We start from the raw sequence: 113465 nt of genomic DNA on the forward strand, positions 1-113465 counted from the left end.
AGCCGGTGCAGCGTCCGCAGCATCGGGTCGTTGGTGGCCTGCACGTGCAGCACCAGCGCCGCGTACCCGGACCGGTCGGCGTGCTGGACCACCCGGCGCAGCAACGCCGAGCCGAGCCCACGCCGCTGCCAGTCGTCCCGCACCAGCAGCGCCACCTCGGCCTCGTCGCCCTCGCCGAGCAGGTTCGCCATGGCGACCACCGACTCGGCGGTGCCGTCGGAACCGGTGGTGCTGGCGATCAGCGTCAGCCCTCGGCTCGGCTCCAGCAGTCGACGCACGCGGGCCGGCTGCGGCAGCGACGCCCCGCCCAGGTAACGCCGCTGCCGGCTGCGCGGTGAGCACGCCTCGTGCAGCTCCACCACGCCGGACAGATCGTGGGCGCTGGCCGGCCGGACGGCCACCTCGGCGCCGTCGGGCAGCACCAGTGTGACCTGTTCGGCGGCCCGGCGCGCCACTGTGGCGGCCAGTTCGACAAGGGCCTGCGCCCGCGCGTACTCCGCCGGGGTGAAGTCGGGCGCGACCCGGCGCAGCGCGAACGAACCGCCCGCCGGGTCGGCCAACAGCATGGTGGCGCCGGTGATCCCCCGTTCGCCGCCGACCGTCGCCGGCCGCCAACTGACGACGTCGGCGGCGAGCAGGGTGCGCAACGCCTCGCCCGTCGCGTCCGGGTCACGCACCAACCGGTTGGCCAGCCCGAGCACCCGGGTGGGCTGGTCGGCCAGACCACGCGCCTCGCTGCGCGCCACCCAGCAGTCCCGGCCCCGACCACGCTCGACCGCGGCGATCAGCTCGGCCTCGTCGAGCGCGTCCGGCGCGTCGACCAGGAAATCGTCCACCGCGCCCTGCTCGGTGGGCTGCACCTGCACGGTGAGGATGTTGACCCCACGCAGCGCCAGGCTCGCCGTGAGCACCGACAGGTAACCCGGTCGGTCGTCCACAGTCGCTCGGATCCGCCACAACGTCATGGTTGGCTCCCTTCCCCGGTAAGAGCCTCACCCCCGCCTGTTGCCGCCCGGTTGCCCGGCGGTGTCGGCCCGGGAACTCCTCGGGCCGCTCAGGGGCCGGCGACCACCGGCGGCGCACCGACGAGATCGAGTCGATCACCGAGGATCACCGCGCAGGCGCGGACGAGCTGGGTGAGCCGATCCACCTCGGTGCTGTGAAACGCCGCGGCGGAGAGGGTCTCGCTGCGTTCGCGCGCCACCACCAGCACCAGGCCCGCCCGGCCGAACGGCGCGATCGCGTGGTGCGTGCCGTCGGGCGTGGTCATCGACCGTCCCCGCAGCGGGGTCACCTCCGGCAACCGCGGGGGTACGGGGGCACGCCAGCTCGCGTGCCCCACAGTCGCCCCGCCGCCCCCGCTCCGCGAGGCCCAGTCGACCGGCACCATGGCGGCCACGGCCCAGTCGGCCGCCAACAACCCGGGCACCGCGTCGACCAGGGTGGCCAACCCATCGGCCGGGTTGGCCGCGACCTGGGCCAGCAGCTCCGCGTCCTGGCCGGTGGTGGTGGGCGCGCCGATCGCCCGCCACACGCCGTCCACCCGCACACCCGGTATCGCCGCCAGGCCAGCCAGCAGCCGCTCCACCCGCGCCGCACCCGGCCAGACGACAGTGAAGTCGTCCACCGCGCGCCCGCCGAGCCGTTCGAGGACCACCACCTGGACGATGTCCGCCCCGGAGACGCCCAAGGTACGGGCGACCTGACCGAGGGTGCCCGGACGGTCCGGCAGGGTGACCCGAACTCGCAGCAACATGTCTGTCCCTCCGCTCGGCGGGCCGGCAAAGATCGGCCGGCAGGCTGAACCCAGCCTGGTAGTTGACCATTTCGTCCCTGTTGCAGGGGCATGTCCCGAGCGGAAATTCCGACCTTGACAACGTGAGCGGGCTGCCATCAACTAGTCGGATGAGCGATCCGGCCGTCGACGCGTCACGGCCGGGGGCCGTTCCCGTCTCCCCGGCCGGGCTGGCCCTGGACCGTCTCGCCGATCATCTGGCAACGCACCGACCCGAGCTGGCCGTCGGGCCGCTGCGTGCCACGCTGATCGCGGGCGGCAAGTCCAACCTCACCTACCTGCTGCGCCTCGGCGACCGCGAGGTGGTGCTGCGCCGCCCACCGCTGGGCCACGTACTGGCGACAGCGCACGACATGGCGCGCGAGTTCCGGGTCATCTCGGCGCTGGCACCGACCGAGGTGCCGGTCCCGGGGGCGCTGCTGCTCTGCACCGACCCCGAGGTGATCGGCGCGCCGTTCTACCTCATGGAGCGGATGCCCGGCGAGGTGTTCCGCACCCGCGCGCAGACCGACCCGCTGGGCGACGAGCGCCGCCGGGCCCTCGCGATGGCGATGATGGACACGCTCGCCGCGCTGCACAGCGTCGACCCGTCCAGCGTCGGGTTGGCTGACTTCGGCCGCCCCGAGGGCTACCTCGCCCGGCAGGTCCGCCGCTGGGCCGGGCAGCTCGACCGCTCCCGCAGCCGCCCACTGCCCGGCATCGACGAGCTGCGTGATCTCCTCGCGACGACCGCCCCGGAGGGCGCGAACGCCGGCCGGATCGTGCACGGCGACTACCGACTGGACAACCTCCTCGCCTCGGCCGACCCGGTCACCGTGCACGCGGTGCTCGACTGGGAGATGGCCACCCTCGGCGACCCCCTCGCCGACCTGGGGCTGCTGCTGACGTACTGGGACGTGCTCGGTGGCAGCGAGACCGCCGCGGGCAACCCCGTCGCCGACGGGCTCGGCCCGCGCGCCGGCTTCCCCACCGGCAGCGAGCTGATCGACAGGTACGCCGGACGCAGCAGTGTCGACGTCGGGCCGTTGCACTGGCACGTGGCGCTGGGCTGTTTCAAGCTCGCTGTCATCTGCGAGGGCATCCACTACCGCCACACGCTCGGGCAGACGCTCGGCGAGGGCTTCGACCGGATCGGCGAGATGGTGGCACCGCTGGTCGCGCACGGGCTGACCGCCGCCAGGGAGCGGTGATGGACTTCTCATACGACAGCCGGACCGAGGAGCTGCGCGACGAGCTGACCCGGTTCCTGACCGAGCACGTCTACCCGGCCGAGGCCGTGCACGCCGAGCAGGTGGCCGTCGGGGACCCGTGGTCGCGTACCCCGGTGTTGGCCGAACTGAAGGCGGAGGCCCGCAAGCGCGGCCTGTGGAACCTCTTCCTGCCCGACCCGCGCTACGGCGCCGGCCTGACCAACCTCCAGTACGCCCCCCTGGCCGAGCTGACCGGGCGAAGCCCGCACCTCGCGCCGGAGGCGGTCAACTGCGCGGCACCGGACACCGGCAACATGGAGCTGCTGGCCGAGTTCGGCTCTGAGGCGCAGCAGAAGCGGTGGCTGATGCCGCTGCTGGAGGGTGAGATCCGCTCGGCGTTCTGCATGACCGAGCCGGAGGTCGCGTCCTCCGACGCCACGAACATCGCCACCCGGATCACCCGGGACGGCGACGAGTACGTGATCAACGGACGCAAGTGGTGGTCGTCCGGGGCCATGGACCCGCGCTGCGAGATCTTCATCGTGATGGGCAAGACCGACCCCAGCGCCGACCGGCACCGCCAGCAGAGCATGGTGCTGGTCCCCCGGGACACCCCCGGGGTGACAGTGCGCCGGGGCATGACCGTCTTCGGCTACACCGACGGTTCACACGGCGGGCACGCCGAGATCGACTTCACTGACGTCCGGGTGCCCGCGGAGAACCTGATCGGCGCCGAGGGCACCGGCTTCGCCATCGCCCAGGCCCGGCTGGGGCCGGGCCGGATCCACCACTGCATGCGATTGATCGGAATGGCTGAGCGGGCATTGGAGCTGCTCTGCAGGCGGGCGCTAGGGCGGATCGCGTTCGGCCGACCGCTGGCCGAGCAGGGCGTGGTCCGGGAGTGGATCGCCGAGTCCCGGGTCCGCATCGAGCAGGCCCGGCTGCTGGTGCTCAAGACGGCCTGGCTGATGGACACCGTCGGCAACAGGGGCGCGCACACCGAGATCCAGGCCATCAAGATCGGCACGCCGGCGATGGCGGAATGGGTGATCGACAAGGCCATCCAGGCCTACGGCGGCGCCGGTGTCAGCCAGGACACGCCACTGGCCGCCCTCTGGGCGCAAACCCGTACCCTGCGCCTCGCCGACGGCCCCGACGAGGTGCACCGCAACTCCCTGGCCAAGCGCGAACTCCGCCGCTGGGCCCCCACCCCCGCCTGACCGCCGGGCAACAAAACCTGCCCCACGCACACCCCGGGCCCGCACACCCCCACACCCCACGATCGCGCTCGATCCTGGATGTGGTGGTGTGCGGTCGCCGGGAGGCCCCTCGATCCAGGATCGAGCGCGATCTTGCCTGCGAACCTCATTGATCATGTGCTGGCGGATCGCCATGCCGGAATCGTCCAGGCCAACCCCATGATCGACACGCGCCGTTCGGATCCCCTGGGGGTACCCGGGGGGTTAGGCGGAGGCCCGGTGGACCAGTTGGGTGTCCAGGAGGATGTGGGAGGCGGGTAGCTCCTCGCCACGGATCCGGGCCACCAGCAGGCGGGCCATCTGCCGGCCCATCTCCTCCACCGGCTGAAAGACAGTGGTCAGCGGCGGTTCGGCCTGTCGGGCGATGGTCGCGTCGTCGAAGCCGATCACCGCGACGTCCTGCGGCACGCGGCGGCCGGCCTCGCGCAGGGTACGCAGCGCGCCGAACGCCATGAGGTCGGACGCGACGAAGACCGCGTCCAAGTCCGGGCAGGCGTCCAGTAGCCGGCGCATTCCGGCCGCGCCGCTGCCCTCGCTGAAGTCGCCGTACGCGATCAGGTCGGGGTTGACGCTGGCGCCGGTGGCCTTGACCGCGTCGGTGTAGCCGGCCAACCGGGCCAGGCCGGCACCCATGTCCTGCGGACCGGCGATGGTGGCGACGCGTCGCCGCCCCTGCCTCGCCAGGTACTCCACCGCCTGCCGCGCCCCGCCAACGTTGTCCACGTCGACAAACCAGGCCGGTTGGGCGCCGGGTTGCAGCATCCGGGCGGGCCGACCGCCGAGCACGGCGGGCAGGCCACGTTCCTCCAGCAGCGTCGGCAGCGGGTCGGAGTCGTGCAACGACAGCAGCAGTACGCCGTCGACGTGCTGGTTGGTGAGGTGGTGCTCGACCCGTTCCCGCTCCACCGGCGACTGTGCCATGGCCAGCCAGAGCTGCATCGGCGTCTCCAGCAACCCGGAGCTGATCCCCCGCACGATGCTGGCGAAGAACGGCTCGGTGAAGACCCGCTCGCCGGATTCGGAGACCACCAGCGCGACGGAGTCGGTGCGCTGGGTGACGAGCGCACGGGCGGCCCGGTTCGGCACGTACCCCAGCTCTGCGATGGCCTGTTGGACAGCGGCCCGGGCCTCGGGGCTGACCTGGGGCGAGCCGTTGACCACGCGGGAGACCGTGCCCCGACCGACGCCGGCACGCGCCGCGACCGCGTCGAGGGTCGGGCGCCCGAGCGACCGGGTGCGCTGCGTTGTCATCGTCTGCTCCTCCGACGGCGGGCGGACCCGGCGCCACCTGCGAGAGGTGGACGCCGGGGCCGTCCTGATGGCTGGCCCGAGCCTATTGTGCGGCCAGACCGTTGCGCCGGATCACCGAGGCGTACCACTTGGCGCTGGACTTGGGGGTGCGGACCTGGCTGTCGTAGTCGACGTGGATCATGCCGAACCGCTTGGTGTAACCCCAGGCCCATTCGAAATTATCCATCAGCGACCAGGCAAAGTATCCCCGCAGGGGCACGCCGGCGTCGATCGCCTCGTGGGCGGCGCGCAGGTGGGCGTCGAAGTAGGCCAGCCGGTCGACGTCGTCGACCTGCCCGTCGACCACCGAGTCGACGAACGCGGAACCGTTTTCGGTGACGTACAGGGGCAGGTCGGTGTAACCGTTCACCCGACGCAGCGTCTCGGTCAGGCCCGGGGCGTCGATCTCCCAGCCCATGTCGGTGACCGGAACGCCACGGGTGACGAACCGGACGTCCTCGCTGCCCGGCCAGCACGAGGGGGCAGGGTCGGCCTCCACGCCCTCGACCGGCGCGGCGACCACGTGCCGGCTGTAGTAGTTGACCCCGACCAGGTCCAGCGGCGTGGAGATGGTCGCGAGGTCGCCGTCGCGCACGTGCGCGAAGTCGGTCACCGTGCTCAGGTCGGCCACCAGGTCCTCCGGGTACGACCCGCGCAGCAGCGGGTCCAGGAAGAACCGGTTGGCCAACCCGTCGATCCGCCGGGCGGCGTCGGAGTCGGCCGGACTGTCACTGGCCGGGTCGACCGGGTAGAGGTTGACGGTCACGCCCGCCTCGGCGGCCGGCCGGGCGGCCCGCAGTGCCTGCACGGCCAGGCCGTGACCGAGCATCAGGTGGTGTCCGGCACGCACCGCGTCCGCTCCGTTGGTGCGGCCGGGGGCGTGCACGCCGGAGCCGTAGCCGAGGAACGCTGAGCACCACGGCTCGTTCAGCGTGGTCCAGTAGCGCACCCGGTCACCGAGCGCGTCGGCCACCAGCGTCGTGTAGTCGGCGAAGCGGGCGGCGGTGTCCCGCGCCGGCCAGCCGCCGGCGTCTTCCAACGGCTGCGGCAGGTCCCAGTGGTAGAGGGTGAGCCACGGCTCGATGCCGTTGGCGAGCAGCTCGTCCACGAGTCGCCGGTAGAAGTCCAGGCCGCCCGGGTTGGCCACGCCGGTGCCGGTGGGCTGCACCCGGGACCAGGAGACCGAGAAACGGTACGACTTCAGGCCCAGCTCGGCCATCAGCGCGACGTCGTCGCCGAGGCGGTGGTAGTGGTCGCACGCGACGTCCCCGGTGTGCCCGGCGACGACCCGACCCTCGGTGTGGCTGAAGGTGTCCCAGATCGACGGGGCGCGGCCGTCCACGGCCGCCGCCCCCTCGATCTGGTACGCCGCCGTCGCGGCCCCCCAGAGGAATCCGGGTGGAAAGGTCAGCCCAGGGCGCTCGTCGAGGACGTCGACGGCGGGTGGGCTGGCGGGGTTGCTCACGACTTGACGGCACCTTCCATGATCCCGCCGATGATCTGGCGGCCGAACACGAGAAAGACGATTACCAGGGGGATGGTGCCGATCGCCGTGGCGGCGAACACCTGGGAGTAGTCGGTGTAGTAGGCGTACGAGAGGAAGGAGAGCGAGACCTGCAGGGTCGGGTTCTCCGGGGTGAGGATGGCGTACGGCCAGATGAACGAGTTCCAGGTCTCCATGAAGGTCAGCAGACCGAGCACGCCGGCGGCGGGACGTAGCGCGGGCAGCACGATGCTCCAGTAGATCCGGAACGTGCTCGCCCCGTCGACGCGGCCGGCCTCGATCAGCTCGTCGGAGATGGCCTGGCTGGCGTACTGCCGCATCATGAACACGCCGAAGGCGCTGACCAGGAACGGCACGGTGACCGCGTAGAGGGTGTCGTACCACCCCAGGTCCTGCATCATGGACCAGAGCGGGATGAGCCCCATCTGGGTCGGGATCATCATGGTGACGATGATCGCCAGCAGCAGGACGTTGCTGCCCCGGAACTTCAGCTTGGCGAAGGCGAACCCCGCCAGTGAACCGGTGAGCACCACCGACACGGTGACCACCGAGGAGACGATGATCGAGTTCATCATGCCGGTGAGGAAGTTGGCGGCGTCGTTGTCGAGCACCCGCCCGAAGTTGTCACCGAACGCGCCACCGGGGGTCAGCGGCGGCGGCACGTCGTTGATGTTGTCCAGGCTGCGACTGCCGATCACCAGCATGTAGTAGAACGGGTAGATCGACAGCAGCGCCGCCAGGACGAGCGCCACGTAGGTCAGCGGGCTGGTGCGCCACAGGCGCTGGGAAGCCGAGATCATCGATCTCTCCTCACTTCGCCGAGCGGCGGACGAGTAGGAAGTTGAACAGCGACACCACGATGATGATCATGAAGATCGCCCAGGCGACCGCGGCTCCGTAGCCGGCGGTGTTCAGGTTCACGATGCCCATCTCGTACATGTACATGGCCAGCGTCTGGAACTCCCGCTGGTTGCCGCCGATGATGTTGCCGTTGCCGAAGAGCAGGGGCTCGGTGAAGAGCTGCATGCCGCCGATCGTGGACAGGATGACCACGAAGATGAAGGTGGGCTTGAGCATGGGCAGGGTGATCTGCCAGAACTGTCGCCACGGACTGGCGCCGTCGATCTCCGCGGCCTCGTAGAGGTCCTTCGGGATCGCCTGCATGCCGGCGAGCAGGATCAGGGTGTTGTACCCGGTCCACCGCCAGTTGACCATGGAGGAGATGGCCGTCCAGGAACTCCACCGGTGCCCGTCCCAGTCGACCGGGTCGACACCGACGAAGCTGAGCAGCCAGTTGAACAGGCCGAACTCCCGCTGGAACAACATCCCGAAGACGATCGCGACCGCGGCCACCGACACCACGTTCGGCATGAAGATGGCCATCCGGAAGAAGGTCTTGGCGCGCAGGAGGGTCCGGTTGAGCAGGTTCGCCAGGAAGAGGGCGAGCAACAACTGCGGGATGGTCGACAGGGCGAAGATGCCGAACGTGTTGACCAGCGCGTTCCAGAAGTACTCGTCGGACACCAGCCGGGTGTAGTTGTCGAAGCCGATGAACGTGTGCTCGCCGATCATGTCCCAGTCGTGCAGCGACATCCAGGCGGTACGCACCATCGGGTACAGCCCGAATATGCCGAAGATCAGGAAGAACGGGGCGATGTAGAGGTACGGCGAGTACTTGACATCGAGGCGGTTGAGTAACCTTCCCCGTCGACGTCGGCGATCGACGTCGGGAGAAGGCGGTGCTGCTGGCGACGGCCGTGCCGTCGTGGCCGACAGGCTCATGCGAATTTCCTTTTCCGGCGAGGCCCGGGGGCCCTCGCGCAGGGCGCTACGCGGAGGGGACCGGCCGGTGGCGTCCGGGAAACCCCGAACGCCACCGGCAGGGAATCACTCAGAAGGCACCCTGAGTCTTGGCGTCCTTCGTGAACTGCTCCCAGGCCTTCGCCTTGTCGGCCTGCCCGTTCTCGAACGCCCGCAGGGCCGGCTCGAGTGCGTTCTCCTTGACCGCCTGGTGCTTCGGACCCAGGTGGGTCGGCTGGATCTTGGCGACGCTCTCCCCGAAGATCTTGCCGGTCGGCGCGTTGCTGAAGTACTCGTTGGTGTAGCTGATGAACGCGTCGTTCTTCAGCGCCTCCAGGTTCGTCGGCAGCGGGCCCTTGAGCTTGAATGCCTCGACCTGGCTCTTCGCGTTGGTCAGGTACTCGGCGAGCTTCGCCGCCTCCTTCGGGTACTTGCTCTGCGCCGGAACCGCGAGCCACGAGCCGCCCCAGTTACCGCCGCCGCCCGGCACGGACGCGACATCCCACTTGCCCTTGTTGGCCGGACCGGAGTTGTCCGACACGATGCCGAGCATCCAGGACGGGCAGAAGGTGGCCGCGAAGGTGCCCTGCTTGAAGCCACCAGACCACTCCGGCGACCAGGTGGACGCCTTGGCGGAGATGTCCGCCATCGAGGTGGCGGTGTCCCAGGCGTTCTTCACCGCGGGGCTGGTGTCCGCGATGATGTTGTCTTCCTTGTCGTAGAACAGGTCACCGTTGCCCTGGAAGAGCACACCGTTGGAGACGGCGGTGATCGAGTCGATGAACGCCTTGCCGCCGGTGCCCTGCTTGTACTTCAGACCGGCGTCGTGGAAGCCCTTCCAGTCCGGCCAGAGCGCCGACACCTGGTCGCGCTCGGTGGGCAGGCCGGCCGCCTGGAACAGGTCCTTGCGGTAGCAGACGGCGAGGCTGCCGACGTCGGTCGGCAGGCCGATCAGCCGGCCGTCCGGCGCCTTGCCCAGCTCCCACTTCCAGGGCAGGTATTCCTTCGAGTGGTCGGCGACCAGCGGGGTGAGGTCCGCCCAGTTGCGCGCGTTGGGCTTGAACTCGTTGAGGATGCCCTCTTCCAGGGCGGTGACGTCCGCCGCGCCCTTGCCGGTGGCCAGGTAGCGGACCAGCTTCGGCCGGTACTCACCGAGCTGCGCGGTCTTGCGCAGCTCGACCTTGATGCCGGTGTCCTTCTCGTACTGCTTGACGAGCTCGTCGTAGCCCATCTCGCCGAAGGTGTCGACGACCAGCTTGGCGGGCTTCTCGCCGGCCGCCGGCTTGTCGTCGTCGTTGCCACAGGCTGCGAGACCGCTGACCGCGGTGATCGCGGCCAGGGCAGCGGCCGCCAGGCGGGTACGCCGCGTGGTGACACTCATTCGCTGACCCCTCTTTCCGGTGGTGAGGCTGATGTGTGTGGTGGGGGTTGCTCATCGCGCCGGGCCGGGGTCCGTGAGTGACACACACCACCTCCGGGAGCGCTCCCATGAGATTGCCGGCGGGTAACGGGAGTGTCAATAGGACGTTGGGAGCGTTCCCAGATCGTTACCGCTGACCACTCCCATCGCACCCACCCCAACCACACCCCCCGCCCCACCTCGGTGATCAAGAGGTTTCGGTCAGGAAAGGTGGCGCCGCTGACGCAAACTTCTTGATCAACAACCACCCGGCCCCGGAGGGCCGGGCGGGGGCGGTCAGCAGAAGCGGCGCAGGAGGGTGGTTGCGCGGGTGGGGTCGAATCGGGACGGGTCGAAGGTCGAACCCGCCCAGTCGCGCAGCATCGCGTGGCGGGAACCGGCGGGGTCGGCCGTGGCGTCCTGGTCGTCCAGGGCTTCCAGGAGCGCCTGGTAGCCCAACGGCCCGCCGACACCCTCCGGCGGGCAGGCCCGCTCGCCGGCCAGGCAGACCGGATACCGCTCGTCGGGGTCGGCGGCCAACGCGTCCTCCACGACCAGGTCGTGTTCCCACCAGTCGCCGAAGTCGTACGTGTAGGAGAACCGGCTGCCCTTGCCGAGCACCGCGTCGAGCCGCACGTCCAGCTCGTCGTGCAACGCCAACTCCCCGTCCGGGTCCGGCTCGCCGTACTGCATCGCGTCGATCTCGAACGAGTGCAGGTGGCAGTCCCGCCAACCCATCGCGTGCTGCACCACCCGGTGCAGCCGGTCCAGCGTGTAGCCGGCCGGCACGAGCACCCGGCGCCACACCGGCGGGCGGGTCCCGGCGAGGGACATCTTCAGCTGGAAGATCTGACGCGACATGCTGTCCTGTCCTCCCGCGGCTTAGGCTGCCAGCATGATCTGCCGAGCGTGCCGGGCCCGGCGACACGACGACTGCCCGGGCCGGAACTGGTGCGACTGCCAGCACCGTACCGCCGAACCCACCCCTCCGGTCACCGGTCCGGCCGGCGAATGACCGTCGGAATTCCGATCCGACGGCTCTGGCCCGAGCCGTCGACGCAGCCGCTCGACGACGCCACGCTGACCGCCCTCTACGGCCGCGCCGACGAGCCCCGACTGCGGATGAACTTCGTGACCAGCCTGGACGGCGCGGTCACCGTGGACGGCTACTCGGCCGGGCTCTCCGGCGAACCGGACAAGCGGGTGTTCGGCCTCCTGCGGATGACCTGCGACGCCCTGGTCGTGGCCGCCGGCACACTCCGCCACGAGGGGTACCGGGCGGTCCGGCTCAACGAGCGCCGCCGCGCCTGGCGCCGTGCCAACGGCCTGGCCGAGTACCCGACGCTGGTGGTGGTCTCCGGTTCGCTCGACCTGGATCCGGCGCAGGCCGCCCTCGCCGACGCGCCGACCCGCCCGGTGGTGCTCACCCATGCCGACGCCGACCCGCCGCCCGGGCTGACCGACGTCGCCGACGTGCTGCGCTGCGGCGCCGAGCGGGTCGACCTGGCCGCCGGTCTGGCCGAGCTGCACCGCCGCGGGCTCACCCAACTGCTCTGCGAGGGCGGCCCACACCTGTTCGGCGCGCTCACCGCCGCCGACCTGGTGGACGAGCTGTGCCTCACCGTCTCGCCGCTGCTGGCCGGGCCCGGCCCCGGCCGGATCACCGCCGGCGACGCCGCACCGCCCCGGCACCTGCCACTGCGCCACGTGCTCGCCGCCGAAGACGGCGTCCTCCTGCTCCGCCACGCCCGCCCGTGACCCGCCGTCGCCCGGTCGCACACCCACCGTCGTGAGTGTGACGGCGCATGGTGTCGTCCGCCGCGTCGCGTGGCGACCTGTCGTACTCCTCGGGCAGGATGCAGGGCATGCGCGCCGACCGTGATGCCCGACCGACCCGAGTCGCCCGATGACCGACGCCGACCTCGACAGCCCGGGCGAGGCTGTCGGGCGGGTGCTGGGCACCGCCGACGCCACCCCGTTGCAGTTCTGGACGGCCGTGGCGCCCGGCAGTTACCTCCAGCTCGACGACGTGGTGGTCACGCGACGGGAGCTGCCGGACCGGGAGCCGGTGACGATCGCCGGGGTGGTCACCCAGGTCCGCGCTCGGCACGAGGGCGCCCAGTTCGACTCCGACGTGTTCGCCATCGCCGACGGCACGCTGCCCGCGCAGGTGCAGGAGGCGGCCGAGGTCACCACCACCCGGGTCGATCCCGAGCTGTACGTGCCGCCGACCCCGGGCGCGGTGGTGTTCCGGGCCGAGGGCGATGCCCGGGCCCGCGCGCTGCACTTCGACCGGATGGAGCGGCGCATCCCGATGGGGATGGGTCGCGACGGGGTCCCGGTCTACCTCAACGCCGACTTCCTCGACGGCAGTCGGGGTGCGCACGTCTCCATCTCCGGCATCTCCGGGGTGGCCACCAAGACCAGCTTCGCCACGTTCCTGCTCTACTCGGTGTTCCGCTCCGGTGTGCTGGGCGGCGACGCGGTCAACGCCAAGGCGCTGATCTTCAACGTCAAGGGTGAGGATCTGCTCTTCCTGGACCACCCCAACACCCGCCTCGACGAGCCCACCCGCGCGGCGTACGCGAAGCTCGGGTTGAGCGCCGGCGCGTTCCCCGACGTGCGGGTGTACGCCCCGCCGCGCCCCGGCGACTCGGCCGGCACGCCGGATGTGAGCAGCCGGCTCACCGGCGTCGACAGCTTCTACTGGACGCTGAGCGAGTTCTGCACTGACCGCCTGCTGCCGTACGTCTTCGCCGACGCCGACGACGAGCGCCAGCAGTACACGATGGTGGTTCACTCGGTGGCCGCGCACCTGGCCCGCTACGCCCAGCCCGCCGACGGCGGGGTAAGCATCGACGGGGTCCGGCTCGGCTCCTACGGCGATCTGGTCGACCACATCGTCGATCAGCTCAACGACGACGAGACCCGCTCCGACTGGGCGGGCAGCGCGGTGGGGCTGGGCACCGTCAACGCGTTCGCCCGGCGGTTGATCGGCAGTAAGAAGGACCTGGCCCGGCTGATCCGTGGCGACCTCGCCACCCGCCGCCCCCACTCGATCAACACGAGCGAGTCGGCCCAGGTCACTGTGGTCGACCTGCACAACCTTCCCGACCGCGCGCAGCGGTTCGTGGTCGGTGTGACGCTCAAGAGCGAGTTCGAGCGCAAGGAGAAGTCCGGCACCGCCAAGCCGCTGCTCTTCGTCGTCCTCGACGAGCTCAACAAGTACGCCCCCCGGGAGGGCTCCTCGCCGATCAAGGAGGTCCTTCTGGACATCGCCGAGCGGGGCCGTTCGCTCGGGGTGATCCTGATCGGCGCGCAGCAGACGGCGAGCGAGGTGGAGCGGCGGATCGTCACCAACTCGGCGATCCGGGTGGTCGGCCGGCTCGACCCGGCCGAGGCGTCCCGCCCGGAGTACGGCTTCCTGCCGCCCGCGCAGCGCCAGCGGGCGTTGCTGGCCAAGCCGGGCACCATGTTCGTCAACCAGCCGGACATCCCGGTGCCGCTCTGCCTGGAGTTCCCGTTCCCGGCCTGGGCCACCCGGGTCTCCGAGGCGGGCCGGGCACCATCGGAGACGCTGCGCTCGATCACCCAGTCCGCCGACCCGTTCGCCGTGGTGGGCTCCGGCGGCGGCACCGACGACGACATCCCGTTCTAGGGAGGGCCGGCACAGGTGAGCGCGAGGAGTGAGCTTGCGAGCCCCGCAGTCGCGAACGGAAGGCCAGCTCAGCAATGAAGATCCTGCACACCTCCGACTGGCACGTGGGAAAGGTGCTCAAGGGGCAGTCCCGGGCCGACGAGCACAAGGCCGTGCTGGCCGGGGTGATCGAGATCGCCCGTGCCGAACAGCCGGATCTGGTGATCGTCGCCGGTGACCTCTACGACACCGCCGCGCCCAGCTCGGAGGCGACCCGCCTGGTCACCAGGGCGTTGACGGCGCTGCGGCGGACCGGCGCGGACGTGGTGGCGATCGGGGGCAACCACGACAACGGCCCGGCGCTGGACGCGCTGCGCCCGTGGGCCGATGCCGCCGGCATCACCCTGCGCGGCGGGGTGCGGGAAAATCCGGACGAGCACGTCATCGACGGCACCACCGCCGGTGGCGAGCGGTGGCGGCTGGCCGCGTTGCCGTTCCTGTCCCAGCGGTACGCGGTGCGCGCGTTGGAGATGTACGAGCTGACCGCCGCGGAGACCAACCAGACGTACGCCGACCACCTGGGCCGGGTGCTGGGGCGACTGACCGAGGGTTTCACCGAACCGGACCGGGTGCACCTGGTCACCGCGCATCTGACGGTGACCGGCGCGGCCACCGGTGGTGGCGAGCGCGACGCGCACACCGTGTTGGGCTACGCCGTTCCGGCCACCGTCTTTCCGGCCACCGCGCACTACGTGGCGCTGGGTCACCTGCACCGGGCGCAGCGGGTAGCAGGCCCCTGCCCGGTGCGGTACAGCGGCAGTCCGCTCGCTGTGGACTTCGGTGAGCAGGAAAATATCCCCTCGGTGACGATGGTCGAGGTGACGGCCAGCACCGCCGCCCGGGTGCGGGAGGTGCCGGTGACCGCGGCGAGCGCGCTGCGCACGGTGCGGGGCACCCTCGCCCAGCTCGCCGAGATCGAGGCACCGGACGCGTGGCTGCGGGTGTATGTGCGGGAGCAACCCCGCGCCGGCCTGCGCGAGGAGATCCAGGAGCTGCTCCCCCGCGCCCTGGAGATCCGGATCGACCCGGAGCTGTTGGCCGCCCCGGGCAGCGGCGCGCGCATCGCCCAGCGCTCGGGGCGTTCGCCCCGGGAGTTGTTCGCCGACTACCTGGACAGCCGGGGCCACGCCGACGAGGGTGTCCGGGAGCTCTTCGACGAGCTTTTCGAGGAGGTCGAGCACTGATGCGTCCGATGCGGTTGGACATGGCCGGGTTCACGGTCTTCCGGGACGAGACCACTGTCGACTTCACCGACGCCGACTTCTTCGCGCTGATCGGCCCGACCGGTTCGGGCAAGTCGACGGTGCTGGACGCCATCTGCTTCGCCCTCTACGGCATGGTGCCCCGCTGGGGTGGCGCCCGAGGGTTGGCGAACGCGCTCGCGCCGTCGGCGACCGAGGCGCGGGTGCGGTTGGTCTTCGAGTCCGGCGGCGCCCGGTACGTGGCGACCCGGGTGGTCCGTCGGGACGGCCGGGGCAACGTGAAGACCGCGAACGCCGGGTTGCAGCTCATGCCGGCCGGCTTCGACGTGACCAAACTGGACACCGGGTTGAGCCCGGACGATCTCGGCGAGGTGGTGGCCGGCACCCCCGCCGAGATGGAGCAGGCGGTGCTGGAGGCGGTCGGGCTGCCGTACGAGCAGTTCACCAGCTGCGTGGTGCTGCCACAGGGGCAGTTCGCCGATTTCCTGCACGCCAAGCCGGCGACTCGGCAACAGATCCTGGTCAACCTGCTCGGCCTCGGCGTCTACGAGGACGTGCAGAAGAAGGCGACGGCGCGCGCCGCGCAGGCGGAGGCCCGGCTGGAGGCGGTCGATCAGGTGCTCGCCGGGTTGACCGGCGTGGACGACGAGGCGTTGGCCGAGGCCGACGCCCGGGTGGAGCGGATGGCCGAGCTGGCGGCCGCGGTGGCCGAGGCGGTGCCGGAGCTGGCTGCGGCCCGGGTCACCGCACGGGAGGCCGCGGCGGCGCTGACCGCGCTGGACGACGAGCTGACAGTGCTGACCGGGGTGCGCGCGCCGGCTGGGGTGACCGCTGTCGCTCGCGCGGTCGCGGCGGCGCGGGCCGACGCCGAGGCGGCTGCGGCCGGGGTGTCGCTGGCCGAGGAGCGGGAGGACAAGCTGCGCGGTGAGCTGGCCGCCGCCGGTGACGAGAGCGCGCTGCGGCTGCAACTGCGGGCGTACGACGATCGGGATCGGCTGTCCGGTGAGGCCGACACGGTCCGGGCGACGGTGCGCGCGGCGAATGAGGAGCACGCCGCCGCGGTGGCGGCGTTGGCCGCCGCACGGGTGGTCGCCGAGCGGGCCGACGTCGAGCTGGAGGCGGCCTTCCGGGCGCACGAGGAGGCGAAGGCCACCGACCTGGCGGTGAGTCTGCGGGTGCACCTGCATGCCGGTGCCGCGTGCCCGGTGTGTGAGCAGCCGGTGGCCGTGGTGCCGGCGGTGCCTGCCGATTCGGCGGTGGCCGCCGCGACGGCGGCGGGCAAGGCCGCGCGGGCCGCGACAAAGGCCGCGCAGGCGACGGTGCAGGAGCGGGACACGGCGGCGCGGGAGCTGGAGCGGCTGCTGGTGCAGGCGCGAGCCCGGCAGGAGCAGATGGAGGCCCGGCTGGCCGAGCTGGACGGGCAGCTCTCCGGTGCGGCCGAGCCGGCCGTGTTGCGCCGGGAGTTGGCCGAGCACGCCCGGTTGCGACGCGCGTTGGAGGAGGCGGCGACGGCGGTCCGGGCCGGCCGCGAGGCCGCTCGGCAGGCCCGGGCCGGGGTGGACGCCGCCGAGGAGCGGCTGCGGGCGGCGTGGCGGGCCTTTGACACCGCCCGGGACGGGTTGGCCCGGTTCGGCCCACCGGCGACCGATCGGGACGACGTGGCTGCCGCGTGGGCGGCGCTGACCGAGTGGGCGACCACCGAGGCGGACCGACGCCGCGCCGAGCGGGCCGGTCGGGCCGCCGCCGTGGCGGAGGCCGAGTCGGTGGCCGACGGGGTGCAGCGGGCCATCGCGGGCATCTTCGCCGCCGCCGACGTGCCGGTCGGGGACGATCCGGTGCACGCGGCGACGGTGGCGGTGGAGCGGGCCGACGCCGACCGGCGGCGGCTGCACGAACGTCGCGAGCAGGCCGGGACGTTGCGCGAGCAGCGGGCGGGGCACGAGCGGGAGGCGCAGGTGGCGCGCGCGCTCGCCGGGCACCTTCGGGCCAACAACTTCGAGCGGTGGTTGCTGGCCGAGGCGTTGGACCTGCTGGTCGACGGCGCGTCGGGGATCCTGCGCGAGTTGTCCTCCGGGCAGTACGAGCTGGTGCATGACAAGGGCGAGTTCGTGGTGGTCGACCACCACGACGCGGGGCTGCGTCGCGGCGTGCGCACCCTCTCCGGGGGTGAGACGTTCCAGGCGTCGCTGGCGCTGGCGTTGGCGCTCTCGGAGCAGTTGGCGGGGATGTCCACCACGGCGGCGAGTCTGGAGTCGATCGTCCTGGACGAGGGTTTCGGCACGCTCGACGCCGCCACCCTGGACACGGTGGCGGCGACCCTGGAGAACCTGGCGGCCCGGGGCGATCGGATGGTCGGCGTGGTCACCCACGTGCCGGCGTTGGCCGAGCGGATCCCGGTCCGCTTCGAGGTGCGCAAGGATGCCCGGTCCGCGCGCGTGGAGCGGACGGGCCGGTGAGCGCGAGGAGCGCAGCGCAGCGGAGCCCCGCAGCCGCGAACGAAGGACCAGCCCGGTGAGCGCGAGGAGCGCAGCGCAGCGGAGCCCCGCAGCCGCGAACGAAGGACCAGCCCGGTGAGCGCGAGCGACCCTGCGTTCTTCGTGGATTCGTGGGACCCGGCGTACGGGGCGTCGTTCGAGGCGTCCGCCGCCGGGCCGGCCGCGCCGAGCAGCGCGCAGGTCGACGCGGACGTGGAGTTGCCCGCCGTGGACTGGCGGGCGATCGGGGTACGCCCCGGGGTGCGGGCACCCGACGTGGTGTTGCTGGTCGACGGGGTTCGCCGCATCGACGCGAGCATCTGGACGGCGGAGACCGACGGCCTGTCGTTCCCCGGGTTGGCCGCCTCGTACGCGGCCGGCGTGGTCCGGTGCGACCTGGGGCGGGGTGCGGCGCAGTTGGCGGGCACCCGGGTTGGTCGGGGCCTGTTCACGGCGAGCCCGTCGGCGCGGGATGTGGTGGCGGGCGCGATCCGTTACCCGGTGCACCGGGTGGGTGGCACCGGTGAGCTGGCGAAGCTGCCGGCCGCCGTGCAGGGCCCGCTGACCGCGTTGGAGGTGGCGGTGTCCGACGCCGCCCGGGTCGACGGTGACCTGTTGGTGGTGGACGGCCCGCTGCGCAGTCGTCGGCAGTTGCCGCGCACCCTGGGCTACATCAAGACGCAGCACAGTCAGTACCTGGATGCCCGGCTGACCGCTGTGGTGACGGGCATGGCGTCGGGTGAGCGCTCCCCGGTGTTCCGGCTCGGCACCGCCTGGGGTGGTTGGTCGTGGTATTTGCGGCTGCCGGTGGCGATCGGCGCGCCGTGGGCGGGCGTCGTTCGGGTGGAGTGCTCCGCCGACCTGCCCGTCGAGGCGGCGATCGAGCTGGCCGACCTGTCGCTGGTGACACTGCCGCGTTTCGCTTCCACCCCGTACAAGGATCCGCGGGCCCCGCAGAACCTGATCCCGATCGCCGGCCTGGAGCGCCGGCTGCGGGCCCTGCTCGGCGATTCCCGGCTGCTGCACCGTGCGTTGACCGCCGCGGCCCGCGCCGCCCGATGAGCGCGGATACTGGTTCCGGTGGGTCGTAAACGGGCGGGTGACCGGGTCGTCGAGCAGGTGGACACCGGGCTGGCGGAGCTGGTGCCGGCTCCGGACCGGGCCGGCTCGTGGACGCTGCTGCTGGACGGCGCGCCGCAGTCGCACGTCGACCTGACCGACCCCACCCACCTCGAGTTCGAGTACGTGCGGCGGTTGGCCGCCGCAGTGGATCTGATCGCGCCGGCCGGTGCGCCGCTGCGGGTGCTGCATCTGGGTGGCGGCGCGCTGACCCTGCCCCGGTACGTCTCCGCCACCCGACCCGGGTCTACCCAGCGGGTGTCCGAGGTGGACGGCGCGCTGGTGGAGCTGGTCCGTCGGGCGTTGCCGTGGCCGTCCGACGCCCGGTTGCGGGTCCGGGTGGAGGACGCCCGGGCGGTGCTGGCGTCCACCCGGGAGGGCAGCTACGACGTGGTGGTCGCCGACGTGTTCGCCGGCGCGCGTACGCCGGCCCACCTCACGTCGGTGGAGTACGCGGCCGAGGTGGCCCGGGTGCTCCGCCCCGCCGGTTGGTACCTGGCGAACCTGGCCGACGGTCCGCCGCTGCGGCACGCTCGCGGGCAGGTCGCCACTGTCCGTTCGGTGCTGCCGCAGGCCTGTCTGGTCGGGGACGCGGCGGTGCTGCGTGGACGCCGGTACGGCAATCTGGTGCTGGTCGCCGGGCGGTCCACACCGCCGGTGCCGGAGCTGACCAGACGCGCTGCCGGCGACTGGTTCCCGGGCCGGGTGGTGGCCGGCGACGACCTGGACCGCTTCGTCGGTGGCGCGCAGATCGTCCGGGATGCCGACGCGACCGGCTCCGATCCGCCACCGCCTGGCCTGTTCTCAGTCCGCCGCTGACCGTCCACTCGACAACGCGCCGTAGATATTTTCGCCGATTGTTGATCCGTTGGGGCCGGTGCTGCGTACCACCGGGCGGCCCACCTTGTGGGCCGGCGTTGGTCACGGACGATCCCGGAGGTCTGCATGCACGCGGTGGCGGCCGGTTGGCATGGCGACGCGGTACGCGCTGACTGGTTGTCGGCGCGACCCTCGTCACGGTCAACCTCGTCTGCCCGGGGGGTCGACTCGCGGGCGACGCCTCGCCAGAATGGTCCGGTGACGCCGCGACCGGCGCCCGGGCGCCATCAGGCGACGACAACCGAGGCCAGCCACTCCGACCAGTTGATCCGTCAGCTCTACGCCGAGCACGCCGGCCCGTTGCTGATGTTCGTCATGCGCCTCACCGGGGGGGACCGGCAGCGCGCGGAGGACATCGTCCAGGAGACGCTGCTGCGGGCCTGGCGCAACGCGCACCGCCTGGGCACCCAGGGGCAGGGTTCGCTGCGGCCGTGGTTGGTCACCGTGGCCCGCCGCATCGCCATCGACGAGCACCGCAGCCAGGAGGCCCGGCCGCCGGAGACGTACGACCGGGACCTCACGGCGTTCGCCGAGGCGGACAGCACCGACCGGGTGCTGCGGACCATGACCGTGGCGGACGCGCTGCGTACGCTCAGTCAGTCGCACCGGGAGATCCTGATCTCGACGTACTTCCGGGGGCGGACGGTGCCGGAGGCCGCCGAGGAGTTGGGCCTGCCGCTCGGCACCGCCAAGTCGAGGGTCTACTACGCGCTGCGCGCGCTGCGCACGGCTCTGCAGGAGCGGGGGGTGACAGAATGAGCCGGCCGGACCACATGGACGTCGCGGCGTACGCGCTCGGTGTGCTCGACGAGCAGGACACTGAGCGGTTCGAGGAGCATCTCGCCACCTGCTGGGCGTGCGCGGCCGAGTTGGAGACGATGGTGCCGGTGGTCGGGCTGCTGTCCGACATCGACGGCGAGACGATGATGGCGATGGAGCAGACGGCGACCGACCCGGCCCTGCTGGACCGGACGCTCGGCGCGGTCCGGGCCGACCGGCGGCGTACCCGGTTTCGTCACATGCTCGCGACGGCCGCCGCGGTGGTGGTCTTCGGCGGTCTGACCGGGTACGGCTTCGTCAGCGTGACCGGCAACGAGCAGGCGCCGGGGGTGCTCGCCGAGTCGACGCCGAGCGCGCCCACCCCGCCGACGAGCGCGCCGACGGCCGCGCCGAGCGGCCCGGGTGTGGGCGGCACCGAGGTGGAGGGCGACCAGGTCGAGGCGACCGACGCGACCACCGGTGTGCAGACCACCATGTTCCTGGTGACCAAGGACTACGGCACCCGGATCAATTTCAGCCTGCGGAAGCTGCCCGGCCCACGCATCTGTCGACTGGTGGTGGTACGTAAGAACGCCACCACCGAGGTCGTCTCGACCTGGTCGGTGCCGGAGGGCGGCTATGGCACCAACACCCGGCCGCAGGGTCTCGAACTGAGCGCCTCGACGTCGGCTCTGCCGAAGGACATCAAGCAGCTCCAGGTGCAGTCGGTGGATGCCAACGGCGTGGCGAGTCCGCTGGTCACCGTACCCATGTAAGAGTGCCAGCCGCATCGGCGCCGGTCATTGTCACAATGACCGGCGCCGATCTGTCGTTGGGCGAAGGGTCCCCTCGCGGGGGCGTACGCAGGGGAGCACTGAACGGTTCAATCGGTTTACGTGAAATTGACCACTGTTACTACTTCAACCTTGACAGCCCGCCCGCCGTACCTATGGGTGAACTGTCAAGAATGAGGAGGGCACGTGGCACAGATGAAGCGGACCGTCATCGTCGCGAGCGCGATGGTCGCACTAACGGCCTGCGCTCCCGCGGGTTACGACGGGGCGAACTCGAGCGCGGCCGAGCCGGTCGCCGTCGCCGCGGCCGAGCCCACCGCGACGGTTGAACCTGAGGCCTCGGCTACCCCGGAGGCGCCCGCCGCCGACGCCCCGCCCGCGGACGTCGACCTGACCGAGAAGTTGGTCGGCAAGAGTGTGGCCCGGATGGGCAAGGTGGTCACCGACCAGGACGGCTGGATCCTGTACCGCTTCGACAAGGACACCGCCGACCCGCCGTCGTCGAACTGCGTCGACAAGTGCGCCGAGGTGTGGCCCCCGGCACTGACCGACGGCAACCCGGAGCTCACCGGCGTCTCCGACGACAAGGTCGGCAGCGTGACCCGGCAGGACGGCACCCGTCAGCTCACCATCGCCGGCTGGCCGGTCTACCGCTACATCGGTGACAAGAAGCCCGGCCAGTGGAAGGGCCAGGCTGTCGGTGGCACCTGGTTCGTGGTCCAGCCGGACGGCAAGAAGAACCTGAGCTGCCTGCCCAAGGGCACCCCGAAGGCGGTCGCACCGCCGGCGGACAGCGGCTCGAACGACGCCGGAGGCTCCGGCTACTCGTACTGAGCCTGGTCGCCCACGAGGGCACGGTGGTCGGTCGTCGCCGGGGAGGGCGCGACCGGCCACCGTCATGTGCGGAGGTCCGGTGCCGCCGTCATCGACCCCCCGGCCCCGGACAGCCGACGGTTGCGCTCACTACCCCGCTCGAACTGGCTGGCGACGGGGAAGTATGCGCCAAGGAACGCCTCGATGATCCTGGCTTGGTCCTCAGCCGGCACGTCGCCGTCGTGGTAGTCGTTGAGACAGAACACGTCGAAGGCTCGGCCGGCCAACAGATTGTCCAGCCGCAGCAGGTGCGCGGCCAGCCCGACGTTGGCGAAGGTACAGCGGATCGCCCCTCCCGTCGTCCGTCCGCTCATCAAGCCGAAGTGATGCGCCAGGGACGAGAGCATGGATACGTCGTCGGTGGAACGGATGCGGTTGGCTGCCGTCTGCCGGACCGACTCCGGAAACGCCGCTTCGATGTCGTAGAGGGTGCTGCGTCGGTGCGCGTGCGGAGCGTGCAGGAACGCGTGGATCAGCGTCTTGCCGAACGCTCCCTCCAGCAGACGCCGGTTGTTCTTGGCGGCCACCGCGAACGCCTCGTCGTCCGGACTGGGAGGCGTGAGCGGGATCTGGGTCGGGCTCTTGAACGCCTTGGGCAGCCCACCCGGGTCGAAGAACATGTCGGGTCCGAAGAGCCGGCCGAAGAAGACGTCGTCGTTGAGGTAGACGAAGTGCTCGGACAGCCCTTCGATGTGATGCAGTTGAGTCTCGATGGCGTGGGAGTTGAACGTCGGCAGGACGCTCCGGTCGGCGAAGATCTCCTGATGGTCGACTATCCGGACCTTCGGATGCGCGGTGTCGAGCCAGTCCGGCACCTGGCCATCGGTCACGATCCAGATCCGGTTCACCCACGGCGCGAAGAGATCGACCGACCGTAGCGAGTATCGCAGCTCGTCCCGACTGCGGAAACGTTCGGCGCCCTGCAGCGCACCCTCTTCGGCGTACCCGATTCCCAGTGCCTCTGCGCGGCGGCGCGCCCAGACCGGGTCGGCCCCGTCGACCCAGGTGTAGACGAGGTCGATGGGGAAGGTGATCTCGTCGGCGAGCCGTCGCGTGAACGGTTCGACGGATCGGTAGTTCCGCCCCCCGACCGTCACCACGGCCGGAGTGAGGGATTCGGCGGCCAGCCGGTCCCCCACCAACGTCCGGCTCGGGCCGCAGAGGTCCGATCCGTCCTCGACGGTCTGCCAGAACTCGACGGCACACCCGTAGATGGTGCCGAGCCGTAGCGTCTGCGACTGGGTCATCGCCGGTTCGAAGACCCGCAGCCAGGCGGCCGTGGCCATGGCGGTGACCCCGATCGTGGCTGCCGCCGGCCAGACCCCCATCGTGCGGTTCCGCTGGTCGAAGGCTTCCACGTAGACGGGCCGACCGGCGTGCCGACGGGCGAGGGCGGCAACGACGGACTGCCGGGTCTCCTCCCGTACGGCCACCCGGAAGGTCGGCGACATCTGTCGGACGAGGAAGTAGTCGATGCCTGCGGCGTCGAGGCTGTCCACTGTCAGGTCCAGATTGTCCCGCGCGACCTCGTACGGCGTGGAGTCCCGGAGGCGCGTCAACTGCCCCCGTGTCCAGAGCAGGTCGTCCCGGCCGGCCTCGACTCCGGCCGCCCATGCTTCCACGTCGACCTCGCCGACGCTGCGGGCGACGGCCTTTGACGGCACCACGTTCGGCGCCGCCCTCCGGGCCTGCTGCGCGGCCACCGCGGCCAGTCGCCGATCCGTCCAGCCCGGGCGGTCACGGTCGGCGAGCAGGTCGGCGAAGAGCCGCTCCCACTGTGGCATCACCTTCTCGACGGAGAAGCGCTCCACATCGCGCAGTGCGGCATGCCCCATCATGTGCCGCAGACCATCGTCCTCGACGAGCTTCCGCAGTGCGGCGGCGAGTTCATCGATGTTGTCGGGGGCGACCAGGAACCCGGTTTCGCCATCCTCGATCACCTCACGCGGCCCGTTGGGGCAGTCGTACGCCACCACCGGGACGGCAGCGCTCATCGCCTCGATCAGGGTGAGGCCGAAGGACTCGACGCGGGACGTCACCATCGCCACCGACGCCTTGGCCCACTCGTCCTCGATGCTCTCCGTCGGACCGAGCAGGTGAACCTGATTGCCGAGTTTGAGGCCGGCGATGCGCTCCTCCAGCCGCGCCCGTGAACCGCCTCCGAAGATGCGCAGCCGCCAGTCGGGGTGGTCCGGGGCGATCTGGCCGAAGGCGGCGATCGCATGCTCGAACTGCTTCTCCGGGCTCAACCGACCCGCCATCACGACGGTACGGGTCTCCCGTGTCGACCGTGGTCGGTAACCGTCCTCGATCGGGTTGGGCAGCACGACCAAGCGGGGAGCAGCGTCCACCAGCAGTTCGGCGAACCAGTCCCGGGTGGGGCGGGAGAGCAGCGCGATCGCGTCGGCCCTGGCGGCGAAGAGCCCGAACGGCTCACCGGAGGAGCCCCGAAGTTCGGCGACGCGGTGCTCCTGCGCGACGATCACCACCCGTCGGGGGAGCAGCGTCGCGGCGACCGCGAGCAGTGCGGGGGTGGTGGTAACCACCACGTCGGCGTCGATCTCGCCGAGTACGCGTTCGAGTTCGAGGTCGGACAGCGCGGAGAACGCGCCCTCCCAGTGGCGCCGGACCAACGTGCTGGGCGCGGCGGCCAGCGCCTCGGCGACGGCGTCGGGCATCCCACCACGTACCGGCCGGGTCACGCCCCCGCGAGTGTCGAGCAGGTGCACCAGCTTCACCGCGGGGTCAACCTCGAAGGGCATCTCGTCGCGGGTGCGGAGGACACCGATGACCTCCACCTCATGCCGATGGGCCAACCAGTTCGCCTGTCGCAGGACGGTGCGTTCGGTGCCACCGATGGCATCGGCCCAGGTCAGCAGATAGGTGATCTTCATAATTTGCCGTCCGTCGCGCGGGATTGGATGGGGAGGCAGGCCAGGGCGAGGCTGCCGGCCGGCGTGAAGTAGGGGCGGACGCGGACTGAACGGCCGGGCGCGGCCCAGACGATCGCCGCTGGCGGCCGGAGGGACTTCTTGGGGTTGGTGAGATCGTGCAGCACCGTGCCGACGCGCAGCCGGCGTGGCCCGGCGTACAAGCGGACGTCGAAGGTCCGCTCCCGAACGCGCCCCGTCTCCGTCATGGGCGACAACGGCAGAGCGAATCGCAACAGGTCCGGGCCCACCGGTTCGCCGCCGATGCGGAACGACTCGCCGCCGCCCCGCGGCTCCAACCCGACCTCCACCGGCCCGTCGGCGTGCCAGCCGACCGTTCGCACGTCCAGGCTCGCTCCGGTCCAGTCGAGTCGGACGTCGGTCAGCTCGGCCAGTGCCCCGGGGGCCGCGACGGCAAGCGTGAGCCGGCCGGCCTGGTCGGTCAGCGGTCGGTACCGGTGTCCCGAGTCGGGGCAGGGCGGCGTCGACACTGTCGGTCCCGCAGGTCGTTCGGTCAAGCCGCCGACCACCCGGACGGGATCTCCCCCGCCGCTTTCGCTGATGAGGCGACACTCCACCCGCCACGGATCACCCGGGGGCAGATCCAGTCCACCCGGCCGGCCGCAGAGCAGGACGGCGGCGGACGCGGCCAGACCTCCGCTGGCCCGCCGTAGGTCGGCAGGCACGGTAAGCCGCGTACTCCCACGGACGAGGTGCAGTTCGGCGCCGACGACATCGGCGGCGAGCGCACTCGGCACCTCAAGGTCCAGGTTGAGGGTGTGACCGTCGAGCACACCCACGAAGCGTGCCTGGATCGACGGTCCCGCCGGCAGTGCGGCCCGGAAGATCCGCCGGGGGGCCGGTGTCTGGACGGCGCCCTTCAGCTGCGTCACCTGCCGGCTCAGTTGCCGGTCGGCTCTGCGCAGGGCGACCCTCAGCCGTGGCCAACGCCGCAGCGCGTCGGACGCCAGATCGCGTAGATGCGCCCCGTTCATGCCTGTCCCGCTCATGCCCGTCTCCGCCCGTTCCCTGTGGCCGTCCACTCACCGAACTGTTCGCCACTGCCCGCCCGCCGCTGCCTGGCCGTCCAGAGCCGTCCATCCACCCCGACAACACCAGCCACAACTCGTCCGTCGGCGTCCACCGCCACCGCCGGGGAGCCGACGAAGAGGACACCGGAGGTGGACCACGCGGTGGACACCCCCCGCCCCGCCGGCTGCCAGGACAGGCTGGTCGTACCTGTGTCATCGCGTTTGACCAGGACCGTCCCGCCCGGATCTCGTGGGACCGCCGCCGCGGCCACCGGCCCGAAGCCGCCCCGGCCGTCGAGGCTCGCCGGGTTGACCGGCCAGCCACCGCCGACCCGTTGCCGCAGCGCCAGCACCCGACCGCTCTCCGCCTCGCGGAACACCAGCAGCAGCCGGCCCCCGGGCTCCTCCACCACGGTCAGCGGACCCGCCGGGGCCGGAACGGACAGCATCGATGGCCGTTCGAACTGCCCGTCGACAGTGGCCTGGCGCCAGTGCAGCACCGCTTTGTCGGTCCCCGCGAACAGCTCGATGCGACCGTCGGCCGCGCTCGTAACCGCGAGCCCCTCCTGCACGACACTGCCGCCGAGGTCACGCCAGGGGCCCCAGGTGTCCGGGCCGGTCTGCACGCGGCTGCTCACGCCGCGCCCGAAGTTTCGGACGAACACCTGCACTCGACCGTCGGCGCCGACAGCGGCAACCGGCATGCCCATCTCCAGCCGCCGGACCTCCGCGTCGACCGCGCCGTCCGCCGGGTTTCCCAGGTCCACCCAGGGCCCGAACGGTCCGCCCGGTTCCGACTCCACAGTGGTCACCAGGACGCGTCGGTGTCCCTCCCGCGCCAGGTCGAGTACCTGCCGGACACCGAAGAGGTGGATCCGGGCGTCGGCGCCCACAAGCGCGTACAGGTGCGGCACCAGCCCTGCCCCGTCGACCAGATCGGGCCCACGCCATTTCCCGCTGCCGGGTCGGGTCTCCCGCCACACCGATGCCCGGTCCCCGAGGACCCCGAACGCGGCGAGCCGCCCGTCGACCTGTCGGAGCAGCCAGGAGCCGCTCCCGGGATAGCGAGGATGGGTGCTCTGCCCGTAACCGGGCACGTGGCCCTGATCGCCGACCTGGTAGTCGCCGCAACCCACCGGGTCCCCGCAGTCCCGGGGGACGCCTCCGTAGATGTCCAGCAACGCCTTCTTGGCGGCGAACGCCTCCTGCCCAAGGTTCCGCGGCCAGTGCCGGTTGTAGTAACCCCGGTAGCTCTCGCGTAGGACCGGCCGCCCGCCGGCCAGTTCGTAGCGTCGTACCGCCTCAAGGGCGAAGTACGCGCTGGCCGTGTGCGTGAGGTGGTCGGAGTAGGCGATCTTCCCGCTGGCGGCGTCGTAGGTCTTGTGGTCCGGATCGGGGTCGAGCAACCGCACGACGGTCGGCTCGACCTCCCGCAGCAGCGCCGTCAGCGCGGTGAGCAGTTGCTCCCGGTCGTACTCGCCGACAGCCTCCAACGGGCTGCCCGTCGGCCGCAGGGCCGGCAGGGCCGGCAGGCTCCCCTCCCACAACGCGCTGAGCCACCGGGGCGGCTCGTCCCCGACGGCGTCCTGCGTCCTCAAATTGAAGAAGACCAGGCGTACTGCGGGCGCGCCGACCAGTGTGGCGATCTCCACCGGCAGGCCACCCGCCAGCACCTGAGCGACCCGCGACCAGGTGGCCCTCCGATCGCCGAGAGCCATCTGTGCGTACGCCGCCCGGATGCCGTTCTGGCGAGCTGCGGCGTAACCGGCGAAATCAACGGGAACGGCGCGGCGATCGGGGTGGTTCTGGGGAGCGTTGCGGCCGTCGGACTCACTGGCGGTGAGATAGACCGCGGTGACCGGGGAACCGCTGTCGATCGCATGCTGCACGGCGGGGTTGAGGAAGAAGAGGTCGTCGTCGGGGTGCGCGACGACCTGGAAATAAGCCGCGAGGTGACGCGACGACGTGGGATTGGCCCTGCCGACACCGTGTCTCAACCAGAACATGGCGTCACTGCCGGCACAGGAGAGCGGCGACGGTCGCCGCGAGACGGCGCGGATCGTGGACGGCAATCACGTCAGGCCTTCTCCCACGGGCTGGACACTGGAAAGTAGGTGTCCAGAAAGGGCGTGATGATCGCGAGCTGGGCGGCCAGGTCCTCCTCCGACGAGAAGGCGTCGTTCAGACAGAAGACGTGCCGGTCCCGCCGGGCCAGCAGGTGCGCAAGCCGCGCGGGAGTGTCGGGATGGGACAACTCGGCGATGGCGTACTCCAACTCGCCAGGCACGGCTCGACCGGTCTGGAACGCGTAGTAGTGGTGCAACGAGGAGGCGATCGAGATGTCCGTCAGGCCACGGAACCGGCTGGCGGCGGTCCCGCGGTGCGGCAACGGGAACTCCTGCTCGATCTCGTACAGAACGCTGCGCCGAAGCGCGTGCGGCATGTGCTTCATCTTCTGGTTGAGGACGGTTCCGAAGCGTTCGGCGATCAGCGCGCGATTGTTCTTCCCAGCCGCCGAGGACGGGATGTCCTCGGCACTCGGGGTGCCCGGCGGCACCAGCGCTGGCGACGGGAAGAAGCGGGAGATGCCGTTGGCCAGGAAGAAGTCCTGAGGCAGCACCTCGGTGCCGAGGAAGACGTCGTCGTTGAAGTACAGGAAGTGCTCAGAGAGCCCGTCGATGTGGTGCAGCTGGCTCTCAATCGCGTGGGAGTTGTAGGTGGGCAGCACCGATGGGTCCGTGAAGATCTCCCGGTGGCTGACCACCCGGAGCCCTGGCGCGGACAGCTCAAGCCAGGTGGGCACCTGGTCGTCGGTCACCAGGTAGATGTTTCGCACCCAGGGTGCGAACAGGTGCACCGAGCGCAGCGAATAGCGGAGTTCGTCGCGGCTGAGGAACCGAGCCGGGCTCGCTGCCTCCGCGTGGTAAGGAGTCCCGGTCACGTCGGCGCGCCGACGCAGCCAGTCCGGATCCGTACCGTCCACCCAGGTGTAGACGACGTCGATGGGGAAGGACACGTCATCGGGGCACCGCCCCGCGAACTCCTGCCGACTGCGAACGGTCACGCTGGCGGTCGGCGGCACCAGGCCCGTGAACAGGGACTCGGGCACGAGGACCGGAGGCGACGACACCTGGACCTGCTCCGCCACCGGGTTACGACGCGGGGCGACGAGCGTGTCCCCCTGCCGGGTCCAGAACTCGACGTCGCAGCCGTACGCCAGCCCCAGCACCAGCCGGTGCCGGGGGTCGGTCCAGTACCAGGTCAGCCGCACAACCGGGGCGTCCGCAACCCGCTCCCACGTCTTCGGCTCGAAGCCCGGGGCCGGGGGCCGCTCGCCGCTGGCCCGGGGTACGGAGACGTAACCGGGCACTCGGGCGCAGGCCGCCGCGAGCGCGGCGTACACCCGGCTGCGGTCGCCGGCGTCAACGGCGACCACCGACGCCCTCGGTGACCGCCCGCGGACGCGAAAGTAGTCCACGCCAGCCTCGTCGAGCGCTGCCGTTACGGCCGTCAGATTCGCCGTCCTGGCGCCCAGCGGCGTGACAGCCGGGTCGACTCTCGCGATCCGTGACCCGCGGTCGGCCGTCACGACCGCCCGATCACCACCCGCGAGCAGTTCCGGTTGTCGCCGGGCCAGCCGCTCGCTACGGCGTCCCGCCACCTGGGCGTCCCGGGACGCCCGGGCGACCCACTGCTTCAGCTGGTGGCGCGCTCGCGGACTCACCTTCGTCGCGATGGTACGGCGGGTCTGCGCGCTCAACACCCGGCGGTAGACGTCAACGAGCCCCGACGGTTCACCGAGCGCCCGTGGCGGCTCGGACGACGGCTGGGGTGCGGGGCGTACCAAGCTGAACTCCACTGGGGACGGTGTACGGAAACACTGGCTGGGCGGCGCGGTCGGGTCAGCCGTCCGGCCTCGTCACGACGGCCTTGAAGTCGGTGACCGTGTTGAGCATGTTGTTGGGCATGGTGGGCGCGTCGACCGGGGTGCCCCGACGGGCATCCGGCACCGGACGGTACGAGCGCCGCCACAGCTCCCCCGCGCCCACGTTCCGCCGCTCCGCCACCACGTCGTCCGGCAGCTCGAACGGGGCGGGGAAGGGCAGGTAGCGCGGCAGGAAGTCGGCCAGCATCCGCTCCTGCTCGGCGAACGACCGAGGGTCGGAGTCGGTGTCGTTGAGGCAGAACACGTCGCGGTGCCGGCGACCCAGCAGTTCGGCCAGCCGGGCGGGGGTCGAGGGGTGACCCAGGTCGGCGTACTCGTACTCGATGTCGCCGGGGACGGCCTGCGCGGTCAGGAACGCCCAGTACTGGTGCAGTGACGACGGGATGGACAGGTCGCCGTGGTGCCGGAACCGGTGCCGCGCGGTGGCCGCCACCTCGTCCGGCAACATGCCCTCGATCTGCTGCATGATGCTGCGGCGCAGCGCGAACGGGGTGTGCTTCATCTTCTGCGTGATGGTCACACCGAACTGCCGTTGGATGTGCCGACGGTTGTTCTTTCCGGCGGCCTTCACCGGCGGGTCCTCCGGCTTCGCCTCCCCCAGGCCGAACTGGGCCGGCGAGGGGAAGAACTTCGCGATCCCGTTGGCGTGGAAGAAGTGGTTAGGCAGCAGCGGACGACCGAGGAACACGTCGTCGTTGAGGTAGAGGAAGTGTTCGGCCAGGCCGTCGATGCGGTGCAGGCGGGACTCGATGGCGTGCGAGTTGTACGACGACCGGCCGCCGAGGTCGGCGAAGAGCTCGGCGTGCGAGATGACCGTGATCATCGGATGGCTCGGGTCGAGCCAACTCGGCAGTTGACTGTCGGTGATCAGGAAGATCCGCCGCAGCCAGGGCGCGAAGCTGTGCAGCGAGCGCAACGAGTACCGCAGCTCGTCGCGGTTGTGGTAGCGCGACGAGTTCGCGGCGACCGCGTGCAGCGGGCCGTCCGGAGCGCCGAGCGCCAGCGACTTCCGCTTCAGCCACTGCGGGTCGGAGCCGTCCACCCAGGTGTAGACGGCGTCGATCGGGAAGCCGACCCGGTCCGGCGCCCGGACGGCCAGGTCCCGGCGGGTGCCGTAGGTGTGGTCGTCGGCCTCGGGCACGAAGTGGCTCATCAGCGCCGCCGCCACCCGGACCGGCTGGGCCTGGGCGGGGGCCTCGTCGACGACCCCGTTGCGCCGGGGAGCACGGACCATGTCCCCGTGCCGGCTCCAGAACTCGATCTCGCAGGCGTATTGGGCGCCGAGGACCACCCCGGCGCGGGCGTCGGTCACCGGGAAGCAGACCTGGATAACCTCGGTCGGGGCGCCGTCCGGTTGGTCCCGACGGGGTTGGACCTGCACCACCCGGACGTCCGCGCCGGACAGCGTCGGCGCGGTGCGGACGAGGCGTTGCACAGCCGGCCGTTGGTCGTCGAGGACCGCGACGGTGCTGCGCAGGTGGTCGTCGTTACGAATGCAGTGGTATTCGATGCCGGCGGAGTGCAGCGCGGTGGTGACGGCGGTGAGGTTGCGGTGCCACTGCTCCAACGGGGTCGCCGTGGCGACGACCTCGGCCCGGGTCCGAACGCCACCGTCGGTCACGGCCACCCGGGCGCCGAGGTGATGCACCGTGTCGCCGCCGCGCGGTCGGGAGAGCGTCTGCACCAGGCCGATCCGCCGGTGTGCGGGCAGCAGACCCAGCAGCCGTCGCCGTGCCGACGACGGTAGGAGTCGATAGATCTTCAGAGCGATCACGCGCTGGGCCGTCCGCTCGGGACGGCCCACTCGTCAGTGGGCACCCGTCAGCCCTGCGGACGGGTAGCGGGGTGAGATCCCACTCGCGATGATTCGACACAGACTCGCGCAGCCATCACTGCATGCCCTTCCACAGATCCCCCGTTGACACTGCGTGGCGATCCGGCGTCGGCCGCGCGACGCCTGGTGGCGGCTGTCGGCGGGACACCGGTCTCCGGGCCGAACCGGGTTCTCCCGCGAGTGGGAGTTGCTGGCCGCCGCAGGTGGCCCGGGGCAGTGCGTTTACCTGCAGGCAATCAAACAACCACATGATCGATACCTGACCCACCGCCAAAAATGGCATAAGGGCGGTATGCGCCTGTTCGCCAAGATAATCCTGGCCATTCGGGTGGTTCAATGACACCGGGACGGTCGGGCGAACGTATCCCCGCGAAGCTCCTCAACCGCGGGCGGGACCGGTACGGCGGTCGCCAGCCCTCCCGGTGACCTGGCAGAGTGACGGGGTGACCGAGACCGAACCCGCCGCGACCAGGGTGCTGCACCCACCGGTCGGCTATCGGCTGACCGCCTCGGTCCGGGCGCTCACCTTCAGCCCGTACGATCCGTGCGCCCGGGTGGCGGCCGGCACCTTCTGGTGGGCCACCCGCACCCCTGACGGTCCGGCCACGCTCGCGCTGCGGCCGGCTGGCGGCGAGTTGCTCGCCGAGGGGTACGGGCCCGGAGCGGAGCACGTCCTCGCCCGCGCCGACGCGATCGCCGGGCTGCGCGACGACCTGACCGGCTTCACCGAACTGGCAGCGGCGCACCCGCTGGTCGCCCGGCTGGCCCGGGAACACCGGGGCCTCCGGATGCCCGCCACCGGGGAGGTCTTCCCCCGACTTCTGCGCGCGGTCTTCGAGCAGAAGGTCACCGGCAAGGAGGCCTACCGGGCGTACTCGGCGATGGTGCGGCACTTCCGGGAGCCGGCTCCCGGCCCGTTGCAGCCGCTGCTCCTGCCGCCCGAGGCAGCCACCGTGGCCGCGGCCCCGTACTGGGTGTTCCACCCGTTCGGGGTGGAGCAGCGCCGAGCCGACACGCTCCGTCGCGCCGCGGCGCTCGCCGACCGCCTGGAGCGCAGCACCGACGCCGCCGACGCCACCCGCCGGCTGACCGCGATTCCCGGCATCGGGCCGTGGACGGCTGCGGAGGTGGTCCGGATCGCGTACGGCGACCCGGACGCGGTCAGCGTCGGCGACTACCACATCCCGAACACCGTGGCCTGGGCGCTGGCTGGCGAACCGAGGGGCGACGACGCCCGGATGATGGCCCTGCTGGAGCCGTTCCGAGGTCACCGGGGCCGGGTGTGTCTGCTGCTGGAGGCGGCCGGCATCCGGGCACCGAAGTACGGCCCGCGCGCCCCGATCCGCTCGTTCGCCCGATTCTGAGTCGCTCCGGCGCCCTGGTGGTCAGCGACCGGCGCAGAGCCGACGCAGGGTACGGCCGAGCCACCAGGCATACGTGTGCTGCACGGCCCGGACCGCCGGGCCTCCGGCGCGGGTGAACCAGCGGTCGGGCAGGCTGAACGCGCGGACCTCGAACCAGACCGCGCCGGTGTCGTCACGGACGACCTCGAACGCCTCCTCGCCCCGCTCCGGGTGCCCGGGCAGGGTGCCGTAGCCGAAGCCGGCGAGCGTGGGCGAGTCCGCGCTCCAGACCACCTGGCACGGCCCCCAGAGGCGGGCCGGGCCGACGCCGAGGCCGGAGGCCACCAGCACACCGGCGGTGGCCCGCGGCGCGTCGGTGCGGATCCGGACGCCGGCGGCGCGGTGCAGCCGCCAGCTCAGGACCGCGTCGGCGGCGGTCTCGAAGCAGCCGGCGGGCAACGGATACCGGTGGCGCAGGTGGTGGTACCCGCCGGGCAGCGGCCCGTGCCGGGTCGACCCCACCTCCGGGTACGTCAGCTCGGCCACCGTTGCCCCCTCGACCTCGACCGGACACGGGTCAGGGTACGGCCGGCGCGGTCGGGCCGCCCGTCGATGGCAACGGCGGCTGTGGTGTGCTGCCCCGATGAACGCCGAGGCGAGCATCGTTCCGGCCGGTGTCGTGGACGCCGGCGAGATCCTCACCGTGCAGCGCGCTGCGTACCTGAGCGAGGCGCAGCACTACACCGACCCGTTCCTGCCACCGCTGACCGAGACGTTGGACGAGGTGGCGGCGGTGCTGGCCGGCCCGAGCATCGTCCTCGCCGCCCGGTTGGGGCACCGACTGGTCGGCTCGGTGCGGGCCCACCTGGCCGGGGACACCGCGCACGTCGGCCGCCTCTCGGTCGCCCCGGACCAGCAGGGGCGGGGTGTCGGGGCGCAACTGCTCAGCGCCGTCGAGCGGGCCTGCGCCGGCCGGGCGGCCCGCTTCACCCTGTTCACCGGCGCGGACAGCGCGCGCAACCTGCGGTTGTACCAGCGGCACGGCTACCGGATCGTGGCGCACCGTCCGGACCCGAACGGCATCTCGTTGGCAGTGCTGGAGAAGCCGGCCGTCAGCCCCGCTCGCAGCGACGCCTGAGCCCGTCGGCCTCCATCCGCACGTAGCGGCGGAACAGCCCGCCGTACAGCCGGCCGATCAAGCCGGCCAGCGGGCCGGACTGGCTGAAGGCCAACTCGACGCGGGTACGCCCGTCGGGCAGCGGCAGCAGCCGGTGCTCTGCGGTGGTCCGCACACCCGGCGCGTCGGAGACCCAGACGAACTCCCGCCGCTCGGTCAGCTCGGTGACCCGCCAGACCGCTGGCCGCAACTTCGGCTGGGTCAGTCGTGCGGTAGCGCCGACGGTCAGCGGACCCGGCTCCCCCCGCTCGGCCCGGGTCACCGAGTCCGTCCACTCGGGCCAGCGGGACACGTCGACAAGCACCGCCCAGACCTGCTCGGCATCCGCGGCGATCTCGGTATCGGCCTCGAACCGCATGGTGTCCCCTCCCCGGCGGCGCCGCTCGGCACCGCCACGGGTGCAGACGAGGCCGCCGGGAGCATTGTGACACCGGAGCTCGATCCCGTCCGGCCCTCCTCAGTGGAGGCACATCGGGCCTGGCAACCGGCAGTTCCCGGGGCCACACCGCACGACGCCGACCGCGCGGATCAGGCGGCCTCGCGCAGGTCGGCCAGGGTGAGCGGGGTACGCCGACGCAGCAGCTCCTCCAACTCGGGCACCGAGCCGACCTCTCCGAGCACGTTCCGGCCGCCGCCGAACCGCTCCGGGTAGCGGCGGGTCAGCCGGAACCGGTAGCGGCCCCGGATCAGCTCGACGCTCACCCGCCACCGCCCGCAGCAGTCACAGACCCACTCGGACACCTCGTGAAAGTAGCTCTGACCTGCGGTTATGCGATTCGCCCGGTGGGGACGAGCGACGCGTAGGGGGACACGCCACCCCGCCATCCACGGTGATCTGCCTCACGACTGTCGGCACCGTCTGATTGACTGGTCGGCGTGGACCTGCCGATCAACCCTCCGGTCGAGCCGATGCTGGCCAAGAGCGTTCCCAAGCTGCCCACCACGCCCGGGGTGACCTACGAGCCCAAGTGGGACGGGTTCCGGTGCATCGTGTTCCGCGACGGCGACGAGGTCGAGTTGGCCAGCCGGGGCGGCAAGTCGATGACCCGCTACTTCCCCGAGGTGGTCGAGCAGGCCCGCCAACAGCTACCGGAGCGGTGCGCGGTCGACGGGGAGTTGATCGTGATTCGGCGCGACGGGCCGAGCGGCCAGCCACGGCTGGATTTCGAGCTGCTGGCCCAGCGCGTCCACCCGGCCGCGTCCCGGGTGAAGATGCTGGCCGAGACCACCCCTGCCGACTTCGTCGCGTTCGACCTGCTGGCGATCGGTGACGAGGCCCTGCTCGACCAGCCCTACCCACGCCGCCGGGAGCGGCTGGTCGAGGCGCTGGCCGGGGTCCGCCCGCCGGTGCACGTCACCCAGGTCACCACCGACCCGGACACCGCGCGGCGCTGGTTCGACGTCTTCGAGGGCGCCGGGCTGGACGGTTTGATCGTCAAGCCGGCCGACCTGCCGTACGAGCCGGGCAAGCGACTGATGTTCAAGGTCAAGCATGCCCGCACGGCGGACGCGGTGGTGGCCGGCTTCCGCTGGCACAAGTCCGGCCCGGTGGTGGGCTCGCTGCTGCTCGGCCTGTACGACGACGCCGGGGTCCTGCACCACGTGGGCGTGAGCGCGTCGTTCAGCATGGCCCGCCGCGCCGAGTTGCTCGACGAGCTGGCGCCCTATCGGGACACCGGCGGGGAGCACCCATGGGTGCACGGCGACCACGAGCGTGGCCAACGCATCCCGGGTGGGGTCAGCAGGTGGACCGGCACCAAGAACCTGGAGTGGGAGCCGGTGCGCCCGGAGCTGGTGGTCGAGGTGGGCTACGACGCCATGGAGGGCGAACGGTTCCGGCACACCGCGCAGTTCGTTCGGTGGCGCCCGGACCGCGACCCCCGATCCTGCCGCTACGACCAGCTCGACCGACCGATCCGCTTCGACGTGGACCAGGTGCTGCGCGGCGACCCGACGGCCACCGTGGACCGAGCCGCCACCGGCTCGGCGTAGCCTGGCCGTCGACCCGATTCCGGAGGACCACGTGACCCGCACCGCCGACCAGCCTCGGATGGCGTCCAGCCGCCGGGTCCGTCGTACTCTGGCCGCCTTCGTCGTCGCCGCGCTGCTCACCGCCGGTTGCACGCTGCCAGCGTTCGCGCCGCGCACCGAGGTGGAGGGCGCGGCCGCCCCGACCGGCAGCGCACCGAACTGGAAGCCCTGCCCGGAGGTGCCCGACGAGTTGGTCGGGCGGAGCGCACCCAACATGCGCTACGAGTGCACCCGGATCGCGGTGCCCCGTGACTGGGGCACCGGCGGCGGGGCGAGCGCCGGCCCGGGCGCCGGGCAGACCTTCGAGATCGCCCTGCTGCGCGCCCGGTCCACCAAGCAGCGCGACCGGGTGGGTTCGTTGGTGATCAACCCGGGCGGTCCGGGTGGTTCCGGTGTCGACACCGCCGTCTACCTCTCCTTCGGCTCCCAGTTCGGCGGGCTGCCCGCCTCGATCACCGAGCGCTTCGACATCGTCGGCTTCGACCCGCGCGGGGTCTCCCGGTCCAGCCCGGTCAAGTGCATCTCCGACGCCGACCTGGACGCCAGCTTCGGTTTCGACCCGGACCCGGCGAGCCAGTCGGCATTCGACGGCTTCGTCGGCCTGAGCCAGCGGATCGGGCGCGGCTGCGGCGACCGCTACGGCGATCAGTTGCCGCTGTACGGCACCGAGCAGGCCGCCCGCGACATGGACGCGGTACGCGCCGCCGTGGGCGACGACAAGCTGACCTACCTGGGCTACTCGTACGGCACCCTGCTTGGTGCCACCTACGCCCAGCTCTACCCGCAACGGGTGCGGGCGCTGGTGCTCGACGGCGCTGTCGACCCGCAGCAGCGGCTGGTCGAGGGCTCGGAGAGCCAGGCCCGCGGCTTCGAACGGGCCTTCACCAACTTCACCCGCTGGTGCGCGGCGAACGCCGGCCGCTGCCCGATCGCCCCGGACGCCCGCGCCGCTGTCACCTCGGCCATCGACAAGGCCAAGGTCTCCCCGGTACGCGGCGCCGACGGGCGGGAGGCCACCGCCGGCTGGGTGTTCTACGCCGTCATCTCCTCGCTCTACACCGAATCCGGCTGGCAGGAGCTGGCCCGGGCGATCGACAAGCTCGCCGAGGGCGACCCGAAGGACGTGTTCCGGCTCGCCGACGCGTACGCCGGCCGGGAGGACAACGGCCACTACTCGAACCTGTTCGACGCCAACCTGGCCATCAACTGCGCCGACGAGACGGAGAAGCCGAGCCGGGAGCAGATCCGGCGGTTGCAGTCCGAGTGGCGCGGAAAGTACCCGCTGTTCGGGCCGGCGTTGGCGGTCGGCATGCTGAGCTGCGTCGAGTGGCCGGGCGGGCGTGACCCGTACCCGACCGGGAAGGCGAACGGCGCGCCGCCGATCGTGGTGGTCGGCACCACCGGCGACCCGGCGACGCCGTACGAGCAGACCCCGCGGCTCGCGTCGATGCTGGGTGTCGGTCGGGTGCTGACCTGGGAGGGCGAGGGGCACACCGCGTACCCGCAGACGTCCTGCATCACCAACGCTGTCGACGCGTACCTGATCGACCTGACCGTGCCACCGGAGGGGCAGCGCTGCCCGGCCCGCTGACGGGCTGGGTCGGCGGCAGTGGGGGCAGATCGATCCCCTGCCGGGTGGCCAACTCCTCCAGCAGCGCCCGCATCCGGCGCACGTCGGCCTTGAGCTGTTCCTGCTCCTCATGCTCGAAGGCGTTGTCGTCGACGATGAGCCGGCTCGCGAAGTGCGCGGTGATCAGCGGGATGACCAGCAGCACCATCGTCGAGATGAGCAGCGCGGCCAGTGTGCGGCCCGCCCAGGTGGTCGGCGAGATGTCGCCGTATCCGACGGTCGAGGCGGTCACCACAGCCCACCAGACGGCATCGGCCGGGCTGCGCTCCTCGACCTCCCCGTAGATGACCCCGGCCACCACGATCATCAACAGGTACGAGGTGATCAACGTGCGGGGCGAGTTCGCGAACCACACCAACGCGCGGTACACCCAGCGGAACGGCAGTAGCACTAGCTCCATGCCGCCCCATGCTGCCCGTTGCCCGCAACCGGCACAGGCCCATTCGCCGGTTTCGCTGTGTCAGGATCACCGTCATGAGCGACGTGACCTACCGGGAGGCGGTCCGGGCCGACCTGCCCACCGTCATCGCCCTGCTCGCCGACGACGTCCTGGGTAAGGCCCGCGACTTCACCGAGGTCGACGAGGCGTACGAGAAGGCGTTCGCGGACATCAGCGCCGATCCGCGCAACCAGCTCATCGTGGCCGAGCAGGATGGCGAGCTCGTCGGCTGCCTGCAGATCACCTACATCCCCGGCCTCGGGCGGCACGGCAGCGAACGGTCCCTGATCGAGTCGGTCCGGGTCCGCTCCGACCGGCGTGGTCAGGGGCTGGGCCGGGAGCTGATGACCTGGGCCGTCGACCAGGCCCGCGAGCGTGGCTGCGCGCTGGTGCAGCTCACCACCGACAAGACCCGCGCGGACGCGCACCGCTTCTACCTGGGCCTCGGTTTCGTGGCCAGCCACGAGGGCATGAAGCTCGCGCTCTGACCCGGCGTCGCGTCCATCCGGCGGGGCACTCCGGTTCGACGATGCTCGGCTGGGCTACCTGCTGATCCCGCTCGCCGGGTCGCCTGCTGACGGCCCGGAGCGCACCGACCGGCCCGAACACGACCGGCCCGACCAGACGCGGTAGGGAACGCCTCGCCCTACCGCCGGGCCAACGCTCTGGGGCTGATGTCGTAGACGAGTCACCCCCGGCGATTCGTCTACGACATCAGCTCCACCGCGAGCGCCAAAGCGCCGCACCCGCGACGGCGTGGGCCAACGTCGAACCCCTGCCCGGCAGCGTCAGCCGTCGACCAGACGGCCGTCGCGCAGGACGAGCACCCGGTCGGCGAGGTCGATCAGGGCCGGGTCGTGCGTGGCCACCAGCGCCGTCATGCCACGGGCGTGCACCACCGCGCGCAGCAGGTCCATGATGGATCGGCCGGTCTCCGAATCGAGTTGACCGGTGGGCTCGTCGGCGATGAGCAGGTCCGGTTCATTGGCCAACGCACGGGCCACAGCGACCCGCTGCTGCTGCCCACCGGAGAGCTCGTACGGGCGCTGCGCGGCGTGTCCGCCCAGGCCGACCAGTTCCAGCAGCACCGCGACGCGTTCCTCCCGCTGCGCGGCCGGCACCTGCGCCAGCCGCAACGGCACGCCCACGTTCTCGGCGGCGGAGAGGATCGGCACCAGTCCGAAGGTCTGGAACACGAACCCGACGGTGCCCCGGCGCAGCCGCAGCAGCTCCGCCTCCCCGGCCGAGGTCACCTCGTGTCCGGCGACCACCACCTGGCCGCTGTCCGGCCGGTCCAGCCCGCCGATCAGGTTCAGCAGCGTGGTCTTGCCGGCACCGGACCGACCTCGGATGGCGACCAACTCGCCCCGGTTGGCCGTGAACGACACGTCCCGCACGGCGTGCACGGCGTGCTCACCACGGCCGAAGGTCCGGCTGACCCCACTGACCCGGACCACCTCGCCGGAGTGCGCAGAGGGCGTACCGCCGAACCCGGCCGCGCCGGTCACCATCATGTTCTGCCGGCTCATGCCCGCGCCCCCCGCTCGTCCGAGGCCCGGTCGCCGGGCCGTACCTGCACATGGTCCGGCTCCAGGTCGAGCCGGACCCGCTCCTTCAGCGAGAGCGCGTCGACGAACGCCGCCGGGAGCTGCATCCGACCGTTGCGGTCCAGCACCGCGTACTCCTCGCTGACCAACTCCGTGTTGCCGTCCGCGTCGATCCGCGCGGTCCGGCGTACCTCGGAGGCGGTCCGGCCGTCGCGGATCGCGACGGTCCGGCGGACCTGCGTGGCCACGGCGTGGTCGTGGGTGACGACCACGATCGTCACGCCCAGTTCCGCGTTGATGGTGCGCAACGCCGCGAAGACCTCCGCGCCGGTCGCCTCGTCCAGCTCACCGGTCGGCTCGTCGGCGAAGAGCACCTCCGGGTCGTTGGCCACCGCCACCGCCACCGCGACCCGCTGCTGTTCGCCGCCGCTGAGCTGCCCGGGGCGCCGGTCCGCGCAGTAGCCCACACCGACCAGGTCGAGCAGTTCCCGGGCCCGCTCCCGGCGGGCCTTGCCGCTGCGCTTGCCGGCCAACTGCATCGGCAGCTCGACGTTCTCCAGCGCGTTGAGGTACGGCAACAGGTTGCGGCCGGTCTGCTGCCAGACGAACCCGACCAACTGCCGGCGGTAGCTCAGCCGTCGCTTGGCGGAGAGCGAGAGCAGGTCGTAGTCGGCCACCCGGGCGATACCGGCGGTCGGAGTGTCCAGGCCGGAGAGGATGTTGAGCAGTGTCGACTTGCCCGAACCGGAGGCACCGACGATCGCCACCAGCTCGCCCCGGTCGATGACCAGGTCGAGCCCCTGCAGGGCGACCACCTCCACCCCCTCGGTCTTGAAGATGCGCACCAGGCCGTCGCAGACGATGTGCCCGCGGAGGCGGTCCTGCCCGCCGGCCCGCTCGGCGGCGCGAAGCGCTGCCCGCTGTTGCAGGGCGGCCAGGTCAGGCACCAGTGGAGTCTGGGCGGTAGCGGTCATCTCAGCTCTCCTCTCCGAGCCGAAGCACCTCTCCGAGGCGCAACCGGCGATTGTTCAGGGCCTCGACGGCGACCGCGAAGCCGAGGGCGACCGCCCCGAGCGCGAGCACCGCGGCGACCAGGCTGGGCTCGAACGCCACCCGGACGGGCACACCATCGGTGAACGCGGACAGGCCGAGCACCGGGTTGAGCAGTAGGGGCAGTACCGCACCGACCAGCGCGCCGGTCAACACCGACACCGCTACCAGCGGGGTCAGCTCGACCAGCAGCAGCCCTCGCCACTGCCGGCGGGAAAGGCCGAGGGTGCGCAGCCGGGACAGCACCTGACCCCGGGCGCGCGCGCCGGCCAACACGGTGAACGCGATGGCCAACAGCCCGAGCACTGTGCCGCCGACGGCGCCGGCCACGAACCCGAAGGCCAGCACCCCGTTCGCCCCGCCCTCGCCAAGGTCGCGGCGGACGTCCGTCCGGGTGTCGACGGTGACCCCGATCATCCGTTCCCGACCAGTGACCGTGCCGTCCCGCTGGTAGCGCTCCTGCCCCTGGTCGCCGGCGACGCGCAGCGCCTCGGCGTCCAACGAGTCCCCGGCGATCAGCAGGCTGGTCGGCACGGGTGTGGTGGTACGCGTCGGCAGGGCCTGCCAGGGCAGGACCACGAACCGGCTGGCGTTCGCCGCCAGCATCGGGAAACCGTCCTGCGTGCCGGCCACCCGGAACTCGTACCGCTGGCCCTGCACCGAGATGAAGGCGGAGTCGTCCAGCCCTGCCTTGGCCAGGTCGGCGGCGACCGCTGGTGAGACGATCGCCGGCAGCGGACCGGGGCCGGGCGCGGCGGTGCGCAGCGCGGCCGGAATCGACAGGTCCACCCGGGAGTCGCGGGCCACCTTGTCCAACCCCGACCCGTCGACCAGCAGCACGTCCGTCTGCCCGATGAAGGCGTCGGTGCCGACCTCGTCGGACGCGAACCGCTCGTCGTCCTCGTACAGCACCCGGGTGACGGCCCGGACCCCCGGCAGCCGGCCCAACTCGTCGATGGTGTCGGGTGCGAAGCGCTCCCCGCGGATCACCGCGTCGGCGGGCACGATCTGCGCGGCGGCCCGTTCCCTGCTCGCGTCGACGCCGGCGGCCACGACCGCGCAGAACGCCGCGGTGCCGATCGCCAGCACCACCACGACCAGCGGGGCGGCGACCGCAGCGCGGCCGGCGCGGGCCGTGCCGAGGAAGGCCACGCTGCCCCGGGTCCGCGCGGCCAGCCGGCTGACCAGCAACAACGGCCAGGGGTACGCGCGCAGCGCCAGCACCGCCGCCGCGACCGCGAGGAGCACCGGCACCGACACGAGCAGCGGGTCCACCTCGCCGAGGGTCAGACCACGCCGGCGCAGCAGCACCGCCGCGAGCCCGGCCAGGAGCAACAGGGAGACCTCGACAGTGAGCCGACGGGCCGACGGGCGCACCCGGATCAGGTCCCGGCGAGCCGCTCCGCCAACCGGTACGGCAAGCGTCGCCAACGGCAGTGCCAGCGTGACCAGCACGGTCACGCCGATGACGTACGGCGTGGTCGGATCCGGGGCACCGGGGAACAGCGTGCCCAGCCACCAGCCCAGCACGGCGGCGACCGGCACCACCAGCACCGACTCGGCGAGGCTGCGCCGGGCGCCGGCGGTGGCCCCACCTCCACGGGCGCGCAGCAACGCGAACTCCGAGCGACGTCGTCTGGTGGCGAGGCTGGCCGCGAGCACGATGAGCCCCGCCAGGGTGGCCAGGACGCCAGCCGCGATCACCGCGAGCAGCGTGCGGACGGCGTCGATCTGGGCGGCGAACGCGCGCAACGGAACGTCGACGCCCTGGGTCAGGGTGAGCCCCGTCGGCTGGTTGCGCTGCATCACCTGCAGGCCGTCGATCATCTTGTCCAGCTCGCGTGCGTCGATCCGGTCGACGCCCAGTCGGTACCGCCAGTTGGACTGGATCGCCCAGCCCTCGGCGGCCCGCTTGTTGAGAGGCGACTGCGCGACGACGCCGACGATGACGAACGGCTGCCCATCACCCTGCGGTTCGATGATCCGCAGTAGCTGTGGGAGCCCGTCCCAGATGCCGTTCGCGCGGTCGACGGGGCGGAACAGCCCGGTAACCACCAGCGGGTCACCGTTGATGAGTCTGCCCTTGTCATCGGTTCTGCCGATGCGCAGTTGGCTGCCGGCGCGCAGGTTGAGCTTGCGGGCCACGTCGACGTCGAGCGCCACCTCGATCGGCCGATCGGGAACGTAGGTCTCGCTCGGCCACGCCCCCTCGACGAGGGTGCTCGCGCCCTGGATGTCGGGCATGGCCCGCAGGCCCATGTCGACCAGCAGGTTGCGGGCTGCCAGGTCCGGTCCGACCACGCGGGCCTCTGCGGTCTCGACGCTGTACCACCGCTCGGTCACCGCCGAACGCACCGGCGGCGGCATCTCCGCGGCCAGGGCGTCGAACCGTTCGGCGGCGTCGCCCATCGCCGTCCGCCGCGACGTCGCGGGCTCAAGGCTTGTGGTGTACGAGATGTCCCGGCGGGCGGCCGGCTCGCTGTTGAGTTGTGCTCGCAGCCCCTGTTCGGCGAGCCGGTTGACCAGCCGGGGCACTCCGCTGATCAGCAGCGTGACCACCAGGGTCAGCACCGCCAGCAGCAGAAACTGCCCCCCGTACGCCCGGACCCGCCGGACGGCCGCCCCGACGCTCATCGTTCTCCCCCGATTCGCAGCTGCACCGCCGCCACCCGCTGACGGATGCCGGTGGCGATGAACGCGCTGAAGGCGAGCGCCGCCAGCAGCAGGCCGACCGCGGTCAGGCCGATCGGCACCCAGGGCAGCACGAACGCCGCCGGGGGTGTCGGCCGGCCGGCGGCCGGGGTGAGGATGACCAGTGGGGCCATCGTCGCGCCGACCGCGGTGCCGAGCAACAGCCCGACGCCCACGCCGATGCCGGCGAGGAACGTCTGTTCGGCGAGCAGCGCCCGGGCCATCAGCCGGGGCGTGGCGCCGAGGGTGTGCAGGACCGCGAACTCGCCGAGCCGACGCCGGGCGGTGGCCCACACGTCCACCATCAGGCCGACGAGGGCGAGCAGCACCGCGCCGAGCGCGGCGGCGAGCATGCCGGTACGCGAGCCGCGCCAGTACGGGTCGTCGGCGGCCGCCTCGATGGCCGCCTCCCGGTTGAGCACTGTGACGCCCGGGAGCGCGCTGACCGCCTGGGCGGCGGCGTTCGCGTCGGCGGCGCCGACCCACCATTCCGGTACGGGTCGCACCGCGCCGCTGCTCCGGATCATCGCGTCGACCGCGGCTGGAAGGTCCAGCAGGACGCCTTCACCGGTGGTGGCCGGCACGGAGTCCAGCTCGCCGACCAGGTGAACCGGCAGCGTCGCCCCGGAGAGGGTCAGGTCGACGGTGTCGCCGACGCGCAGGCTCAGCGCGTTGCGGACCCCGGGCGTCATCAGCACCGGGATGGGCTTGTTGTCTCCGCCCGGCACGACAGCGAACCGGGTGGGCGGCTGGTAGGCGAACTGCCCGCCGGGGATCACGTCGACCGCGCGGGCTGCGGCGAACCCGGCGCCGGTGGTCCGTACGGGCATGGGCTCCTGCCCGAGGGCGGTCACGGCCCAGTCGCCGCCCAGTTCGGTCGGTTGCTTCGTGCCGTCGGCCTTGACCACCGTCAGCCCGTCCACCTGGAGCTCGTAGGAGTTGCCGGCGGCCAACCCACCGTCGGCCTCGAAGCCGGCCAGCCGTAGCCGCGCTCCGCCCAGGTCGGGCAGTCGCGCGGTGAACGGGGTGGCTCGGCCGTCGCTGTCGGCGTTGGCCGCCGGCAGCCGCAGGGCGAGCCCGTCGGGGGTGGTGAGCAGCAGCGTCACCGCGACCTTCAGCGACCGGGCGGCATTGCTCACCGGGGTACGGATCGTGCCGGTGATCTCACGCGCTCCGGCGGGCAGTTCGACGCCGGCTGGCTCTCCCCGCGCGCCGACCATCCTCCGGTACTGCTCCGACGCCGATCCGTCGGCGAGACGGTCGGCGAGCCGGACGACGCCCGGGGCGCTGGCCGGGTCGACAGCGATCACCGTCGCCGGCAGGTTCTCCCGTCCGACCCGGATCTCGTCCCGCCACGCCGGCAGTACCCGGTCCACGCTCGGCAGCGCGGCGATTTCACCGCCCCGGGTCGGCGGGGCGCCCCCGGTCCGTTCGGTCACCCGGAGGTCGGCGCCGACAGTGTGGCCGGCCTGCTCGACCTGGGACCGCTCGCCGGTGCTGATCAGCGACCAGGCCAGTGTGCTGCCACCGACGGCGAGGGCGAGCAGCAGCACCGGGCCGGCGTGGGGACGCCGGCCGGCCTGCCACATGCCGAACATGGTGGCGGTCCAGGGACGTCGGTCGACGAACCGCTCCGCGAACCGGGTGAGCGGCGGAAGCACCCGCAACGCCAGCACGGCACCGGCCAGCACACCGAGCGTCGGGGCGGCGACCAGCAGCGGGTCGAGCCCGAGCTGGCCACCCGAGCCGGCCAGCGGGGAGGCGTACCGGCGTAGCTGCACCCAGGCGAGCACGGCGAGCGCCACGAGCACGAGGTCGACGCTGGCGCGTTGGACGCTCGCGGCCCGGTTGGGCCGGGATCGGGCCGCCATGTCGGCGACGTACGTCCCGGCGCCCCGCAGCGTCGGCAGGACCATGGCGACGAGGCAGCCGGCCGCGGTGGCCGCTGCCGCCGCCCAGACCAGTGTGGTGTTGCCGCCGGCGGTGTAGAGGTCACCCGACCCGCCGGGTCGGATGTACCGCAGCGCCTCACCGGCGATCAGTGGACCGAGCACGGCGGCCGGGGCGACCACCAGGGTCGCCTCACGGGCGGCCAGGCCGGCCAACTGCCGACGGGCGGCGCCGCGGGCGCGCAGCAGCGCGGTCTGTGGGCGACGGTCCTCGTGCAGCAGCGCGGCGACCAGCACCAGCGCGTACCCGGCGAGCACCAGGATGAGCAGCAGCGGGGTGGCCAGCGACGAGCGACCCACCAGGTCGGCGCGGCCGATCCGGTCCAGCAGCTGCGGCATCTTGGTCACCGTCTGCCCGGAGCTGCCCAGTTGGGCGGCCTCGGGTACGGCAGTGATCGCCTCGGTGAGGGCTCTCCGAACGGTGGGCAGGTCGGCGGTGTCGACGGTGCCGAGGTCCGGTTGGGCCAGCCAGGACGCCGACACCGAGCCCGGGAAGGTGGCCGCGAAGTCGGCCGGGTCGAGCGTGAACGGCCCGTAGGAGGTGCCGGAACTGGCGCTGCCGGTCCCCACGCCGGGGGCCAGCAGCCAGTACGCGTCCGCCGGGTCGCGGGGCCGCCAGGTGCCGGCGAGCACCAGTTCCCCGCGTCGTTCGGTGGCCCTGTCGCGCACCGGGACGCGTTCTCCGACGGTCAGGCCGAGTGTGCCGGCGACCCGCTCGGGCAGGCTCACCTGGACGGGGTTCGCTCCGGGGGTGGGCCAGGCTCCGGTGGTCAGCTCCGCGTGGCTGGCGAGGTCGGTGAACGTGGCCAGGTTCGCGAAGACCGGTTCGTCGGCCGTCCGCGGGATCTGCCCGAGGTCGCCGGTCAGTTCCCGGCCGGTGCCGTAACGGGCTGCGGTGACACTGACCGGGACGCCGCCGAGCCCGGTGGCGAACTCGGCTCGGACCGCCTTGTCCCGGGTCGCGAACTCGGCCGCGTCCCGCCCACCCGAGCCACTGACCAGAAGGCCGCGCTCCTCGGCGGGCGAGGCGGCGACCAGTGCCCGCTGCCCGGCGTCCACCGCCCGACGGTTGTAGTCGGACAGCCCAGTCACCAACGCGACGGCGACGAGGGCAGCGATCACCGCCGCGACCAGCAACCCTCGCGCCTCGCGGGCCCGCCTCCACACCAGCTTCATCCGACGCCTCCCCTGGCCCTGACGGGCCGACGACCATCAAGACAGGCGACCTACCGGGAAAGGTTCGCGCCCGTTACATGATCGTTATTACGGGAGGGGTCAGCTCGCGCCGGCCAGTGCGCCTGGGCGACTAACCGCCACCTCGGAGGTTGCGGATGCCGAAAACGACCGCGCCGAGTACGAGCACGACGCCCAGGAGTTGAAGGCCCGGCGAGTCGTCGGCCTCCCCGTGCACGATTCCGGCGACGCCGAGGGCGACCACGAGAACGGCGGCGACGGTCAGGACGTACTTCATGGGGTTTCCTCCTCGACCCACTCCAGCAGGTCTCCGGGCTGGCAGTCGAGCACTCGGCACATCGCTTCGAGGGTGCTGAAGCGGACCGCCTTGGCGCGGCCGTTCTTCAGCACCGCCACGTTGGCGGGGGTGAGCCCGACGCGCTCGGCGAACTCTCCGACGCTCATCTTGCGCTTGGCCAACTCCACGTCGATGCGGACGACGATGGGCATCAGATCACCGCTTCCATGTCGGTCCGCAGGGTGGTGGCCTGCCGCAACAGCGCCCGCATCACCACCATGAGAAGCCCCAGCACGCTGACGCCCACCGTCAGCAGGAACAGCAGCAGCGGCAGCCCCGGGTCGTCGGCGTTGAACCCCACGTAGAGGAAGACACCTACGAGCACCACCCACGCGGCGGCGATGGCCCACACGATCGCGTCCACCCACTTCAGGGACGCTTCGGTGAAGATGCGGTCACTCTTGACCAGGCTGAGCAACTTCCAGGTCGCGACGATGACGACCTGGACGCACAGCACCCAGAACACCGCCACGGCAGTGGCCGGCCACCGGAGGTAGGCGTCCTGCGGCGATTCCGCGGCCATGTGGGCGAACTGTCCGGGCAGGGAGAAGGTCTGAAACAGGACCAGGACTCCGAACAGCACCACGAGGAAAACTCTGAGAGCGGCAACCGCTCGATGCTCCGTAACCATGCATCGAGTTTCGCTCGTTACCTATCGAAAGTCAATCGGTTGCCGGGACATTGACGCCCGCTCAGGACGACGTCGGCCCGGGTGCCGGCCTCGCCTTCTGGGGATAGAACGTCTCGTGACGGGCCAGCATGGCGACGAATTCACCGATCTTGCGCTCGCGGGTCTCCGCCCGCTTGACGGCATTGAGGCGATGGATGAGAGCGAAGCGGTTGGCCTTGGTGAGCACGTCGAGCATGGCCTGAGCAGCGGGCTCGGCGGCGATGGCGGCGAGCAGGTCGGCCGGCACCTCCGCCTCCGACGGCGGGGCGTAGGCGGCCGCCCACCGCCCGTCCGCCTTCGCGGCGTCCACGGCGGCGCGGCCCGCCGGCAACATCCGCCCCTGCTCCTCCAACCGGGCCACATGCCCGACGTTGCGCTGGGACCAGGAACTGCGGGGCCGACGCGGGGTGAACCGGATCCAGGACGACTCCTCGTCCCGCTTGCGCGCCTGCCCGTCGATCCAGCCGGCGCACAGACCCTCGTCGACCGCCTGCTGCCAGGTCACCGTCGTGACAGTGCCACCCTTCCTGGTCAGGGCGAGCCAGACGCCGGGCGACGTGGCGTGGTTGGCCGACAGCCACGCGCGCAGGGCGTCGGCGTCCGCGACGATCAACTCATCCAGCTCTGTGCTCGCCATGACGGCAGGCTAACCGCTGGCGCCGACACCGCGGCTCCGCTGGTCGGCCGGGCCAGACCGACGCGCGCCGATTCTCGAGGCTTCGGAGAGGACAATTTCGTCTGGCGTCAGACGATCTGACGTCGTACGATGGAGCCGTGAAAACCCTTCCTGCCCCCGAGCCGTGGACGGCCGCCCTTCCCGAGGCGACACCGCCACCCGACATGGCGATCCATCAACTCCCCACTGGCACCTACGAGACGCGGGCGGCATTCGCCCTTCGCGGTGGCTCGTTCCGTGACAAGCGGCAGTTCGCCGCCACCGCCATCCTCGTGCGGCACCCGAAGGGCGACTTCCTCATCGACGCCGGCTTCGGAGCCGACGTCGCGGCGCACGTCGCCATGCAGCCGCGCTTCGCCCGCGCCCCCTTCCAGAGCACCCGAACCGTGCGTGAGCAGCTCGACGACAGCGGTTACGACCGCACCAGGCTCCGCGGGGTGTTCCTGACGCACTCGCACTGGGACCATGCGAGCGGCCTCGACTCGCTCGACATCCCCATCTGGATGAACAGAGGCGAGCTCGAGTACGCCGCGAGCGACGGTGACGGAAAGGTCTTCCGCGCCGTCTCGCCCGGCCACGAGATCCGCGAATACTCCTTCGACGGCCCCGCGTACCTCGGCTTCTCGGCGAGCTTCGACGTCCACGGCGACGGGTCCCTGGTGCTGGCGTTGGCCGGCGGCCACACGACGGGATCCGTTGTCGCGTTCGTGACCCTCCCGTCGGGGCAGCGCTACGCGTTCATCGGCGACCTCACCTGGCAACTGGACGGAGTCCATCGGCGGGTGGAACGCCCCTGGCTGCTACGGGCCCTCGCCGACAGCGACGCCGAACAGGTGCGGCAGGGCATCCTGCGATCGGCCGCGTTGACCGAGCTGATGCAGGTCGTCCCCGCCCACGACCGGCGCGCCTACGAGGGAATCCCGCTGTTGTCGGGTGCGGCGCGATGACCGCCGGACCGGCGCCGTCGCTCGACTCCGAGATCACCTGGCTGTTGCACCGCGCCGCCCAACGGATGCACGTGGTGACCGGCGAACAGGCCGAGAGGCACGGCCTGCACCTGCGGGACTACATCGTGTTGAGCGCGCTGGACAAGACACCCGGGCTGACCCAGGTCGAGCTGGCGAGGACCCTCGGGCTCGACAAGACCACGCTGATGACCCAGCTCGATCGACTCGAGCAGAAGAATCTCGTCGTACGTCACTCCGATCCCCGCGACCGCCGGCTGCGCATTCCGGCCATCACCACCACCGGCGAGGAGGTACGGACGCGGGTCGCCCACGCCAGCGAGGAGGCGGAGCGGAACGCGATGGCCGGCTTCAGCCAGGCCGAGGTCGACACGTTCCGCCGAATGCTGTTCGCGATCATCGGCACGGCGGTGGACCCGGGGTCGTGCCTGTGATGCTCGGCGAGCACAGATAGCTCGGTGCTCAGGCGGTCTCGTCGCCACTGGTGCGCTTGGCGCGGCTCGGCTGCACCCGTTTGGGCTCGCCGGGCATCTTCGGGTGGTCCGGCGGGTACGGCATGTCGCCCTGGCCGGCGGCGGCGTCCCGCTCGGCCCACTCCAGCAGCGGGGTGATATCCCACGGTGCGTCGTCGATGCCGGCGTGCGGATCACCTCGCTCGGCGAGCCGGGCCGGCACGGTGCGCAGGTCGAAGTCGTCCGGGTCGACGTCGGGTAGCTCGTCCCAGGTGACCGGGGTCGAGACGGTGGCCCGCGCGTTGGCCCGCAGCGAGTACGCGCAGGCGATGGTGCGGTCGCGCGCCATCTGGTTGAAGTCGACGAAGACCCGGGTGCCGCGTTCCTCCTTCCACCAGGCGGTGGTGACCAGGTCGGGGTTGCGGCGCTCCACCTCCCGGGCCAGCGCGATGGTGGCCCGGCGCACCTCGGTGAACGTCCAGCGGGGTTGGATGCGCAGGTAGACGTGCACGCCCCGGCCGCCGGAGGTCTTCGGCCAGCCGGTCGCGCCCAGCTCGTCGAGGAGCGCGCGGACCTCGCCGGCGGCCCGCGCGGCGTCGGCGAAGTCGGTGCCGGGCTGCGGGTCCAGGTCGATGCGCAGCTCGTCGGGGCGGTCGACGTCGGCGGCCCGCACGGGCCACGGGTGGAAGACGATGGTGCCCATCTGCGCCGCCCAGGCCACGTGCGCCAGATCGGCCGGGCAGAGCTCCGCCGCGTTCCGACCGCTCGGGAAGGTGATCTGCGCGGTCGTCACCCACGGCGGCACCCCCCGGGTGGGCACCCGCTTCTGGAAGAACGCCTCGCCCTCGACGCCCTCGGGAAAGCGTTGCAGCGTGGTCGGTCGGTCCCGCAGGGCGCGCATGATCCCGTCGCCGACCGCGAGGTAGTAGTGGAAGACGTCCGACTTGGTGAACCCCCGCTGCGGGAAGATCACCCGATCCGGACTGCTCAGGCGGACGGTGTGCCCGGCCACCTCGACCTCTGCGGCCGCAGCCTTGGTGCCACCCATCCCGCGACCTTATGCCACGCCCCCGACGTTCGACGTACCGTTGACGGGTGAGTCTTGACGACAACGAACTGCCCCGTACCGACGAAGAGTGGCGGGTCCGACTGACCCCCGAGGAGTTCCACGTTCTACGGGAGGCCGGCACCGAACGCCCGTGGACGGGCGAGTACGTGGACACGAAGACCCAGGGGGTCTACCACTGTCGCGCCTGCGGGCTGGAGCTGTTCTCCAGCGACACCAAGTTCGACTCGCACTGCGGTTGGCCGAGCTTCGACGACGCCATCCCGGGCCGGGTCAAGGAAATCGAGGACCGCACCCTCGGCATGGCCCGTACGGAGATCCGCTGCGCGCGCTGCGACAGTCACCTCGGGCACGTCTTCCACGGCGAGGGCTTCACCCCGAAGGACACCCGGCACTGCGTCAACTCGGTCTCCATCAAGCTGGAACCCCGCTGACCCGGGCACTCGGGGCGTAACCGCGCTCACTGCACGACCGCGCTCAGGGCGTACCCGTACCCCTGAGCAGCTCGACCTCGGCGGTCCGGGACTGTTCGATCCGCCGGGCCAGGTCGCGGACCTGCTCGTTGCGGCCGACGCCGACGTGGGATCGGGCCAGGTCGGCGGCCGATCGCTGGTGGTCGGCGAGCACGTCGCGCAGCACGCGGTCGACGTCCGCGTCCGGCGCGATCCGCAGCCGGTCGAGCGCGGCGTCGTCGCCGTGCCCGTCGTGGTGGTGTGCGGCCGCGCTGGCCCCCGGGCCGGTCGTGGGCAACCAGCCGCGCATGGCGGCCAGTTCGTCGGCCTCGGTCGCCTCGACGGCGGCGGCCAGGGTGCGCAGCGCGTCGTCGCGCACCCGGTCCCGGGCCAGCCGGACGATCTGCAGGGTGCGTTCGCTGTGCCCGACCATGGTGCTCAGGAACACCACGTCGATCCCGCTCATGGCATCCGCCTCGATCGGGGAGCCGCCGCCCGCGGACCCGGCCGCCGCAGAGCCGGCCGGGGACGCGGGGGTCGGCTGCGGCAGGGCCGACGGGGTCGACGTGGGCGGTCCAGCGCAGGCTCCGGTGAGCAGCAGGGCCGCGACGAGGGACGCCAGCGGGGTACGACGGGGCATGCCGGTTGCTCCGTTCACGCGAGGACGGCGACACGGGTGCGACCAGGAGGCCGCACCCGTGCGGTCAGACCTGGAGCCAGAGCGCCGGTACGTTCGGCGGCTCCCAGCCCGGGATCGCTGTGTGCGCCTGCCGGCAGCGGTACGTCGCTCCGCCGTAGGTGACCTGGTCGCCGACCTGGTACGCCCGACCTGTCGTCCAACTGCCGCCCGGTGCGGGCGGAGTGGTCGGCGTGGCGGTCGGGGTGGGCCGTGGGGTGGGTGAGGTGGTGGGGGTGGGCGTCGGGTTCGACCCTCCGCCGCCGATCTGCACGTCGATGCAGGAGTAGAAGGCGTTCGCCGTGTCGGAGATGTTCCACACCGCGAGGACCTTCTGCCGGCCCGAGAAGCCGCCGAGGTTGACGTTGTGCGAGACGGTGGCGCCCGGCTGCTGGTTGTTGCCGTTTACCACGCCGACCCGGGTATTGCCGATCCAGTACTCCCAGTTGCTGGTGGCGTGCCGGGCGGTGTTCACCCAGGTGAAGGTCAGCGAGGTGCCCACCGAGGTGGCCGGCCAGCCCCGACTGTCGTCGTTGAGGACGGCGAACTGGGCGATTCCGGCGTTGCAGCTGCGTAGGCCCTTGGGGCCCTCGACGCTCTGCGGCTCGTACTTGATCTGCCCGCAGTCGGGCACCCGGCCCTGCGCGCAGAGCGCCTGCCGGCTCGGTGGGGCGGAGACGTAGCCGTGCGCCTGCGCGGGGGCGGCGACGGTGAGGGTGGCGGCGACGGCGCCCGCCGCCACCAGCGGGACGGTGATTCTTCGACGCATGGGGGCAGCTCCTTCTCCAGGTCCGGTGAGGTGCCCTCAAGGTAATTTAAACATTGTTAACAGTAAAGACTCTCATCGATAAATCCATCGATGATGGCAGTTTTCTTCTCAGAGCCTGAGCAGGCTGCCCCGGTCGTCGACCTGGTCGGCCGACTCGTCGTCCAACCAGACGCCGCCGGTACCGAGATAACGGAACCGGTACTCCCCCGGCGGCAGCTTCACTGTCACCGTCCTGGTGCCGTCGCGGCGGGCCACCAACTCGTGCCGACCCGGCTGCCAGCCGTTGAAGGAGCCGACGACGCTCACCGGGCCGGGCGGGACATCGCGGGGCAGACAGAAGGTGACCCGGGTCTGGTTGCCGAAGAGCCTGTTGCGCTTGATCACGGTGATCCTCCGGGGGTTGCGGCGGTTCACCAGGCCTAACGGGCAACACGCCGACGCCGACACGCCGCAGCCACGGCCAGGCGTCGACGTTCCGCCCCCACATCGGGGCCATCTGAGCGATTCTGTAGGCACTTGTCCTTGTAACGGAGGTTTTCGGTGGCAACCTGCGAGGTCTGCGGCAACGACTACTGGATGGCGTTCGAGGTGCACACCGTCAGCGGCGACGTGCACACCTTCGACTCGTTCGAGTGCGCGATCCACCGCATGGCACCGATCTGTGAGCACTGCCAGGTCAAGATCGTCGGGCACGGCGTCGAGGTCAACGGCCGCTTCTTCTGCTGCGCGCACTGCGCCCGCGCCGTCGAGGGCGCTGTGGGTGCGGAGATCCGCGACGCCGTCGGTGCCCGCCCGGCCTGACCGCGCCCGCCCGGCCGCCGCCACCTACCTCGCACCCGACCGGGGGAACCCGCCCGACCTACCATCGGTGAATGCCCCAGCAGACCACCGAGCTCCGGACGGCCTCCTTCGCCGACCTGAACGCCCGCACCCTCCACGACCTGCTCAAACTGCGCATCGACGTGTTCGTGGTGGAACAGAACTGCCCGTACCCGGAGCTGGACGGGCGGGACGTCGAGCCGGGCACCCGGCACGTCTGGCTCACCGACGGCGGCGCGCCGCTGGCGTACCTGCGGATTCTGGCCGACCCGGACGGTGTCGCCCGGATCGGTCGGGTCGTGGTGGCCCCGACGGCGCGCGGCGGCGGACACGCCGGCCGGCTGATGACGGCGGCGCTCGAGGTGGTGGGCAACCGGCAGTGCGTGCTGGACGCCCAGTCGCACCTCGTCGCGTTCTACACCCGGCACGGCTTCACGGTCAGCGGGCCCGAGTACGTCGAGGACGGCATCCCGCACACGCCGATGCGACGCGAGGCCATTGACGGTTGACGATCGACCTGGCATGGTGCCTGGTAGAGCCATCGCGGGAGCCAGCGATCAGGCACGGGAGTGGGCACTCCCGGCGATCCGGGTGTCGACGTCCGACCTCATCCCCCCGGGGGCTCCATGTCCTTCACCCGATCACGACGCGTGCTCTGGTTGTTCGCCATCGTGGCGACCACCACGCTCCTGTTGACGACCGCAGTGACCACCATGCGGGCCGATCCCGCCTCTGCGCACGGTTCGGTCGTCGACCCGGCCTCGCGTAACTACGGCTGCTGGCAACGTTGGGGCAGCGACTTCCAGAACCCGCGGATGGCCACCGAGGACCCGATGTGCTGGCAGGCCTGGCAGGCCGACCCCGCCGCCATGTGGAACTGGAACGGCCTGTACCGCGAGGGTGTGGGAGGCAACCACCAGGCCGCCGTCCCCGACGGCCAACTCTGCAGCGGCGGACGCACCCAGAGCCCGCGCTACAACGCGCTGGACACCATCGGCGCCTGGAAGACCACAGCGGTGTCGAACAACTTCCGGCTCCGCTTCGTCGACCAGGCCCGTCACGGCGCCGACTACATCCGGGTGTACGTGACCAAGCAGGGCTTCAACGCCGCCACCCAACCACTCGGCTGGGGCAACCTGGAGTTGGCGGGCCAGATCGGCAACACCCCCGCCTCCCAGTGGAGCCCGGACCCCAGTGGTGTCTCGATCCAGATCCCGGTGAGCGCGCCGGGCCGCACCGGACGGCACATCGTCTACACCGTCTGGCAGGCCAGCCACCTGGACCAGTCGTACTACCTGTGCAGCGACGTCGACTTCGGCGGCGGGTCGACCACCCCACCCACCGATCCCCCGCCGACGACCCCGCCGCCCACCACTCCCCCGCCGACCACCCCGCCGCCGGCCGGTGCCTGCACGGCGACGTACCAGGTGACCGGTCAGTGGTCCGGCGGCTTCCAGGCCGACGTGAAGGTGACCGCAGGTGGCTCACCCACCCAGGGTTGGTCGGTGAGCTGGAACTACGGCAACGGCCAGCAGGTCACCTCGTCGTGGAACGCGACGGTCAGCACCAACGGCACGCTGGTCACCGCACGTAACACCAACAACAACGGCACCCTTGCCGCCGGAGCGAGCACCACGTTCGGTTTCCTCGGCTCGTGGAACGGCAGCAACCCGGTTCCGCTGGTCTCCTGTACGACGACCAGCTGATCCCCGGCCGGCGCCGCACCCGGGCGGGGGTGCGGCGCCGGACGGCGGGAGATGCGGTGGTGCCCAGGGTCCGCCCGGGCCCCCTCGCCTTGCCGCGATCTTGCACTTTCGGTTGCCCGATCGCGGCTTATGGCCGTTTCGCCGGGACAGAAACTGCAAGATCGGCGGAGTGGGGGGCGAGGGAGGGCGGGGCGGGGTCAGACCAGGCAGTTGACGATCTCGGCTACGGAACGGCGGCGGCCGGTGTAGAACGGGACCTCTTCGCGGACGTGCCGGCGGGCGCCGGAGGCGCGCAGGTCCCGCATCAGGTCGACGATCCGGTGCAGTTCGTCGGCCTCGAAGGCGAGCATCCACTCGTAGTCGCCGAGCGCGAACGAGGCGACAGTGTTGGCCCGCACGTCCGGGTAGCCGCGGGCCATCTTGCCGTGCTCGGCCAGCATCTCGCGCCGCTCGGCGTCGGGCAGCAGGTACCACTCGTAGGAGCGGACGAACGGGTACACGCAGATGTAGGGACGAGCCTCCTCACCGGCCAGGAACGCCGGGATATGGCTCTTGTTGAACTCCGCCGGCCGGTGCAGCGCCATCTGCGACCACACCGGGGTCAGCGCCCGACCCAGTGTGGTGCGGCGGAACCGCAGGTAGGCGTCCTGCAGCGCGTCCGGGGACGCGGAGTGCCACCAGATCATCACGTCCGCGTCGGCACGCAGCCCGGAGACGTCGTACACGCCCCGAACCACGACGTCCTTGCCAGCCAGCTCGTCGAAGAGGGACACCACCTCGCCGGTGACGTTGTCCCGCAGCGACGGCAGCGGGGAACTGGCCCGGAACACCGACCACATGGTGTAGCGGATGCTGTCGTTCAGCTCCCGCAACCGGGCCGCGTTGGTCTGCTCGGTCATCTCGCCGATCCTCCCAGTGCTGTGATGATCTCTTCGGCCGCCGTCTCGCCGGAGCGGACGCAGACCGGAATGCCGACGCCGTCGTAGCCGGCGCCGGCGAGGACCAGTGTGGGGTGCGCGGCCCGCAGCGCCGTCCGCGCGGCACCGAGCCGGTCGGCGTGCCCCGGCGCGTACTGCGGCAGCGCACCGCCCCACCGCTGCACGTGCCCGTCGACCGGGGCGGGCAGCGGGGTTCCGAGCACCGCCGACAACTCCCGGTGCACGGTGGCCGCCAGGTCCGCGTCGGGGCGCTGAAGGTGCGCCTCCTCGCCGTACCGGCCCACCGAGGCACGCACCAGGGCCAACCCGTCCGGCCGGCCCAGGTGCCCCCACTTGGTGGTGAAGAAGGTCGCCGCCTTGATCAGCAGGCCCTCGGTGCTCGGCACCAGAAAGCCGGACAGCTCGGGCAGTCGCGGCTGCGGCAACGCCATGGTGACCAGCGCGACGCTCGCGTAGTCCAGCGCGCCGACGCCCGCCGCCACCGCCGGCGCGGGGCCGGAGAGCAGCCGCGCCGCCGGTCGCGCCGGCACCGCCAGCACCACGGCGTCCACGTCGACCAACTCGGGGTCGCGCGTCGGGCCGACAGTGAGCCGCCAACCCGTGTCGGTCGCTGTCAACTCGCGCACCGCGGCGTCCCGCCGTATCGTCGCGCCACTGGCCGTCACCGCCGCCTCGACCAGGGTGCTGAGCCCACCGGCGAGGGTGCCGAAGACCGGGGCGCCGGGCGCACGCGGCGCGGCGGCCTGCGCGGCCCGGACCGCGCCGACCAGGGTGTGCTCCACCCGCGCCGTGCGGGCCAGCGCCGGCATCGTCGTGACCAGTGAGAGATCGTCGGCGCGGCCCGCGTACACGCCGCCCAACATCGGGTCGACCAGCCGCTCGACCACCTCGTCGCCGAAGCGGGACCGGACCAGCTCGCCCACCGAGATGTCCGCGTCCGGCCCGACCAGCGGCCGACCACCGTCGGTGTCGGCGTCCGCGGCCGGGCGGGCGACAGTGGCCACCCGCTCCAGATCCCCCGGTACGCCCACCAGGGTGCCGCCCGGGATCGGGCGCAGCCCCCCGTCGATGACCAGCGCGGCCTGCCCCACGGTGGGGTGCACGATCTTCTCGGCCAATCCGAGCCGGCGGGCCAACGCCACCGCCGCGCTCTCGGCGCCCGTCGGGTCGCGCATCAGGAACGACTCCGCGCCGAACTCCACCGGCTGACCAGCCAGCTCCCCGGTGCGCAGCTTCCCGCCCAGCACGCCGGACTGCTCGTACACGGTGATCTCGGTGCCGGCCGGTGCGCTGTCGCGCAGGCGGACCGCGGCGGCCAGACCGGCGATCCCTCCGCCGACCACCGCTACCCGCCAGGGCCGCCGCATTTCCGGTCAGCCCTGGTCGGCTCGGCGGCTGGACAGCTCGTGCACCAGTGCTACCACCCGGGTCAGCACCTCCGGGTCGGTCTCCGGCAGCACCCCGTGGCCGAGGTTGAACACGTGCCCGGGGGCCGCCCGGCCCTGCTCCAGGATGCGGCGCACCTCGGCCTCCACGACCGGCCACGGCGCGAGCAGCACGCACGGGTCCAGGTTGCCCTGCACCGCCTTGTCGGCGCCGATCCGGCCGGTGGCCACGTCCAGCGGCGTACGCCAGTCGACGCCGACCACGTCGGCCCCGGCCTCGCCCATCGCGCCGAGCAGCTCGGCGGTGCCCACCCCGAAGTGGATCCGGGGCACCCCGGCGTCGACCAGCCCGCTCAGCACTGTGGTCGAGTGCGGCAACACGAAACGGCGGTAGTCGGCCTCGGAGAGCGCGCCGGCCCACGAGTCGAACAGTTGCACGGCGGAGACGCCGGCCTCGATCTGCACCCGCAGGAAGGCCAACGTCACCTCGGCCAGCCGGGCGCAGAGCGCGTGCCACAGCTCCGGGTCGCCGTACATCAGGGCCTTGGTCTTGGCGTGGGTGCGCGACGGGCCGCCCTCGACCAGGTAGCTGGCCAGCGTGAACGGCGCGCCGGCGAAGCCGATCAGCGGGGTGTCGCCCAGCTCGACCACCAACTGCCGGACGGCCTCGTCCACGTACGAGACGTCGTCGCGGGTGATCAGGCGGATCCGTTCCACGTCGGCGGCGGTGCGGATCGGCTCGGCGACCACCGGGCCGGTGCCCGGCACGATGTCCAGGTCGATCCCGGCCGCGGCGACGGGCACCACGATGTCGCTGAACAGGATCGCCGCGTCCACGCCGTGTCGGCGCACCGGCTGGAGGGTGATCTCGGTGACCAGATCCGGGCGCCGGCAGGACTCCAGCATCGGCACGCTCGCCCGGATCTCCCGGTACTCCGGGAGGGAGCGGCCCGCCTGGCGCATGAACCAGACCGGGGTGTGCGGGACGGGCCGACGTCGGCAGGCCCTGATGAAGGGCGAGTCGGCCGGTCCGCCGGGGCGGGAATCTCCGTCTCGGGCGACAGTGCCCGTGGTGTCCGTGGTCATCGCCGCAATCGTGCCACGCCCGCCACCCCCAACCGGGTGGGGGTGAGAGGAAGGGCACCGTTCCTTACGCCCCGGTGCCCTTCGTGGGCGTCGGCGCGCCGTCGAAGCGGGCGACGGACGGCGGCATAGGCTGCCGACATGGCCCCCCCGATCGCGCTCCCGGAGACGTTCGCCCGCGCGGTCGCCGGGCTGCGGTCGGCCGCCCCCCGGCCGGAGATCACCCTGGAGGAGGTCGGCGCCCCCCAGCGGCTGGCCCCGTACGCGTTCGCGCTCGCCGCGACGGTGCTGCGCGACGACGACGAGGTGGCGACCGGTCGGCTGATCCTGCTGCACAACCCGGTCGGGCACGAGGCGTGGCAGGGCACCCTGCGGCTGGTCACCTACGTGACCGCCGAGTTGGAGGTCGATCTGGCCGCCGACCCGCTGCTGCCCGGGGTCGGCTGGACGTGGCTGACCGACGCGTTGGACGCCCAGGACGCCGGCCACCGGGCGATCGGCGGAACGGTGACGCAGACCATGTCGACCCGGTTCGGCGATCTCGCCGGGCCACCGACCATCGGTGACATCGAGATTCGCGCGTCCTGGACGCCGATCGACGACGACCTGACCCCCCACCTGCTCGGCTGGTGCGCGTTGCTCGCCTCCACCGCCGGTCTCCCCCCACCCGGTGTCACCGCCCTCTCCGACCGCCGCCCGGCCGGCGCGGCCTGACGTTCGGCCCTCGGGAGGACACTTTGCGGACACCTGATCGACACACGCCGGACCGGCTGCACCCGCCGGATCTCCGCGCGCACTAGGGTTGGCAGGTGACCGACGAACCACCCCTGCGCCGTCGGCCCACCGAAGAACTTCCGGGAAACGCACCCCAGCACCCGCCGTCGGCCCAGCCGCAGCCGGCGGGCGAGGGGGCCGACCCGGCCGACGGTGGGCCCGTTCCGCTGATCGCCCCGCGTGACGGCACCCCCGATCCGGTGGCCGCCCCGGCCGAGCTTGCCGAGGTCGTGGCCCGCTTCGCGGCGGGCACCGGCCCGGTCGCCCTGGACGCCGAACGGGCCTCCGGCTACCGCTACAGCCAGCGCGCGTACCTGGTGCAACTGCGCCGCGCCGGTGCGGGCACGGCGCTGATCGACCCGCTGCCCCTGCCCGACCTCAGCGCGCTGGACGCGGTGATCGGTGAGGCCGAGTGGGTCCTCCACGCGGCCAGCCAGGATCTGCCCTGCCTGGCCGAGGTGGGGTTGCGCCCACGCCGCCTGTTCGACACGGAGCTGGCGGCTCGGCTGGCCGGCTTCGAACGCGTCGGGCTCGCCGCGCTCACCGAGCAGTTGCTCGGGTTCACCCTGGAGAAGCACCACTCGGCGGCCGACTGGTCGAGCCGACCGCTGCCCGAGTCGTGGTTGACGTACGCCGCCCTCGACGTGGAGCTGCTCACCGACCTGCGCGACGCGCTGGACGCCGAGTTGACCCGGCAGGGCAAGTCCGCCTGGGCCGCGGAGGAGTTCGCCGCGCTGGTCCGTACCGGGGCACGTCCGCCCCGGGTCCGGGCGGAGCCGTGGCGGCGCACCTCGGGCATCCACCGGCTGCGGGGGGCGCGGGCGCAGGCCCGGGTCCGCTCGATGTGGTACGCCCGGGACCAGATCGCTTCCCGGCGGGACGCCGCTCCCGGTCGGGTGCTGCCCGACTCGGCGATCATCGCCGCGGCCGAGTTGGACCCGAAGGACGAGAAGACCCTGCTGACCCTGCCCGGCTTCGGTGGCCGGTCGGTCCGTCGGCTGGCCCGCACCTGGCTCGCCGCGCTCGACGACGCCCGGCAGCTACCGGAGGATTCCCTGCCGGTCTCGCCGGCCGTGGAGGGCCCGCCCCCGCCGCACCGATGGGCCGAGCGGGACCCGGTGGCGGCCGGCCGGCTGGCCCGCTGCCGGGAGGTCGTGATCCGCATCGCCGGCGAGCACAACCTTCCGCCGGAAAACCTGATCACTCCGGATTCGGTCCGCCGGCTGGCCTGGACCCCGCCGGAGGAGATCACCGAGGAGTCGGTAGCGGAGACCCTGCGTGGCCTCAACGCCCGCGAGTGGCAGATCGGCCTCCTCACCCCCGACCTCACCGAGGCCCTAACCCCCAAATCCCCCACCCCCTAACCCACCCCACCCACTGTTGATCATGAAGTTGTTGCCCTGCGCGTCGGCGTGTCGTGACAACAACTTCATGATCAACGGTGAGTGCGGGGTGGTGTGGGGTGGGCCACAGGCGGGGGTGGGGACGGGGTTGGTTACTGGCGAGTAGCATTCGAGGGAAACGTGCCCGTGTCGCCGACCCTTGTTCGGTCCGACGTGCCGCCCGGCGCGAAGGCCGAATCACGGTCGAATAGGAGGCTCAAGTGCCCCGTGAAGTTCGCGACGTCGTCTTCGTCGACGGCGTCCGTACCCCGTTCGGCAAGGCGGGTGGCATGTACGCCAACACCCGCGCCGACGACCTGGTGATCCGCTGCATCCGGGAACTGCTGCGCCGCAACCCGCAGTTGCCCCCGGAACGGGTCGAGGAGGTCGCCATCGCGGCCACCACCCAGATCGGCGACCAGGGCCTCACCATCGGCCGCACCGCCGCCCTGCTGGCCGGGCTGCCCAAGACCGTTCCCGGCTTCGCCATCGACCGGATGTGCGCGGGGGCGATGACCGCGGTCACCACAGTGGCCAGCGGCATCGCCATGGGCGCGTACGACATCGCCATCGCCGGCGGCGTCGAGCACATGGGCCGCCACCCGATGGGTGAGGGCGTCGACCCCAACCCGCGCATCATCGCGGAGAAGCTGGTCGACCCGTCCGCGCTCGTGATGGGCTCCACCGCGGAGAACCTGCACGATCTGGTCCCGCACATCACCAAGGCACGCACCGACGCGTTCGCGCTCGCCTCGCAGCAGAAGACCGCCAAGGCGTACGCCAACGGCAAGCTCCAGGACGACCTGGTGCCGATGTCGATCCGCGACGCGGAGGGTGGTTGGGGTCTGGCCACTGTGGACGAGGCCCCGCGGGACACCTCGCTGGAGAAGTTGGCCACCCTGAAGACCCCGTTCCGCCCGCACGGCAAGGTCACCGCGGGCAACGCGGCCGGCCTGAACGACGGCGCCACAGCGAGTCTGCTGGCCGACGAGGCCACTGCCCGCGAGCTGGGTCTGCCGGTCGCCATGCGGCTGGTGTCGTTCGGCTTCGTCGGAGTCGAGCCGGAGGTGATGGGCGTCGGCCCGATCCCGTCGACGGAGAAGGCGCTGCGCCTCGCCGGGCTCAGCATCGACGACATCGGCCTGTTCGAGCTGAACGAGGCGTTCGCCGTGCAGGTGCTCGCCTTCCTCGACCACTTCGGCATCGCCGACGACGACGCGCGGGTCAACCCGTGGGGTGGTGCGATCGCCATCGGTCACCCGCTGGCCTCCTCCGGCGTGCGGCTGATGACGCAGCTGGCCCGCCAGTTCGCCGAGCACCCCGAGGTCCGCTACGGCCTCACGGCGATGTGCATCGGCATCGGCATGGGCGGCACTGTCATCTGGGAGAACCCGCACTGGGAGGGTGGCAACAAGTGAAGGCACCGAACGAGGTCGTCACCCGGGCGCTGCTGCGCCAGGTGAACGTGCCAGGGCTGGACCGGCCCGCCGCCCTGATCACGCTGGACAACGGCTTCGACCACACCAAGCCGAACACCTTCGGCCCGGGTGGGCTGGCCAGCCTGGACGAGGCGATCACCGCCGCGCTCGCCGCCGACCCGGCGTTCATCGCGGTCACCGGCAAGCCGTACATCTTCTGCGTGGGCGCGGACATCGTGGGGCTGCCGCAGCTCGCCGACCGCGCGCAGGCGCTGGAGATCGGCCGGCTCGGCCACCGGGTCTTCGCCCGGCTCAAGGACAGCAGCGTCCCCACCTTCGCGTTCGTCAACGGCGCGGCGATGGGCGGTGGCCTGGAATTGGCGTTGCACTGCCACTACCGGACGCTCTCCGGCGGTGCGGCGGCCCTCGCGCTGCCCGAGGTCTCGCTCGGTCTGGTGCCCGGCTGGGGCGGCACCCAGTTGCTGCCAAACCTGATCGGCATCCCCGCCGCGACCCAGGTGATCATCCAGAACCCGCTGATGCAGAACAAGATGCTCAAGCCGAAGCAGGCGGCCGAGCTGGGCATCGCGGACATCCTGTTGGAGCCGGCGGACTTCCTGGAGCGGTCCCTGGAGTGGGCTGCCGGCGTGGTCCGGGGTCAGGTCACAGTGACCCGGCCCGAGGTCGACAAGGACATGTGGGCGGGCGTGCTCTACTTCGCCCGGGAGACGCTGAACCAGCGGCTGCACGGCGCGGTCCCGGCCGCGTACAAGGCGCTCGACCTGCTGGAGACGGCGAAGGACGGCGACTTCGCCGCCGGCACCGCCGCTGAGGACGAGGCCCTCGCGGACCTGGTCTTCTCCGAGGAGCTGCGCAGCGGCCTGTACGCGTTCGACCTGGTGCAGCGGCGGGCCAAGCGCCCGGCCGGCGCACCGGACAAGGGCCTGGCCCGCACGATCACCAAGGTCGGCATCGTCGGCGCGGGTCTGATGGCCAGCCAACTGGCGCTGCTGTTCGCCCGCCGCCTCCAGGTGCCGGTGGTGATGACCGACCTCGACCAGTCCCGGGTGGACAAGGGCGTCGGCTACGTGCACACCCAGATCGAGAAGGCCGTCACCAAGGGCCGGATGGACAAGGGCACCGCCGCCAAGCTGTACGGCCTGGTCAGCGGCACCGTCGACAAGAGCGCCTTCGCCGACGCGGACTTCGTCATCGAGGCGGTCTTCGAGGACCTGGGCGTCAAGAAGCAGGTCTGGGCCGAGTTGGAGAAGATCGTCTCGCCGGAGGCGGTGCTCGCCACCAACACCAGCTCGCTGTCGATCACCGAGATGGCCGCCGAGTTGGAGCACCCGGAGCGGGTCGTCGGCTTCCACTTCTTCAACCCGGTGGCGGTGCTGCCGCTGCTGGAGATCGTCCGCGGCGAGCGCACCGACGACGTCACCCTGGCAACCGCGTTCGCCGTGGGCAAGCAGCTCAAGAAGTCGAGCGTGCTGGTCAAGGACGCTCCGGCGTTCGTGGTGAACCGGCTGCTCACCCGCTTCCTGGGCACCGTCTTCGCCGCCGTCGACGCGGGCACTCCACTGGACGTGGCGAACAGCGCACTGGACCCGCTGGGCCTCCCGATGCGTCCGCTCGCCCTGCTCCAGTTGGTCGGGCCGGCCGTCGCGTACCACGTGGGCGGCACTTTGCACGCCGCGTACCCGGACCGGTTCTCCGTCAGCGAGAACCTCAGGCGGATCGCCGACTCGGGCCAGCCGCTCGTGGTCGACGACCAGGTCAACGAGGAGGTCGCCAAGCTGCTCGTGGTCGGTGACCAGCCGCTGACCGCCGAGCAGGTACGCCAGAGCGCCCTCGACGCGCTCGCGCAGGAGATCCGGCTGATGCTGGACGAGGGTGTGGTCGCCGAGGCGCAGGACATCGACCTGTGCATGATCCTGGGCGCTGGCTGGCCGTTCCACCTGGGCGGCGTCACGCCGTACCTGGACCGGACCGGCACCTCCGAGCGGGTCACCGGCCAGCGGTTCCTGCCGCCGGGTGCGGCGAGCCTGCCAGCCTGACGAGATCGCAGCACCACAGTCGCGGTGGTCGGACCGTCCCCGATGGACGGACCGACCACCGCGACCGTTTGTGATCAGACGGCTGCGGCATGGGGTTTCCGCGGGGACGACGGCGGCCGTCGCGTCGGGTTAGGATCACGCGTTTTGCACCCCCATCTTGGAGCTGACTGATGTCCCAGCCGCCGGCCAATCCCTACGGCTCGCCGCACGATTCCCCCGACCCGTCGCAGCAGCCGGGCCAGCAGCCTGGCGGCTGGCCGCCGCCGCAGCAGCAGGGACAGCCGCAGCAGCCCGCTGGGTTCCCGCCCGCGCAACCGGGCTTCCCGCCCGCGCAGCCTGGGCAGCCCTACGGTGACCCGAACCTGGTCGGCAGCCCTCCCCCGGCGAAGAAGTCGAACGTCGGCAAGATCGTGCTGATCGTGTTGGCAGTGGTGCTGGTGCTCTGCGTCGGCGGGGCGGCGGTCACCTGGCTCGTCGTCAAGGACGACGTGGGTGCCGTGGTGGACGCCAGCAAGACCCGGGTGGTCGCGCCGGCCACCCTCGCCGGCCGGCCGAAGCTCACCAACCCGGAGCTCCTGACGGCCGCCGAGCAGGCGGTCGCCGGGATGAAGACGGCGGCGGGGAACGAGACGAGCACCGTCGCCGCCTTCTACGGCGACCCGACCAAGCAGGACCTCGTCATGATCGCTGGCGTGTCCGGGCTGCTGTCGGACCCGAAGAAGGAGCTCGACTCCTATGTGGATGGCCTGTCCAAGCAGCTGACGGTTGACGCGATGACGGCCGTCGACGCCGGCCCGCTCGGCGGCGAGGCGCGTTGCGGCGACGGCAAGGCCGACACCGTGCCGCTGGGCATCTGCGTCTGGGCCGACCGGGGCAGTCTGGGCATGGTGGTGATGTACTTCAAGTCCGCCGACCAGGCGAAGGCCGAGTTCACCACGATCCGGGGCCAGGTCGAGCAGCAGTCCTGATCCGTACGAGACCGGGGCCCCGGCCACCCTCGGGTGGCCGGGGCCCGCTGCTTTCTGAAGCACGTCCGACCAGCCGCCGTCGTTGTGGCAGCCACCCCCCTGTGGCCCGCCAATACTTTGCCCTTGCGCTAAGTGTCACCCCCGAGGAACACTTAGCCTTATGGCACAGTATTCGGCGCAGCTCGACGGCGTGTTCCTCGCCCTCGCTGACCCGACCCGGCGCTGGGTCATCCGACGCCTCGGCCACGGTCCGACGAGCGTCGGCGACCTCGCCCGCGAATGTCCGATGACCCTCCCCTCGTTCATGAAGCACGTGCGGACGCTCGAGTCGAACGGACTGATCTACACGACCAAGTCCGGCCGGGTGCGCACCTGCGCGCTCAACCGCGAGCGCCTCGCCGTCGTCGACGACTGGCTCGCGGAGCAGCGCCGGACCTGGGAAGAGCGCACGGACCGCCTGGAACGCCTCGTCACCGATGAGCAGGAGAACCAGCAATGAATCCCGACCTGGACCTGACCATGGCGCGGGTCATCCGCGCCCCTCGCGCCGCCGTGTGGAGTGCCTGGACCGACCCGTCCCGCTTCGAGAAGTGGTGGATACCGGCGCCGGCCCTGTGCCGCGTCGATCGTTTGGACGTCCGGCCCGGTGGCGCACTCGTGACCCGGCTGAGCGACGACGGGGTGGAGTTCGTCCCGCACCTCGACGCGTGCTTCCTCGTCGTCGACGACCTCGAACGGATCGTGTTCACCAACGTGATCGACAGCTCCTGGCGGCCGGCGAACCCCACCCCGGTTCCGATGACGGCGGAGATCACCATGAAGGACCACCCGGACGGCACCGACTACCGGATCATCGTCCGCCACGGTGATCCCGCCGCTCGTGACCTTCACGAGAAGATCGGCTTCGCGGACGGCTGGGGCTCGGTCACCGAACAACTCGCCGGGCTCGCCGAGAGCCAGGGGGCGCTGTGAAGCTCGTCCTTACCCAGTTCGTCACTCTCGACGGCGTCAGCCAGGGGCCCGGCTCGCCGACCGAGGACACGAGCGACGAGTTCACCAGCGGCGGCTGGCTCGTGCCCTACCTGGACGAGGTCTTCGTCCGTCGGACCTCCGACTGGTTGGATCTCGCCGACGGTCTGCTGCTCGGACGACGGACCTACGAGGCGTTCGCCCGGGACTGGCCGCAGATCACCGACCCGGACGATCCGTTCACCGAACGCATGAACTCACTACCGAAGTACGTGGTGACCAACACCCTCGCGGCAGGTAGTTGGCACCCGACGACGCTGCTCCGGGGCAACCCGATCCACACCGTCGGGGAACTCAAGGCCCGGCCCGGACGGGAGCTCCAGATCCACGGGAGCGCACAACTCGGCAAGGCTCTGTTGTCGGCCGGCCTCGTCGACACACTCCGGCTCGTCGTCGCCCCCGCCGTGGCCGGTTCCGGGCGGCGGCTGCTCGACCATCCCAGCGCATCCGTCGGCCTCCGACTGGTTCACCACGAAGCGACGGCGAAGGGCCTGCTCCTGCTCGAGTACGAGCATGTCGGCGCCGCCCCGGTCGCGGAGTACGAGGGCGCGACGGCCTTCGTCCAGTCACCCGCGCCACGGCACGGCCCGGCCACTGCCTGAATCTCGCGGTCACGTCCCGACCCGGCAGCGTGGCACCGGGCACCGGCCACGCGAGGGTGGCCGGTGCCCGGTGTCGTACGTCGACGGTCAGGCCGGTTCGGCAGCCGCTGCCGCGGCCCGCGCCGCCGCGGCGGCCGCCCGCTCGGCCGCGTTGCCGAGCACGCAGAACTCGTTGCCCTCCGGGTCGGCGAGCACCACCCAACCACCACCGGTCGGGCCGACGTGGTCGGCGACGAGCGTCGCGCCGATACCGAGCAGCCGCTCGACCTCCTCGGCCCGGCTCCGGTCAGCGGGTTGCAGGTCGAGGTGCAGCCGGTTCTTCACCGTCTTGCCCTCGGGCACCGCGAGGAACAGCACCTCCGGGCCGCCCGGCGGCAGGAGCATCGCCTCCGGGTCGCCGGGGAAGTCGTCGGGATGCCGGGGGCAGTCGAAGACCTGCGCCCAGAAGCCGGCGAGTGCGTACGTGTCGTGACAGTCGATGCTGATGTTGTGGATCGTCGAACTCATGCTTGGTCCTCCACAGTGGTCGGCAGGGCGGCTTCCGGGTCACCCGGAACGTCCTCCGGGAGCCGGGCGTAGCCGGGCACCGCCGACCAGAAGCCGGCCAGGGTATACGTGTCATGGCAGTCGAAACTGATGTTGCGGATCCGTGGACACACGGTGGTCTCGCCATCTTCGGATGGGGACGCTCCGCCGCCGGGGGTCAGCCTGCGAGGACCCGGGGTGCGGAGCCTTGACTGATGGACATCGACGCACCCCCCTTTCACTCTCCGAGCTGACGACGCGATCTTGCCACCGGTCGAGCGTGGCGCGCAACCCCGATCAGCCGGCGGCGGACACCGTTCCGGGCACCACCGGGGCGTCCGACGACGGCAGGGTGACAGTCACCTCCAGGCCACCACCGGCCTGCGCGACCACCCGTACGGTGCCGCCGTGCGCGGCACACACCGCTCGGACGATGGACAGCCCCAGGCCGGAGCCACGGGCCCCGGTGCGTTCCCGGCCACCACGGCGGAACGGCTCGAACAGCCCCGGCACGTCGGCCTGGTCCACCTCGAACCCGGTGTTGCCCACCACCAGCCAGGACCGGTCACCGTCGGTGCCGGTGCGCACCCAGAGCCGACCGTGCAGGTGGTTGTAGCGGACCGCGTTCTCGATCAGGTTTCCGGCCAGCCGGTCGAGCAGCCCCGGGTCACCGACGACCGGCGCGGACTCCAGCGACGTCTGCACCCGCAAGCCGATCCGTTCCACCTCGCGGCGCATCGCCGACAGGGCGTTGGCGGTGCCCGCGGCGAGGTCACACTCGGTACGCCGGCCCAGCTGCCGCCCGGTCTGCGCCTCACTGCGGGCCAGCACCAGCAGCGCGTCCACCAGGCCGTTGGCCCGCTCGGAGGCGTCGCGGACCACTGTCGCCATCCGTCGGTACTCGGCGGTGTCCGCGTCGTCGTCGCTGAGCGTCACGTCGATCTCCGTCCGCATCACGGCGAGCGGGGTACGTAACTCGTGCGAGGCGTTCGCCACGAAACGCTTCTGGGCCTCGAAGGCGGACGCGATCCGGTCCAGCATGGCGTCGAACGTCTTGGCCAGCTCGGCCACCTCGTCATCGGCTCCCGAGTAGCCGATCCGCTGGTCCAGCGTCGCCTCACCGAGCCGCTGGGCGGTCGCCGTGACCTGGTGCAGTGGGCGCAGCGCGCGACCGGCCACCGCGTACGCGCCGGCCACCCCGACCACGCTGATCGCCAACAGCGCGACCAGGCCCTTGGCCAGCAGCTCCCCGGAGGCGGCATCCACCAACTGCCGCTGCCACTGGGCGGCGTCCATCTGCCGGCCGTCGGAGAGCAGCACGATCGTGCCGGGCACCAACTCGTCGGTGGGGCGCAACGCGTCGCGGACCAGCAGCCAGGCCAGCAACACCAGGATCGCTCCGGCCCCGATCAGCAGCACCCCGTTGAGAAGTGTCAGCCGCAGCCGCAGGGTGGGTCGCAGCCGGCGGCTCATGCGCCTACCTCGGCGGTGCGGTAGCCCGCCCCGACCACCGTCTCGATCAACGGCGGGTCACCGAGCTTCTTGCGCAGCGTCATCACCGTGACCCGGACGATGGTGGTGAACGGGTCGGTGTTCGCGTCCCAGACCCGTTCCAGCAGCTCCTCACTGGAGACCACCGCGCCACGCGCCTTGAGCAGTTCGCAGAGCACCCCGAACTCCTTGTTGGTGAGGTCCACCGGCACCCCGGCCCGGGTGGCCACCCGGCGAGCCGGGTCGAGCACCAGGTCGGCCAGTTCGAGCACCGGCGGAGCGGCCGGGGTGGCCCGCCGGCCCAACGCCTGCACCCGGGCGACCAGCTCGTCGAAGGCGAACGGCTTGGGCAGGTAGTCGTCCGCGCCGAGCTGCAACCCCTCCACCCGATCGGCCACAGTGCCGCTGGCGGTGAGCATCAGCACCCGGGTCAACGCGCCGGAGGCCGCCAGGTCGGCGCAGATCTGGTCGCCGTGCACACCCGGCAGGTCGCGGTCGAGCACCACCACGTCGTACCGGGTGATGAACGCCGCCTCGTGGCCGGCGTCGCCGTCGTACGCCACGTCGACCGCCATCCCCCGCTTGCGCAACCCCCGTGCGATCGCGTCGGCGAGGTTGCGCTCGTCCTCGACCACCAGTACCCGCATCCCGGCCTCCTCGCTGCTGACCACCGACAACCTAGTGCCGGCCGGCAACCATCGTCCCTCGCCGGCCGCGCCGGCCGGCGTTGCGGGCCACCGCGGCGTACGCGATGCTGGCCGGCGGCACCGAACGACGGACGGACTGGCATGACCACTGCGGCACCACCCACCCGGCGGGACATCGCCTACCGGGGTTTCCACCTGCCGGACGACACGACCAGCGGCAGCGGCGACGGCCTGCGCCCCAGCGGTCGAGGGCTCGTCCTCGACGGCGTCGCCGAACGGGGCACCTGGACGTCGCCGCCGGTACCTGTCGGCTTCGCCATCGCCGAGGTGGTGCCGTCCTGGACGGCCGACACCCCGGACGACTGCTGGATCGAGGTCGACCTGCGCGGCTGGAACGACGACGCGCCGAGCACCGACTGGTACCGGCTGGCCCACTGGGCCGCCGGCGACCACACGGTACGGCGCACGTCGCTGCCCGGACAGCGCGACAGTGCCGCCCGTGTCGACACCGACACCCTGATCGTGACCGGAGCGACGGTCACCGGTTGGCAGACGCGGGTGACCTTGTGCCGGCCCGCCGGCGGCCCGACCGGCCCGGTGCTGCGCAGCATCGGCGCGGTCGCCACCGGCCCCACGACGGCCGACCACTGGTACGCGGGGAAGCCCGTCTCGTCCGCCGCCTGGGGTCGGGTGCTGGACGTGCCCCGCTACTCGCAGCGGCTGCACGCCGGCCAGTACCCGCAGTGGGGTGGTGGCGGGGACTCCTGGTGCAGCCCCACCTGCACCTCGATGGTGCTCGCCTACTGGGGCGCCGAGCCGACGCCGGACCGCTACGCCTGGGTGGAGCCGTCCGGCCCGCGTCCGGTGGTGGTGCACGCCGCCCGGCACTGCTACGACCACGCGTACGCCGGGGCCGGCAACTGGCCGTTCAACACCGCGTACGCCGGTCTGCACGGGGTGGACGCGTTCGTCACCCGGCTGCGGTCGCTGGCCGAGGCGGAGGCGTTCGTCGCCGCCGGCATCCCGCTGATCGTCTCCGCCGCGTTCCGGGCCGACGAGGTGCCGGGGCTCGGGTACGACACCGGTGGGCACCTGATGGTGCTGGTCGGCTTCACCGCCGACGGCGACCCGGTGCTCAACGACCCGTACGCCCCGGACGACGACGCGGTCCGTCGCACAGTGCCCCGACAGGGGTTCGAGGCGGTCTGGCAACGCGGCAGCGGCGGGGTGGCGTACGTGCTGCGGCCCGTGTCGGTGCCGCTGCCCCCGCCGGCCACCCAGGCGAACTGGTGATCAGTCGGTCAGTTTCCAGAGTTGGTACGAGCCGGTCGTGGTGGCGACGCACACCAGGTAGCCGGTGACCGCCTGACACCCCCCGGTGACATCGGGCAGCACGTCCAGGATGTGCACCTTCCCGGCGGCGATGTCCAGCTCACCGACGAGCATCCCTCCGTCGGGATGCCGGCGTAGGCCGAACAGCCGGCCGCCGGCACCGAGTTGGTACAGCTCCCACCGGCCCAGGTCGGCCAGCTGCTGGCCGGTCAGCGCATCGAGCACGACGTACTGCTCCGACGGACCGACACCGCTGAGGTTGGCCAACAGCCGGCCGTCGGCCGGCCAGGCCCACCCCCACTGGCTGCTGCGCCAGCGCACCTCGCCGGTTGCCGGGTCGAGCGCCTGTAGTTCGTTGTTGCCGGTGCGCAGACACAGGACGGGGCCGCAGTCCAGCGCGAAGTCGATGTGCACCCTGGCGCGGGTCCAGCGGGGCTTGAGCTGGTCCAGCTCGTACGCGGTGACAGTGCCCGAGCCTCTGTCGATGGACAGCAGCAGGTCCTTGGTCAGGTCCAGTCCGATCCGACCGCCGTCGGGTGGGCGCAGGTCGGCGCGGGCCAGCACCGCGCCGGTGATCGCGTCGCGTACCTCGACCGGCCCGTCCACCTGGTTGAGCACCACCCGGTCCACCCCGAGCCCGGTGTCCCGCACCCTCATGTCGGCGCTGAGGCCGGATTGCTCCCAACGCACGGTGCCGCAGCACGGATCCACAGCGCGCAAACTGGACGGTACGGTCTCGCCGCCGCTGCGCAGCAGCAGATTGCCGTCGGTCAGCTTGGAGACGGCGCCCGGCTGCTGCCACCGGTACGCCCCGGTCGCCCGGTCCAGTGCGACGGTGAGTGTCTCCCGACCCTCCGGGCCGATCTCGTACCCGGTGGCCAGCAGCATTCCGGCCAGCGGCGTCATCCCCCAGTACTGAGCCTCCGCCGGCAGCGTCACCTGCCAGACCTGCTCGATGCCGGGCATTCGATACGCGGCCAGCCGCGCCTGCCGCGCTTCGGTGATGGCCGGTTCCATGACCAGGAGAAGGTCACCATCGATCATGACATCGGACCCGGGCCGGCCCGGCAGTGTCACCGGGGCCGGCCGGGGCGGTACGACGGCGGACGCGGCGAGCGTGACCAGCGCGAGCACCACGACCAGCGCGCAGCGCAGCGGGCGACCGTGAGCGCGAGGTGGGCGCGGCGTCGACTCCGGGTCCCTGTCGTCCCGCAGCTCGCCGAGGTCGATCACCGAGTCGGTCACCGCGTCAACCTCCACAGAGCGGTAGTGCCGTCGAGGCGCTGGCAGAGCAGCACCGGCAGGGACGCCTGACAACTGCCGGCGATGCCCGGCAGCACGTCGACGATGCGTGTTCGGCCGGCCACCAGGTCCAGTTCGGCGACGACCATCCGGCCGTCGTCACCCCGCCGCACACCGACCAGCGGGTCGTCCGGCCGTAGCACCGGCATCAGACTCCACGCGCCCAGTTCGGTCCGTACCTGCCCGGTGGCCGCGTCCCGCACCGCGTACCCCTGGCCGGGCCTGGCCATCAGCAGCCGACCGTACCGGACGTCGGCCAGGACGTCCTGGCCCGGTTCCGACCACCGCACGGAGCCGGTGGCCGGGTCGAGCACCTGGAGGCCGCCGGTCTGCGGTACCGCGCACAGCAGACCGCCGCATTCGAGCACATGCGACACCAGCGTCACCTCCGCAGTCCACAGTGGCTCCAACTCGGTCAGCCCGAAGCTCACCAGCCGGGTGCTGCCCGGCGGGACGAGCAGCAGCAGGTCGTCGACGATCTGCACCCGCTGGTACGCCGACCGGTCACCGGGCAGCGTGTCGATGCTGCGCAGCAGCTGGCCGGTGCCGGCGTCGTACACCTGCACCTCGCCGGTCGGTTGCAGGAGCACGAACCGGTCGACCTGCCCCTCCGGAGTGAGGTGGTAGGTGGGGCTGGCGGCCGGCGGGATCGGCAGCGACCAGAGCACCAGGCCGGTGTCGGGCTCGACCCCGCTCATCGCGCCCGACCCGTCCTCCCGGCCATTGGTCACCAGCAGGCCACCGCCGGTTGTCGGCTGGGGAGCACCGGGATGCTGCCAGCGTTGCCGGCCCGTCGCGGTGTCGAAGGCGGTGGTCTGGAACAGCCGGTTGGGGGCCCTGACCGCCATCGCCAGCACCAACCCGTGCTCGACCCGGACGTCGAGGTAGTCACCGGTGCGGGCCAACGGCGCCTGCCACCGCCGCCGCACCCCGGCGCCGTTCGCCGCCGGTCGGGCGTACGCGGTCAGGTACCGGTCCCCGTCGGGTGTCGGCGGATCGACCACGAAGACGGCGTCCCCGGCCAGGTACGCGGTGGCCGTCCGCGACGCCGGCACCACGCTCACCGTTCGCCGCGTTGTCGGCGCGGCACCGGCCAGCACCACCAGGCTGAGGAACAGCACAGTCGCGCTGCGCAGCGGGCGACCGACGGCGCGCGGGCGGCGAACCGGAGACGCCGACAGGGGCTCGTCGCGAATCTCGCCCAACTCGATGATCGACAACGACCCTCCTTCCGTCGCCAGGTAAGGCTGGCCGACGGGTCACCGTCCGGCAAACCGACAGTCAGCGCACCGGCCCGGCAAAAGTGACGGAACCCCGCCTGTACGATGGCGCGTCGTGGCTGTGCCGGTGGTAGACCCTTCGCTGAATCCCGTGACCGACGCCGACCCGGTGGAGGCCGAGTCGACACGGCGGCCTCGACGCCGTCCGGCCCGAGCCGACCTGTTGGCCCTCGGAGCCTATGTGCTGCTGGGCGTCTTCGTCTGCCTCAACTACTGGGGTGACGTCAACGGCCGGGTCTCCTCGCACCTGCCCACCGACCACAGCTGGTTCGAGTGGCTGTTCGCGCACGGCGAGTACTCGGTGCGGCACCTGGAGAACCCGCTGTTCACGGCCCGTCAGAACGCCCCGGACGGGGTGAACATGATGGCAAACACCTCGCTGCTCGGGGTGACCCTGCCGCTGGCCCCGCTGACCATGCTGCTCGGCCCCCAGGTGGTGTACGCGATCTACCTGGGCGCGGCGCTCGCGGCCACCGCCGGCACCGGCTACTGGATGCTCTCCCGCCACCTGGTGCGCTCCCGGGCGGCGGCGTTCGTCGGCGGCGCGTTCCTCGGCTTCGCGCCGGGAATCATCCACCACGCCAACGGCCAGCCGAACTTCGTCTCCAACTTCCTGCTCCCGCTGATCGTGGTGCGGGTGCTGACCCTGGGCGAGCCGGGCCGGTGGCGACGCAACGGGCTCGTGCTCGGTGCGCTGGTGGCGTACCAGATCTTCATCAACGAGGAGATGCTGCTGCTCACCGCGCTGGCCTGCCTGGTCATCGTGCTGGCGTACGCCGTGCAGCGGCCGCGAGCGACCCGGGCCGTCGCCGGCACCTTCCTGGCCGGGCTCGGCGTCGCCGGCGGGCTGGCCCTGGTGCTCACCGCGTACCCGATCTGGTTCCAGTTCAACGGCCCGCAGTCCTACCGGGGTCTGCAGGGCGGCGTGTTCCACAACTGGGGCGAGGACCTGGTCGCCTTCGTCACCTTCGCCCGGGACACCTGGGCCGGTGACCCGGCCGTGGAGAAGACCATCGGCCTGACCGAGCAGAACACCTGGTTCGGTTGGCCGCTGGTGCTGCTCTCGGTGGTGGCCCTGGTGCTGCTCGTACGCCGCTCGCTGGCCGCCCGGATCGCCGCGGTGCTCATCGTGGTGTTCAGCGTGGCCGCGATCGGGCCGTTCGTGCGCTTCGACGGTGTGGAGACCGGTGTGCGCGGCCCGTGGTCGTACGTGTCGGACGACCTGCCGCTGGTCGAGATGATGATGCCGACCCGGTTGACGCTGGTGGTCGCCGCCGCCGTGGGCGTACTGCTCGCGTTGACCTGGGACGCCGCGCACCGCCAGGGGCGCCCGGTGGCCGACCAGCCGCGGGTGCCGGCCCAGCGGGTGGCCGAGGCCACCCCGGCGACGTCCGACGACGAGCCGGCCGCGCCGGCCGCCACGCGCCGCCGGTGGCTGCGCCCGGTGGGGTACGCGGCGGTCGCGCTCGCCGTGCTGCCGCTGTTCCCCCGCCCGCTGCCCGCCCAGCAGATCGACCCGCCGCCGCACTTCATCACCGCTGGCGGCTGGCGGCCGTACGTGCCGGCGGGTCGAACCCTGGTGCCGGTGCCGATCCCGAGCAACGTTCATGGTCTGCCGACGCTGCGGTGGAGTGCGCTGACCGGGCAGGAGTTCCCCGTTCCGGGCGGCTACTTCATCGGCCCGAACGAGCTGGGTGAGGGGGTCTTCGGTGCGCCGAACCGACCGACCAGCTCCCTCATCTACTCCACCATGGACAGCGGCACGGTTCCGGCGCTGACCGACGAGAACCGCCGCCAGGCCGTCGAGGACCTGCGGTTCTGGCGGGCGTCGGTGGTGGTGCTCGGGGCGCACCCCCGCGAGGCGGTGCTCCGTGAGCTGGTCACCGCCCTGATCGGGCCACCGCAGCGGGTCGACGACGTCTGGGTCTGGGACGTGCGCGCCCTGGTGGGTTAGTCAGCCGACCCGGTCCCGGACGTCCCACAACCATCCGCCGTCGACCGGCCGGCCCGGGCCGAGCAGGTCGTCGACGGTCCGGCGGACCGGGTCACCGTGCTCCAGGTGCCCGAGTACGACCACCGCGGCACGCCAGTGCCGCAGGTCCTCGATGGCCTGGCGGCGGTCGGCGTCGCTGAGCACCGGCACCGCGCCGGTCTCGGCCACCTCCCGCAGCAGTACCGACGTGGGCCGGTCCGGCGCACCCCAGCGGGCCGCCGGGTCGTCCGGGCCGCTGGGCCCGATGAAGTAGCCGCCCGGCGCGGCGAACCCCAGACCGGTACGGGCGGACCAGAGCATCACCGGGCTGCGCGCGGCGCCGGTGACCGGGGGCACCGCTACCACCGTCCGGCCGGGCGGCACCAGCTGACGCCAGCCACCGGCGGCGAGAAACGCCGGCACCGGCGCGACCGGCACCACGCGGATCGGCGTCGGAATCAGGGGCAGCAACGCGGCGGCGACCGCGCCGGCCCACAGCAGCCGCACCGGTACGTCCGGCGCCACGTTCGGCCCGCGCGCGGCCCCGACCCGGTCCACTGACAGCGCCACCAGCACACCCAGCACCGGTACGCAGACCAGCGCGAACCGGGCCGGCACCGCGAGATCGAGCAACGGCAGTCCGCCGACCAGCCGGTACGGCCCCGGAATGCCGGTGGCCTCGGCGTCCACCCGCAGTTCGTCGCCGAGCGAGAGCAGGGCGAAGACCACGCCGCAGGCGGCCAGCGCCCGGACCAGCGGTCGTCGCCACTGCCAGATCACGATCACCACGGCGAGCACCAGCAGGCCTGGGCCGAAGAACGAGTTCTCCTCGGTCGGATTCGGCGAGAGCAGCCCCGGCAGCCAGTCGTCACCCAGCACTGTCTGCCGGGCCGACGCGGTGAACGAGGTGACGTCCAGTTGGAAGCCCTGCGTGGCGAACGCCATCCCGGAGTAGTGCTGCGGGCCGTGGAACTGGAACCACAGCGGGTACGCCAACGGCACCGCCGCCACGCCGGCCGCCACCGCGAGTCGGCCGAAGAGGGCCGGCGCCAGTCGCCGTGCGGCCACCCGGTCGGCGAGCGCGTAACCCAGTGCGAAGACGCCGGCCGCGAGCACCAGGAAGACCAGCACCTCCTCGCCGATGAAGACCTGCCAGACGAGCAGCAGCCCCAGGCCGACGCCGGGCCGCCACACGCCGTGTCGCGTCGTCTCCGAGGCGGGCCGGAACACCAGGGCGAGAATCGCGGGCACCAGGAACTGGGCGGCGATGTGCAGGTGGGCGCCCGCCTGAGCGATCATGCCCGGGGCGAAGCCACAGATCAGCCCACCCACCGCTGCCGAGGCCCGGGTGGCGACCAGCCGGCGGCGCAGCAGCACGTACCAGGCGACGGCGGTCCCGGCGAGGCAGCAGACGACCGCCACGCAGAACGCCACCTGCGACCCGAAGAGCAGGGTGACCGGGGTGAGCGGGACACCCAGGCCGAGCACCGAGGTGTTCGCCATCAGGTTGACCCCGTCGGGCGCGTTCAACCCGGTGCTGAAGAGCGGGTTCTCCCCCTCGACCACGGCATGCGCCGCGTGGGCCAGCATCCACTCGAAGAGGATCTGGTCACCCGCCTGGTGGAACAGCCGCCACGGGTGACCCCACTGCCCGCTGGTCACCAGCACGGCGAGGCCCAGATAGCCGGCCACCACCAGCGCGTCCCGCAGCCAGGCCGGACGGAACACGCCGACCGTCGCCGGGGGCGCGATGTTCGGGGACGTCGTCCCGGTGGTCATCAGACCGAACGGTCGGTGAGCGTCCGGACGTCCCAGACCCAGACGTCCAACTCCTGGCGGCCCGGGCCGACCAGCTCCTCGACCGTACGTCGCAGCGGCTCGGCGTTCTGCTGCCGCACTGGCAGCACCAGGATCGCCGCCCGCCAGTGCCGCAGCTCGTCGGCGAAGCGCCGACGCTGCCGGTCGTCCAGCTTGGGCGTACGGCCGGTGGTCGCCACCTCCTCCAGCATCTGACCAACCCCGCTGGGACGACCGCCGAACCGGCCCGCGTCACCGGTGTTGCCGTTGCGGGGCGCGAGGAAGTAACCACCGGGGATCTTGAAGTCGAGGTTGGTGGCCGCCGCCCAGCGCATGCCGTGCGTGTTGCCCATGCTGGGCACCGGGATCGGCACCAGCGTCTGGTCCGGCCCGACGTACGCCCGCCACCGGTCGGCAGTGATGAAGTCCGGCACCGGCGGCCGGGAGACCATCCGCAGGGGCATCGGTGCGATCGGCAGCAGCGCGAAGGCCAGGCCCGCGGCGGTGAGCACGTGGACGGTACGGCGGTCGGCCGGGCGTAGCGCCCAGGCCCGCTCGACGGCGAGCGCCAGCAGCAGGCCGATCACCACGCTGGTGATGAGCCCGAACCGGGTCGGCACCACAGCGTCCAGCAGCGGCAGGTGGACCAACCACTGCCACGGCCCGGTGATCAGCTCGCGGTCCCACCAGGAGACCCGCTCGCCGAGGGAGAGCACGGCGAAGAACACGCCGGTCACCGCGAGCGCCCGAACGATCAACTCCCGGCGTAGCCAGACCACGATGCCGATGGCCAGCATCGACAGGCTCCAGCCGAAGAAGGCGTTCTCCTCGGAGTAGTTCGGCGCCAGGTTGATGTTGGCCCGCTGGTTGCCGCCGAGGGTGGGCGAGCCGGGGGCGAAGAAGGCGGCGATGTCGTTGCCGTAGTCCTTCACCGCGTCGCTGAGCCCGTGGTACGCCATTGGCCCGGCGAACTGCACGTAGAGCGGGTACGCCAGCAGCGCCCCGGCCAGCAGCGCGCAGGTCACCACGCCGGCGCCCAGGGGTCGCCACGCCGCCCCCCACCGGGCCGGCTCCTGGGCCAGCACCGCCAGCAGGAAGACCCCGCAGGCCAACGCCGTGAAGAGCAGGATCTCCTCGTTGATGAACGCCTGCGCGGTGACCAGCAGGGCGAGCAGGGCCCCATCCCGGACCGGTTTTCCGGAGCGGGTGAGCACCAGCACCCGCCACACGATGAACGGCAGCAGGAACTGACTGATGATGTTCGGGTGCCAACTGGCGTGCGAGAGCATCGCGGGCGAGAACCCGCAGAACCAGCCGCCGACCGCCGCCGCGAGCGGGGTACGCACCAGGTGGCGGGAGAGCATCAGGTACCAGGCCATCGCGGTGCCGGCGAGACCGAGCGTGACCAGCACCACGAAGGAGACCGCCGGCCCGAAGAGCAGCGTCACCGGGACCATCGGGATGCCCAGCGCCAACACGGCCGTGTTGGCCATCAGGTTGACGCCGTCCGGGTAGTTGAACTGCTCGGTGTAGAACGGGTACTCGCCGTGCAGCACCACGCGTACCGAGTGGGCGAGGAAGAACTGCACCTGCGCCGGGTCACCGGTGTAGAGCGAGGCCACCCGACCGGACGGGTCCAGCCAGATCCGGCTGGTCACCCAGAGTGCGGCGAGCAGGAACAGCCCGCCCACCGCCAGGTGCTGCCGACGCCGAGTCCACCGGCGCCACCGCGCCCGCGTCGGCACCGCGCTCTCGGCCGCTGCTCCGGGCTCGGCCCGCGTTTCGGGCACTGCCGGCGTTTCTGGGTCGGTCGGCACGTCGGGATTGGCCGGCGCTGTGGTGGGGGCGGTCGGCGCTTCGGGCTCGGCCGGTGCCGCGGTGCGGGCGGTCGGCGCTTCGGGCTCGGCCGGTGCTGCGGTGCGGGCGGTCAGCGCTTCGGGCTCGGCCGGCGCTGTGCTGGGGGCGGTCAGCGCGGGCGGGCCGGCGAAGAGGCCGGCCGGTGTGCGGTAACTCACCAGCTCGGCGGAGTCGGCTGCCGCCTCCGGGTGCGGCGCGGGCAGGGCGCGGGACTCGGCAGGCGTCACAGTCGGCGGAGTCTACCGGAGCAACCAAAACGCCCTAAACCCCCGGTGCTGTCCATTGTGGTGGGTACGAGGCCGGCCAACTGAGGTGCCGCATCGGACATCTCGTACTATGGCGCTTTCCGACAGCGACGGCGAGGCGATCGGGGGGCGGGCCAGGTGACTGCAGGCCGTCGGTACGGCAGGGCGCTTCCCGTCCTGCTGAGCGCGCTGCTGGCTGGCACGGCCTGCGGTCCGGTAGCCGAGCGGAAGCCGCAGGACCTCCGGGTCGGGTACGACAGCCTGGACGGCACCCTCGCCGTGTGGCCACCCCGAGGCGACCTCTCCGGGGACGCCACGGCGACGGCGGCGGTCACCGCAGCGGTCCGGAACTGGCGGTCGCCGGCCGACGACCGCGCGCATCTGCCCTCGTCCGGCATCCTCTTCTCCGGTCGGGTCGACGGCGCCCCGGTGGCGCTGGTGGCCGCCGACGTACCCGGCGAAAGCGCCTCCTGGCTGCTGCAACTGACCCGCGAGGGCGACCGGTACGCGGTGACCCGCGCCACCGAGTACACCGATCCGGGTTACCTCGTCTACTCCGACGTGCTGCCGGTGCAGACGGCCGGCGGTCGGCGTTACCTGGTCTCGGCCCGGGTGCAGAGCCTGCTCGGGCCGCAGGACCGGACGTTGAGGATCGCGGACGGTCTCAGCGCACCTGTCGACGTGCCGTCCTGCACGGCTGTCGGCGTTACCGCGACCCTGCGAACCACGGAGTCGCTCCCCCGTGGGCGGGCCGCCGACCGGCTGCTCGACCTGGGCACCGGCACCGTCGACCCGCGCTACCCGTTGGTCCGCGACGAGTCCGGTACGGGCCGGCGGGCGCTCACCGGCCTGGACACCTGCGTGCTGTCCGGCGATCGGGGCCCCTTCGGCAGCATTCCGCGCCGGATCGGGGACCGGGACGCCCCACGCTCGGTACCGACGTCCTGGCCGATGGCGAAGCTCACCGTGCGCTCGCTGGGCGAAGTCGCCCTCGGCGGTGGCGAGCCGGCCGAGTTGCAGCAGCTCAGCTGGGACACCGACGCCGGCGCGATGACGGCGGTGATCTACCGACCGGCCGACGGGAGCGCGCCGGTCGTCTCACCCGCCGACCGGGCCACCCCCTTGCAGGCGTACCAACTTCCGGTGCCCGGTCAGCCGCTGGTGGTGCTGAGCTGGCGGGCCACCCGGGACAGTTCCCTGTCCGTTCCGCCGGGCACTCCCCTGCTGGTCGAGCGCCCCGGCCTGGCGGTCATCCCCACCCCGTCCCGCTCCCAGACCTACAGCCTCGCCAACACCGACAAAACCCACTACCGCTCAATCTCCCCCCGCTAAACCCACCCCCCACCCCCCACCCCCACCCCACACCCCACCCCGCCCCGCCCCGCCCGCGCGATCTTGCACTTTCTGTGCCGACAAATCGACACGCAAGGTGCAATACGCCAACCGAAAGTGCAAGATCGGCGGAGGCGGGGCGGGGCGCGCAGGGCGGGGCGCGCAGGGCAGGGCGGGGTTGGATATGCGACGGCGGGCGTCCCTCGGGACGCCCGCCGTCGTTCGTCTCGTCAGTTCTGTGCGGCCGCGTCGCTGGGGGTGAGGCGGTCCGGGGTGGCATCCAGGCCGGAGATCCAACCGGTGACGTTGCGGGCCACGTCCTGAGCGGTCAGACCCAGGTCGGCGAGGATCTGCGCGCGGGTGCCGTGCGGGTGCCAGTCGGCCGGCACACCCAGATCCTTGAGCGGTACCCGGACGTCGGCGTCACGCATCGCCTGGGCGAGCGCGTCGCCCACCCCGCCGACCCGGACGCCGTCCTCGACGCTGACCACGAGCCGGTGGCGGGCGGCCAGGTCGACCAGTTCCGCCGGGACCGGACGCACCCAGCGCGGGTCGACGACGGTGACCCCGTAGCCCTGCTCGGCGACCCGGGCGGCCACCTCCATGCCCAACTGGCCGAAGGAGCCGACGGCGACGAGCAGCACGTCGGTACGGGCGGACTCGGCCAGCACGTCGACGGTGCCGACCCGGCGCAGCGCCGGCAGGTCCGCGGCGACGGCACCGGTCGGGAACCGCACCACTGTCGGGCCGTTGTCGACGGCCAGCGCCTCGCGCAGCTCCTCGCGCAGGGTGGCGGCGTCGCGGGGAGCGGCGATCCGCAGCCCCGGCACCACCCCGAAGACCGACATGTCCCAGATGCCGTAGTGGCTGGGCCCGTCCGGGCCGGTGATGCCCGCCCGGTCCAGCACGAAGGTCACCGGCAGCTTGTGCATCGCCACGTCCAGCAGGACCTGGTCGAAGGCGCGGTTGAGGAAGGTGGCGTAGACCGCTACCACCGGGTGCAGGCCACCGAGCGCCAACCCGGCCGCCGAGGTGGCCGCGTGCTGCTCGGCGATGCCCACGTCGTACACACGCTCGGGGTACTTGCGGGCCAGCTTGGCGATGCCGGTCGGCTCGGCCATGGCGGCGGTGATGCCCACCACGTCCGGGCGCTCGTCGGCGATGGCCAGCAGCTCGTCGGCGAAGACGTGCGTCCACTTCACCGACGGGGCGGCCAGCAGCGCGCCGGTCTCCACGTCGAAGGCGCTGCCGGGCCCGTGCAGGCAGTCCGCCTCGTCCTCCTCGGCGGGGCGGTAGCCGTAACCCTTGCGGGTGACGGCGTGCACGATGACCGGGCCGCCGAAGTTCTTGGCCGCGCGCAGCGCCGCCTCGACCGCGCCCACGTCGTGCCCGTCCACCGGGCCCACGTACTTGATGCCCAGGTCCTCGAACATGGCCTGCGGGGCGACCGCGTCCTTGATGCCCTTCTTGACAGCGTGCAGCACCTCGTACATCGGCTTGCCGACCAGCGGCGTGGAGCCGAGGGCGTCCTTGACGGTGTCGAGGACCTTCTCGTAGCCGGGGTTGAGCCGCAGCGAGGAGAGGTGGTCGGCCAGCCCGCCGATGGTCGGCGAGTAGGACCGGCCGTTGTCGTTGACCACGATCACGAGGGAGTTGCCGGCGGTGGCGATGTTGTTCAGCGCCTCCCAGCACATGCCGCCGGTCAGCGCGCCGTCACCGACCACTGCCACGACGCTGCGCGCCTCGCCCCGGAGGGCGTACGCCTTGGCGAGGCCATCGGCGTAGGACAGCGCCGTGGAAGCGTGCGAGTTCTCGATGAGGTCGTGCTCGCTCTCCGCCTGGCTGGGGTAGCCGGAGAGGCCACCGCGCTGACGGAGCTTGTCGAAGCCGGCCTGACGTCCGGTAAGGATCTTGTGTACGTACGCCTGGTGGCCGGTGTCGAACAGGAGCCGGTCACGGGGGGAGTCGAAGACGCGATGCATGGCGAGCGTCAGCTCGACCACACCGAGGTTGGGCCCGACGTGCCCGCCGGTACGGGAGACCTTGGTGATCAGGAAGTCCCGGATCTCGGCGGCGAGGACGTCCAGTTCCTCGCCGGACATCCGCTTGACGTCCTGCGGACCGCGAACCGTCCCCAGCAGCCGGCCGTGGTTGGCCGTGTCCTCTTCAACACTCATGACCGGAGAGTCTATCGGCCCCCCGGTACTCCGCAGCCTGGCCCGAGCCCCACGCACCCGCGCCTGGCGGGGAGTGGGCAGCTGAGCACCCGGTCAGGCGCCGACGTCGGGTGTTCTACCGCCCGTCCGGGGGAAGCAGCAGCCCGACCTGCTCGACGTGCTGCGTCATCGGGAAGAGGTCGAAGCCCCGTAGCGCCGCCAGCCGCCAACCGAGGTCGGCGAAGGTACGCACGTCCCGGGCGAAGGCGGCCGGGTCACAGGCCACGTACGCGACCGCCCGCGGGCCGGCGGCGACCAGCGCGCGGACCACCTGGGCGCCGGCCCCGGAGCGCGGCGGGTCGAGCACCACCACGTCGACCGGGCCGGTGATTCGTCGGCGGGCCAGCGCGGTCTCCACCCGGGCCGACACCACCTCGACGCTGGGCAGGTCGGCGAGGTTCTCCCGGGCGGCGGCGACACCCTGCGCCGCCGCTTCGACCACTGTCACCCGGCCGGTCGCGCCGACCCGAGCGGCCAGCCCGGCGGCGAACAGCCCAGCACCGCCGTAGAGGTCCCAGGCGACCTCGCCCGGCTGCGGGTCCAGCAACTCCAGCACGGCGGCGGAGAGGGTGTCTGCGGCGGCCGGGTGCACCTGCCAAAACGCGGACGCGGGCAGCGTCCAGTCCCGTCCGGCGGCGACCTCGCGGACCTCGGTCGGGCCACTGACCGGTACGGGCATCCCGTCGCGGATCTCCGTGATGGTCACGTCCCCGCCGGTGCTGGCGACGGTCTCCACGGCCTCGGCGGCCGGCCAGCGCGCACCGGTGGGGGTGAGCACCGGCAGCTGCTGGATGGCCGGGTGGGCGATCCGGCAGCGGTCGATCGGCACCACCTCGTGCGAGCGGTGCTTGAGCAGGCCGGCCCGGTCGGCGGCGTCGACCGCGTAGCGGACCCGGGAGCGCCAGCCGAGCAGCCCACCGGGCAACGCCTCGACCCGGACGCCGAGCCGGTCCAGCTCGACGTCGGTCAGCCCACCGAGGCGGACCAACTGCTCGCGGACCACAGCGGTCTTCCAGGCCAGCTGCGCGGCCGGTGCGACGTGCTGGAGGTCGCAGCCCCCGCAGGCGCCCGGCTTGGCGTACGGGCAGGGCGGCTCGACCCGATCCGGTGAGGGTTCCAGCACTGTCACCGCGTCGGCCCGGACGAACCCCCGGTGCACCTCGGTGACCTCGGCGATGACCCGTTCACCGGGCAGCGCGTGTCGGACGAAGACCACCTGCCCGTCCACCCGGGCGACACAGTGCCCTCCGGGGGCGACCGCGTCTACGGTCAGCTCGACCCGGTCCGTCTCGGCCAGCCCCCGCTCGAACGTCGACGAGGTCGACGCCGACGGCGTCCTGGGTGTCGCGGTCCGCGGACCGCCCGGCTCAGTCACGTGTGTTTCCCATCGTTGCGCTGTTCTCGGGCCCGCCCTCGCTGGGCGGCGCGGCGGCCACCGGCGGGGCGGCGCCCAGCGGTGGCACGGCGCTCCGTGGCCCACGCGCCGGGGTCCGGGACAGTGTGGCGTCCAGCCGGTCCAGGTTCTTGCTCGCTGTCGACGCGAGCTGCCACGGCACGCTGACCACCATCACCCCCGGCTCGAAGAGCAGCCGACCCTTGAGGCGCAGGGCGCTCTGGTTGTGCAGCAGGTTCTCCCACCAACGGCCGACCACGTACTCCGGAATGAACACGGTGACCACGTCCCGGGGCGACTTGCGCCGGGTGGAGGCGACGAAGTCCAGGATCGGGCGGGTGATCTCCCGGTACGGCGAGTCGATCACGGTGAGCGGGATGGCCATCTCTCGGCGCTCCCAGTCGGCCTGCAGGTCCCTGGTGTCCTTCTCGTCCACGTTGACTGTCACCGCGGTGAGCGTGTCCGGTCGGGTGGCGCGGGCGTAGGCGATGGCCCGCAGCGTCGGCTGGTGCACCTTGCTGACCAGCACGATCGCGTGGTTGCGGGCGGGCAGCACGGCCCGGCCCTCGTCCGGTGGGGTCAGCTCGACGGCGATCCGGTCGTAGTGCCGCCGGATCGCCAGCATCAGCACGTAGATCACCGCCATCGCGGCGATGGCGATCCACGCGCCGAGCAGGAACTTGGTGATCAGGACGATCACCAGCACCGCGCCGGTCAGGCCCGCGCCGAACGTGTTGATCGCCCGGGAGCGGACCATCCGGCGGCGCGCCTCCGGGTCCCGCTCGGTGCGCAGGTGCCGGTTCCAGTGCCGGATCATGCCGACCTGGGAGACGGTGAACGAGACGAAGACCCCGACGATGTAGAGCTGGATCAGCTTCGTCACCTCGGCCTGGAAGCCGACGATCAGCACGATCGCGAAGAGGGCGAGGAAGGTGATGCCGTTGGAGAAGGCCAGCCGGTCGCCCCGGGTGTGGAACTGGCGGGGCAGGTAGCGGTCCTGGGCCAGGATCGAGCCGAGCACCGGGAAGCCGTTGAACGCGGTGTTCGCGGCCAGGAACAGGATCAGGGCGGTCACCCCGGCCAGCACGTAGAGCAGGATCGACCCGGAACCGAAGACGGTCTCCCCGAGCTGGGTGGTGACCGTCTTCTGCACGTACCCCTCGGGGCCGGACACGATCTGGAGGTTCGGATCCTCGACGAACTGCAGGTGGGTGAGCCGGGCCAGCCAGATGATCCCGACCAACATGCTCACCGAGATGGTGCCGAGCAGCAGCAGGGTGGTGGCGGCGTTGCGGCTCTTCGGCGCCTTGAACGCCGGAACCCCGTTGGAGATCGCCTCCACGCCGGTGAGCGCGGCGGCGCCCGAGCTGAACGTCCGCAGCAGCAGGAAGACGAGCGCGAAACCGGTGACGCTGTGCTCGGCCTGGATCACCAGGTCGGCGCTCGGCGCGCGCAGCTCGTCGCCCAGCACGAAGACCCGGAACAGCCCGGTGAGCAGCATCCCGAGCATCACGATCACGAAGCCGTAGGTGGGGATGGCGAACGCCGTGCCCGACTCGCGCAGCCCACGCAGGTTGACAGCGGTGAGCAGGACCACAGCGCTCACCGCGATCAGGACCTTGTGGGTGGCCACGAACGGCACCACCGAGCCCAGGTTGGCCACCCCGGAGGAGACCGACACCGCCACGGTGAGCACGTAGTCGACCAGCAACGCGCTGGCCACCCCGACGCCGAACTTCGGCCCCAGGTTGACAGTGGCCACCTCGTAGTCGCCGCCACCGGACGGGTAGGCGTGCACGTTCTGCCGGTAGCTGGCCACCACGGTGAGCATCACCACGACCACGGCCAGCGCGATCCACGGCGAGAAGAAGTACGCGGACGCGCCGGCGATGGAGAGGGTCAGCAGGATCTCGTCGGGCGCGTACGCGACGCTGGACAGCGCGTCGGAGGCGAACACGGGCAGCGCGATGCGCTTCGGCAGGAGGGTGTGCTGAAGCCGGTCGGACCGGAACGGTCGACCGAGGAGAAGCCGCTTCAGCAGCGAGGTGGGACTGGCCACGAACGCCAAGAGTACGACCACCACGGCGGGGGCGCGGGGGTGGGCGATCACCGCTGCTCGTGACGGCGGGGTACGGTCGGTCCCCGCTCGCGACCGGGACGTGGCAGGCTCGCACTCGAAGGCCACCGGCAGCGCCAGCGGTACGCACCTTGGGAGGGACAGCGTGCACGTCGTGATCATGGGATGTGGTCGGGTCGGGTCGACGCTCGCCCACAGCCTGGAGTCCCGAGGGCACTCGGTGGCGGTGATCGACCAGGACGCCGACGCCTTCCGCCGGCTCGGCCCCGACTTCGCCGGGATCACGGTGACCGGGGCCGGTTTCGACGGCGAGGTGCTCCGGCAGGCCGGCATCGAGCGCGCGGACGCCTTCGCGGCGGTGTCCAGCGGCGACAACTCCAACATCATCTCGGCTCGGCTGGCCCGCGAGACGTTCGGTGTGTCCCGGGTCGCCGCCCGCATCTACGACCAGCGCCGGGCGCAGGTCTACGAGCGGCTGGGCATCCCCACGGTGGCGACCGTGCGGTGGACGGCGGACCGGATGCTGCGACACCTGGTGCCGGAGGGCAACGTGGAGATCTTCCGCGACCCCACGAGCACGGTGTCGATCGTCGAGGTGCCCGTACACAAGGACTGGATCGGCCGACCGGTGCGGACGCTGGAGGACGCGACCGGGGCGCGGGTGGCCTACCTGATCCGCTTCGGCATCGGCACGCTGCCCACCGGCTCCACGGTCATGCAGGAGGGCGACCAGGTGTTCATGCTGGTCAGCGATGACATCGTGGCGACGGTCACGTCGGTGGCGGCGACGCCGCCGGAAGGAGGGCACTGAGCCATGCGGGTCGCCATCGCGGGCGCGGGCAACGTGGGCCGCTCGATCGCCCAGGAGCTGATCGACAACGGCCACCAGGTGATGCTGATCGAGCGTCAGCCCAAGATGCTGCGCCCGGACCGGGTGCCGGCCGCCGAGTGGGTGCTGGCCGACGCGTGCGAGCTGTCCAGCCTGGAGGAGGCCGACGTCGCCGGCTGCGACGTGGTGGTCGCGGCGACCGGCGACGACAAGACCAACCTGGTGCTGTCGCTGCTGGCCAAGACCGAGTTCGCGGTGCCCCGGGTGGTCGCCCGGGTCAACCGGGCCGAGAACGAGTGGTTGTTCACCGAGCAGTGGGGCGTGGACGTCGCGGTGAGCAAGCCGCGGGTGATGGCCGCGCTCGTCGAGGAGGCGGTCACCGTCGGCGACCTGGTCCGGCTGATGACCTTCCGACAGGGCGAGGCGAACCTCGTCGAGATCACCCTGCCGCCGACCGCCCCCTACGTCGGTCAGCCGATCCACGCCGTGCCGCTGCCCCGCGACTCCGCACTGGTGGCGATCCTGCGCGGCAAGCGGGTCCTGGTGCCCAGCCCGGACGACCCGATCGAGGCCGGCGACGAGCTGATCTTCGTCTGCACCGCCGAGGTGGAGGACCAGGTCCGCCAGGTGGTCCTCGGGCCGGACAGCGTCGAACGGACGCGCGGCTCACGCTGAGCCCGACCGGCGCGCTGAGCGGCCCGGATGACCGGGCGCCGCTCAGGCGCTGGGCAGCGGGGCCGGCGGCGACTCCCGGGTGACCCGACGCACCGTCCAGACCGTGATCAGCAACAGCAGCGCGTACGGCGGGTAGCCCAGCGCCAGCCGGGCCACGCCCAGGGCGGTGTCCTGGTGGGCCAGGTAGAGCCCGGCCTGCACCCCCACCTTGGCCAGCCAGACCACGCCCCAGAGCACTGTCAGCTGGGTGAAGGTGCGCACCAGCTTCGGGTCGGACCGCCACTCCGAACGGCCCTTGGCCACCAGGACCGACCAGATCCAGCCCACCAGCGGCTGGCGGATCGCGGCCGAGATCAGCAGGGCGATGCCGTAGCCGATGCCGTAGAGGATGCCGGGAAGGTAGAAGTCACGCTCATCGCCGGTGCGCCACGCGATGGCCGCGCCGACGCCGACGCCGAAGAGCCCGTTGACGGCGTGCCGGATCGGTCGACGCTGGGCCAGCCGCAGCCCTGCGATCAGCACGGCGACCGCGATCGACGCGATCACCGCCGGCCGCAACTCGCCGATGATGTTGGCGACGACGAACACCACTACCGGAATGCTGGACTCGACCAGCCCGCGCCAGCCGCCGAGCTGATCGGCCATCTGCTCGGCGATCGTCGGCAGCGGCTCCTCGTCCTGAGGGTCGGTATCCGGCTGTGCCGCCCGGTCCTGTCCCGTCGTCATCGCCGGCCTTCCGTCCGCAGTGCCATCACTTGGGCGAGTCCAGCTCGTAGTAGGGGTTGTAGATGACCTTGCGGTCGTCCCGCACGGCCACCCGGCCACGGGCGGTCAGATGCCGGCCCGGCTCGATCCCGGCGATGTGCCGTCGACCCAGCCAGACCAGGGTCACCACGTCACTGCCGTCGTACAGGTCGGCCTCGAGGGTGGGCAGATTGGTGCGCGGCGTATAGACCACGGTGCGCAGCCGACCGGCGACCGAGACCAGCTGACCCCGGGAGCACTGCTGGGCGGGGATTCCGCCGCACTCGGCGCTCTCCCGACGCAGCTCCTGCGCGTCGATCTCGGCCTCGCTGGCGGTGAACCTCTGCAGGATGCGCCGCAGCGACACCCGGCCCTCGTCGGTCGTCATGACCTCCGCGTCACCCTCTCCACGCTCGCCGTCCCCGGCCGGCACCGGCGGCGCCGGAACCGTGCCGCCAGCGTACGCCGACGGGGCTGGTTCCGGCGGGCCGGTGCGCGCCGGTCAGACCTGACGAGGCGCGGCGGCGGCGTCGCCCGCCTCGGCCTCTGCCTGGTCGGCGATCTCCCGGGGCAGCCGCAGCGGCAACGGCTCGCGGACCGGCTTCGCCTCCTGCCCACGGTCGACCACCAGGCCGTCCAGGCACTCGACGAGCGGGCCGGCCATTGCCGGGTCGGTCGCCACCGGGCCCTGGAACACGCCCCGGACCATCCAACGCGGCCCGTCGATTCCGACGAACCGCAGGTTCGTCGCGCCGTCCGGGGTGTTCACCTGGGCGTGCAGCTCCGGGCCGTACTCGCCGGCGACCTCCTGCGCGCTCGCGCCGTCACGGAGCAGCGACTGCCGGATCTCCTCGCGCACCTCGTCCCAGATCCCCTCGGACCGGGGGGCGGCGAAGACGCCCAACTGGAGCGCGTTGTCACCGTGCACCAGCACCACCTGCTGGACCACACCCTGCGGGTCGGCCTGCACCCGCACCTCGACGTCGGCGATCGCCGGGATGTGCAGGCTGCCCAGGTCGAGTCGCTGCACGTCGTCGTAGCTCTCGGAGATGTCGTACGGGCCGCGCTCCAGCGTCGGCGTGGCATCGCCCTGGTCCGGGACCTGGGTAGCCCGCTCGTCACGGGTCTGCCGCTCCGCATCGGCCCGCTTTCGGGAGAAGATCACTGCGCCTGCCCTCCGCTGTTCACACTCACCCTGCCACCTCTTCCGTCTGCCCGCGGCCCGGCTCGCTCGGCCGCCGCTCGACCCGGTCCTGGCCCGTCGGCGACGGCACCAGCCCGGCGTGCCCACCGGTGGACCCGTGCCCACCAGTCCCGCGCCGGGACGCGGGCAGCTCGACCACCGGCTCGAACCGCGCCCGCGCGACCTGCTGGACCACGAGCTGCGCGATCCGATCGCCGCGGGAGATCTTCGCCGGCACATCCCGATCATGATTGATCAGGTTGACCAGGATCTCACCCCGGTAGCCGGCGTCGACCGTACCGGGCGCGTTGAGCACCGTCACGCCGAGCCTGGCCGCCAGACCGGAGCGGGGATGGACCAGTCCCACGTACCCCTCCGGAAGCGCGATGGCCACACCGGTGGGCACCAGGGCACGGCCGCCGGGTGGCAGCTCCACGTCCGCGGCCGCCACCAGGTCGGCCCCGGCGTCGCCGGGATGGGCGTACGTGGGCAACGGCAGCTCCGGGTCGAGCAGCTGCACGGGCACGGGTACGACGTCGGTCACGGGTCCCCTCTTCCGTCCGGTTCGCGGGGTGACCCTGCCATCCTGCCGGTTCGTCGAGCCGCCGTGCGCCGTACCCTCGCAGGAGTGAGCATGTCGCCCTCCCCGTCCGCCGATCAGCCGCCGGTCTCCGCCCGCTCGGCGTACACCGAGCGGCTGGATCTGCCCTGGTGGCTATGGCTGGCCGGGCTGGTGGCCGCCGCGTTGCTGGCCGTCGAGATCTGGATGGGCGCCTCCGGCGTCCGCGCCTGGCTGCCGTTCGCCGTGTTGGTGCCGCTCACCGCGGTCGGGCTGTGGTGGCTGGGCCGGATCCGGGTCGGGGTGACCGACGGCGAGCTGCGGGTGGACGACGCCCGCCTGCCGGTCCGTTTCGTGGCCGACGTGGTGCCGCTGGACGTGGCCGGCCGACGTGAGGTGCTCGGTGTCGGCGCGGACCCGCTCGCCTTCGTGGTGCAGCGACCGTGGATCGGCGGGGCCGTGCAGGTGATCCTCGACGATCCCGAGGATCCGACCCCGTTCTGGGTGGTGAGCACCCGCCACCCGGTCGAGCTGGCCGAGGCGGTGCTGACCGCACGGGACGCCCTGTCGGCTTCCCACCCGACGGCGGGCGAGCTGGGCTGAGCCGACGCCGACGGGCTGGCTCAGGTGCCGGTCGGATGGCATGGGCCCGCGCAGGTGCCGGTTCGACGGTGAGGCCCGCTCAGGTGCCGGTGGGCGGGCCTGGGAGGGCCGCCGGTGGCGCGGGCCGGGCGATGCCCCGCCGACGCAGGTCGACCTGGAGTTGCTCGGCCATCTGCTGGGTGGCCCGGCGGTTGAGGAAGCTGGCCACCGCCGCGCCGGTCAGGAACGGCCCCAGCGTGGTGAGGTTGCGCCCGAAACGCCGCAGCAGCATGTCCCGCAACTCCTTGCGGGCGGCGGTGCCGAGCACCGCTCCCACTCCCACGCCGGGCACCATCGGGTTGACGCCGCGTTGAGTGGCCCACGAGTGCACCAGCGCGACCGCCCGTTGACTGCCGGCGGCCGGTAGTGCCACGCCGTGGATCTCGTGCAACTCGCCGACGAGTTTCAGCTCCACCGCCACCACGGCCACTGTCTCGGCGGCGAGCAGCACCGGCGCGGAGAGCAGGGTGGGGGCCACCGTCCACTCGACGGCCGCGACGCCCCCACCGGCAGCGCCGATCGCGGCGGTGGTCCTCGACGCGTTACGGATGAGCCGGTCGGCCAGGGCGACGTCGTCCAGGCCGGGGAAGTGTTGGCGCAGCGTGTCCAGGTCCCGTACCGGCACGTGCGGGGCTATCTCGGCGACGGCGTCGACCATCCACCGCACGGCGGCGCGGGGCTTGAACAGGTCGGAGACGCCCCGCGCACGGGCCTGCCCGACCATCCGGGTCAGCAGTTGGCGGCGTCGGGCCGGAGCGATGTCGTCAGCGGTCAACGCCGCCACGGTGGCACCGAGGTCGTCGGTGCCACGGGTGGCGCCGAGGTCGTCCGTGCCACGGGTGGCGCCGAGGTCGTCCGTGCCGCCATCGGTGGTGCCGCCTCGATCGCTCATCGGACCTCCCGGTGCTGTGGCTACCCGCTACGAGTCAAGCAGGTACCCACCGCTGCCGCATGCCTACACCGGCAGCGGCGACCCCGTTCAGGAGGCCGCCGCCGGTGTTGTTGTGGTTGTCAGACGCACTCGCGGCAGATCAGCTCGCCGTTACGCTCGACCGCCAGCTGGCTACGGTGGTGGACCAGGAAGCAGCGGGCGCACCGGAACTCGTCCTGCTGCATCGGAAGCACCTTGACCGTGAGCTCCTCGTCGGCCAGATCGGCACCGGGCAGCTCAAAGCTCTCGGCCACCTCGGCCTCGTCGACGTCCACCGCGCCCGACTGTGAGTCGACGCGCCGTGCCTTGAGCTCTTCCAGGCTGTCCTCGCCGAGGTCGACCTCGTCGCGACGCGGGGCGTCGTAGTCGGTGGCCATCGGTTTCACTCTCCCATATCGATGTTGTCGCTTCCGGTTGTAACGCCGGACGACGCTGTTTCGGTTCCGCTGGCCGGCCACCACTTGTGTCGGGCACCCGACCCGAGGACCGAACGGGTCGAGCTCGCTGGGGCGACTCCCCTGCGAGCGCGGAACCTTACCCCCCCTTGGGCGAGGCATGTATACCGCCCTTGCGGCTGAGATGTACGCCCCCGCACGCGAAGTTGTTCCCAATGTGATTCAGGCGACACGAAGATAGGGGTAGTAGTACCCGGTTCGCGGTCGGCGCGCCGGCATGTCGGGCTGTTTCCACGCGACGGCCGGACAACCGTTAACCTCAGCGGCGTATTCGACGGCCGGCGGCCTGAGCGATCGTTCCTGGCCGCCACCACCCACTGAGGTCCGGGGAGTGCCCTGATGAGTTTTGCGCGCGTGCGAGCACTCGTCGTCGTCGGCCTGTTGGCGATCATCGCCCTGGTCTTCGTCGTCGTGGCCGTGGTCCGCGACAGCCAGGGCAACGTGGGCACCGCGGCGGGTTGCCCCGAGGGCTGGCCGTTGGCGGATCTGACCCTGCGCGAGCGCAAGGACGTCAAGATCAACGTGTTCAACGCCACGGATCAGCCCGGTCTCGCCCACACCGTCGCCGACGAGTTCAGCAATCGACAGTTCCAGGTCAAGAAGACCGGGAACGAGAAGAAGGTCGACAGCGTCGCGCTGCTGCGGTACGGCCCGAAGGGCGTCGGTTCCGCGCACCTGCTCCAGGCGTACTTCCTGAACAACGCCGTTCCGGGCTACGACCCGAAGCGTGCCGACGACACCGTGGACGTGGTGCTGGGCAACCGCTTCCAGCAGCTCGCCACCACGACCGAGGTCAACCAGTCGCTCGGCGACTCGGGTCCGCCGGAGGCCCCCAAGGGCGCCTGCCCGTCCCCGCCCGCCAAGTGACGGCGTAACCGGCCCACCGCAGCGCCAGGTCGGCGATCTGCACCGACCTGGCCCACCGGCCAGAGCCGGCCACTGGAAAGGCCGGAGCCGGCTGAGCTGGTCCGCCGGTCAGGGACCGCCGGCGGCGTCCAGCGCGGCCAACCGGTCGTGCAGCGGCGCGAAGAGGGCGGGCGGGGCCGCTACCACCAGGTCCGGCCCTGGCGGCCGACCGGCCAGGCCAGCGACCCGAACCCCCGCCTCGGCGGCCACCAGCCCGCCAGCGGCCAGGTCCCAGGCCGCAAGACCCTTTTCGAAGTACGCGTCGAGCCGCCCCTCGGCGACCAGGCAGAGGTCCAGCGCCGCGGCGCCGAGCCGACGGATGTCACGTACGTGTGCGATCAGACCGGCGACCACCTGCGCCTGGTGCGCCCGGCGGCGGGCGTCGTAGCCGAAGCCGGTGCCGACCAGCGCCTGCCCCAGATCGACTTCCCCGGAGCATCGCAACCGGACACCGTCGCGCCAGGCCCCACCGCCGGCCGTGGCGGTCCACTCCTCGCCGGTGCTCACGTTGCGCACCACGCCGGCAACCACCACCCCCTCCACCTCGGCGGCCAGTGAGACCGCCGAGTGCGGCAGTCCGTACAGGTAGTTCACAGTGCCGTCGATCGGGTCGACGATCCAGCGCACACCGCTGCGCGTCGCGCCGGAAGCTTCCTCGCCGTACTCCTCGCCCAGCACCGAGTCGTCCGGGCGCAGCGCGGCCAACGCGTCGAGGATCTGCCGCTCGACCGCCCGGTCGGCGGCGGTGACCACGTCGGTGACGGTGCTCTTGGTGGCGGCGACGACGACCCCCTCGGCGCGCATCCGGTACGCGGTGTCCGCCGCCGCCCGAGCCACCTCCACCGCGATGGTCAGCAGCTCCGACGGTGTCGTGGCCGAGTTGGTCATGATTCGCCTCTTTCCGCACTCCGGGTGCATGTGGGTGGGTGGAACTACCGACCCAGGCTCCCGAAGATCATCGTTCCCGACGCCGTACGACGGCACCAGACCAGGATCTTCGGCGCCGGGGATCCGCTGCGAGGGGGGCACACCCGCGACGCCCTCGCGGCTTGAGCGGCCGACCTCCGCCAATATGCCCCTTTCGGTTGGTAATGTCGCTTAAGTGCTTACCGCCCCGTCCATGCTCGGCTCACAACCGTTGCCCAACCGCGACCTGGTGGGCACGCCGCCGGCCGGACCGACAGCGACCTCGGTGATCCACACGCGCATCCTCGCAATCGCCACGTCGACCTCGTACTGCCTGCTCAGACGGCAGTTCGGACACGACCTGCGCGCTACCTGGCGCGACGACGGAAGCCCTTCGCCGGCCGCGCGGCTATCATTACCGCGAAGCCCATATCTCCGCCCCACCGACGGTCCCCACCGGCGGTACGTGGTGCGGAGCAGGATGATCGCCGCAGACGGCGTTACAATTCACCCCTGCCCACGCGGCACGGACCGCCGACCACCGGCCGGACCGTGACACGAGGGTCCCTCAACCACATCGCCCGGCACGGTAACCCTCGCTGCGCTGGACGAACCCGCCGTGCCCGCTCTTCGCCTCCGGAAGGTCATTCGTGACAGAACCCCGCCAGCCCGGCGCCGACGTTCGCTCGCTCACCGACACCCTGATCGCCCACGCCCAGAGCGCCGGTGGCCAGCTCACGTCGGCTCAGCTCGCGCGCACCGTCGAGTCCGCCGAGGTGACTCCGGCCCAGGCCAAGAAGATCCTGCGGGCGCTCTCCGAGGCGGGAGTGACCGTCGTGGTGGACGGCTCGGCGAGCACCCGTCGCCGCGTCGCCGCGGCCCGCTCGACCACGCCGGCGTCCCGGGCCACCACCGCAAAGACCACCAAGAAGGCCGCCGCGCCGGCCCCGAAGCAGGCACCCGCCGGCGACGACGCCCCGGCGACGTCGGCCCCGCGCAAGGTGGCCGCTCGCAAGGCGACCGGCACCGGCGCCGAGGCCGCCACGGCGACGCCGGCGAAGGCGACCAAGTCGACCCGAGCCACCAAGGCGACGGTGGCCGCGGCTGCCGGGGCCAAGCCGACCAAGGCTGGCGGCAAGGCCAAGGGCGAGGGCGCCGAGGGCGAGATCGACCCGGAGGAACTGGCCGCCGCGATCGAGGACGTCGTGGTCGAGGAGCCGGCCGAGCTGGCCCAGGCCGCCGAGACCGACGCCGCCGCCTCGGCGACCGACAACGACTTCGAGTGGGACGACGAGGAGTCCGAGGCCCTCAAGCAGGCGCGACGCGACGCCGAGCTGACCGCCTCCGCCGACTCCGTCCGGGCGTACCTGAAGCAGATCGGCAAGGTTCCGCTGCTCAACGCCGAGCAGGAGGTGGAGCTGGCCAAGCGGATCGAGGCCGGGCTCTACGCCGCCGAGCGGCTGCGGGCTGCCGACGAGGGCGAGGAGAAGCTCGTCCGGGACATGGTCCGTGACCTGGGCTGGATCTCCCGCGACGGCGAGCGGGCCAAGAACCACCTCCTGGAGGCGAACCTCCGACTGGTGGTGTCGCTGGCCAAGCGCTACACCGGCCGCGGCATGGCCTTCCTCGACCTGATCCAGGAGGGCAACCTCGGTCTGATCCGGGCCGTGGAAAAGTTCGACTACACCAAGGGCTACAAGTTCTCCACGTACGCCACCTGGTGGATCCGACAGGCCATCACCCGCGCCATGGCCGACCAGGCCCGCACCATCCGCATCCCGGTGCACATGGTCGAGGTCATCAACAAGCTCGGCCGCATACAGCGTGAGCTGCTCCAGGACCTGGGCCGCGAGCCCACCCCGGAGGAGCTGGCCAAGGAGATGGACATCACACCCGAGAAGGTGCTGGAGATCCAGCAGTACGCTCGGGAGCCCATCTCACTGGACCAGACCATCGGCGACGAGGGCGACAGCCAGCTCGGCGACTTCATCGAGGATTCCGAGGCCGTGGTCGCGGTCGACGCGGTCTCGTTCTCGCTCCTGCAGGACCAGCTCCAGCAGGTGCTCCAGACGCTCTCCGAGCGTGAGGCGGGTGTGGTACGCCTGCGCTTCGGCCTGACCGACGGCCAGCCCCGGACGCTCGACGAGATCGGCCAGGTCTACGGGGTGACCCGGGAGCGGATCCGGCAGATCGAGTCCAAGACGATGTCCAAGCTGCGTCACCCGTCCCGGTCGCAGGTCCTCCGGGATTACCTGGACTGAGCGGGTTTCGTCAACCGAACGTGTCGTTTTGACCACCTGGTGTGCAACACCAGATGGTGATCGTCCGGATGCACGAATGTGATCGTTGACGTGGCACCCTTGGTGCACGGCACACTGTCCCTTCCAGGTGTGACCTCGGTCCCCCGCGGGCACACAGGGAAGGCAGTGCCTAGTAAGGGTGTTGCACGATAGGTGAGCAACGACCGAAGAGATTGTTCATCGGTGACGACCAGAGGAGGAAGGCGATGACCCCGACCCTCACGCCGCCGCCCGTGACGGCGGCTCCCCCAGCCGCCGATGAACGGTGCGACCGCTGCAATGCTGCCGGGAAGCTCCGGATCACTCTCACGGGTGGGAGCGAGTTGGTGTTCTGCGGACACCACGCGAACAAGTACGCGGAGGATCTCGTAAAGATCACCGAGCGGTTCGCGACGGAGCCCGATTTCAGCTGGCGTGGCGCCGATCTGATGGCGAACTAAATCCGCAAACCGACATAGCTGACCGGAGACACCCCGAGGGTGCCTCCGGTCAGCTTTTTCTGTCTGGGCGCCCCGCGCCCGGCCGCCCCGCGCCCCGCGCCCGGCCGCCCCGCGCCCCGCGCCCCGCGCCCCGCGCCCCGCGCCCCGCGCCAAGATCCGAACGACTTCCCTGATGTTGCTGCGTCCGACACTGCCGGAGTCAGCAACATCCCTGATCCTGCGCGGATCTTGACGACGAGCCCGCTCCGACAGGCCGGAGCGAGGTCTGGGTGCCACCGCCCCTCAAGGTCACGCTCGAACCAGGATGTGGTGGCCTCACCGATGCACCGACACCACTACAACCAGGATGCTGCGCGATCTTGAGATCGGGACGCCCCGCACACGGGCATCCATGGCCGTTCCGGGCAGGCAAGCCGCAGCACCGCCCAGGCCCCCGTTGATCCACTCGGGTTCAAGGAAGTCGCGCTTTCCACCTCGCTCGAACACCGCGTTTTCAAGGAAGCCGAGTGGATCACGGTGCAAGCGCCGAGGCGGTGGTCACCCGGGCACCGGTTCTGCTGGCCGCTGACACCAGGCACGACCAGCGGCGACACCAGGCACGGCCGGCCGGTGTCACCAAGCACGACCAGCGGCGACACCGGGCACGGCGGGCGATGGCGATGAAGCCGGACCTGACCGTCGACACGGCCGACACGGCGCAGCCCGCCCACGGCCGGGCGGGTCTAGAGGGTCTGCACGGTGGAGATGCGTTCCTCAAGCTGCTCGATGGTGGCCTGGGCGCTCGGCGGGCCACCGCAGAGCCGGCGCAGCTCGGCATGGATCTTGCCGTGCGGCTGACCGGTGCGATGGTGTCGGGCGGCCACCAGAGCGTTCAGTTGGCGCCGGAGCGCCACGCGACGCTGGGCGGCGCTCATGGGTGCGGGTGGTGCCGCCGTGGCCGCAGCGGCCGGCTGAGCGGCCCCGTCGGCCGTACGACGGCGTTGGGCGGCGAGCTGCGCGGCCTGCCGCTTGGTCAGCAGCAGCGAAACCTGGTCGGCGGTGAGCAGACCGGGCAGGCCGAGGTATTCCTCTTCCTCGGGGGTGCCGGCCTGGGCCGCGGTGCCGAACGACGCGCCGTCGAAGATCACCTGGTCCAGCTCGGCGGTGGCCGAGAGCGCCGCGAACCGCTTCTCCAGTTCCCCGCTGGCCTGGTCGTCGCGCTGCGCGCGTTCCAACAGGTCGTCGTCGAAACCGTCGGCTTCCTTGGGTTTACCGAGTACGTGGTCGCGCTCGGTCTCCATCTCGCTGGCCAACCCGAGCAGGTGCGGCACGCTGGGCAGGAACACCGACGCGGTCTCCCCGGACCGGCGGGCCCGCACGAACCGGCCGATCGCCTGGGCGAAGTAGAGCGGCGTGCTGGCGCTGGTGGCGTAGACCCCGACCGCCAGTCGCGGGATGTCGACCCCCTCGGACACCATCCGCACCGCTACCAACCACCGCTGGTCGGATGCCGCGAACGTCGCGATCCGGGCGGACGCGCCCTGGTCGTCGGAGAGCACCACGGCGGCCTTCTCGCCGGTCACCTGCTCGATCAGCTTGGCGTACGAGCGGGCGGTCTGCTGGTCGGTGGCGATGATCAGACCACCGGCGTCGGCCATGCCCGCCTTGCGCAGCACGGTGAGTCGGGCGTCGGCGGCCCGCAGCACCTGTGGCATCCAGTCACCGGCCGGGTCCAGGGCGGTACGCCACGCCTGGGCCACCAGGTCCTGGGTCATCGGCTCACCCAGCCGGGCGGCCAGCTCCTCCCCCGCGTTGGTACGCCAGCGGGTCTCCCCTGAGTACGCCAGGAACAGCACCGGCCGGACCACCCCGTCGCGCAGCGCGTCGGAGTAGCCGTAGACCGAGTCGGCGCGGGAGCGCAGCAGCCCGTCCCCGCCCCGCTCGTAGCTGACGAACGGGATCGGGTTGTCGTCGGAGCGGAACGGCGTCCCGGTGAGCATCAGCCGGCGTACGGCGGGTTCGAAGGCGTTCTTCACCCCGTCGCCCCAGGACCGGGAGTCGCCGGCGTGGTGGATCTCGTCGAGGATGACCAGGGTGCGTCGGGTCATGGTGCGTCGCCGGTGCACCTGCGGGGCCATCCCCACCTGCGCGTAGGTGACCACAGCGCCGTGGAAGTCGGCCGCGGAGTGCAGGTCGGCGTTGCGGAACGCGGCGTCGAGTTGGATGCCCACGCGGGCCGCGGCGTCGGCCCACTGGTTCTTCAGGTGCTCGGTCGGCGCGACCACTGTGACGGCCTCCACGGTGCCGTCACCGAGCAGCTCGGCCGCGATCCGCAGGGCGAAGGTGGTCTTGCCGGCGCCGGGCGTGGCGACGGCTGTGAAGTCCTCGCTACGGCGACGCAGGTACTCCACCAGCGCCTTGCGCTGCCAGGCGCGTAGCGCCGGGAACGTCTCGAGCACCGGCGTCCGGGCTGCCACGCGAAGCTCCTCTCCGACCGCACGATGGCGGACCCCGGGCGAGGGCCACGAGGATCCGCCGCCCATGAAAACGCCTCCGCGCAGAAGCTGCCGCGAAGGCCGACTCAGCATAACCAGCACGGGCCGCCGGGCCCAGGCGACGCCACGCTGGTCACAATCCCGCACTCGAACGAGCGCCGGCCCGACCGTCTCACCACTCCCGGTCGGTGCGTGGATCCGCCCCGTCGGCGCGCGGCGGGCGCAGCGTGGCCACCGGCGCGGACCAGCGTCGACGCAGCGCGATCAGGCGTAGCCCGAAGACCAGGACGGCGGCGGCGGTGAGCGGCGCGGGGCCGGTCTGCCCGGTGACGTACAGCAGCACCACCAGGATCGAACCGGCCAGCGCGGCCAGCGCGTAGATCTCCCGGCGCAGCACGACCGGGATCTCGGCGGTGAGCAGGTCGCGGCCGAGGCCGCCGCCGATCGCGGTGAGCATGCCGATCAGGCAGGCGCCGACCGCCGGTACCCGGGCGTCGAGCGCCTTGAGCGTGCCGGTGACTGTGAACAGCGCCAGGCCGGCCGCGTCCAGCACCAGCACTGTGGTGCGCAGTCGGGCCAGTTGCGGGTGCAGCCAGAAGACGGCGAGTGCGGTGATCGCGGCCGTGGCCACATACCGCCAGTCGGCGAAGGCCAGCGGCGGCACCTCGTCGATGACCAGGTCCCGGAAGATCCCACCGCCGAGGGCGGCCACGAAGCCGACGAACGCGACGCCGAACAGGTCCAGTCGCTTGGCCACCGCCGCCGAGGCCCCGGACGCGGCGAACACCGCCACCCCGGTCAGGTCGGCGAGGAGCAGGGCGGTGGAGGTGGTCACCGCCGCAGGCTACGTCGCCGGTCGGAGCACCGGTCGAGGTTCACTCACGGTACGAGTCGTAGATCTCCTTGCACTTGGGGCAGACCGGCGAACCCGGCTTGGCCGCCTTGGTGACCGGGAAGGTCTCGCCGCAGAGAGCGACGACGAAAGTGCCCATGACGGCGCTCTCGGCGATCTTCTCCTTGCGGACGTAATGGAACATCTCTGGACCGGTATCGGCGTCCTTCAGCTCCGGACGCTCGAGAACCTCTGTGCTCACGTCTGCACCTCCAACCGACAAGTTTGGCAGGTCATCACGGCCGGGTCCACTTGAGGCCAGCCGAGGCCCCACCCCGTACGGTGCCCGTGTGACTGACTTTCACATCAGCTACGGCACCGAGGTCGCCGAAGCCCTGCGCGACGGCCGGCCCGTCGTCGCCCTGGAGAGCACCATCGTCTCGCACGGTCTGCCCCGACCGGAGAACCTGCGCGTGGCCAGGGAGATCGAGCGGACGGTTCGGGACGCCGGGGCCGTTCCGGCGACGATCGGCATGATCGCCGGCGAGCTCGTGGTCGGCCTGGACGACGCGCAGCTGACCCGGCTGGCCACCGTCGACGGCGTGACCAAGCTCTCCGTCCGCGACCTCGCGGTGGCCGCCGCGACCGGCGCGGACGGCGCGACCACGGTGGCCGCTACCAGCGCGGTGGCCGCGGCCGCCGGCATCGGCGTGTTCGCCACCGGCGGGCTGGGTGGGGTGCACCGGGAGGCCGCGCACACCTTTGACGAGTCGGCGGACCTGGTCACGCTGGCGCAGACCCCGATCGCGGTGGTCTGCGCCGGGGTCAAGTCGATCCTCGACGTGGGCGCGACGCTGGAGCGCCTGGAGACCCTCGGGGTCGCTGTGGTCGGTTACCGCACCCGCCGGTTCCCCGGCTTCTACCTCACCGACGCCGGCTTCGACCTGGACTGGTCGGTGGACTCGCCGGAGCAGGTCGCCGCAGTGCTCGCCGCCCGCGACGAGCACGCCGTGCACACCGGTGGGATGCTCATCGCCAACCCGCTGCCGGTCGACGAGCAGCTCGACCCGGAGCTGCACGACCGGACGCTCACCGCGGGTCTGGCCCTGCTGGAGCGGGACGGGATCACCGGAAAGGCCGTCACGCCGTACCTGCTCGCGCACTTCCACTCGGCCACCGAGGGCGCGAGCCTGGCGGTGAACGTGCGGATCATCCTGCGCAACGCCGACCTGGCCGCACGGATCGCGGTCGCCTCGGTGGCCCGCGGCACCGCCGTCCCGGCATGACCCGACCGGCCCGGATGGTCGTCGTCGGGGACGTGATCACCGACGTGGTCGCCGTGTTGTCCGGGCCGCTCGCGGCCGGCTCGGACACCGGGGCCGCAATCAGTCTCGGCGGCGGCGGTCAGGCGGCCAACACCGCCGCCTGGATCGCCGCGCAGCGGGTGGACGTCACGCTCGTCGGGGCCGTCGGTCACGACGACGCCGGGCGGGACCGGGTGGCCGAGCTGGAGCGGGCGGGCGTCGACTGCGCCATCGAGCGGGTCGAGGGCGCCGCGACCGGCACTGTCATCGTGTTGGCCGCCGACGACGAGCGCACCATGGTCAGCCAGCGGGGCGCGAACCTGCGGCTGAGCGCCGCGCACGTCGAGCAGGCCCTCGCGGCGGCGCCCGGCGCTGGGCATCTGCACCTGTCCGCGTACACCCTGTTGGACGCGGAGTCGCGCGGCGCGGGGCTGCGGGCGTTGGCCGCCGCCCGCGAGCGCGGGCTGACCATCAGCGTCGACGCGGCCTCCGCGGCGCCGTTGCGGCGGGTCGGCGCGGCGGCGTTCCTGAGTTGGGTACGCGACATCGACCTGCTCCTGGTCAACGCGGACGAGGCCACGGTGCTGGCCGGTGGGTTGGACCCGGCGGCGCAGGGGCGGGTGCTGTCGGCGACGGCTCGGCGGGTGGTGGTGAAGCGCGGCGCGGCCGGCGCGGTCTGGGTGGACCGCACCACGCCGGTCTGCGTGGCTCCGGCCAACCGGGTGGCGGTGGTGGACGTCACGGGCGCGGGCGACGCCTTCGCGGCCGGTCTGCTCACCGCGTGGCTCGCCGGCGCCACCCCGACCGCGGCACTGAGCCGCGCCACCGACCTGGGCGCGCTTGCCGTCTCCACGGCCGGGGCTCGGCCACGGGCGTAGCGGCCGTCACACGGCCACAGCCCCGACTGCTCGAACCCTGGCCCGTTTGCGGGTCAGGGTTCGACGTCGATGACCTTGTGTGGGCGCTCCTCGGCGGTGAGGCTCATCGGCGGGGTGTCGTCCGTGTGCCGGCGGTGGAACCGATTGGCCAGCCGGTGCTCTTCCTTCGGCGGCCGGTCGTTGGCCAGCAGCACGGCCAGCCAGGGGATGAGCACCATGCCGAGGGCGCACAACGGCAGCCAGAGCCAGAGCAGTGGGGCGTTCGCACCGACCAGGATCGCGCCGACGATGATGCAGGCCACCCGGATGCCCATCATCAGGACATAGCGGCGCTGACGGCTGTTGAGCTGATCACCCTGGCTGCGCGAGGCGTCGGTGATCAGGATCGGCTGGTACGCCTGACGCTTCACCATGGACCTCCTCGAGGGGGTTACGCCTCATCCTGTCACCGCGGGTCCGTGATCAGCGAACTTCGACTCATCCCGCCGCGTGTTACGCGCGTGGTACGCTCCGCGATGTGGGCAGCAGGTTCAGCTTCACCGACGAGGCGTTGGCCAACCTGAGGGTCTACGACGTCACACCCGGGGAAGTCTGGGAGGCGCTGCACAGCGCCCGACGGGTGATCCGTCATCTGGGTGACGACGTGATGGTGGTCTACGCCGCCGCCCGTCGGGGCCGCAGGCTGGCGGTGCTGCTCGCCGAGGCCGATGGCACCGACAACGACTGGGACATCCTCTCCGCCCGCGAGTTGAGCGACGTCGAGTCCAAGCGCTACGACGAGGCCGTGCGGAGATCTCGGTAGATGAGGAGGCCGTGACGATGCACCGTAACGACGCGACCAAGCAGTTCCACGGCGGCGGCGAGCGCATCGCCGAGCTGATCGACGAGAGCCCGGCGGCGGAGCTGCCCACCCCCGACAGCGACGTGCCGATGGTGAGCCGCTCGGTGCGGCTGCCACTGGACACCTACGAGCGGGTCCGCGCCGCCGCCGACGCCCGGGGCATCGGGGTCACCACGCTGATGCGCCAGTGGATCGAGGCCGGCCTGGCCGACCTGGACGACTCGGCGACCGTCTCACTGGCCGACGTCCGGCGGGCGCTGGCCTCGCTGGCGCACCCCACCGCCGCCTGAACAGACGGCTCAGCCGCCGGCCGTCTTCGCCTTGGCCGCCGCCTTCATCTGCTGCTTGAACTCCCGCACCCGACGCAGCGAATCGGCGTCGGTGACATCGGCCACCGACCGGTACGCGCCCGGGTCGCCGTAGTCTCCGGCCGCCTTCCGCCAGTCCTGTGGGGTCACCCCGAACCGCTTGCCGAGCAGTGCCACGAAGATCTGCGCCTTCTGCTTGCCGAAGCCAGGCAGCGCGGAGACCCGGCGCAGCAGCTCCGGCCCGTCGGCGACCTCGGCCCAGAGCAGCGCCGCGTCACCGTCGTACCGCTCCACAAGCACCTGGCAGACCTCCTGCACCCGGGCCGCCATGGCCTTCGGAAACCGGTGCAGCGCGGGCGGCTGGGCGAAGAGCGCGACCAGGGCCTCCGGGTCGTACCCGGCCAGCTCCGCCGCGTCCGGCTCATGGCCGAGCCGCTGCGCCAGCACGTACGGCGACGAGAACGCCTTCTCCATCGGCACTTGTTGATCAAGAACCATGCCGAGCAGCAGGGCCAGCGGGCTGCGCTCCAGCAGCCGGTTGGCCTCCGGGTCGATGGGCAGAACAAGCGTCATGCGGACCATCCTGCCTGGCGTACCGAGCCGGGCGGACACCGACGCTCCGACACCTTCCGGCGGGTGACGCTGATCCGGGACGCGACGGGGGGCAGGATGTCGGGGTGGACGAACACGACATGCTGCTCTCCCCCGCCGGCGTCGACGCGCTGCGCGGCGCACTGACCCGGACCGGATTCACCAGCCACGGCATCGCCGAGCGGCTGGGCGCCCAGGCGACCGCGGCGGTCGCCCGCAACGACTACCGGGCCGCGCTGCGCGCCACCGAGGACGGCGACCCGCTCGGCACCCTGATCCGGCTGTTCATCTGCGCCCAGACCGAGTCGGAGGCCGCGGTGACCGCCGCGCTGGCGCCCCTGAGCCTGGCCGAGGCCCTCGCGGGCGGGCTGATCGAGCGGTACGGCGACGGCCTGCGTGCCGGCATCGACCTGGAGCCGTACGGTGAGGACTGGTGGGTGCTCGCCGACGTGCCGGCCAGCGCCCGACCGGGTCGCCCGTTGCACGCCGAGCACGTCCTCGGCGTCGGCGGGGCGACCCACACCCTGATCGGCGCGACCATGCGCCGGCCGGTCGACACCGCACTGGACCTGGGCACCGGCTCCGGCATCCAGGCCCTGCACCTGGGCACCCACGCCAGGTCGGTGACCGCCACCGACCTCTCCGAGCGGGCGCTGCGTTTCGCCGCGACCACCGCCGCCCTCAACGGTCAGGACTGGGAACTGCTCCGCGGCGACATGGTCGCCCCGGTGGCCGGTCGGCGGTTCGACCTGGTGGTGAGCAACCCACCGTTCGTGGTCGGCCCCGGCACGACCACGCACGTGTACCGCGACTCCGGCCGGGTCGGTGACGCGATCGGCGCCGAACTCGCCGCCGCGGCCCCGGGCCTGCTCACCGAGGGCGGCACGATGCAGTACCTGGCGAACTGGGTGCACGTCGCGGGCGAGGAGTGGAACGAGCGGGTGGCCGGCTGGTTCGCCGGGACCGGCCTGGACGCCTGGGTGATCCAGCGGGAGGTGGCCGACCCGATGGCGTACGTCGACCTGTGGCTCACCGACGTCGGCGAGACCGCCGACCCGCAGCGGATGGCCGCCTGGCTGGACTGGTTCGACGCGCACAAGGTGGAGGGCATCGGCTTCGGCATCGTGTCGCTGCGTCGGGGCGGGCACGCCGACCCGGTGGTCCGGGTGGAGGATCTGCGCCAGCGGGTGCAGCCACCGCTGGGCGACCGGGTCGCCGCCTGGTTCGACCGCCAGGACTTTCTCCGGGTACGCGACACCGAGGCGTTGCTCGCCGAGCGCTACCGGGCTGCTGAGGGCCTCCAGCTGCGACAGGAGGCCACCATGGGCGACGACGGCTGGGGGGTGGACCGGCAGGTCCTCGCGATGCCGCACGGCCTGCGCTGGACCGAGGAGATCGACCCGCTGGTGCTGGCGCTGGTCGGTGGCGCCGACGGCCGGCTGCCGCTGCGTGACCAGCTCGCACTGCTCGCCGCCGCGCACGACGTCGAGCCCGACGAGATGGCCGAGGCCGCCGGCCCGATCGTGGCGCACCTGGTGGAGCGCGGCTTCATCGAGCCGGTGAGCGCCTGATGCGGGCGGTGGTGCAGACCGTCGGGCGGGCCAGCGTGACGGTGGACGGCGAGGTGGTCGGCGCCATCGAGAACGGCCTGCTGGTGTTGCTCGGGGTGACCCACACCGACACCGTGGAGACCGCTCAGACGATGGCCCGCAAGGTGCACGAGGTGCGCATCCTGGACGGTGAGCGGTCCGCCGCCGACACCGGCGCGCCGATCCTGGTGGTCAGTCAGTTCACCCTCTACGGCGACGTCCGCAAGGGCCGCCGACCGAGCTGGACCGCCGCCGCTCCCGCCGAGGTCGCCGAGCCACTGGTGACAGCGGTGGTCGACGCCCTACGGGAACGAGGAGCAAAGGTCGAGACCGGCCGTTTCCGCGCCCACATGCTGGTGGAAAGCATCAACATAGGCCCCCAAACCCTCCTCCTGGACCTCTGACCCCACCCCCACCCCTGTTGATCATGAAGTTATTACCCGCCGGCGCGGCGTGTCATGGCAATAACTTCATGATCGACGGACGGGGCTGGGGGTGCGGGGCTGGGTGGGGTTAGGAGAAGAGGCCTCGGCGGGTTAGGGACTGGCGGAGCCAGTTGTCGAGTTCGGCGGTCCAGTCGGTGCGGTCGGCGGTGGCGTGGTCGACGGTGAACCGGCCGAAGGCGTCCCGGCCCTCGGTGAAGACACCGCCGCGCTTGTCGACCTCCAGCACCACCTGCATCTGCTGCGCGTCGGCGACGAAGGTGACCTCCAACTGGTTGATCGAGCGGGCGTACTGCGGCGCCGGGCTGAACTCGATCTCCTGGTAGAACGGCAACGTCTGGCGTACGCCGTAGATGTGACCACGTTCCACATCGGCGCGTGCGAACCGGAAGCCCAGCCGCAGCAGCGCGTCCAGCAGTCGCTCCTGCGCCGGCAGCGGGTGCACCGACACGGCGTCCAGGTCACCCTTGTCGACCGCGCGAGCGACCTCCAGCTCGGTACGCAGACCCATCGTCATCCCGTGCAGGTGCTGCCCGTACAGCTCGGTGACCGGCGTCTCCCACGGCACGTCGAAGCGGAACGGGATGTCGTAGCGCTGTCCGGGCTCCAGCCGGAACGCTCCGGTGACCTGCTGGCGGTGGAATTCCTGAGTGGTGTCGTAGTCGTTGTCGCCGCTCTCCACCTCGACCCGGGTGACCAGGCCGAGGGCGACGTGGTCGATGTCGACCTGGTGGTCGCCGCCCAACACCTGGATCCGGCCCTCCAACTGGCCGCCCGGGCGGCAGTTCGGGTTGGCCAGCACCGTCTCCACCGACGGACCACCGACGCCCATCGCCTTCATGAGCCGCTTGAAGACCACACCGTCCTCCAACTGTCGTTTCCAACCGACCAGAGGTGGCCGGCCGTCCGCAACGTAGCCGGGGCGGGCAACCACACACTCCGACGACACACCGCACCAGCGATCCGACGCGATTCCTGTCGGGTGCCCGATCGCCTCACTCCCGTTTTACGCCCCGCCCGCCAAGCTGTTGTTCACACCGGCACCACTGGGCCGGGAACACGGCACCGACGTGGAAACGGGGAGAGACAGAGATGGTTCTGCAGATGACGGAACACCGGACGCGCCCGGCCACCACGACCGACACCGACCGGGCCTCCGAGGCCCTCGTCGACCTGGACGCCACCGACGAGCGCGGCATCTCCACCGACCTGGTCCGGGCCTACCTCAACGGCATCGGCCGGACGAAGCTGCTGACCGCCGCGCAGGAGGTCGACCTGGCCCGGCGCATCGAGGCCGGCCTGTTCGCCGGCGAGAAACTGGCCACCTGCACCCCGGTCTCCGCGGAGCTGCGAGCCGACCTGGAGCTGATCGTCGCCGAGGGTCGGGCGGCCAAGGACCACCTGTTGGAGGCGAACCTGCGGCTGGTGGTCAGCATCGCCAAGCGCTACACCGGCCGTGGCATGGCGTTTCTCGACCTGATCCAGGAGGGCAACCTCGGTCTGATCCGGGCCGTGGAGAAGTTCGACTACGCCAAGGGCTACAAGTTCTCCACGTACGCCACCTGGTGGATCCGACAGGCCATCACCCGCGCCATGGCCGACCAGGCCCGCACCATCCGCATCCCCGTGCACATGGTCGAGCAGGTCAACCGGATGGTCCGGGCCCGCCGCGAACTGGCGGTGACGCTGGGCCGCGAACCGACGGTCGCCGAGGTGGCCCGCGCACTGGAGATCCCCGAGATCCAGGTCATCGAGCTGATCTCCTACGACCGGGAGCCGGTCAGCCTGGACCAGGCCGTCGGCGACGACGGTGAGAGCGCGCTCGGCGATTTCGTGGCGTCGGTGGACCCGCGCACCGAGCCGGGCGACGCCGCCGCCCAGGGCGAGCTGCGCAACGAGGTCAGCATCGTGCTCTCCACCCTGTCCCAGCGGGAACAGGCGGTCATCCGCCTCCGGTTCGGCCTGGACGACGGCCGCCAGCGCACCCTGGACGAGGTCGGTCGGGAGTTCGGCCTGTCCCGGGAGCGGATCCGGCAGATCGAGAAGGTGACGCTGCTGAAGCTGCGCGCGCCGGAGCGGGCCCAGCGCCTGGAGGCGTACGCCTGCTGACGCACCCGGTTCCACGGGAGGCCCCGGCGGTTCGCCGGGGCCTCCCGTGCTGTCGGGGTGCTTGACGAAGACGCCGCATCGCGATAGAACCAACTGGTTATAGAACCAGGAGGTTATTCGTGGCGGACACGGAGCTGTTGGATGCGACCTTCGCGGCGCTGGCCGACCCGACCCGGCGTGCCATCCTCGCCCGGCTCGCGGCCGGGGAGGCGACAGTGACAGAGCTGGCAGCACCCTTCGCGATGAGCCAGCCGGCCATCTCCAAGCATCTCAGGGTGCTGGAACGCGCTGGTCTCGTCAGCCGGGGGCGAAACGCCCAGCGCCGTCCGCGCCGATTGGAGGCCCGCCCGCTGCGGGAGGCGACGGCCTGGCTCGCCGACTACCGCGACTACTGGGCGGAGAGCTATCAGCGCCTCGACACACTGCTCGACGAACTCCAGTCCGTCGACCGCACCGACACCGGGCGTCGGCCCGCCAGACCGAACGGAACGGGCGGTTGACCACCATCGACGATCCGCTCGTCGTCCACACCCCGGGCAAACGGGAGATCGTCTTGAGTCGGCTGTTCGAGGCACCGGCACAGCTGGTGTTCGCCGCCTTCACCCAACCCGAACTGCTGGTTCGGTGGTACGGCGCGCGCGGCTGGAGGCTGACGGAGTGCGACGTCGACCTGCGGGTCGGCGGGCGGTGGCGGTTCGTGTCGCGGGGCCCGGAGGGCGCACGGATGGTCCAGGCTGGGGTCTACCGGCAGATCGAGCCACCGCACCGTCTGCTCTACACCGAGCTGTTCGACGACCAGTCCTACCCGGGCGAGACGCTGGTCAGCCACGAGTTCTCCGAACTGGCCGGTCGGACGACGGTCACCACCACGCTGCTCTACGCCACCGCGGAGGGACGGAACATCGTGCTGCGCTATCCGATGGCGCGGGGCGTCGGGCAGAGCTTCACCCGACTGGCCGACCTGCTGCGGTCAACAACGACGACAGAGGAAGAGCACCCATGAACTGGACACTCGAAGTGGTGATCGTCCCGGTCTCCGATGTGGAGCGGGCGAAGAAGTTCTACGCCGACCAGCTCGGCTTCACTGTCGATCACGACACGGTGATCAGCGACGAGGCGCGCATCGTCCAGCTGACGCCGCCCGGCTCGGGCTGCTCGATCGTGATCGGCAAGGGCGTCGTCCCGGAGATGCCGCCCGGCTCGCTCAAGGGCCTGCAACTGGTAGTGCCGGACCTGAAGCGGGCCCACGATGAGCTGGTCGAACGTGGGGTGGAGGTAAGTGAGATCCAGGTGGTGGGTCAGAACCCCCGGCCGGTGCCGGATCCACTGGACAACGTCGGCTTCGTCTTCTTCGCCGACCCGGACGGCAACGCCTGGGGCGTCCAGCAGATCTCCAGCCGCGCCTGACCGGGCACGCTCACAGGCGGCGGGGGCCGGTGTCCGGGCGGGCGACCACGCCACCCACCCCCACCTGCGCGTGCAGGATCGAGATGCCATCCGGGCGGGCGAGCACCGGGTTGAGGGTCAGCGAGCGCACCCGGGGCTGTTCGTCGGCGAGCTGACCCACCCGTAGCAGCAGATCGGCCAGGGCCGCCCGGTCGACCGGTGCGGCCCCCCGGTGCCCCCGCAGCAGCGGCGCGGCCCGAGGCTCGTCGACCAACTCGGCCGCGTCCCGGTCGGTCAGCGGCACCGCCCGCCAGGCCCGATCGCCGAGCAGCTCGGTGGCGACCCCGCCCAGGCCGAAGCCGACCACCGGCCCGAAAGCGGGGTCTTCCACCACCTCCACCACGCAGGCCACGCCGGGCGGAACCATCGGCTGGACCAGCGCGTCCGGGCCGAAGGTCGCCGCCAGGTCGGTGTACGCCCGGCGGAGGGTCGGCTCGTCGGGCAGGTCCAGCCGGACCGCGCCGAGGTCGAGCCGGTGCCGCAGCCCGGGAGCGGCCGCCTTGAGCGCCACCGGGAAGCCCAGCCGCGCCGCCGCGTCGACAGCGGCGTCGACCGAGTCGACGGATACCGAGGCCACCACGTCGATGCCGTACGCGGCCAGCAGCGCGCCCGGGTCGGTGCCGTCGGCCCGGAGCGCGGCCTGCGCGGCGGCACGATCGAGGTCGGGCAGCTCCGGTGCCACCCCCGGCGGGCGGCGAAGCCACTCGGCGTACCGATGCGCGCGGGCGAGCGCGCGGACCGCCTCCTCCACGCCGCCGTACGCCGGCACCCCCGGTGGCAGCCGCCCGACCAGGAACGTCGCCACCGTCGGCTTGCCCAGCGCGAGGGCGGCCGGCAGCGCGGCGGTCACGTCGGCGTCCACAGCGGTCAGCTGGCCGGGTAGCGGCGGGGCGAAGACCACCACCAGGGCGTCCACCCGTTCGTCGGCGGCCGTCTCGGCGAGCGCGGCGGCGAACTCGGCGGCACCGGCGCTCGGCCCGACGTCGCGGGGATAGCCGTCGGCCACGCTCAGGCCGTGCCCGACGCAGGCGGTAGCGGCGAGCCCGGTGAGCGCCGAGGAGTTGCCGACCACACCGACCCGACCGCCGGCCGGCAACGGCTGGTTGGCCAGCAGCACACCCACGTCGAGCAGCTCCGGCACGGTGTCCACCCGAATCACACCGGACTGGGCGAACAACGCGGCCACCGCCACCTCGTCCGGCCCGGCGGCGTCACCGACCCCGGGTGGGCGGGCCGGCGAGGCGAGCGCGACGACCGGTTTGGCGCGGCCGATCCGCCGAGCCAACCGGGCGAACTTGCGCGGGTTCCCGAAGGTCTCCAGGTAGAGCATGATCACGTCGGTGCCGGGGTCGTCCTGCCAGTACTGCAGGAGGTCGTTTCCGGAGACGTCGGCCCGGTTGCCGGCCGAGACGAAGCTGGACAGCCCGAGGCCCCGCCGGTCCGCCTCGGCGAGCAGCGCCACCCCGAACGCACCGGACTGACTGAAGATGCCGACCCGACCGGTCGGCGGTAACGCCGGGGCGAGGGTGGCGTTGAGGCGTACCGTCGGGTCGGTGTTCGCCACGCCCAGGCAGTTCGGGCCGACGACACGCATCCCGGCCGCGTGCGCCGCGCGGACCAGCGCCCGCTGGGCAGCCGCGCCCTCGCCGCCGGCCTCGGCGAAGCCGGCCGAGATGACCACCAGGCCGTGCACCCCCGCGGCGGCGGCGTCGGCGACCACGGCGGTCGCCGCCTCCGGAGGGACCGCGACCACCGCCAGGTCCACCGGCGCACCGGCATCAACCGCCGACGGGTACGCGGGGAGGCCCGCCACTGTCGACGCGCTCGGATGCACAGGCACCACCGCACCGGTGAACCCGCCATCTCGCAGGTGCCCGAGCACCGCCGCGCCGACGCCCTGACCGGTGGCGCTGGCACCGTAGACGACGATGCCGCGCGGGGCGAGCAGCCGGGCGATCGAGCGGGCCTCGGTGCGGTGCTCCCGGCCGCGCTGCACCTCCAGGCTGGCCTCGGTGGGCGCGATGGGGAAGCTCAGGTGGACCACGCCGTCGGCGTACTCGCGCTGGACCTGGTAGCCGAAGTCGGCGAAGACCCGCAGCATCGTCCCGTTGGCCGGCAGCACCTCCGCGACGAAGCTCATGATCTCGTTGCGGCGGGCCGCGTCGGCCAGGTGTTCCATCAGCACCGAGCCGATCCCCCGCCCCTGGTAGGCGTCCTCCACCACGAAGGCCACCTCCGCCTCGGGGGCCTGCGGGCCGAGGCGCTCGTACCGGCCGACAGCGACGATCTGGTCGGCGGCCAGCACCACGAACGCCTCCCGGTCGTGGTGGTCCACAGTGACGAATCGGATCAGATCCCGCTCCGGGATGCGCGGGTACGGCGAGAAGTAGCGCAGGTAGCGGGTGCGCTCGGAGAACCGGCTGTGCATCGCCACGATGCCCGGCGCGTCGGCCGGGTCGATCTGTCGCAACTGGACCGTGCTGCCATCGCTGAGCAGCACGTCGACCGGCTGATCCACTGTCGTCACCGGAACGCCCTCCCCCCGGCCCGGCTCAGTCCCGTGGATCGTGCGGGTCGAGCCCGAGCAGCGGGAAGACCGTCTTGCGGGTGGCCGCGATCGCCCGGTCCACGGCGTTCGGCTCGCCGGTCGGCTGCCACGGCTCGTACGACGGGTCGGCGTCGTCGGTCATCCGCAGCGGTATCTCCCGGCCCAGACGGCGGGAGGCGACCAGGTCCCGCCACGCGGGTGGCGTGAGCGTGGCCGGGTCGATCGGGTCACCGGTGGCCACTGCCAGCAGGTGACTCCAGGCCCGGGGCACCACCTCGACGAGCGCGTACCCGCCGCCGCCGGTGGCCACCCACCGGCCTTCGCACAACTCGTCGGCGAGCGCCCGCATCGCCAGGTAGGTGGCCCGCTGCCCGTCCACCGTCAGGTTCAGGTCGGCCAGCGGATCCAGTCGGTGCCCGTCGGCGCCGCACTGGCTGACCAGCACCTGCGGCCGGAACGCGCGCAGCACCGACGGCACGATCGCGTGGAACGCGCGCTGCCAGCCGCTGTCGTCGACACCGGGCGGCAACGGCATGTTGACAGCGGTGCCCTGCGCACCCGGCCCACCCGTCTCGTCCGGGAAACCCGTGCCCGGGAAGAGCGCCAGCGGGGTCTCGTGCACGCTGACCGTCAGCACCCGCGGGTCGTTCCAGAAGATGTCCTGCACCCCGTCGCCGTGGTGCACGTCGACGTCCACGTACGCGACCCGCTCGGCGCCCAGGTCGAGCAGGCGGGCGATGGCCACCGCGGGGTCGTTGTAGACGCAGAAGCCGGAGGCTCGGGCGGACATCGCGTGGTGCAGCCCACCGGCAACGTTCACCGCCCGCCGGGCGTCGCCGCGCCAGACCGCCTCGGCGGCGGCAACCGTCGCCCCGGCGATGAGCGCGCTGGACTCGTGCATGCCCTCGAACACCGGGTTGTCCGAGGTGCCCAGCCCGTACCCGGCGAAGAGCGGGTCGCGCGGCGCGTTGCGCACAGCGGCGAGGTAGGCCGGCGCGTGCACCCGGGTGAGCAGG

General features: G+C 71.8%; 107 protein-coding genes (2 of these 107 cut by a window edge). 49 read left to right on the forward strand and 58 right to left on the reverse strand.

Annotated elements, in window-relative coordinates:
- Together NIE111_RS05230 and NIE111_RS05235 are read right to left on the reverse strand one after the other, a co-directional pair.
- Nucleotides 1-965, reverse strand: the 5' portion of a protein-coding gene (locus NIE111_RS05230; protein ID WP_238683290.1) for a GNAT family N-acetyltransferase. It extends 112 nt beyond the left edge of the window; 965 of the gene's 1077 nt are visible here — the first part of the coding sequence; its start codon is at nt 963-965; its stop codon lies beyond the left edge, outside the window.
- Between the two features lie 89 nt (nt 966-1054).
- Nucleotides 1055-1756: an ACT domain-containing protein gene (locus tag NIE111_RS05235; RefSeq protein WP_238683291.1), complete on the reverse strand. Its 702-nt coding sequence runs from the start codon at nt 1754-1756 to the stop codon at nt 1055-1057.
- Between the two features lie 149 nt (nt 1757-1905).
- On the opposite strand from NIE111_RS05235, the gene NIE111_RS05240 reads away from it, so the two are divergent.
- Nucleotides 1906-2985 (forward strand): phosphotransferase family protein, encoded by a 1080-nt coding sequence (locus NIE111_RS05240; protein ID WP_238683292.1) that lies wholly within the window; start codon nt 1906-1908, stop codon nt 2983-2985.
- Complete coding sequence (locus NIE111_RS05245; RefSeq protein ID WP_238683293.1) at nt 2985-4205, forward strand: acyl-CoA dehydrogenase family protein; 1221 nt, start codon at nt 2985-2987, stop codon at nt 4203-4205. The genes NIE111_RS05240 and NIE111_RS05245 overlap by 1 nt, the downstream gene beginning before the upstream one ends.
- A 243-nt stretch (nt 4206-4448) precedes the next feature.
- Here NIE111_RS05245 and NIE111_RS05250 read toward each other — a convergent pair whose 3' ends face one another.
- The 6 genes from NIE111_RS05250 to NIE111_RS05275 all read right to left on the reverse strand — a co-directional run bounded on the left by NIE111_RS05250 (nt 4449) and on the right by NIE111_RS05275 (nt 11098).
- Nucleotides 4449-5495, reverse strand: coding sequence for a LacI family DNA-binding transcriptional regulator (locus tag NIE111_RS05250; protein WP_238683294.1), 1047 nt, complete (start codon nt 5493-5495; stop codon nt 4449-4451).
- Nucleotides 5496-5577: 82 nt separating this feature from the next.
- Nucleotides 5578-6999, reverse strand: coding sequence for a GH1 family beta-glucosidase (locus NIE111_RS05255; RefSeq protein WP_238683295.1), 1422 nt, complete (start codon nt 6997-6999; stop codon nt 5578-5580).
- The gene (locus NIE111_RS05260) at nt 6996-7838 is read right to left on the reverse strand and encodes a carbohydrate ABC transporter permease (protein ID WP_238683296.1); all 843 of its coding nucleotides are present in this window, start codon (nt 7836-7838) and stop codon (nt 6996-6998) included. Before NIE111_RS05260 ends, NIE111_RS05255 begins: the two co-directional genes overlap by 4 nt.
- Nucleotides 7839-7848: 10 nt before the next feature.
- On the reverse strand, nt 7849-8820 hold the full coding sequence (locus tag NIE111_RS05265; RefSeq protein WP_238683297.1) for a carbohydrate ABC transporter permease: 972 nt from the start codon (nt 8818-8820) through the stop codon (nt 7849-7851).
- 109 nt (nt 8821-8929) lie between these two features.
- Nucleotides 8930-10219: an ABC transporter substrate-binding protein gene (locus NIE111_RS05270; RefSeq protein ID WP_238683298.1), complete on the reverse strand. Its 1290-nt coding sequence runs from the start codon at nt 10217-10219 to the stop codon at nt 8930-8932.
- A 315-nt stretch (nt 10220-10534) separates the two neighbouring features.
- Nucleotides 10535-11098 (reverse strand): plasmid pRiA4b ORF-3 family protein, encoded by a 564-nt coding sequence (locus NIE111_RS05275; protein ID WP_238683299.1) that lies wholly within the window; start codon nt 11096-11098, stop codon nt 10535-10537.
- Between the two features lie 150 nt (nt 11099-11248).
- On the opposite strand from NIE111_RS05275, the gene NIE111_RS05280 reads away from it, so the two are divergent.
- The 9 genes from NIE111_RS05280 (at nt 11249) to NIE111_RS05320 (ending at nt 21995) form a co-directional block, all read left to right on the forward strand.
- Nucleotides 11249-11995: a pyrimidine reductase family protein gene (locus NIE111_RS05280; RefSeq protein WP_238683300.1), complete on the forward strand. Its 747-nt coding sequence runs from the start codon at nt 11249-11251 to the stop codon at nt 11993-11995.
- Between the two features lie 148 nt (nt 11996-12143).
- Nucleotides 12144-13895: an ATP-binding protein gene (locus NIE111_RS05285; RefSeq protein ID WP_238683301.1), complete on the forward strand. Its 1752-nt coding sequence runs from the start codon at nt 12144-12146 to the stop codon at nt 13893-13895.
- A 74-nt stretch (nt 13896-13969) separates the two neighbouring features.
- Nucleotides 13970-15118 (forward strand): exonuclease SbcCD subunit D, encoded by a 1149-nt coding sequence (locus tag NIE111_RS05290; RefSeq protein ID WP_112675573.1) that lies wholly within the window; start codon nt 13970-13972, stop codon nt 15116-15118.
- Nucleotides 15118-17592, forward strand: a complete 2475-nt coding sequence (locus NIE111_RS05295; RefSeq protein WP_238683302.1) for an AAA family ATPase — start codon at nt 15118-15120, stop codon at nt 17590-17592. Before NIE111_RS05290 ends, NIE111_RS05295 begins: the two co-directional genes overlap by 1 nt.
- Nucleotides 17593-17706: 114 nt before the next feature.
- Nucleotides 17707-18672 carry a hypothetical protein gene (locus tag NIE111_RS05300; RefSeq protein WP_238683303.1) on the forward strand — a complete coding sequence of 322 codons (966 nt, stop codon included), beginning with the start codon at nt 17707-17709 and terminating at the stop codon, nt 18670-18672.
- Between the two features lie 18 nt (nt 18673-18690).
- Nucleotides 18691-19548, forward strand: a complete 858-nt coding sequence (locus NIE111_RS05305; RefSeq protein ID WP_238683304.1) for a spermidine synthase — start codon at nt 18691-18693, stop codon at nt 19546-19548.
- Between the two features lie 126 nt (nt 19549-19674).
- Nucleotides 19675-20367 carry a sigma-70 family RNA polymerase sigma factor gene (locus tag NIE111_RS05310; RefSeq protein WP_238683305.1) on the forward strand — a complete coding sequence of 231 codons (693 nt, stop codon included), beginning with the start codon at nt 19675-19677 and terminating at the stop codon, nt 20365-20367.
- Nucleotides 20364-21143 (forward strand): anti-sigma factor family protein, encoded by a 780-nt coding sequence (locus NIE111_RS05315; RefSeq protein ID WP_238683306.1) that lies wholly within the window; start codon nt 20364-20366, stop codon nt 21141-21143. The genes NIE111_RS05310 and NIE111_RS05315 overlap by 4 nt, the downstream gene beginning before the upstream one ends.
- Nucleotides 21144-21347: 204 nt before the next feature.
- Nucleotides 21348-21995 carry a hypothetical protein gene (locus NIE111_RS05320; RefSeq protein ID WP_238683307.1) on the forward strand — a complete coding sequence of 216 codons (648 nt, stop codon included), beginning with the start codon at nt 21348-21350 and terminating at the stop codon, nt 21993-21995.
- Between the two features lie 62 nt (nt 21996-22057).
- Here NIE111_RS05320 and NIE111_RS05325 read toward each other — a convergent pair whose 3' ends face one another.
- The 5 genes from NIE111_RS05325 to NIE111_RS05345 form a co-directional block, all read right to left on the reverse strand.
- On the reverse strand, nt 22058-24928 hold the full coding sequence (locus tag NIE111_RS05325) for a stealth family protein (protein WP_238683308.1): 2871 nt from the start codon (nt 24926-24928) through the stop codon (nt 22058-22060).
- Entirely contained in the window at nt 24925-25974 is a 1050-nt protein-coding gene (locus NIE111_RS05330) for a hypothetical protein (protein ID WP_238683309.1), read from the reverse strand. The genes NIE111_RS05325 and NIE111_RS05330 overlap by 4 nt, the downstream gene beginning before the upstream one ends.
- Nucleotides 25971-28001 (reverse strand): DUF8189 domain-containing protein, encoded by a 2031-nt coding sequence (locus tag NIE111_RS05335; RefSeq protein WP_238683310.1) that lies wholly within the window; start codon nt 27999-28001, stop codon nt 25971-25973. The genes NIE111_RS05330 and NIE111_RS05335 overlap by 4 nt, the downstream gene beginning before the upstream one ends.
- Before the next feature lie 71 nt (nt 28002-28072).
- The gene (locus tag NIE111_RS05340; protein WP_238683311.1) at nt 28073-29854 is read right to left on the reverse strand and encodes a stealth family protein; all 1782 of its coding nucleotides are present in this window, start codon (nt 29852-29854) and stop codon (nt 28073-28075) included.
- A 43-nt stretch (nt 29855-29897) separates the two neighbouring features.
- On the reverse strand, nt 29898-31715 hold the full coding sequence (locus NIE111_RS05345) for a stealth family protein (protein ID WP_238683312.1): 1818 nt from the start codon (nt 31713-31715) through the stop codon (nt 29898-29900).
- 503 nt (nt 31716-32218) lie between these two features.
- Here NIE111_RS05345 and NIE111_RS05350 point away from each other — a divergent pair.
- The gene (locus NIE111_RS05350; RefSeq protein WP_238683313.1) at nt 32219-33139 is read left to right on the forward strand and encodes a DNA-3-methyladenine glycosylase family protein; all 921 of its coding nucleotides are present in this window, start codon (nt 32219-32221) and stop codon (nt 33137-33139) included.
- A gap of 21 nt (nt 33140-33160) precedes the next feature.
- Here the strand turns inward: NIE111_RS05350 and NIE111_RS05355 are convergent, their stop codons facing one another.
- Entirely contained in the window at nt 33161-33664 is a 504-nt protein-coding gene (locus NIE111_RS05355) for a DUF1990 domain-containing protein (RefSeq protein WP_238683314.1), read from the reverse strand.
- Between the two features lie 97 nt (nt 33665-33761).
- Here NIE111_RS05355 and NIE111_RS05360 point away from each other — a divergent pair, with 97 nt between their 5' ends.
- Nucleotides 33762-34256 carry a GNAT family N-acetyltransferase gene (locus tag NIE111_RS05360; RefSeq protein WP_238683315.1) on the forward strand — a complete coding sequence of 165 codons (495 nt, stop codon included), beginning with the start codon at nt 33762-33764 and terminating at the stop codon, nt 34254-34256.
- Here NIE111_RS05360 and NIE111_RS05365 read toward each other — a convergent pair.
- Nucleotides 34231-34653, reverse strand: coding sequence for an SRPBCC family protein (locus tag NIE111_RS05365; protein ID WP_238683316.1), 423 nt, complete (start codon nt 34651-34653; stop codon nt 34231-34233). The two genes, NIE111_RS05360 and NIE111_RS05365, sit on opposite strands and share 26 nt — an antisense overlap.
- 170 nt (nt 34654-34823) lie before the next feature.
- Complete coding sequence (locus tag NIE111_RS05370; protein WP_124858806.1) at nt 34824-35036, reverse strand: hypothetical protein; 213 nt, start codon at nt 35034-35036, stop codon at nt 34824-34826.
- A 135-nt stretch (nt 35037-35171) separates the two neighbouring features.
- Here NIE111_RS05370 and NIE111_RS05375 point away from each other — a divergent pair, with 135 nt between their 5' ends.
- Together NIE111_RS05375 and NIE111_RS05380 are read left to right on the forward strand one after the other, a co-directional pair.
- Nucleotides 35172-36287: an ATP-dependent DNA ligase gene (locus NIE111_RS05375; protein ID WP_238683317.1), complete on the forward strand. Its 1116-nt coding sequence runs from the start codon at nt 35172-35174 to the stop codon at nt 36285-36287.
- A gap of 58 nt (nt 36288-36345) precedes the next feature.
- Nucleotides 36346-37917, forward strand: coding sequence for an alpha/beta hydrolase (locus tag NIE111_RS05380; protein WP_238683391.1), 1572 nt, complete (start codon nt 36346-36348; stop codon nt 37915-37917).
- On the opposite strand, the gene NIE111_RS05385 is transcribed toward NIE111_RS05380, so the two are convergent.
- Complete coding sequence (locus NIE111_RS05385) at nt 37844-38356, reverse strand: ion channel (RefSeq protein WP_238683318.1); 513 nt, start codon at nt 38354-38356, stop codon at nt 37844-37846. The two genes, NIE111_RS05380 and NIE111_RS05385, sit on opposite strands and share 74 nt — an antisense overlap.
- A 74-nt stretch (nt 38357-38430) precedes the next feature.
- Between NIE111_RS05385 and NIE111_RS05390 the strand changes: the two genes are divergently transcribed.
- Nucleotides 38431-38883 carry a GNAT family N-acetyltransferase gene (locus NIE111_RS05390; RefSeq protein ID WP_238683319.1) on the forward strand — a complete coding sequence of 151 codons (453 nt, stop codon included), beginning with the start codon at nt 38431-38433 and terminating at the stop codon, nt 38881-38883.
- 300 nt (nt 38884-39183) lie between these two features.
- Here the strand turns inward: NIE111_RS05390 and NIE111_RS05395 are convergent, their stop codons facing one another.
- The 8 genes from NIE111_RS05395 to NIE111_RS05430 form a co-directional block, all read right to left on the reverse strand.
- Entirely contained in the window at nt 39184-39906 is a 723-nt protein-coding gene (locus NIE111_RS05395) for an ABC transporter ATP-binding protein (RefSeq protein ID WP_238683392.1), read from the reverse strand.
- A gap of 14 nt (nt 39907-39920) precedes the next feature.
- Nucleotides 39921-40916 carry an ABC transporter ATP-binding protein gene (locus NIE111_RS05400; RefSeq protein ID WP_238683320.1) on the reverse strand — a complete coding sequence of 332 codons (996 nt, stop codon included), beginning with the start codon at nt 40914-40916 and terminating at the stop codon, nt 39921-39923.
- A 1-nt stretch (nt 40917) separates the two neighbouring features.
- Nucleotides 40918-43626, reverse strand: coding sequence for an FtsX-like permease family protein (locus NIE111_RS05405; protein WP_238683321.1), 2709 nt, complete (start codon nt 43624-43626; stop codon nt 40918-40920).
- Nucleotides 43623-46808, reverse strand: a complete 3186-nt coding sequence (locus NIE111_RS05410) for an ABC transporter permease (RefSeq protein WP_238683322.1) — start codon at nt 46806-46808, stop codon at nt 43623-43625. The genes NIE111_RS05405 and NIE111_RS05410 overlap by 4 nt, the downstream gene beginning before the upstream one ends.
- Before the next feature lie 130 nt (nt 46809-46938).
- Nucleotides 46939-47103 carry a hypothetical protein gene (locus NIE111_RS05415; RefSeq protein ID WP_238683323.1) on the reverse strand — a complete coding sequence of 55 codons (165 nt, stop codon included), beginning with the start codon at nt 47101-47103 and terminating at the stop codon, nt 46939-46941.
- Nucleotides 47100-47315, reverse strand: a complete 216-nt coding sequence (locus NIE111_RS05420) for a helix-turn-helix domain-containing protein (protein ID WP_030336216.1) — start codon at nt 47313-47315, stop codon at nt 47100-47102. Before NIE111_RS05420 ends, NIE111_RS05415 begins: the two co-directional genes overlap by 4 nt.
- The gene (locus tag NIE111_RS05425; RefSeq protein ID WP_238683324.1) at nt 47315-47749 is read right to left on the reverse strand and encodes a DUF2975 domain-containing protein; all 435 of its coding nucleotides are present in this window, start codon (nt 47747-47749) and stop codon (nt 47315-47317) included. Before NIE111_RS05425 ends, NIE111_RS05420 begins: the two co-directional genes overlap by 1 nt.
- A 106-nt stretch (nt 47750-47855) precedes the next feature.
- Nucleotides 47856-48470: a YdeI/OmpD-associated family protein gene (locus NIE111_RS05430; protein WP_238683325.1), complete on the reverse strand. Its 615-nt coding sequence runs from the start codon at nt 48468-48470 to the stop codon at nt 47856-47858.
- A 137-nt stretch (nt 48471-48607) separates the two neighbouring features.
- Between NIE111_RS05430 and NIE111_RS05435 the strand changes: the two genes are divergently transcribed.
- Together NIE111_RS05435 and NIE111_RS05440 are read left to right on the forward strand one after the other, a co-directional pair.
- A complete protein-coding gene (locus NIE111_RS05435) occupies nt 48608-49456 on the forward strand; it encodes an MBL fold metallo-hydrolase (RefSeq protein WP_238683326.1) in 849 nt (282 codons plus the stop codon).
- On the forward strand, nt 49453-49908 hold the full coding sequence (locus NIE111_RS05440; protein WP_238683327.1) for a MarR family winged helix-turn-helix transcriptional regulator: 456 nt from the start codon (nt 49453-49455) through the stop codon (nt 49906-49908). The genes NIE111_RS05435 and NIE111_RS05440 overlap by 4 nt, the downstream gene beginning before the upstream one ends.
- A gap of 28 nt (nt 49909-49936) precedes the next feature.
- Here NIE111_RS05440 and ligD read toward each other — a convergent pair whose 3' ends face one another.
- On the reverse strand, nt 49937-50974 hold the full coding sequence (ligD, locus tag NIE111_RS05445; RefSeq protein WP_238683328.1) for a non-homologous end-joining DNA ligase: 1038 nt from the start codon (nt 50972-50974) through the stop codon (nt 49937-49939).
- Nucleotides 50975-51021: 47 nt separating this feature from the next.
- Here ligD and msrB point away from each other — a divergent pair, with 47 nt between their 5' ends.
- Entirely contained in the window at nt 51022-51426 is a 405-nt protein-coding gene (gene msrB / locus NIE111_RS05450) for a peptide-methionine (R)-S-oxide reductase MsrB (protein ID WP_091400676.1), read from the forward strand.
- A 43-nt stretch (nt 51427-51469) separates the two neighbouring features.
- On the opposite strand, the gene NIE111_RS05455 is transcribed toward msrB, so the two are convergent.
- The 3 genes from NIE111_RS05455 to NIE111_RS05465 form a co-directional block, all read right to left on the reverse strand.
- On the reverse strand, nt 51470-52084 hold the full coding sequence (locus tag NIE111_RS05455; RefSeq protein WP_238683329.1) for a DUF305 domain-containing protein: 615 nt from the start codon (nt 52082-52084) through the stop codon (nt 51470-51472).
- Nucleotides 52085-52148: 64 nt separating this feature from the next.
- Nucleotides 52149-52889 (reverse strand): lytic polysaccharide monooxygenase, encoded by a 741-nt coding sequence (locus NIE111_RS05460; protein ID WP_238683330.1) that lies wholly within the window; start codon nt 52887-52889, stop codon nt 52149-52151.
- 108 nt (nt 52890-52997) lie between these two features.
- On the reverse strand, nt 52998-53273 hold the full coding sequence (locus tag NIE111_RS05465) for an isoamylase early set domain-containing protein (protein ID WP_238683331.1): 276 nt from the start codon (nt 53271-53273) through the stop codon (nt 52998-53000).
- 156 nt (nt 53274-53429) lie between these two features.
- On the opposite strand from NIE111_RS05465, the gene NIE111_RS05470 reads away from it, so the two are divergent.
- From NIE111_RS05470 to NIE111_RS05480, 3 genes are all read left to right on the forward strand, one after another.
- Entirely contained in the window at nt 53430-53690 is a 261-nt protein-coding gene (locus NIE111_RS05470; protein WP_124815255.1) for a metallothionein, read from the forward strand.
- 71 nt (nt 53691-53761) lie between these two features.
- A complete protein-coding gene (locus NIE111_RS05475; RefSeq protein ID WP_238683332.1) occupies nt 53762-54217 on the forward strand; it encodes a GNAT family N-acetyltransferase in 456 nt (151 codons plus the stop codon).
- Nucleotides 54218-54334: 117 nt separating this feature from the next.
- A complete protein-coding gene (locus NIE111_RS05480; protein WP_238683333.1) occupies nt 54335-55414 on the forward strand; it encodes a lytic polysaccharide monooxygenase auxiliary activity family 9 protein in 1080 nt (359 codons plus the stop codon).
- A 197-nt stretch (nt 55415-55611) separates the two neighbouring features.
- Here NIE111_RS05480 and hemQ read toward each other — a convergent pair whose 3' ends face one another.
- Genes hemQ through hemE form a run of 3 tightly spaced genes read right to left on the reverse strand, consistent with a single transcriptional unit; the run spans nt 55612 to nt 58823 of the window.
- Nucleotides 55612-56313, reverse strand: a complete 702-nt coding sequence (gene hemQ, locus NIE111_RS05485; RefSeq protein WP_196921722.1) for a hydrogen peroxide-dependent heme synthase — start codon at nt 56311-56313, stop codon at nt 55612-55614.
- Nucleotides 56310-57719 carry a protoporphyrinogen oxidase gene (gene hemG / locus NIE111_RS05490; RefSeq protein WP_238683334.1) on the reverse strand — a complete coding sequence of 470 codons (1410 nt, stop codon included), beginning with the start codon at nt 57717-57719 and terminating at the stop codon, nt 56310-56312. The genes hemQ and hemG overlap by 4 nt, the downstream gene beginning before the upstream one ends.
- A 6-nt stretch (nt 57720-57725) precedes the next feature.
- Nucleotides 57726-58823: a uroporphyrinogen decarboxylase gene (gene hemE, locus NIE111_RS05495; RefSeq protein ID WP_238683335.1), complete on the reverse strand. Its 1098-nt coding sequence runs from the start codon at nt 58821-58823 to the stop codon at nt 57726-57728.
- A gap of 138 nt (nt 58824-58961) precedes the next feature.
- Between hemE and NIE111_RS05500 the strand changes: the two genes are divergently transcribed.
- From NIE111_RS05500 to NIE111_RS05535, 8 genes are all read left to right on the forward strand, one after another.
- Nucleotides 58962-59534, forward strand: a complete 573-nt coding sequence (locus NIE111_RS05500) for a DUF3000 domain-containing protein (RefSeq protein ID WP_091400652.1) — start codon at nt 58962-58964, stop codon at nt 59532-59534.
- A gap of 95 nt (nt 59535-59629) precedes the next feature.
- Nucleotides 59630-60958 carry a ribonuclease D gene (locus NIE111_RS05505; RefSeq protein WP_238683336.1) on the forward strand — a complete coding sequence of 443 codons (1329 nt, stop codon included), beginning with the start codon at nt 59630-59632 and terminating at the stop codon, nt 60956-60958.
- Between the two features lie 239 nt (nt 60959-61197).
- Nucleotides 61198-62394 (forward strand): thiolase family protein, encoded by a 1197-nt coding sequence (locus NIE111_RS05510; protein WP_091400648.1) that lies wholly within the window; start codon nt 61198-61200, stop codon nt 62392-62394.
- The gene (locus tag NIE111_RS05515) at nt 62391-64451 is read left to right on the forward strand and encodes a 3-hydroxyacyl-CoA dehydrogenase NAD-binding domain-containing protein (RefSeq protein ID WP_238683337.1); all 2061 of its coding nucleotides are present in this window, start codon (nt 62391-62393) and stop codon (nt 64449-64451) included. Before NIE111_RS05510 ends, NIE111_RS05515 begins: the two co-directional genes overlap by 4 nt.
- 170 nt (nt 64452-64621) lie before the next feature.
- Nucleotides 64622-65419 carry a hypothetical protein gene (locus NIE111_RS05520; protein WP_238683338.1) on the forward strand — a complete coding sequence of 266 codons (798 nt, stop codon included), beginning with the start codon at nt 64622-64624 and terminating at the stop codon, nt 65417-65419.
- 160 nt (nt 65420-65579) lie between these two features.
- The gene (locus tag NIE111_RS05525) at nt 65580-65918 is read left to right on the forward strand and encodes an ArsR/SmtB family transcription factor (RefSeq protein ID WP_238683339.1); all 339 of its coding nucleotides are present in this window, start codon (nt 65580-65582) and stop codon (nt 65916-65918) included.
- Entirely contained in the window at nt 65915-66391 is a 477-nt protein-coding gene (locus NIE111_RS05530) for an SRPBCC domain-containing protein (protein ID WP_238683340.1), read from the forward strand. Before NIE111_RS05525 ends, NIE111_RS05530 begins: the two co-directional genes overlap by 4 nt.
- Nucleotides 66388-67050 (forward strand): dihydrofolate reductase family protein, encoded by a 663-nt coding sequence (locus tag NIE111_RS05535; RefSeq protein ID WP_238683341.1) that lies wholly within the window; start codon nt 66388-66390, stop codon nt 67048-67050. Before NIE111_RS05530 ends, NIE111_RS05535 begins: the two co-directional genes overlap by 4 nt.
- 87 nt (nt 67051-67137) lie before the next feature.
- Here NIE111_RS05535 and NIE111_RS05540 read toward each other — a convergent pair whose 3' ends face one another.
- From NIE111_RS05540 to NIE111_RS05555, 4 genes are all read right to left on the reverse strand, one after another.
- Nucleotides 67138-67557, reverse strand: coding sequence for a VOC family protein (locus tag NIE111_RS05540; RefSeq protein ID WP_238683342.1), 420 nt, complete (start codon nt 67555-67557; stop codon nt 67138-67140).
- Nucleotides 67554-67709 (reverse strand): VOC family protein, encoded by a 156-nt coding sequence (locus NIE111_RS05545; RefSeq protein ID WP_238683343.1) that lies wholly within the window; start codon nt 67707-67709, stop codon nt 67554-67556. The genes NIE111_RS05540 and NIE111_RS05545 overlap by 4 nt, the downstream gene beginning before the upstream one ends.
- Before the next feature lie 163 nt (nt 67710-67872).
- Nucleotides 67873-69048 carry a sensor histidine kinase gene (locus NIE111_RS05550; protein WP_238683344.1) on the reverse strand — a complete coding sequence of 392 codons (1176 nt, stop codon included), beginning with the start codon at nt 69046-69048 and terminating at the stop codon, nt 67873-67875.
- The gene (locus tag NIE111_RS05555; protein ID WP_196921708.1) at nt 69045-69713 is read right to left on the reverse strand and encodes a response regulator transcription factor; all 669 of its coding nucleotides are present in this window, start codon (nt 69711-69713) and stop codon (nt 69045-69047) included. The genes NIE111_RS05550 and NIE111_RS05555 overlap by 4 nt, the downstream gene beginning before the upstream one ends.
- 141 nt (nt 69714-69854) lie before the next feature.
- Between NIE111_RS05555 and NIE111_RS05560 the strand changes: the two genes are divergently transcribed.
- Nucleotides 69855-71006 carry a C39 family peptidase gene (locus tag NIE111_RS05560; protein ID WP_238683345.1) on the forward strand — a complete coding sequence of 384 codons (1152 nt, stop codon included), beginning with the start codon at nt 69855-69857 and terminating at the stop codon, nt 71004-71006.
- Here the strand turns inward: NIE111_RS05560 and NIE111_RS05565 are convergent, their stop codons facing one another.
- Together NIE111_RS05565 and NIE111_RS05570 are read right to left on the reverse strand one after the other, a co-directional pair.
- Nucleotides 71007-72290 (reverse strand): outer membrane protein assembly factor BamB family protein, encoded by a 1284-nt coding sequence (locus NIE111_RS05565; RefSeq protein ID WP_238683346.1) that lies wholly within the window; start codon nt 72288-72290, stop codon nt 71007-71009.
- Nucleotides 72287-73567: an outer membrane protein assembly factor BamB family protein gene (locus NIE111_RS05570; RefSeq protein WP_238683347.1), complete on the reverse strand. Its 1281-nt coding sequence runs from the start codon at nt 73565-73567 to the stop codon at nt 72287-72289. Before NIE111_RS05570 ends, NIE111_RS05565 begins: the two co-directional genes overlap by 4 nt.
- 142 nt (nt 73568-73709) lie before the next feature.
- Between NIE111_RS05570 and NIE111_RS05575 the strand changes: the two genes are divergently transcribed.
- Nucleotides 73710-75581: a DUF6311 domain-containing protein gene (locus tag NIE111_RS05575; protein WP_274530729.1), complete on the forward strand. Its 1872-nt coding sequence runs from the start codon at nt 73710-73712 to the stop codon at nt 75579-75581.
- Here the strand turns inward: NIE111_RS05575 and NIE111_RS05580 are convergent, their stop codons facing one another.
- Entirely contained in the window at nt 75582-77378 is a 1797-nt protein-coding gene (locus NIE111_RS05580) for a DUF6311 domain-containing protein (protein ID WP_238683349.1), read from the reverse strand.
- A complete protein-coding gene (locus tag NIE111_RS05585) occupies nt 77378-79141 on the reverse strand; it encodes a DUF6311 domain-containing protein (RefSeq protein WP_372488287.1) in 1764 nt (587 codons plus the stop codon). Before NIE111_RS05585 ends, NIE111_RS05580 begins: the two co-directional genes overlap by 1 nt.
- A gap of 495 nt (nt 79142-79636) precedes the next feature.
- Here NIE111_RS05585 and NIE111_RS05590 point away from each other — a divergent pair, with 495 nt between their 5' ends.
- Entirely contained in the window at nt 79637-80830 is a 1194-nt protein-coding gene (locus tag NIE111_RS05590) for a hypothetical protein (protein ID WP_372488281.1), read from the forward strand.
- Nucleotides 80831-81060: 230 nt separating this feature from the next.
- Here NIE111_RS05590 and dxs read toward each other — a convergent pair whose 3' ends face one another.
- From dxs to NIE111_RS05605, 3 genes are all read right to left on the reverse strand, one after another.
- A complete protein-coding gene (gene dxs, locus NIE111_RS05595) occupies nt 81061-83007 on the reverse strand; it encodes a 1-deoxy-D-xylulose-5-phosphate synthase (RefSeq protein WP_238683351.1) in 1947 nt (648 codons plus the stop codon).
- A 115-nt stretch (nt 83008-83122) separates the two neighbouring features.
- Nucleotides 83123-84343 (reverse strand): class I SAM-dependent RNA methyltransferase, encoded by a 1221-nt coding sequence (locus NIE111_RS05600; RefSeq protein ID WP_238683394.1) that lies wholly within the window; start codon nt 84341-84343, stop codon nt 83123-83125.
- A gap of 70 nt (nt 84344-84413) precedes the next feature.
- Nucleotides 84414-86498 (reverse strand): APC family permease, encoded by a 2085-nt coding sequence (locus tag NIE111_RS05605; RefSeq protein ID WP_238683352.1) that lies wholly within the window; start codon nt 86496-86498, stop codon nt 84414-84416.
- Nucleotides 86499-86661: 163 nt separating this feature from the next.
- Between NIE111_RS05605 and NIE111_RS05610 the strand changes: the two genes are divergently transcribed.
- Together NIE111_RS05610 and NIE111_RS05615 are read left to right on the forward strand one after the other, a co-directional pair.
- On the forward strand, nt 86662-87327 hold the full coding sequence (locus tag NIE111_RS05610) for a potassium channel family protein (protein WP_112586756.1): 666 nt from the start codon (nt 86662-86664) through the stop codon (nt 87325-87327).
- 3 nt (nt 87328-87330) lie between these two features.
- Entirely contained in the window at nt 87331-88020 is a 690-nt protein-coding gene (locus NIE111_RS05615) for a potassium channel family protein (protein WP_238683353.1), read from the forward strand.
- 42 nt (nt 88021-88062) lie between these two features.
- Here the strand turns inward: NIE111_RS05615 and NIE111_RS05620 are convergent, their stop codons facing one another.
- The 4 genes from NIE111_RS05620 to dut form a co-directional block, all read right to left on the reverse strand.
- The gene (locus tag NIE111_RS05620; RefSeq protein ID WP_210785171.1) at nt 88063-88746 is read right to left on the reverse strand and encodes a DUF3159 domain-containing protein; all 684 of its coding nucleotides are present in this window, start codon (nt 88744-88746) and stop codon (nt 88063-88065) included.
- 25 nt (nt 88747-88771) lie between these two features.
- Complete coding sequence (locus NIE111_RS05625; protein WP_124816055.1) at nt 88772-89152, reverse strand: OB-fold nucleic acid binding domain-containing protein; 381 nt, start codon at nt 89150-89152, stop codon at nt 88772-88774.
- Nucleotides 89153-89266: 114 nt separating this feature from the next.
- The gene (locus NIE111_RS05630) at nt 89267-89929 is read right to left on the reverse strand and encodes a DUF3710 domain-containing protein (RefSeq protein WP_238683354.1); all 663 of its coding nucleotides are present in this window, start codon (nt 89927-89929) and stop codon (nt 89267-89269) included.
- Nucleotides 89930-89954: 25 nt separating this feature from the next.
- Complete coding sequence (gene dut, locus NIE111_RS05635; RefSeq protein WP_091400603.1) at nt 89955-90491, reverse strand: dUTP diphosphatase; 537 nt, start codon at nt 90489-90491, stop codon at nt 89955-89957.
- A gap of 90 nt (nt 90492-90581) precedes the next feature.
- Here dut and NIE111_RS05640 point away from each other — a divergent pair, with 90 nt between their 5' ends.
- Nucleotides 90582-91109, forward strand: a complete 528-nt coding sequence (locus tag NIE111_RS05640) for a DUF3093 domain-containing protein (protein ID WP_238683355.1) — start codon at nt 90582-90584, stop codon at nt 91107-91109.
- A 79-nt stretch (nt 91110-91188) separates the two neighbouring features.
- On the opposite strand, the gene NIE111_RS05645 is transcribed toward NIE111_RS05640, so the two are convergent.
- Nucleotides 91189-92040 carry a hypothetical protein gene (locus tag NIE111_RS05645; protein WP_238683356.1) on the reverse strand — a complete coding sequence of 284 codons (852 nt, stop codon included), beginning with the start codon at nt 92038-92040 and terminating at the stop codon, nt 91189-91191.
- Between the two features lie 119 nt (nt 92041-92159).
- Nucleotides 92160-92456 (reverse strand): DUF4193 domain-containing protein, encoded by a 297-nt coding sequence (locus tag NIE111_RS05650; protein WP_007075406.1) that lies wholly within the window; start codon nt 92454-92456, stop codon nt 92160-92162.
- 432 nt (nt 92457-92888) lie between these two features.
- Here NIE111_RS05650 and NIE111_RS05655 point away from each other — a divergent pair, with 432 nt between their 5' ends.
- Nucleotides 92889-93401, forward strand: coding sequence for a LytR C-terminal domain-containing protein (locus tag NIE111_RS05655; protein WP_238683395.1), 513 nt, complete (start codon nt 92889-92891; stop codon nt 93399-93401).
- A gap of 108 nt (nt 93402-93509) precedes the next feature.
- On the opposite strand, the gene NIE111_RS05660 is transcribed toward NIE111_RS05655, so the two are convergent.
- Nucleotides 93510-94328 (reverse strand): inositol monophosphatase family protein, encoded by an 819-nt coding sequence (locus NIE111_RS05660; RefSeq protein WP_238683357.1) that lies wholly within the window; start codon nt 94326-94328, stop codon nt 93510-93512.
- A gap of 668 nt (nt 94329-94996) precedes the next feature.
- Between NIE111_RS05660 and NIE111_RS05665 the strand changes: the two genes are divergently transcribed.
- Together NIE111_RS05665 and NIE111_RS05670 are read left to right on the forward strand one after the other, a co-directional pair.
- A complete protein-coding gene (locus NIE111_RS05665) occupies nt 94997-96607 on the forward strand; it encodes an RNA polymerase sigma factor (protein WP_238683358.1) in 1611 nt (536 codons plus the stop codon).
- 245 nt (nt 96608-96852) lie between these two features.
- Nucleotides 96853-97086, forward strand: a complete 234-nt coding sequence (locus tag NIE111_RS05670) for a DUF7455 domain-containing protein (protein ID WP_030489368.1) — start codon at nt 96853-96855, stop codon at nt 97084-97086.
- Between the two features lie 722 nt (nt 97087-97808).
- On the opposite strand, the gene NIE111_RS05675 is transcribed toward NIE111_RS05670, so the two are convergent.
- From NIE111_RS05675 to NIE111_RS05685, 3 genes are all read right to left on the reverse strand, one after another.
- Nucleotides 97809-99542, reverse strand: a complete 1734-nt coding sequence (locus NIE111_RS05675) for a DEAD/DEAH box helicase (RefSeq protein WP_238683359.1) — start codon at nt 99540-99542, stop codon at nt 97809-97811.
- Between the two features lie 190 nt (nt 99543-99732).
- Entirely contained in the window at nt 99733-100395 is a 663-nt protein-coding gene (locus tag NIE111_RS05680; protein ID WP_238683360.1) for a trimeric intracellular cation channel family protein, read from the reverse strand.
- A 40-nt stretch (nt 100396-100435) separates the two neighbouring features.
- Nucleotides 100436-100654 carry a DUF3039 domain-containing protein gene (locus tag NIE111_RS05685; RefSeq protein WP_007456912.1) on the reverse strand — a complete coding sequence of 73 codons (219 nt, stop codon included), beginning with the start codon at nt 100652-100654 and terminating at the stop codon, nt 100436-100438.
- 88 nt (nt 100655-100742) lie between these two features.
- Between NIE111_RS05685 and NIE111_RS05690 the strand changes: the two genes are divergently transcribed.
- Together NIE111_RS05690 and NIE111_RS05695 are read left to right on the forward strand one after the other, a co-directional pair.
- Nucleotides 100743-101678: a pseudouridine-5'-phosphate glycosidase gene (locus tag NIE111_RS05690; protein ID WP_238683361.1), complete on the forward strand. Its 936-nt coding sequence runs from the start codon at nt 100743-100745 to the stop codon at nt 101676-101678.
- Nucleotides 101675-102574 (forward strand): carbohydrate kinase family protein, encoded by a 900-nt coding sequence (locus NIE111_RS05695; RefSeq protein WP_238683362.1) that lies wholly within the window; start codon nt 101675-101677, stop codon nt 102572-102574. Before NIE111_RS05690 ends, NIE111_RS05695 begins: the two co-directional genes overlap by 4 nt.
- A gap of 53 nt (nt 102575-102627) precedes the next feature.
- Here NIE111_RS05695 and NIE111_RS05700 read toward each other — a convergent pair whose 3' ends face one another.
- On the reverse strand, nt 102628-102987 hold the full coding sequence (locus NIE111_RS05700) for a DUF3099 domain-containing protein (RefSeq protein WP_181518647.1): 360 nt from the start codon (nt 102985-102987) through the stop codon (nt 102628-102630).
- A gap of 104 nt (nt 102988-103091) precedes the next feature.
- Between NIE111_RS05700 and NIE111_RS05705 the strand changes: the two genes are divergently transcribed.
- The gene (locus tag NIE111_RS05705; protein WP_030489374.1) at nt 103092-103376 is read left to right on the forward strand and encodes a hypothetical protein; all 285 of its coding nucleotides are present in this window, start codon (nt 103092-103094) and stop codon (nt 103374-103376) included.
- A gap of 17 nt (nt 103377-103393) precedes the next feature.
- The gene (locus NIE111_RS05710) at nt 103394-103705 is read left to right on the forward strand and encodes a YlcI/YnfO family protein (protein ID WP_124858894.1); all 312 of its coding nucleotides are present in this window, start codon (nt 103394-103396) and stop codon (nt 103703-103705) included.
- A 9-nt stretch (nt 103706-103714) separates the two neighbouring features.
- Here NIE111_RS05710 and NIE111_RS05715 read toward each other — a convergent pair whose 3' ends face one another.
- Entirely contained in the window at nt 103715-104305 is a 591-nt protein-coding gene (locus NIE111_RS05715; RefSeq protein WP_238683363.1) for an HhH-GPD-type base excision DNA repair protein, read from the reverse strand.
- 95 nt (nt 104306-104400) lie between these two features.
- Between NIE111_RS05715 and NIE111_RS05720 the strand changes: the two genes are divergently transcribed.
- Nucleotides 104401-105885: a DUF7782 domain-containing protein gene (locus NIE111_RS05720; RefSeq protein WP_238683364.1), complete on the forward strand. Its 1485-nt coding sequence runs from the start codon at nt 104401-104403 to the stop codon at nt 105883-105885.
- A complete protein-coding gene (gene dtd, locus NIE111_RS05725) occupies nt 105885-106307 on the forward strand; it encodes a D-aminoacyl-tRNA deacylase (RefSeq protein ID WP_238683365.1) in 423 nt (140 codons plus the stop codon). Before NIE111_RS05720 ends, dtd begins: the two co-directional genes overlap by 1 nt.
- A 109-nt stretch (nt 106308-106416) precedes the next feature.
- Here the strand turns inward: dtd and NIE111_RS05730 are convergent, their stop codons facing one another.
- A complete protein-coding gene (locus tag NIE111_RS05730) occupies nt 106417-107205 on the reverse strand; it encodes a sporulation protein (protein WP_238683396.1) in 789 nt (262 codons plus the stop codon).
- A gap of 233 nt (nt 107206-107438) precedes the next feature.
- On the opposite strand from NIE111_RS05730, the gene sigB reads away from it, so the two are divergent.
- From sigB to NIE111_RS05750, 4 genes are all read left to right on the forward strand, one after another.
- Nucleotides 107439-108455, forward strand: a complete 1017-nt coding sequence (gene sigB / locus NIE111_RS05735) for an RNA polymerase sigma factor SigB (RefSeq protein WP_372488283.1) — start codon at nt 107439-107441, stop codon at nt 108453-108455.
- A gap of 119 nt (nt 108456-108574) precedes the next feature.
- Nucleotides 108575-108955, forward strand: a complete 381-nt coding sequence (locus NIE111_RS05740; protein WP_238683367.1) for an ArsR/SmtB family transcription factor — start codon at nt 108575-108577, stop codon at nt 108953-108955.
- Between the two features lie 5 nt (nt 108956-108960).
- Nucleotides 108961-109458, forward strand: a complete 498-nt coding sequence (locus NIE111_RS05745; RefSeq protein ID WP_238683397.1) for an SRPBCC family protein — start codon at nt 108961-108963, stop codon at nt 109456-109458.
- Complete coding sequence (locus NIE111_RS05750; protein WP_238683368.1) at nt 109455-109862, forward strand: VOC family protein; 408 nt, start codon at nt 109455-109457, stop codon at nt 109860-109862. The genes NIE111_RS05745 and NIE111_RS05750 overlap by 4 nt, the downstream gene beginning before the upstream one ends.
- A 10-nt stretch (nt 109863-109872) precedes the next feature.
- Here NIE111_RS05750 and NIE111_RS05755 read toward each other — a convergent pair whose 3' ends face one another.
- Together NIE111_RS05755 and NIE111_RS05760 are read right to left on the reverse strand one after the other, a co-directional pair.
- Nucleotides 109873-112428: a bifunctional acetate--CoA ligase family protein/GNAT family N-acetyltransferase gene (locus NIE111_RS05755; RefSeq protein ID WP_238683369.1), complete on the reverse strand. Its 2556-nt coding sequence runs from the start codon at nt 112426-112428 to the stop codon at nt 109873-109875.
- Nucleotides 112429-112453: 25 nt separating this feature from the next.
- Nucleotides 112454-113465: the 3' portion of an acetoin utilization protein AcuC gene (locus NIE111_RS05760; protein WP_238683370.1), read on the reverse strand. Its footprint extends 170 nt past the window's final position; only the last 1012 of its 1182 coding nucleotides appear in the window; its start codon lies off the right edge, out of view — the gene reads right to left on this strand; its stop codon occupies nt 112454-112456.

The organism is Micromonospora hortensis, from assembly GCF_022230935.1.
GTDB classification, from domain to species: Bacteria; Actinomycetota; Actinomycetes; order Mycobacteriales; family Micromonosporaceae; genus Micromonospora; species Micromonospora hortensis.

Excerpts from the sequence above, each read along its gene's own strand:
- NIE111_RS05235 (WP_238683291.1), bottom strand. The coding sequence starts at position 1,756 with ATGTTGCTGCGAGTTCGGGTCACCCTGCCGGACCGTCCGGGCACCCTC.
- NIE111_RS05240 (WP_238683292.1), top strand. The coding sequence starts at position 1,906 with ATGAGCGATCCGGCCGTCGACGCGTCACGGCCGGGGGCCGTTCCCGTC.
- NIE111_RS05245 (WP_238683293.1), top strand. The coding sequence starts at position 2,985 with ATGGACTTCTCATACGACAGCCGGACCGAGGAGCTGCGCGACGAGCTG.
- NIE111_RS05250 (WP_238683294.1), bottom strand. The coding sequence starts at position 5,495 with ATGACAACGCAGCGCACCCGGTCGCTCGGGCGCCCGACCCTCGACGCG.
- NIE111_RS05260 (WP_238683296.1), bottom strand. The coding sequence starts at position 7,838 with ATGATCTCGGCTTCCCAGCGCCTGTGGCGCACCAGCCCGCTGACCTAC.
- NIE111_RS05265 (WP_238683297.1), bottom strand. The coding sequence starts at position 8,820 with ATGAGCCTGTCGGCCACGACGGCACGGCCGTCGCCAGCAGCACCGCCT.
- NIE111_RS05270 (WP_238683298.1), bottom strand. The coding sequence starts at position 10,219 with ATGAGTGTCACCACGCGGCGTACCCGCCTGGCGGCCGCTGCCCTGGCC.
- NIE111_RS05275 (WP_238683299.1), bottom strand. The coding sequence starts at position 11,098 with ATGTCGCGTCAGATCTTCCAGCTGAAGATGTCCCTCGCCGGGACCCGC.
- NIE111_RS05280 (WP_238683300.1), top strand. The coding sequence starts at position 11,249 with ATGACCGTCGGAATTCCGATCCGACGGCTCTGGCCCGAGCCGTCGACG.
- NIE111_RS05285 (WP_238683301.1), top strand. The coding sequence starts at position 12,144 with ATGACCGACGCCGACCTCGACAGCCCGGGCGAGGCTGTCGGGCGGGTG.
- NIE111_RS05290 (WP_112675573.1), top strand. The coding sequence starts at position 13,970 with ATGAAGATCCTGCACACCTCCGACTGGCACGTGGGAAAGGTGCTCAAG.
- NIE111_RS05295 (WP_238683302.1), top strand. The coding sequence starts at position 15,118 with ATGCGTCCGATGCGGTTGGACATGGCCGGGTTCACGGTCTTCCGGGAC.
- NIE111_RS05310 (WP_238683305.1), top strand. The coding sequence starts at position 19,675 with ATGCACGCGGTGGCGGCCGGTTGGCATGGCGACGCGGTACGCGCTGAC.
- NIE111_RS05315 (WP_238683306.1), top strand. The coding sequence starts at position 20,364 with ATGAGCCGGCCGGACCACATGGACGTCGCGGCGTACGCGCTCGGTGTG.
- NIE111_RS05325 (WP_238683308.1), bottom strand. The coding sequence starts at position 24,928 with ATGAAGATCACCTATCTGCTGACCTGGGCCGATGCCATCGGTGGCACC.
- NIE111_RS05330 (WP_238683309.1), bottom strand. The coding sequence starts at position 25,974 with ATGAGCGGGACAGGCATGAACGGGGCGCATCTACGCGATCTGGCGTCC.
- NIE111_RS05335 (WP_238683310.1), bottom strand. The coding sequence starts at position 28,001 with ATGTTCTGGTTGAGACACGGTGTCGGCAGGGCCAATCCCACGTCGTCG.
- NIE111_RS05360 (WP_238683315.1), top strand. The coding sequence starts at position 33,762 with ATGAACGCCGAGGCGAGCATCGTTCCGGCCGGTGTCGTGGACGCCGGC.
- NIE111_RS05365 (WP_238683316.1), bottom strand. The coding sequence starts at position 34,653 with ATGCGGTTCGAGGCCGATACCGAGATCGCCGCGGATGCCGAGCAGGTC.
- NIE111_RS05380 (WP_238683391.1), top strand. The coding sequence starts at position 36,346 with ATGGCGTCCAGCCGCCGGGTCCGTCGTACTCTGGCCGCCTTCGTCGTC.
- NIE111_RS05385 (WP_238683318.1), bottom strand. The coding sequence starts at position 38,356 with ATGGAGCTAGTGCTACTGCCGTTCCGCTGGGTGTACCGCGCGTTGGTG.
- NIE111_RS05390 (WP_238683319.1), top strand. The coding sequence starts at position 38,431 with ATGAGCGACGTGACCTACCGGGAGGCGGTCCGGGCCGACCTGCCCACC.
- NIE111_RS05395 (WP_238683392.1), bottom strand. The coding sequence starts at position 39,906 with ATGGTGACCGGCGCGGCCGGGTTCGGCGGTACGCCCTCTGCGCACTCC.
- NIE111_RS05400 (WP_238683320.1), bottom strand. The coding sequence starts at position 40,916 with ATGACCGCTACCGCCCAGACTCCACTGGTGCCTGACCTGGCCGCCCTG.
- NIE111_RS05405 (WP_238683321.1), bottom strand. The coding sequence starts at position 43,626 with ATGAGCGTCGGGGCGGCCGTCCGGCGGGTCCGGGCGTACGGGGGGCAG.
- NIE111_RS05410 (WP_238683322.1), bottom strand. The coding sequence starts at position 46,808 with ATGAAGCTGGTGTGGAGGCGGGCCCGCGAGGCGCGAGGGTTGCTGGTC.
- NIE111_RS05415 (WP_238683323.1), bottom strand. The coding sequence starts at position 47,103 with ATGAAGTACGTCCTGACCGTCGCCGCCGTTCTCGTGGTCGCCCTCGGC.
- NIE111_RS05420 (WP_030336216.1), bottom strand. The coding sequence starts at position 47,315 with ATGCCCATCGTCGTCCGCATCGACGTGGAGTTGGCCAAGCGCAAGATG.
- NIE111_RS05430 (WP_238683325.1), bottom strand. The coding sequence starts at position 48,470 with ATGGCGAGCACAGAGCTGGATGAGTTGATCGTCGCGGACGCCGACGCC.
- NIE111_RS05440 (WP_238683327.1), top strand. The coding sequence starts at position 49,453 with ATGACCGCCGGACCGGCGCCGTCGCTCGACTCCGAGATCACCTGGCTG.
- ligD (WP_238683328.1), bottom strand. The coding sequence starts at position 50,974 with ATGGGTGGCACCAAGGCTGCGGCCGCAGAGGTCGAGGTGGCCGGGCAC.
- NIE111_RS05455 (WP_238683329.1), bottom strand. The coding sequence starts at position 52,084 with ATGCCCCGTCGTACCCCGCTGGCGTCCCTCGTCGCGGCCCTGCTGCTC.
- NIE111_RS05460 (WP_238683330.1), bottom strand. The coding sequence starts at position 52,889 with ATGCGTCGAAGAATCACCGTCCCGCTGGTGGCGGCGGGCGCCGTCGCC.
- NIE111_RS05475 (WP_238683332.1), top strand. The coding sequence starts at position 53,762 with ATGCCCCAGCAGACCACCGAGCTCCGGACGGCCTCCTTCGCCGACCTG.
- NIE111_RS05480 (WP_238683333.1), top strand. The coding sequence starts at position 54,335 with ATGTCCTTCACCCGATCACGACGCGTGCTCTGGTTGTTCGCCATCGTG.
- hemQ (WP_196921722.1), bottom strand. The coding sequence starts at position 56,313 with ATGACCGAGCAGACCAACGCGGCCCGGTTGCGGGAGCTGAACGACAGC.
- hemG (WP_238683334.1), bottom strand. The coding sequence starts at position 57,719 with ATGCGGCGGCCCTGGCGGGTAGCGGTGGTCGGCGGAGGGATCGCCGGT.
- hemE (WP_238683335.1), bottom strand. The coding sequence starts at position 58,823 with ATGACCACGGACACCACGGGCACTGTCGCCCGAGACGGAGATTCCCGC.
- NIE111_RS05500 (WP_091400652.1), top strand. The coding sequence starts at position 58,962 with ATGGCCCCCCCGATCGCGCTCCCGGAGACGTTCGCCCGCGCGGTCGCC.
- NIE111_RS05520 (WP_238683338.1), top strand. The coding sequence starts at position 64,622 with ATGTCCCAGCCGCCGGCCAATCCCTACGGCTCGCCGCACGATTCCCCC.
- NIE111_RS05525 (WP_238683339.1), top strand. The coding sequence starts at position 65,580 with ATGGCACAGTATTCGGCGCAGCTCGACGGCGTGTTCCTCGCCCTCGCT.
- NIE111_RS05530 (WP_238683340.1), top strand. The coding sequence starts at position 65,915 with ATGAATCCCGACCTGGACCTGACCATGGCGCGGGTCATCCGCGCCCCT.
- NIE111_RS05540 (WP_238683342.1), bottom strand. The coding sequence starts at position 67,557 with ATGAGTTCGACGATCCACAACATCAGCATCGACTGTCACGACACGTAC.
- NIE111_RS05550 (WP_238683344.1), bottom strand. The coding sequence starts at position 69,048 with ATGAGCCGCCGGCTGCGACCCACCCTGCGGCTGCGGCTGACACTTCTC.
- NIE111_RS05555 (WP_196921708.1), bottom strand. The coding sequence starts at position 69,713 with ATGCGGGTACTGGTGGTCGAGGACGAGCGCAACCTCGCCGACGCGATC.
- NIE111_RS05560 (WP_238683345.1), top strand. The coding sequence starts at position 69,855 with ATGACCACTGCGGCACCACCCACCCGGCGGGACATCGCCTACCGGGGT.
- NIE111_RS05580 (WP_238683349.1), bottom strand. The coding sequence starts at position 77,378 with ATGACCACCGGGACGACGTCCCCGAACATCGCGCCCCCGGCGACGGTC.
- dxs (WP_238683351.1), bottom strand. The coding sequence starts at position 83,007 with ATGAGTGTTGAAGAGGACACGGCCAACCACGGCCGGCTGCTGGGGACG.
- NIE111_RS05615 (WP_238683353.1), top strand. The coding sequence starts at position 87,331 with ATGCGGGTCGCCATCGCGGGCGCGGGCAACGTGGGCCGCTCGATCGCC.
- NIE111_RS05620 (WP_210785171.1), bottom strand. The coding sequence starts at position 88,746 with ATGACGACGGGACAGGACCGGGCGGCACAGCCGGATACCGACCCTCAG.
- NIE111_RS05625 (WP_124816055.1), bottom strand. The coding sequence starts at position 89,152 with ATGACGACCGACGAGGGCCGGGTGTCGCTGCGGCGCATCCTGCAGAGG.
- NIE111_RS05640 (WP_238683355.1), top strand. The coding sequence starts at position 90,582 with ATGTCGCCCTCCCCGTCCGCCGATCAGCCGCCGGTCTCCGCCCGCTCG.
- NIE111_RS05645 (WP_238683356.1), bottom strand. The coding sequence starts at position 92,040 with ATGAGCGATCGAGGCGGCACCACCGATGGCGGCACGGACGACCTCGGC.
- NIE111_RS05650 (WP_007075406.1), bottom strand. The coding sequence starts at position 92,456 with ATGGCCACCGACTACGACGCCCCGCGTCGCGACGAGGTCGACCTCGGC.
- NIE111_RS05660 (WP_238683357.1), bottom strand. The coding sequence starts at position 94,328 with ATGACCAACTCGGCCACGACACCGTCGGAGCTGCTGACCATCGCGGTG.
- NIE111_RS05670 (WP_030489368.1), top strand. The coding sequence starts at position 96,853 with ATGACCCCGACCCTCACGCCGCCGCCCGTGACGGCGGCTCCCCCAGCC.
- NIE111_RS05695 (WP_238683362.1), top strand. The coding sequence starts at position 101,675 with ATGACCCGACCGGCCCGGATGGTCGTCGTCGGGGACGTGATCACCGAC.
- NIE111_RS05700 (WP_181518647.1), bottom strand. The coding sequence starts at position 102,987 with ATGGTGAAGCGTCAGGCGTACCAGCCGATCCTGATCACCGACGCCTCG.
- NIE111_RS05710 (WP_124858894.1), top strand. The coding sequence starts at position 103,394 with ATGCACCGTAACGACGCGACCAAGCAGTTCCACGGCGGCGGCGAGCGC.
- NIE111_RS05715 (WP_238683363.1), bottom strand. The coding sequence starts at position 104,305 with ATGGTCCGCATGACGCTTGTTCTGCCCATCGACCCGGAGGCCAACCGG.
- dtd (WP_238683365.1), top strand. The coding sequence starts at position 105,885 with ATGCGGGCGGTGGTGCAGACCGTCGGGCGGGCCAGCGTGACGGTGGAC.
- sigB (WP_372488283.1), top strand. The coding sequence starts at position 107,439 with ATGGTTCTGCAGATGACGGAACACCGGACGCGCCCGGCCACCACGACC.
- NIE111_RS05750 (WP_238683368.1), top strand. The coding sequence starts at position 109,455 with ATGAACTGGACACTCGAAGTGGTGATCGTCCCGGTCTCCGATGTGGAG.